The organism is Streptomyces sp. NPDC042336 (assembly GCF_055581985.1).
In genome coordinates this window covers 274,550-384,766 of sequence record NZ_JBVJEA010000002.1, presented here as the reverse complement: position 1 = coordinate 384,766, position 110,217 = coordinate 274,550, and the positions used below count along the sequence as shown (strand labels likewise).

The 110,217-nt window shown below is 72.9% G+C and carries 107 protein-coding genes and 1 pseudogene (2 of these 108 only partly in view); 56 read left to right on the top strand and 52 right to left on the bottom strand.

The genetic code is table 11. The features are described 5' to 3' along the window. Window positions 1–548: the 3' portion of an alpha/beta fold hydrolase gene (locus tag ACZ6IM_RS06785; RefSeq protein ID WP_052837048.1), read on the top strand. 208 nt of this gene lie to the left of the window's left edge; the window shows 548 of its 756 coding nt (coding positions 209–756); its start codon lies off the left edge, out of view; its stop codon occupies window positions 546–548. 1 nt (window position 549) lies between these two features. Here ACZ6IM_RS06785 and ACZ6IM_RS06780 read toward each other — a convergent pair whose 3' ends face one another. Beyond that, the gene (locus ACZ6IM_RS06780; RefSeq protein ID WP_469554607.1) at window positions 550–1,149 is read right to left on the bottom strand and encodes a class I SAM-dependent methyltransferase; all 600 of its coding nucleotides are present in this window, start codon (window positions 1,147–1,149) and stop codon (window positions 550–552) included. A gap of 152 nt (window positions 1,150–1,301) precedes the next feature. Between ACZ6IM_RS06780 and ACZ6IM_RS06775 the strand changes: the two genes are divergently transcribed. From ACZ6IM_RS06775 to ACZ6IM_RS06755, 5 genes are all read left to right on the top strand, one after another. Continuing rightward, window positions 1,302–2,078, top strand: coding sequence for an MHYT domain-containing protein (locus ACZ6IM_RS06775; protein ID WP_469554605.1), 777 nt, complete (start codon window positions 1,302–1,304; stop codon window positions 2,076–2,078). Window positions 2,079–2,144: 66 nt separating this feature from the next. Then, complete coding sequence (locus ACZ6IM_RS06770) at window positions 2,145–4,745, top strand: sensor histidine kinase (RefSeq protein ID WP_469554603.1); 2,601 nt, start codon at window positions 2,145–2,147, stop codon at window positions 4,743–4,745. Then, the gene (locus ACZ6IM_RS06765) at window positions 4,742–5,179 is read left to right on the top strand and encodes a roadblock/LC7 domain-containing protein (RefSeq protein WP_469554602.1); all 438 of its coding nucleotides are present in this window, start codon (window positions 4,742–4,744) and stop codon (window positions 5,177–5,179) included. Before ACZ6IM_RS06770 ends, ACZ6IM_RS06765 begins: the two co-directional genes overlap by 4 nt. An 18-nt stretch (window positions 5,180–5,197) precedes the next feature. Continuing rightward, a complete protein-coding gene (locus tag ACZ6IM_RS06760) occupies window positions 5,198–5,611 on the top strand; it encodes a DUF742 domain-containing protein (RefSeq protein WP_469554600.1) in 414 nt (137 codons plus the stop codon). Window positions 5,612–5,675: 64 nt separating this feature from the next. Next, window positions 5,676–6,281: a GTP-binding protein gene (locus ACZ6IM_RS06755; RefSeq protein ID WP_469554599.1), complete on the top strand. Its 606-nt coding sequence runs from the start codon at window positions 5,676–5,678 to the stop codon at window positions 6,279–6,281. Window positions 6,282–6,309: 28 nt separating this feature from the next. On the opposite strand, the gene ACZ6IM_RS06750 is transcribed toward ACZ6IM_RS06755, so the two are convergent. Continuing rightward, the gene (locus ACZ6IM_RS06750) at window positions 6,310–6,738 is read right to left on the bottom strand and encodes a PPOX class F420-dependent oxidoreductase (protein WP_052837050.1); all 429 of its coding nucleotides are present in this window, start codon (window positions 6,736–6,738) and stop codon (window positions 6,310–6,312) included. Window positions 6,739–6,843: 105 nt separating this feature from the next. On the opposite strand from ACZ6IM_RS06750, the gene ACZ6IM_RS06745 reads away from it, so the two are divergent. Then, a complete protein-coding gene (locus ACZ6IM_RS06745; protein ID WP_087810698.1) occupies window positions 6,844–7,257 on the top strand; it encodes a roadblock/LC7 domain-containing protein in 414 nt (137 codons plus the stop codon). 138 nt (window positions 7,258–7,395) lie between these two features. Next, the gene (locus ACZ6IM_RS06740) at window positions 7,396–8,367 is read left to right on the top strand and encodes a DUF6397 family protein (RefSeq protein ID WP_052837052.1); all 972 of its coding nucleotides are present in this window, start codon (window positions 7,396–7,398) and stop codon (window positions 8,365–8,367) included. A 1-nt stretch (window position 8,368) separates the two neighbouring features. On the opposite strand, the gene ACZ6IM_RS06735 is transcribed toward ACZ6IM_RS06740, so the two are convergent. Next, a complete protein-coding gene (locus ACZ6IM_RS06735; RefSeq protein WP_052837053.1) occupies window positions 8,369–9,235 on the bottom strand; it encodes an acyl-CoA thioesterase in 867 nt (288 codons plus the stop codon). 19 nt (window positions 9,236–9,254) lie between these two features. After that, a complete protein-coding gene (locus tag ACZ6IM_RS06730) occupies window positions 9,255–11,768 on the bottom strand; it encodes a DEAD/DEAH box helicase (RefSeq protein WP_052837054.1) in 2,514 nt (837 codons plus the stop codon). 145 nt (window positions 11,769–11,913) lie between these two features. On the opposite strand from ACZ6IM_RS06730, the gene ACZ6IM_RS06725 reads away from it, so the two are divergent. Beyond that, a complete protein-coding gene (locus ACZ6IM_RS06725) occupies window positions 11,914–12,708 on the top strand; it encodes a metal-dependent hydrolase (protein ID WP_052837055.1) in 795 nt (264 codons plus the stop codon). A gap of 20 nt (window positions 12,709–12,728) precedes the next feature. On the opposite strand, the gene ACZ6IM_RS06720 is transcribed toward ACZ6IM_RS06725, so the two are convergent. The 4 genes from ACZ6IM_RS06720 to ACZ6IM_RS06705 form a co-directional block, all read right to left on the bottom strand. Next, window positions 12,729–13,001 (bottom strand): type B 50S ribosomal protein L31, encoded by a 273-nt coding sequence (locus tag ACZ6IM_RS06720; RefSeq protein WP_052837056.1) that lies wholly within the window; start codon window positions 12,999–13,001, stop codon window positions 12,729–12,731. A gap of 63 nt (window positions 13,002–13,064) precedes the next feature. Beyond that, window positions 13,065–13,535: a DUF5709 domain-containing protein gene (locus ACZ6IM_RS06715; RefSeq protein ID WP_469554595.1), complete on the bottom strand. Its 471-nt coding sequence runs from the start codon at window positions 13,533–13,535 to the stop codon at window positions 13,065–13,067. 480 nt (window positions 13,536–14,015) lie between these two features. After that, window positions 14,016–15,797, bottom strand: coding sequence for an ABC transporter ATP-binding protein (locus ACZ6IM_RS06710; RefSeq protein WP_469554594.1), 1,782 nt, complete (start codon window positions 15,795–15,797; stop codon window positions 14,016–14,018). Continuing rightward, a complete protein-coding gene (locus tag ACZ6IM_RS06705) occupies window positions 15,794–17,671 on the bottom strand; it encodes an ABC transporter transmembrane domain-containing protein (RefSeq protein ID WP_469554592.1) in 1,878 nt (625 codons plus the stop codon). Before ACZ6IM_RS06705 ends, ACZ6IM_RS06710 begins: the two co-directional genes overlap by 4 nt. A gap of 230 nt (window positions 17,672–17,901) precedes the next feature. Between ACZ6IM_RS06705 and ACZ6IM_RS06700 the strand changes: the two genes are divergently transcribed. Next, on the top strand, window positions 17,902–18,660 hold the full coding sequence (locus ACZ6IM_RS06700; protein WP_469554590.1) for a hypothetical protein: 759 nt from the start codon (window positions 17,902–17,904) through the stop codon (window positions 18,658–18,660). 77 nt (window positions 18,661–18,737) lie between these two features. Here ACZ6IM_RS06700 and ACZ6IM_RS06695 read toward each other — a convergent pair whose 3' ends face one another. After that, complete coding sequence (locus ACZ6IM_RS06695) at window positions 18,738–19,211, bottom strand: MarR family winged helix-turn-helix transcriptional regulator (RefSeq protein WP_052837062.1); 474 nt, start codon at window positions 19,209–19,211, stop codon at window positions 18,738–18,740. A 148-nt stretch (window positions 19,212–19,359) separates the two neighbouring features. Between ACZ6IM_RS06695 and ACZ6IM_RS06690 the strand changes: the two genes are divergently transcribed. Together ACZ6IM_RS06690 and mltG are read left to right on the top strand one after the other, a co-directional pair. Beyond that, on the top strand, window positions 19,360–21,162 hold the full coding sequence (locus ACZ6IM_RS06690) for an ABC transporter ATP-binding protein (RefSeq protein ID WP_052837063.1): 1,803 nt from the start codon (window positions 19,360–19,362) through the stop codon (window positions 21,160–21,162). A gap of 190 nt (window positions 21,163–21,352) precedes the next feature. Next, complete coding sequence (mltG, locus tag ACZ6IM_RS06685; protein ID WP_469555250.1) at window positions 21,353–22,174, top strand: endolytic transglycosylase MltG; 822 nt, start codon at window positions 21,353–21,355, stop codon at window positions 22,172–22,174. Between the two features lie 12 nt (window positions 22,175–22,186). Here mltG and ACZ6IM_RS06680 read toward each other — a convergent pair whose 3' ends face one another. Continuing rightward, a complete protein-coding gene (locus tag ACZ6IM_RS06680; RefSeq protein ID WP_052837065.1) occupies window positions 22,187–23,266 on the bottom strand; it encodes an NAD(P)-binding domain-containing protein in 1,080 nt (359 codons plus the stop codon). 55 nt (window positions 23,267–23,321) lie between these two features. On the opposite strand from ACZ6IM_RS06680, the gene ACZ6IM_RS06675 reads away from it, so the two are divergent. Then, window positions 23,322–23,744, top strand: a complete 423-nt coding sequence (locus ACZ6IM_RS06675) for a secondary thiamine-phosphate synthase enzyme YjbQ (protein ID WP_469554588.1) — start codon at window positions 23,322–23,324, stop codon at window positions 23,742–23,744. A 163-nt stretch (window positions 23,745–23,907) separates the two neighbouring features. Here ACZ6IM_RS06675 and ACZ6IM_RS06670 read toward each other — a convergent pair whose 3' ends face one another. From ACZ6IM_RS06670 to ACZ6IM_RS06660, 3 genes are read right to left on the bottom strand one after another with little or no spacing between them, the layout of a single operon-like run. Beyond that, window positions 23,908–25,407 carry a tripartite tricarboxylate transporter permease gene (locus ACZ6IM_RS06670; RefSeq protein WP_052837067.1) on the bottom strand — a complete coding sequence of 500 codons (1,500 nt, stop codon included), beginning with the start codon at window positions 25,405–25,407 and terminating at the stop codon, window positions 23,908–23,910. A gap of 1 nt (window position 25,408) precedes the next feature. Continuing rightward, window positions 25,409–25,954, bottom strand: coding sequence for a tripartite tricarboxylate transporter TctB family protein (locus ACZ6IM_RS06665; RefSeq protein WP_052837068.1), 546 nt, complete (start codon window positions 25,952–25,954; stop codon window positions 25,409–25,411). Continuing rightward, window positions 25,951–26,937 carry a tripartite tricarboxylate transporter substrate binding protein gene (locus ACZ6IM_RS06660; RefSeq protein WP_052837069.1) on the bottom strand — a complete coding sequence of 329 codons (987 nt, stop codon included), beginning with the start codon at window positions 26,935–26,937 and terminating at the stop codon, window positions 25,951–25,953. Before ACZ6IM_RS06660 ends, ACZ6IM_RS06665 begins: the two co-directional genes overlap by 4 nt. Before the next feature lie 274 nt (window positions 26,938–27,211). Here ACZ6IM_RS06660 and ACZ6IM_RS06655 point away from each other — a divergent pair, with 274 nt between their 5' ends. Both ACZ6IM_RS06655 and ACZ6IM_RS06650 read left to right on the top strand, forming a co-directional pair. Continuing rightward, complete coding sequence (locus ACZ6IM_RS06655) at window positions 27,212–28,858, top strand: sensor histidine kinase (protein ID WP_052837070.1); 1,647 nt, start codon at window positions 27,212–27,214, stop codon at window positions 28,856–28,858. Next, window positions 28,855–29,643: a response regulator gene (locus tag ACZ6IM_RS06650; protein WP_052837071.1), complete on the top strand. Its 789-nt coding sequence runs from the start codon at window positions 28,855–28,857 to the stop codon at window positions 29,641–29,643. The genes ACZ6IM_RS06655 and ACZ6IM_RS06650 overlap by 4 nt, the downstream gene beginning before the upstream one ends. Here the strand turns inward: ACZ6IM_RS06650 and ACZ6IM_RS06645 are convergent. Beyond that, window positions 29,606–30,196 (bottom strand): TetR/AcrR family transcriptional regulator, encoded by a 591-nt coding sequence (locus ACZ6IM_RS06645; RefSeq protein WP_469554585.1) that lies wholly within the window; start codon window positions 30,194–30,196, stop codon window positions 29,606–29,608. The genes ACZ6IM_RS06650 and ACZ6IM_RS06645 overlap by 38 nt on opposite strands. Before the next feature lie 230 nt (window positions 30,197–30,426). On the opposite strand from ACZ6IM_RS06645, the gene ACZ6IM_RS06640 reads away from it, so the two are divergent. From ACZ6IM_RS06640 to ACZ6IM_RS06625, 4 genes are read left to right on the top strand one after another with little or no spacing between them, the layout of a single operon-like run. Further along, window positions 30,427–31,029 (top strand): 2Fe-2S iron-sulfur cluster-binding protein, encoded by a 603-nt coding sequence (locus ACZ6IM_RS06640; RefSeq protein WP_052837073.1) that lies wholly within the window; start codon window positions 30,427–30,429, stop codon window positions 31,027–31,029. Next, on the top strand, window positions 31,026–32,018 hold the full coding sequence (locus ACZ6IM_RS06635) for an FAD binding domain-containing protein (RefSeq protein WP_469554582.1): 993 nt from the start codon (window positions 31,026–31,028) through the stop codon (window positions 32,016–32,018). Before ACZ6IM_RS06640 ends, ACZ6IM_RS06635 begins: the two co-directional genes overlap by 4 nt. Then, the gene (locus tag ACZ6IM_RS06630; protein WP_469554581.1) at window positions 32,015–34,165 is read left to right on the top strand and encodes a xanthine dehydrogenase family protein molybdopterin-binding subunit; all 2,151 of its coding nucleotides are present in this window, start codon (window positions 32,015–32,017) and stop codon (window positions 34,163–34,165) included. Before ACZ6IM_RS06635 ends, ACZ6IM_RS06630 begins: the two co-directional genes overlap by 4 nt. Further along, window positions 34,158–35,294 (top strand): XdhC family protein, encoded by a 1,137-nt coding sequence (locus tag ACZ6IM_RS06625; protein WP_052837076.1) that lies wholly within the window; start codon window positions 34,158–34,160, stop codon window positions 35,292–35,294. The genes ACZ6IM_RS06630 and ACZ6IM_RS06625 overlap by 8 nt, the downstream gene beginning before the upstream one ends. A 5-nt stretch (window positions 35,295–35,299) precedes the next feature. Here ACZ6IM_RS06625 and ACZ6IM_RS06620 read toward each other — a convergent pair whose 3' ends face one another. From ACZ6IM_RS06620 to ACZ6IM_RS06605, 4 genes are all read right to left on the bottom strand, one after another. Next, window positions 35,300–37,078, bottom strand: coding sequence for a glycoside hydrolase family 15 protein (locus ACZ6IM_RS06620; protein WP_469554578.1), 1,779 nt, complete (start codon window positions 37,076–37,078; stop codon window positions 35,300–35,302). 10 nt (window positions 37,079–37,088) lie between these two features. Next, window positions 37,089–37,910 carry a polysaccharide deacetylase family protein gene (locus ACZ6IM_RS06615; RefSeq protein WP_469554577.1) on the bottom strand — a complete coding sequence of 274 codons (822 nt, stop codon included), beginning with the start codon at window positions 37,908–37,910 and terminating at the stop codon, window positions 37,089–37,091. Window positions 37,911–38,037: 127 nt separating this feature from the next. After that, window positions 38,038–38,946, bottom strand: coding sequence for a DMT family transporter (locus ACZ6IM_RS06610; RefSeq protein ID WP_469554575.1), 909 nt, complete (start codon window positions 38,944–38,946; stop codon window positions 38,038–38,040). Between the two features lie 31 nt (window positions 38,947–38,977). Further along, window positions 38,978–39,835, bottom strand: a complete 858-nt coding sequence (locus ACZ6IM_RS06605) for an SDR family NAD(P)-dependent oxidoreductase (RefSeq protein WP_469554573.1) — start codon at window positions 39,833–39,835, stop codon at window positions 38,978–38,980. Window positions 39,836–40,020: 185 nt separating this feature from the next. Between ACZ6IM_RS06605 and ACZ6IM_RS06600 the strand changes: the two genes are divergently transcribed. From ACZ6IM_RS06600 to ACZ6IM_RS06590, 3 genes are read left to right on the top strand one after another with little or no spacing between them, the layout of a single operon-like run. Then, on the top strand, window positions 40,021–41,178 hold the full coding sequence (locus ACZ6IM_RS06600) for an MGDG synthase family glycosyltransferase (RefSeq protein WP_469554572.1): 1,158 nt from the start codon (window positions 40,021–40,023) through the stop codon (window positions 41,176–41,178). 52 nt (window positions 41,179–41,230) lie between these two features. Next, on the top strand, window positions 41,231–41,617 hold the full coding sequence (locus ACZ6IM_RS06595) for a DUF2267 domain-containing protein (RefSeq protein WP_052837082.1): 387 nt from the start codon (window positions 41,231–41,233) through the stop codon (window positions 41,615–41,617). Window positions 41,618–41,658: 41 nt separating this feature from the next. Next, window positions 41,659–42,150 carry a DUF1360 domain-containing protein gene (locus ACZ6IM_RS06590; protein WP_469554570.1) on the top strand — a complete coding sequence of 164 codons (492 nt, stop codon included), beginning with the start codon at window positions 41,659–41,661 and terminating at the stop codon, window positions 42,148–42,150. A 96-nt stretch (window positions 42,151–42,246) separates the two neighbouring features. Here the strand turns inward: ACZ6IM_RS06590 and ACZ6IM_RS06585 are convergent, their stop codons facing one another. After that, the gene (locus ACZ6IM_RS06585; RefSeq protein WP_469554569.1) at window positions 42,247–42,645 is read right to left on the bottom strand and encodes a DUF5997 family protein; all 399 of its coding nucleotides are present in this window, start codon (window positions 42,643–42,645) and stop codon (window positions 42,247–42,249) included. 58 nt (window positions 42,646–42,703) lie between these two features. Between ACZ6IM_RS06585 and ACZ6IM_RS06580 the strand changes: the two genes are divergently transcribed. Continuing rightward, a complete protein-coding gene (locus ACZ6IM_RS06580; protein ID WP_469554568.1) occupies window positions 42,704–43,483 on the top strand; it encodes a LysR substrate-binding domain-containing protein in 780 nt (259 codons plus the stop codon). A 32-nt stretch (window positions 43,484–43,515) separates the two neighbouring features. On the opposite strand, the gene ACZ6IM_RS06575 is transcribed toward ACZ6IM_RS06580, so the two are convergent. The 3 genes from ACZ6IM_RS06575 to ACZ6IM_RS06565 all read right to left on the bottom strand — a co-directional run bounded on the left by ACZ6IM_RS06575 (window position 43,516) and on the right by ACZ6IM_RS06565 (window position 45,570). After that, the gene (locus ACZ6IM_RS06575; RefSeq protein WP_052837086.1) at window positions 43,516–44,256 is read right to left on the bottom strand and encodes a DUF4142 domain-containing protein; all 741 of its coding nucleotides are present in this window, start codon (window positions 44,254–44,256) and stop codon (window positions 43,516–43,518) included. Window positions 44,257–44,368: 112 nt separating this feature from the next. Next, entirely contained in the window at window positions 44,369–45,064 is a 696-nt protein-coding gene (locus ACZ6IM_RS06570) for an HAD family hydrolase (protein WP_469555248.1), read from the bottom strand. A gap of 29 nt (window positions 45,065–45,093) precedes the next feature. Continuing rightward, window positions 45,094–45,570 carry an Lrp/AsnC family transcriptional regulator gene (locus ACZ6IM_RS06565; RefSeq protein WP_052837087.1) on the bottom strand — a complete coding sequence of 159 codons (477 nt, stop codon included), beginning with the start codon at window positions 45,568–45,570 and terminating at the stop codon, window positions 45,094–45,096. Between the two features lie 218 nt (window positions 45,571–45,788). On the opposite strand from ACZ6IM_RS06565, the gene ACZ6IM_RS06560 reads away from it, so the two are divergent. Both ACZ6IM_RS06560 and ACZ6IM_RS06555 read left to right on the top strand, forming a co-directional pair. Further along, window positions 45,789–47,279 carry an FUSC family protein gene (locus ACZ6IM_RS06560; RefSeq protein WP_052837088.1) on the top strand — a complete coding sequence of 497 codons (1,491 nt, stop codon included), beginning with the start codon at window positions 45,789–45,791 and terminating at the stop codon, window positions 47,277–47,279. Between the two features lie 136 nt (window positions 47,280–47,415). Continuing rightward, a complete protein-coding gene (locus ACZ6IM_RS06555; RefSeq protein WP_052837089.1) occupies window positions 47,416–48,456 on the top strand; it encodes a lactonase family protein in 1,041 nt (346 codons plus the stop codon). 92 nt (window positions 48,457–48,548) lie between these two features. On the opposite strand, the gene ACZ6IM_RS06550 is transcribed toward ACZ6IM_RS06555, so the two are convergent. The 5 genes from ACZ6IM_RS06550 to ACZ6IM_RS06530 all read right to left on the bottom strand — a co-directional run bounded on the left by ACZ6IM_RS06550 (window position 48,549) and on the right by ACZ6IM_RS06530 (window position 54,311). After that, window positions 48,549–49,475: a sirohydrochlorin chelatase gene (locus ACZ6IM_RS06550; RefSeq protein WP_123621935.1), complete on the bottom strand. Its 927-nt coding sequence runs from the start codon at window positions 49,473–49,475 to the stop codon at window positions 48,549–48,551. 138 nt (window positions 49,476–49,613) lie between these two features. Next, window positions 49,614–50,627, bottom strand: coding sequence for an N-acetylglucosamine kinase (locus tag ACZ6IM_RS06545; protein ID WP_052837091.1), 1,014 nt, complete (start codon window positions 50,625–50,627; stop codon window positions 49,614–49,616). After that, complete coding sequence (locus ACZ6IM_RS06540) at window positions 50,624–51,301, bottom strand: uracil-DNA glycosylase (protein ID WP_052837092.1); 678 nt, start codon at window positions 51,299–51,301, stop codon at window positions 50,624–50,626. Before ACZ6IM_RS06540 ends, ACZ6IM_RS06545 begins: the two co-directional genes overlap by 4 nt. A 70-nt stretch (window positions 51,302–51,371) precedes the next feature. Then, window positions 51,372–52,526: a WD40/YVTN/BNR-like repeat-containing protein gene (locus ACZ6IM_RS06535; RefSeq protein WP_469554564.1), complete on the bottom strand. Its 1,155-nt coding sequence runs from the start codon at window positions 52,524–52,526 to the stop codon at window positions 51,372–51,374. 81 nt (window positions 52,527–52,607) lie between these two features. After that, on the bottom strand, window positions 52,608–54,311 hold the full coding sequence (locus ACZ6IM_RS06530) for a DNA alkylation response protein (protein ID WP_052837093.1): 1,704 nt from the start codon (window positions 54,309–54,311) through the stop codon (window positions 52,608–52,610). A gap of 102 nt (window positions 54,312–54,413) precedes the next feature. Between ACZ6IM_RS06530 and ACZ6IM_RS06525 the strand changes: the two genes are divergently transcribed. Next, window positions 54,414–55,166, top strand: a complete 753-nt coding sequence (locus tag ACZ6IM_RS06525) for a PaaX family transcriptional regulator C-terminal domain-containing protein (RefSeq protein WP_052837094.1) — start codon at window positions 54,414–54,416, stop codon at window positions 55,164–55,166. A gap of 4 nt (window positions 55,167–55,170) precedes the next feature. Here ACZ6IM_RS06525 and ACZ6IM_RS06520 read toward each other — a convergent pair whose 3' ends face one another. Together ACZ6IM_RS06520 and ACZ6IM_RS06515 are read right to left on the bottom strand one after the other, a co-directional pair. Further along, entirely contained in the window at window positions 55,171–55,974 is an 804-nt protein-coding gene (locus ACZ6IM_RS06520; RefSeq protein WP_052837095.1) for a pectate lyase, read from the bottom strand. Between the two features lie 198 nt (window positions 55,975–56,172). After that, window positions 56,173–57,252: an NADH:flavin oxidoreductase/NADH oxidase gene (locus ACZ6IM_RS06515; protein WP_052837096.1), complete on the bottom strand. Its 1,080-nt coding sequence runs from the start codon at window positions 57,250–57,252 to the stop codon at window positions 56,173–56,175. 145 nt (window positions 57,253–57,397) lie between these two features. On the opposite strand from ACZ6IM_RS06515, the gene ACZ6IM_RS06510 reads away from it, so the two are divergent. Beyond that, window positions 57,398–57,763, top strand: coding sequence for a helix-turn-helix domain-containing protein (locus ACZ6IM_RS06510; RefSeq protein ID WP_052837097.1), 366 nt, complete (start codon window positions 57,398–57,400; stop codon window positions 57,761–57,763). A 188-nt stretch (window positions 57,764–57,951) separates the two neighbouring features. After that, complete coding sequence (locus ACZ6IM_RS06505) at window positions 57,952–58,407, top strand: DUF6214 family protein (RefSeq protein WP_052837098.1); 456 nt, start codon at window positions 57,952–57,954, stop codon at window positions 58,405–58,407. Between the two features lie 66 nt (window positions 58,408–58,473). On the opposite strand, the gene ACZ6IM_RS06500 is transcribed toward ACZ6IM_RS06505, so the two are convergent. After that, a complete protein-coding gene (locus ACZ6IM_RS06500) occupies window positions 58,474–59,127 on the bottom strand; it encodes a DUF305 domain-containing protein (protein ID WP_469554562.1) in 654 nt (217 codons plus the stop codon). Between the two features lie 205 nt (window positions 59,128–59,332). Here ACZ6IM_RS06500 and ACZ6IM_RS06495 point away from each other — a divergent pair, with 205 nt between their 5' ends. Then, complete coding sequence (locus ACZ6IM_RS06495) at window positions 59,333–60,835, top strand: LVIVD repeat-containing protein (protein ID WP_052837100.1); 1,503 nt, start codon at window positions 59,333–59,335, stop codon at window positions 60,833–60,835. Here ACZ6IM_RS06495 and ACZ6IM_RS06490 read toward each other — a convergent pair. The 5 genes and pseudogenes from ACZ6IM_RS06490 to ACZ6IM_RS06470 all read right to left on the bottom strand — a co-directional run bounded on the left by ACZ6IM_RS06490 (window position 60,823) and on the right by ACZ6IM_RS06470 (window position 64,512). After that, the gene (locus ACZ6IM_RS06490) at window positions 60,823–61,539 is read right to left on the bottom strand and encodes a TetR/AcrR family transcriptional regulator (RefSeq protein WP_052837101.1); all 717 of its coding nucleotides are present in this window, start codon (window positions 61,537–61,539) and stop codon (window positions 60,823–60,825) included. The two genes, ACZ6IM_RS06495 and ACZ6IM_RS06490, sit on opposite strands and share 13 nt — an antisense overlap. Before the next feature lie 121 nt (window positions 61,540–61,660). Further along, window positions 61,661–62,142, bottom strand: a pseudogene (locus tag ACZ6IM_RS06485) (HAD family hydrolase); the annotation flags it as partial. Window positions 62,143–62,150: 8 nt separating this feature from the next. Beyond that, entirely contained in the window at window positions 62,151–62,822 is a 672-nt protein-coding gene (locus tag ACZ6IM_RS06480; RefSeq protein WP_052837102.1) for a phosphatase PAP2 family protein, read from the bottom strand. Between the two features lie 57 nt (window positions 62,823–62,879). Then, window positions 62,880–63,815, bottom strand: coding sequence for a M56 family metallopeptidase (locus ACZ6IM_RS06475; RefSeq protein ID WP_052837103.1), 936 nt, complete (start codon window positions 63,813–63,815; stop codon window positions 62,880–62,882). Between the two features lie 112 nt (window positions 63,816–63,927). Beyond that, window positions 63,928–64,512 carry a DUF5134 domain-containing protein gene (locus ACZ6IM_RS06470; protein ID WP_052837104.1) on the bottom strand — a complete coding sequence of 195 codons (585 nt, stop codon included), beginning with the start codon at window positions 64,510–64,512 and terminating at the stop codon, window positions 63,928–63,930. Window positions 64,513–64,712: 200 nt separating this feature from the next. On the opposite strand from ACZ6IM_RS06470, the gene ACZ6IM_RS06465 reads away from it, so the two are divergent. Together ACZ6IM_RS06465 and ACZ6IM_RS06460 are read left to right on the top strand one after the other, a co-directional pair. Next, window positions 64,713–66,401 carry an FUSC family protein gene (locus ACZ6IM_RS06465; RefSeq protein ID WP_052837105.1) on the top strand — a complete coding sequence of 563 codons (1,689 nt, stop codon included), beginning with the start codon at window positions 64,713–64,715 and terminating at the stop codon, window positions 66,399–66,401. Next, entirely contained in the window at window positions 66,398–66,961 is a 564-nt protein-coding gene (locus ACZ6IM_RS06460) for a MarR family winged helix-turn-helix transcriptional regulator (protein WP_052837106.1), read from the top strand. The genes ACZ6IM_RS06465 and ACZ6IM_RS06460 overlap by 4 nt, the downstream gene beginning before the upstream one ends. A gap of 276 nt (window positions 66,962–67,237) precedes the next feature. On the opposite strand, the gene ACZ6IM_RS06455 is transcribed toward ACZ6IM_RS06460, so the two are convergent. Both ACZ6IM_RS06455 and ACZ6IM_RS06450 read right to left on the bottom strand, forming a co-directional pair. Further along, window positions 67,238–68,002: a VOC family protein gene (locus ACZ6IM_RS06455; RefSeq protein WP_052837107.1), complete on the bottom strand. Its 765-nt coding sequence runs from the start codon at window positions 68,000–68,002 to the stop codon at window positions 67,238–67,240. Between the two features lie 117 nt (window positions 68,003–68,119). Continuing rightward, a complete protein-coding gene (locus ACZ6IM_RS06450; RefSeq protein ID WP_052837108.1) occupies window positions 68,120–68,512 on the bottom strand; it encodes a VOC family protein in 393 nt (130 codons plus the stop codon). Window positions 68,513–68,596: 84 nt separating this feature from the next. On the opposite strand from ACZ6IM_RS06450, the gene ACZ6IM_RS06445 reads away from it, so the two are divergent. Further along, on the top strand, window positions 68,597–69,136 hold the full coding sequence (locus ACZ6IM_RS06445) for a GNAT family N-acetyltransferase (RefSeq protein ID WP_052837109.1): 540 nt from the start codon (window positions 68,597–68,599) through the stop codon (window positions 69,134–69,136). Window positions 69,137–69,166: 30 nt separating this feature from the next. Here the strand turns inward: ACZ6IM_RS06445 and ACZ6IM_RS06440 are convergent, their stop codons facing one another. After that, a complete protein-coding gene (locus ACZ6IM_RS06440; protein WP_052837110.1) occupies window positions 69,167–69,850 on the bottom strand; it encodes a glycerophosphodiester phosphodiesterase family protein in 684 nt (227 codons plus the stop codon). A 226-nt stretch (window positions 69,851–70,076) separates the two neighbouring features. On the opposite strand from ACZ6IM_RS06440, the gene ACZ6IM_RS06435 reads away from it, so the two are divergent. The 4 genes from ACZ6IM_RS06435 (at window position 70,077) to ACZ6IM_RS06420 (ending at window position 74,022) form a co-directional block, all read left to right on the top strand. Then, complete coding sequence (locus ACZ6IM_RS06435) at window positions 70,077–71,480, top strand: DUF6421 family protein (RefSeq protein WP_052837111.1); 1,404 nt, start codon at window positions 70,077–70,079, stop codon at window positions 71,478–71,480. A gap of 68 nt (window positions 71,481–71,548) precedes the next feature. Continuing rightward, window positions 71,549–72,295: an SDR family NAD(P)-dependent oxidoreductase gene (locus tag ACZ6IM_RS06430; RefSeq protein ID WP_052837112.1), complete on the top strand. Its 747-nt coding sequence runs from the start codon at window positions 71,549–71,551 to the stop codon at window positions 72,293–72,295. Continuing rightward, window positions 72,292–73,362 (top strand): threonine aldolase family protein, encoded by a 1,071-nt coding sequence (locus ACZ6IM_RS06425; RefSeq protein WP_052837113.1) that lies wholly within the window; start codon window positions 72,292–72,294, stop codon window positions 73,360–73,362. The genes ACZ6IM_RS06430 and ACZ6IM_RS06425 overlap by 4 nt, the downstream gene beginning before the upstream one ends. Before the next feature lie 87 nt (window positions 73,363–73,449). Then, entirely contained in the window at window positions 73,450–74,022 is a 573-nt protein-coding gene (locus ACZ6IM_RS06420) for a transglutaminase domain-containing protein (RefSeq protein ID WP_052837114.1), read from the top strand. A 10-nt stretch (window positions 74,023–74,032) separates the two neighbouring features. Here the strand turns inward: ACZ6IM_RS06420 and ACZ6IM_RS06415 are convergent, their stop codons facing one another. Further along, window positions 74,033–74,761, bottom strand: a complete 729-nt coding sequence (locus ACZ6IM_RS06415; protein ID WP_052837115.1) for a lysophospholipid acyltransferase family protein — start codon at window positions 74,759–74,761, stop codon at window positions 74,033–74,035. Window positions 74,762–75,024: 263 nt separating this feature from the next. Between ACZ6IM_RS06415 and ACZ6IM_RS06410 the strand changes: the two genes are divergently transcribed. The 5 genes from ACZ6IM_RS06410 to ACZ6IM_RS06390 all read left to right on the top strand — a co-directional run bounded on the left by ACZ6IM_RS06410 (window position 75,025) and on the right by ACZ6IM_RS06390 (window position 79,552). After that, on the top strand, window positions 75,025–75,402 hold the full coding sequence (locus ACZ6IM_RS06410) for a TlpA family protein disulfide reductase (protein WP_469554555.1): 378 nt from the start codon (window positions 75,025–75,027) through the stop codon (window positions 75,400–75,402). A gap of 145 nt (window positions 75,403–75,547) precedes the next feature. Next, window positions 75,548–76,057 carry a flavin reductase family protein gene (locus tag ACZ6IM_RS06405; RefSeq protein ID WP_052837117.1) on the top strand — a complete coding sequence of 170 codons (510 nt, stop codon included), beginning with the start codon at window positions 75,548–75,550 and terminating at the stop codon, window positions 76,055–76,057. 220 nt (window positions 76,058–76,277) lie between these two features. Then, a complete protein-coding gene (locus tag ACZ6IM_RS06400; RefSeq protein WP_052837118.1) occupies window positions 76,278–77,066 on the top strand; it encodes an electron transfer flavoprotein subunit beta/FixA family protein in 789 nt (262 codons plus the stop codon). Between the two features lie 58 nt (window positions 77,067–77,124). Next, window positions 77,125–78,087 carry an electron transfer flavoprotein subunit alpha/FixB family protein gene (locus tag ACZ6IM_RS06395; protein ID WP_052837119.1) on the top strand — a complete coding sequence of 321 codons (963 nt, stop codon included), beginning with the start codon at window positions 77,125–77,127 and terminating at the stop codon, window positions 78,085–78,087. A 166-nt stretch (window positions 78,088–78,253) separates the two neighbouring features. Continuing rightward, complete coding sequence (locus ACZ6IM_RS06390; RefSeq protein ID WP_052837120.1) at window positions 78,254–79,552, top strand: DUF6986 family protein; 1,299 nt, start codon at window positions 78,254–78,256, stop codon at window positions 79,550–79,552. Here ACZ6IM_RS06390 and ACZ6IM_RS06385 read toward each other — a convergent pair. Then, window positions 79,533–80,396 (bottom strand): hypothetical protein, encoded by an 864-nt coding sequence (locus tag ACZ6IM_RS06385; protein ID WP_052837121.1) that lies wholly within the window; start codon window positions 80,394–80,396, stop codon window positions 79,533–79,535. The genes ACZ6IM_RS06390 and ACZ6IM_RS06385 overlap by 20 nt on opposite strands. 123 nt (window positions 80,397–80,519) lie before the next feature. Further along, window positions 80,520–81,596, bottom strand: coding sequence for a LacI family DNA-binding transcriptional regulator (locus ACZ6IM_RS06380; RefSeq protein ID WP_052837122.1), 1,077 nt, complete (start codon window positions 81,594–81,596; stop codon window positions 80,520–80,522). Between the two features lie 216 nt (window positions 81,597–81,812). Between ACZ6IM_RS06380 and ACZ6IM_RS06375 the strand changes: the two genes are divergently transcribed. The 3 genes from ACZ6IM_RS06375 to ACZ6IM_RS06365 all read left to right on the top strand — a co-directional run bounded on the left by ACZ6IM_RS06375 (window position 81,813) and on the right by ACZ6IM_RS06365 (window position 84,313). After that, on the top strand, window positions 81,813–82,766 hold the full coding sequence (locus ACZ6IM_RS06375; RefSeq protein WP_052837123.1) for an ROK family protein: 954 nt from the start codon (window positions 81,813–81,815) through the stop codon (window positions 82,764–82,766). A gap of 152 nt (window positions 82,767–82,918) precedes the next feature. After that, complete coding sequence (locus ACZ6IM_RS06370; protein ID WP_052837124.1) at window positions 82,919–83,113, top strand: hypothetical protein; 195 nt, start codon at window positions 82,919–82,921, stop codon at window positions 83,111–83,113. Window positions 83,114–83,281: 168 nt separating this feature from the next. Then, window positions 83,282–84,313: an NUDIX hydrolase gene (locus tag ACZ6IM_RS06365; protein ID WP_052837125.1), complete on the top strand. Its 1,032-nt coding sequence runs from the start codon at window positions 83,282–83,284 to the stop codon at window positions 84,311–84,313. A 2-nt stretch (window positions 84,314–84,315) separates the two neighbouring features. Here ACZ6IM_RS06365 and ACZ6IM_RS06360 read toward each other — a convergent pair whose 3' ends face one another. Both ACZ6IM_RS06360 and ACZ6IM_RS06355 read right to left on the bottom strand, forming a co-directional pair. Continuing rightward, a complete protein-coding gene (locus tag ACZ6IM_RS06360) occupies window positions 84,316–85,020 on the bottom strand; it encodes an MBL fold metallo-hydrolase (RefSeq protein ID WP_052837126.1) in 705 nt (234 codons plus the stop codon). 77 nt (window positions 85,021–85,097) lie between these two features. Further along, complete coding sequence (locus ACZ6IM_RS06355; RefSeq protein ID WP_052837127.1) at window positions 85,098–86,453, bottom strand: dipeptidase; 1,356 nt, start codon at window positions 86,451–86,453, stop codon at window positions 85,098–85,100. A 144-nt stretch (window positions 86,454–86,597) separates the two neighbouring features. Between ACZ6IM_RS06355 and ACZ6IM_RS06350 the strand changes: the two genes are divergently transcribed. The 4 genes from ACZ6IM_RS06350 (at window position 86,598) to ACZ6IM_RS06335 (ending at window position 90,274) form a co-directional block, all read left to right on the top strand. Next, on the top strand, window positions 86,598–87,872 hold the full coding sequence (locus tag ACZ6IM_RS06350) for a geranylgeranyl reductase family protein (RefSeq protein WP_052837128.1): 1,275 nt from the start codon (window positions 86,598–86,600) through the stop codon (window positions 87,870–87,872). 234 nt (window positions 87,873–88,106) lie between these two features. Beyond that, window positions 88,107–88,238 (top strand): hypothetical protein, encoded by a 132-nt coding sequence (locus ACZ6IM_RS06345; RefSeq protein ID WP_469554550.1) that lies wholly within the window; start codon window positions 88,107–88,109, stop codon window positions 88,236–88,238. Window positions 88,239–88,347: 109 nt separating this feature from the next. Next, complete coding sequence (locus ACZ6IM_RS06340; protein ID WP_469554548.1) at window positions 88,348–89,577, top strand: sensor histidine kinase; 1,230 nt, start codon at window positions 88,348–88,350, stop codon at window positions 89,575–89,577. Window positions 89,578–89,608: 31 nt separating this feature from the next. Continuing rightward, window positions 89,609–90,274, top strand: a complete 666-nt coding sequence (locus ACZ6IM_RS06335; RefSeq protein WP_469554547.1) for a response regulator transcription factor — start codon at window positions 89,609–89,611, stop codon at window positions 90,272–90,274. Here the strand turns inward: ACZ6IM_RS06335 and ACZ6IM_RS06330 are convergent. Beyond that, on the bottom strand, window positions 90,235–90,519 hold the full coding sequence (locus tag ACZ6IM_RS06330; RefSeq protein ID WP_052837131.1) for a DUF6332 family protein: 285 nt from the start codon (window positions 90,517–90,519) through the stop codon (window positions 90,235–90,237). The two genes, ACZ6IM_RS06335 and ACZ6IM_RS06330, sit on opposite strands and share 40 nt — an antisense overlap. Window positions 90,520–90,595: 76 nt before the next feature. On the opposite strand from ACZ6IM_RS06330, the gene ACZ6IM_RS06325 reads away from it, so the two are divergent. Beyond that, a complete protein-coding gene (locus tag ACZ6IM_RS06325) occupies window positions 90,596–90,994 on the top strand; it encodes a MarR family transcriptional regulator (protein WP_052837132.1) in 399 nt (132 codons plus the stop codon). Between the two features lie 216 nt (window positions 90,995–91,210). On the opposite strand, the gene ACZ6IM_RS06320 is transcribed toward ACZ6IM_RS06325, so the two are convergent. The 3 genes from ACZ6IM_RS06320 to ACZ6IM_RS06310 all read right to left on the bottom strand — a co-directional run bounded on the left by ACZ6IM_RS06320 (window position 91,211) and on the right by ACZ6IM_RS06310 (window position 94,342). Next, the gene (locus ACZ6IM_RS06320) at window positions 91,211–91,951 is read right to left on the bottom strand and encodes a maleylpyruvate isomerase family mycothiol-dependent enzyme (RefSeq protein WP_052837133.1); all 741 of its coding nucleotides are present in this window, start codon (window positions 91,949–91,951) and stop codon (window positions 91,211–91,213) included. A 76-nt stretch (window positions 91,952–92,027) separates the two neighbouring features. Next, window positions 92,028–93,200, bottom strand: a complete 1,173-nt coding sequence (locus ACZ6IM_RS06315) for an MFS transporter (protein WP_052837134.1) — start codon at window positions 93,198–93,200, stop codon at window positions 92,028–92,030. A 119-nt stretch (window positions 93,201–93,319) separates the two neighbouring features. Then, a complete protein-coding gene (locus ACZ6IM_RS06310) occupies window positions 93,320–94,342 on the bottom strand; it encodes a LacI family DNA-binding transcriptional regulator (RefSeq protein WP_052837135.1) in 1,023 nt (340 codons plus the stop codon). 289 nt (window positions 94,343–94,631) lie between these two features. On the opposite strand from ACZ6IM_RS06310, the gene ACZ6IM_RS06305 reads away from it, so the two are divergent. The 6 genes from ACZ6IM_RS06305 (at window position 94,632) to ACZ6IM_RS06280 (ending at window position 102,986) form a co-directional block, all read left to right on the top strand. Then, window positions 94,632–95,993 carry an ABC transporter substrate-binding protein gene (locus tag ACZ6IM_RS06305; protein WP_052837136.1) on the top strand — a complete coding sequence of 454 codons (1,362 nt, stop codon included), beginning with the start codon at window positions 94,632–94,634 and terminating at the stop codon, window positions 95,991–95,993. Further along, window positions 95,990–96,925, top strand: coding sequence for a carbohydrate ABC transporter permease (locus tag ACZ6IM_RS06300; RefSeq protein ID WP_052837137.1), 936 nt, complete (start codon window positions 95,990–95,992; stop codon window positions 96,923–96,925). The genes ACZ6IM_RS06305 and ACZ6IM_RS06300 overlap by 4 nt, the downstream gene beginning before the upstream one ends. A gap of 2 nt (window positions 96,926–96,927) precedes the next feature. Then, window positions 96,928–97,809 (top strand): carbohydrate ABC transporter permease, encoded by an 882-nt coding sequence (locus ACZ6IM_RS06295; protein ID WP_052837138.1) that lies wholly within the window; start codon window positions 96,928–96,930, stop codon window positions 97,807–97,809. A 61-nt stretch (window positions 97,810–97,870) separates the two neighbouring features. Further along, window positions 97,871–99,952 carry a glycoside hydrolase family 2 protein gene (locus tag ACZ6IM_RS06290; protein ID WP_469554543.1) on the top strand — a complete coding sequence of 694 codons (2,082 nt, stop codon included), beginning with the start codon at window positions 97,871–97,873 and terminating at the stop codon, window positions 99,950–99,952. Window positions 99,953–100,019: 67 nt separating this feature from the next. After that, window positions 100,020–101,687 carry a ricin-type beta-trefoil lectin domain protein gene (locus tag ACZ6IM_RS06285; RefSeq protein ID WP_052837140.1) on the top strand — a complete coding sequence of 556 codons (1,668 nt, stop codon included), beginning with the start codon at window positions 100,020–100,022 and terminating at the stop codon, window positions 101,685–101,687. A gap of 57 nt (window positions 101,688–101,744) precedes the next feature. Beyond that, window positions 101,745–102,986, top strand: a complete 1,242-nt coding sequence (locus ACZ6IM_RS06280) for an ROK family protein (RefSeq protein WP_052837141.1) — start codon at window positions 101,745–101,747, stop codon at window positions 102,984–102,986. Window positions 102,987–103,032: 46 nt separating this feature from the next. On the opposite strand, the gene ACZ6IM_RS06275 is transcribed toward ACZ6IM_RS06280, so the two are convergent. From ACZ6IM_RS06275 to ACZ6IM_RS06260, 4 genes are read right to left on the bottom strand one after another with little or no spacing between them, the layout of a single operon-like run. Then, window positions 103,033–104,412 (bottom strand): GH1 family beta-glucosidase, encoded by a 1,380-nt coding sequence (locus ACZ6IM_RS06275; RefSeq protein ID WP_469554541.1) that lies wholly within the window; start codon window positions 104,410–104,412, stop codon window positions 103,033–103,035. A gap of 41 nt (window positions 104,413–104,453) precedes the next feature. Next, window positions 104,454–105,281: a carbohydrate ABC transporter permease gene (locus ACZ6IM_RS06270; protein WP_052837143.1), complete on the bottom strand. Its 828-nt coding sequence runs from the start codon at window positions 105,279–105,281 to the stop codon at window positions 104,454–104,456. A gap of 5 nt (window positions 105,282–105,286) precedes the next feature. Beyond that, entirely contained in the window at window positions 105,287–106,240 is a 954-nt protein-coding gene (locus ACZ6IM_RS06265; protein WP_052837144.1) for a carbohydrate ABC transporter permease, read from the bottom strand. 11 nt (window positions 106,241–106,251) lie between these two features. Further along, on the bottom strand, window positions 106,252–107,538 hold the full coding sequence (locus ACZ6IM_RS06260; RefSeq protein WP_052837145.1) for an ABC transporter substrate-binding protein: 1,287 nt from the start codon (window positions 107,536–107,538) through the stop codon (window positions 106,252–106,254). 283 nt (window positions 107,539–107,821) lie between these two features. On the opposite strand from ACZ6IM_RS06260, the gene yicI reads away from it, so the two are divergent. After that, the gene (gene yicI, locus ACZ6IM_RS06255; protein ID WP_052837146.1) at window positions 107,822–110,092 is read left to right on the top strand and encodes an alpha-xylosidase; all 2,271 of its coding nucleotides are present in this window, start codon (window positions 107,822–107,824) and stop codon (window positions 110,090–110,092) included. A gap of 121 nt (window positions 110,093–110,213) precedes the next feature. Here the strand turns inward: yicI and ACZ6IM_RS06250 are convergent, their stop codons facing one another. Further along, a protein-coding gene (locus tag ACZ6IM_RS06250; protein WP_052837147.1) for a cysteine desulfurase-like protein crosses the window boundary here: on the bottom strand, window positions 110,214–110,217 show its 3' portion. The gene runs 1,199 nt beyond the window's last position; 4 of the gene's 1,203 nt are visible here — the last part of the coding sequence; its start codon lies beyond the right edge, outside the window; the stop codon is at window positions 110,214–110,216.

Sequence of the window (110,217 nt, the reverse complement as noted above, 5' to 3'; positions counted from 1 at the left end):
TCGGGTACACACTCGTCGACCACGCCGACGCACTGGCCGCCGTGCTGGACGAGGCGGGACTGGCCGGAGCCGAACTGGTCGCACACAGCATGGGCGGTGCCGTCGCCGTCGTCCTCGCCCACCGGAGGCCGGAGCTGGTCTCTCGCCTGGTCCTCACGGAGGCCAACCTCGACGCTGCTCCGCCGCCGACCGCCGGCAGCAGCATCATCGCCTCCTACCAGGAGGACGACTTCGTCGACGGCGGCCACGCGCGCGTGCTGGAGGACGTCGGCCCCCAATGGGCGGCGACGATGCGGCTGACGGATCCGCGCGCCCTGCACCGCTCGGCCGTCGGGCTGTGCCGGGGCTCCGACCCTGTGATGCGCACTCTTCTCGAGGGGCTCCCGGTCGAGCGTGTGTACCTCCAGGGCGGACTCAGCGGCGAACTGGAGGGCCGTGAGTCCCTGGAGGCCGCGGGCGTACGGGTGACGACCGTGCCGGGAGCCGGGCACAACGTCATGCTCGACCGCCCCGACGCGTTCGTGGCGGCGGTCGCCGGGCGGGGCTGACTCAGTCCGCGCGGGTCGCCAGGACCAGGAACCGGGTGTCCTCGTCGACGTACGCCGTCATGTCCCATCCGGAACCGGTCAGCAGCGGACGGAGGTTGTGCTCGGCGCGCAGGTCGTCCGGCGTGAGCCGCCGTCCCTGCCGGGCCGCGAGCGCCGCCCGGCCGATGGGGTGGAACAGCGCCAGCACACCGCCGGGATGCACGACACGCGCCAACTCCCGCAGATTTCCCGCGGGATCGGGCAGGTGCGCGACGAGACCCGCCGCGAACACCGCGTCGAGCGTCCGGGAACGCAGTGGCAGCGCCGCCACGTCGGTCAGCAGCAGGCGCCCGGCACGGTCCCTGCCCGCCCGTACGGCGGCCTGGAGCATGGCAGGTGTCAGATCGGCCCCGACAACCAGCCCCGTCGGCCCCACGGCCGTCCGCAACGGGGGAAGGGCCCGGCCGGTGCCGCACCCCGCGTCCAGTACCCGATCACCTGCACGCAACCCCAGTTCCCGGACCGCGGCCGTGTAGGCCGGGCCGTCGTCGGGGAACCGGCGGTCCCAGTCGGCGGCCCGGGGACCGAAGAACTCCTGCACGTGTGTGTGGTCGTCGCTCATGTCTCGCATGATTCCCCAAGAGCCAAGAAGGCGCCGCAGCGCACATGTTCGAGCGTGACGCGATCGTTCCAGCGCCCCTCTGTGTCAGATAACAACACCTTTCGAAATGCGCCCCCGTTGTGCGCCCGGTTGGGGACTAGCGTCCCGGGGTCATGGGACACCTGGACCACGCCGCCCTGGGCTGGCTGACACCCGCGCTGTCGTACGCGATGGCCTGTACCGGCGCGGCCCTCGGACTGCGCTGCACCGTGCGCGCCCTGGCCGCCACCGGGCGCACGCGCCGCAACTGGCTGCTGACCGCGGCCTCGGCGATCGGCACGGGCATCTGGACGATGCACTTCGTCGCCATGCTCGGCTTCCGGGTCAGCGGCACCGACATCCGGTACGACGTACCGCTCACCCTCGTGAGTCTGCTCGTCGCCGTGCTCGTCGTCTGTGCCGGCGTCTTCGCCGTCGGCTACGGCCGCAACCGGGCGCGCGCACTGCTGCTCGGCGGACTCACGACGGGGTTCGGTGTCGCGAGCATGCACTACCTCGGCATGGCGGCCATGCGCCTGCACGGCCAGGTGAGCTACGACCCGGTACGGGTGGGGCTCTCCGTGCTCATAGCCGTCGCAGCCGCCACCGCGGCCCTGTGGGCGGCGCTCCACACCGAGTCGCCCCTCGCGGTCACCCTCGCCTCGCTGATCATGGGGGCGGCGGTGAGCAGCATGCACTACACCGGCATGTTCGCGGTGAGCGTGCGCGTCACGCCCTCCGGCGAGACGCTTCCCGGGGCCACGGCGATGCAGTTCATCTTCCCCCTCGCCGTCGGCCTCGGGTCCTACCTCTTCTTGACGTCGGCCTTCGTCGCCCTGTCGCCGACGGCCGGGGAACGCGAGGCGTCCACCGCGGCCCGGCAGCAACCCGCCGGGAGCACCGCCCCGTAGCGGCGGACCTGGGCCGTGAGGCAGGCCCGGCGACAGCGCACCGACCCCGTCCTGAGCGAGGATGCCATGCGTCCACCCCGTACCACCCCCGCACGTCCCACGCCCGAAGCAGGCGTCGGGACGCCGCCCCAGCCGTCCGTGCGCGGCCGTCGCGCGCACGCCGGACCACCCGCCGACGAGGGTCCGAGGGAGCCCGCCGACGAGGCAGCCGGCCCGCCCGCCACGCGCGCGTGGCCCGGACGCGTACAGCCCCGCACCGTGCGCGCCAGGATCGTCTGCCTCCTCATGGTGCCCGTCGTCTCCCTCCTGGCCCTGTGGGCGTACGCCACCGTCACCACCGCTCAGGACATCTCCCGGCTGCGGCAGGTCCAGCGCGTGGACACCCGGGTCCGGGTCCCCGTGAGCGCCGCCGTGGCGGCCCTGCAGGCCGAGCGGCTCGCAGCCGTCCGCCACACCACCGACCCGTCCTCGGTGCCGGAGACCGACTTCCGGGACCTGACCGCGCGCACCGACCGCGCGGTGGGAAGGCTGCGGCTCGGCGACCACCACACCGTGGCCGACAGCGAGGAACTGCCCGCCGGAGTGGCCCGGCGGCTCAAGGCGTTCGTCACCGGTGCCGAACGACTGGGGCCCCTGCGTACCGCCGTCCTCGACCACCGGGCGGACTGGGACGAGGCCTACCGCCGCTACACGGCGGCCATCACGACGGCCTTCCACGTGGGCGGCGCCCTGAGCGGCGTCCAGGACGCCGATCCCGGATCCGACGCGCGCGTACTGGTCGAGTTCGCCCGCGCCGGCGAGGCACTGGCCCAGGAGGACGCCCTGCTGGCCGGTGCCCGTCTGGCCGACGGGCTCGCCGGTACACGGCTTCGCCTGTTCACCGGCGCCGTCGACACACGCCGGACGCTGACCGAGTCCGCCGTGGCCGATCTGCGCGGCGACGAACGCGCGGCCTGGCGGGAGCTGGCCGACAGCGGCGCCTACCTGGCCGTGGGCGCCGCGGAGGACCGGTTGCTCGACGGCGGTGCGCCGGGACGACCGGTCGAGGCGACGGCACCCCGGTCCGCCTGGGACCAGGCCCACGCGCGCGTACGGGACGGCATGCGGGCGATCGAGCAGGACGCCGGACGCTCGGTCGCCGACCGGGCCGACCCGTTCACCCGCGGTGTGCTCACCCCGGCCGGGGCCGCGGTCCTCCTCGGTCTCCTCGCCGTGGCAGCGTCGCTCGTCATCTCCGTCCGCATCGGTCGTGGCCTGGTGGTCGAACTGGTGAGCCTGCGCAACAGCGCCCTGGAGATCGCCCGGCACAAACTCCCGGAGGCGATGCGCAGGCTGCGCGCGGGGGACGAGATAGACATCCGGTCCGAGGCACCGCCCCGGCCCCCTGCCGAGGACGAGGCCGGGCAGGTCGCCGAGGCCCTGGCCAGCGTGCACCGGGCCGCGCTGCGCGCCGCGGTCGAGCGTGCCGAACTCGCCGGCGGCATCGCCGGGGTCTTCGTCAACCTCGCCCGTCGCAGTCAGATCCTCGTCCACCGCCAACTGAGCCTTCTGGACAGCATGGAACGCCGTTCCGACGACCCGAACGAACTCGGCGACCTCTTCCGGCTCGACCACCTCACCACCCGCATGCGGCGCCACGCCGAAAGCCTGATCATCCTCTCCGGCGCGGCGCCCGGCCGAGCCTGGCGGATGCCGGTCTCCCTGACCGACGTGGTCCGTGCCGCCGTCTCCGAAGTCGAGGACTACGCGCGCGTGGAGGTACGGCAGCTCCCCGAGGCGTCCGTCAAGGGCGCCGCCGTCGCCGACGTCACCCACCTCCTGGCCGAGATCATCGAGAACGCCGCCCAGTTCTCGCCACCCCACACGCGCGTGCGGGTCACCGGTGAACCCGTCGGCAACGGCTATGCGATCGAGGTGGAGGACCGCGGGCTGGGCATGGGCAAGGAGGCCCTCGCCGAGGCCAACCACCGCATCACACGGTCGGAGACGCTCGACCTGTTCGACAGCGACCGGCTCGGCCTGTTCGTCGTCAGCCGGCTCGCCGCGCGACAGGACATCAAGGTGCACCTCAAGACCTCCCCCTACGGCGGCACCACCGCGGTCGTGCTCCTGCCCACCGCACTCCTGGACGGCGAAACGGCGGCAACTGCTCCAGGGGCGGCACACGAGGCGGCCCGGCCCGAAACGCACCTGTACGCGCGCGTGCCCGGTTCCGCCGGGCAGCAGGATCCCGTAACCGCACCGGTCGACCGGCCGGCACTGGCATCCGCCGCACCGGCGGGGACGCGCACCGCCACATCCGGCCGGCCCCCGGGAACGCCCGCCCTGCGGCTGCACCGATCCTCCGACGTCCCCGATGCCCCGGACGCCTCCCGGGCCCCCGCGACGAGCGCCGGCTCCGGCCCACCGCGGCCGGCGGGAGAGTCCGACGACGACCTTCCCCGCCGGGTACGGCAGGCCAGTCTCGCCCCCCAACTGCGCGACGCGAGCCCCGTGGCGCCGCCGCCCGGCCGGGCGCGCGGCGACGAGGAGCGCACCCCCGAGGCCGTGCGGGACCGCATGGCCGCCTACCGCGACGGCTGGTCGCGCGGCGGCGGCCGTCGCCCCGGCCGGCCGGCACCCCCGGAGCCGTCGGCCGGGGACCGTACCGAAGGAGACCCCGCATGATTCAGAATCCCGGCACGGGAACCGCCCGGCGGGCCCACGAACTCGACTGGCTCCTGGACGACCTCGTCGGACGCGTGCACGAGGTGCGGCACGCCGTGGTGCTGTCGAACGACGGGCTCGCCGTGGGCGCGTCGAACGACCTGGGCCGCGCAGACGCCGAGCACCTCGCCGCCGTCGCCTCCGGCTTCCACAGCCTGGCCAAGGGAGCGGGCCGGCACTTCGGCGCCGGGGGCGTGCACCAGACCATGGTCGAAATGGACGACGGGTTCCTGTTCGTGGCCGCGGCGGGAGACGGCTCCTGCCTCGCCGTCCTCACCGCCGCGACGGTGGACATCGGTCTCGTGGCCTACGAGATGGCACGGCTGGTGAGACGCGTCGGCGAGCACCTGCACACCGCGCCACGTGCCGCCGCGCGACCACCCTTCCGCGGATGACCCGGAAGGGCATCGAGGATGACCGACGACATCACGGGCGGAGGCCGGGAAGAACCGGGCAGCCAGTGGTACGACAACGAGGCCGGGCCCCTCGTCCGCCCCTACGCGATGACCGGCGGCCGCACCCGGCCGGGCCCCACGGGAGTACGGTTCGACCTGATCGCCCTCGTCACGCGCGCAGTCGGCGCACCGGGCGTCGACGACACCGTGCTCGGGCCGGAACACCGCACGCTGATCGACCTGTGCCGCACGGAGACCCAGTCGGTCGCCGAACTCGCCGCCGACGCGGACCTGCCCGTGGGTGTCATCAGGGTGCTCCTGGGCGACCTGATGGAACTGGGGTGCGTGACCGTCAGCCGCCCCGTGCCGCCGGCGCAGCTGCCCGACGAACGGATCCTGCGCGAAGTGATCGACGGACTGCGCGCGCTGTAGAGAAGCCCGAAAGACCACGACCGGCACCCATGTGCACGACCACCCGCACCGAGAGAAGTGATCGATGGTCTCCGAACGCTCCGACGCCACGGACGGCGACACGACGGCACTGGCGTTGAAGATCCTGGTCGCCGGAGGATGCGGCGTGGGCAAGACCACCCTGGTGGGCGCGGTCAGCGAGATCAGGCCGCTGCGCACGGAGGAACTGCTCAGCGAGGCCGGACGGCTGGTGGACGACACCGACGGCATCGACCGGAAGGTCACCACGACCGTCGCCATGGACTTCGGCCGCATCACCATCCGTTCCGGCCTCTCCCTCTACCTCTTCGGCACGCCGGGGCAGGACCGGTTCTGGTTCCTCTGGGACGAACTGGCGCAGGGGGCCCTCGGCGCCGTCGTCCTCGCGGACACCCGGCGCCTGGCCGACTGCTTCCCCGCGGTGGACTACTTCGAACACCGGCACATCCCGTTCGTGGTGGCCGTGAACTGCTTCACGGGAGCACGCCGCCACGACGAGCACAGCGTCCTGCGCGCTCTCGACCTCGACCCGGGAACGCCCGTGGTGCTGTGTGACGCCCGGGACCGCGACTCGGGGAAGGAGGTGCTGATCCGCCTCGTCGAGTACGCCGGGCGGATGCACACCGCCCGGCTCCTCGACTCCGTCCGCTGACCGGACCTGGGCCCCTGGCCGGGTGGCCTCAGTCCGCCACCGACTTCAGGGCCAGGACCTTGTCCACGGTGACACGGACGAGGAGTTCGCCCGGGACGCCGTTGCGCGCCCCGAACTCCTCGGCCCGTTCCTCGCCCATGTAGCGGGCGCCGATGCGGGCGGCCCAGTGCCGCAGTTCGCCGAGGTCCTCCGAGATCCGCGCACGCCCCTGCAGCACGACGAAGGCGAAGGGCGGCCGGTCGTCGTCCACGCAGAGGGCGATGCGGCCGTCACGGACGAGATTGCGCCCCTTCACGGTGTCCTTGCCGGTGTTGAACACCAGGTCGTCCCCGTCCAGCAGGAACCAGATGGGCGCCACGTGCGGGCTGCCGTCGGCCCGGACGGTCGAGAGTTTTCCGGTGCGGGTGCCGTCCGAGACGAACGCCCGCCATTCCTCATCGGTCATCTTCTGTGCCATGCCCCCATCCTCCTTGCCCGGAGCACTGGCGTGGTGAAGGCTGGCGGACGGGTCCCCCGGCCAGGGGGACGCAACGAGTACGGGGAGACACGGGGAGATCGGATCATGGTGCAGAACCAGGGACTGGGCTGGTTGCTCGACGACCTGACAGCGCGCGTCGAACACGTACGGCATGCGTTGGTCCTGTCCAACGACGGATTGGTGACCGGGGCGAGTACGGGCCTGCGACGCGAGGACGCCGAGCACCTCGCCGCCGTCTCGTCCGGACTGCACAGCCTGGCCAAGGGCTCGGGCCGTCACTTCGGCGCCGGTCAGGTACGGCAGACGATGGTCGAGTTCGATGACGCCGTACTGTTCGTCACCGCTGCGGGTTCGGGCAGTTGCCTGTGCGTGCTGAGCGGAGCGGAGGCCGACATCGGGCAGATCGCGTACGAGATGACACTGCTCGTGAACCGGGTGGGCGAGCACCTCGACGTCGATGCGCGGCAGCCGGGACGGATATCGCCCACCGAGCCCTGACCTGCGCTTTCGGGTTCCTCGGTGGTCGGCCGCAGAGTTATCCACAGGCTCATCACGGATGTCGCGGCTGCGGCTACGGTTTTGTGTGTCAGCGGGCGCGGACAGCGCCGGCCACACACTCCACGGGGGAGACGAGCCATGTCGGGCAACACCATCACGTATCAGGCCGCCGCGGCCGGCGAGCGGACCGGCACCACCCGGGACGCCTCGGTCACCCGCCAGCGCGCGGCCCGGGAGCTGGGCCTCAGGCGAAGCGAGTTCGACCTCGCCGTGCAGCTCGGCCGAATCCGCACGGTGCCCGACGACGGAGGAGGCGGGCGCCGCGTCGCCCGCGACGAGATCGACCGTATCCGGGCGGCGGACGGCTTTCCCGAGGTGCTCCGGGCCGGTGTCCGCACCGTCGGCACCACGCAGGGCGCGACCCTCATGGAGGTGACCACAGCCCGGTTCACCCGTCTCGCGCGGCTGGGGCTGCTGGTGCCCGTGACGTTCTACGTCAACCGGTACCGCGCTGTCGTCTGGCTGTATCTGGCGGAGGAGCTGCGGCAGTTCAGGGCCGACGAGCGCAACACCGCGCTGCTGAAGGGCCGCACACCCGAAGGGCTGCGGGACCAGCTGGGAGAAGGGCTCGACCTGCGTCCTCGCAACTGGCGGGGAAGGCACCTGGGATTCCTGCTCCGTCAGGCGGACGAACCGTGGGCCCGGGCCGCGGCGGTGGCGTCGCTGCTCGACGCCACCGACATCTCGGACGTCGTCACGGATCCCTACGAGCGCTCCCATCTGCGCCGGTTCCGCCCCGTGCCCGCCACGCACGGCTCTCCGGGTTCCCCGGCCGCGCAGCTCGCCGAGGAGATCGCGACGGCCGCCGACCCGGACGAGGTCGACTGGCTCCGCTCGGACCTGGCAGCCGCGCTGGACACGGCCCGCCGACATCGTCCGGCCCCCCGCCCGGCCCCGCACGCCGTGCCGGCCCCGCCCGGTCCGGAATCCGCGCCGTGCGAGACGGCGGCACCGGTGCGGCCCGAGGCGGAGACCCCCGTGCCGCCCGAGGCGGAGCAACGCGGACGGTTGAGCGGCCTGTTCGGCAGGCTCTGGCGCAGAGACGCCTGACCTACAGGGCCCGGAAAAGACCCTCCTGCACCACGGACACCAGCATGCGCCCCTCCCTGTCATAGATCCGCCCACGGGCCAGCCCGCGCCCGCCGGTCGCGATCGGCGACTCCTGGTCGTACAGGAACCACTCGTCGGCCCGGAACGGCCGGTGGAACCACATGGCATGGTCCAGCGACGCCATGTCGAAGCCCCGCGGACCCCACAGCGGCTCCACCGGGATGCGCACGGCGTCCAGGAGCGTCATGTCGCTGGCGTAGGTCAAGGCACAGGTGTGCACGAGCGGATCGTCGCCGAGCGGCCCGACCGCGCGCATCCACACGGCGCTGCGGGGCTCGGCTCCCTCGACCTCCTCGGCGCTCCAGCGCAGCCGGTCGACATAGCGGATGTCGAAGGGCTGACGGCGCGCCATTCGCTCCAACTGCTCCGGCAGCGCGCCCAGGTGCTCCCGCACCTCGTCGGCGACCGTCGGCAGGGACTCCGGATCGGGGACCTTGCGGGCCGGCGGCAACTGGTGCTCGAAACTCCCCTGTTCAGGTCTGTGAAAGGAGGCGGTGAGCGTGAAGATCGTGCGTCCCTGCTGCACGGCGGTGACGCGGCGGGTGGTGAACGACCGCCCGTCCCGGTCCCGTTCGACCTGGTACACGATCGGCACGCCAGGGCGTCCGGGACGCAGGAAGTACGCGTGCAGCGAGTGCACCGGGCGGTCGCCGTCGGTGGTGCGGCCCGCGGCCACCAGCGCCTGGCCGGCCACCTGGCCGCCGAAGACCCGCTGCAGCGACTCCTCGGGGCTGCGGCCACGGAAGATGTTGACCTCGATCTGCTCCAGGTCGAGCAGGTCGACGAGGCTCTCGGCCGGATTCGTCATGGGTGGGTTTCTCCTGTGCTCACAGCTGGCCGACATCGGTGACACGGACGATCGCACGGCCCTCCGCGTCGGAGGCGGTGAGGTCGACCTCCGCACTGATGCCCCAGTCGTGGTCGTCGTTCGGGTCGTCGAAGATCTGCCGCACGCGCCACAGCCCGTTCTGCGGCTCTTCCTCGATGATCAGCAGCTTGGGACCGCGGGCGTCCGGGCCGGTGCCGAGCTCGTCGTACTCGTCCCAGTACTTGTCCATGGCCTCGCCCCACGCGTCGGCGTCCCAGCCCGCGTCTGCGTCCATCTCGCCCAGCTCACCGACCTGGTCGAGGGCGGCGAGCTCGACACGGCGGAACATGGCGTTGCGGACCAGCACCCGGAAGGCGCGCGCGTTGGCGGTGACCGGCCGTACCTGGTCGGCCTTCTCCTGAGCCTCCTCGGCGGTCATCTCCTCCGGGTTGGCGAGCTGCTCCCACTCGTCGAGGAGACTGGAGTCGACCTGGCGCACCATCTCGCCGAGCCACTCGATCAGGTCCTGGAGGTCCTCGGACTTCAGGTCGTCCGGCACCGTGTGGTCGAGGGCCTTGTAGGCGCTCGCCAGGTAGCGCAGCACGATGCCCTCGGTGCGGGCCAGTTCGTAGTGGGAGACCAGCTCCGTGAAGGTCAGTGCCCGTTCGTACATGTCCCGGATGACCGACTTCGGCGACAGCGGATGGTCACCGACCCAGGGGTGGCTCCTGCGGTACGTGTCGTAGGCGTGGAAGAGCAGCTCCTCCAAGGGCTTCGGGTACGTGATGTCCTGGAGGCGCTCCATGCGCTCCTCGTACTCGACGCCGTCCGCCTTCATCGCGGCCACGGCCTCACCGCGCGCCTTGTTCTGCTGGGCGGCGAGGATCTGCCGCGGGTCGTCCAGGGTGGACTCCACGACCGACACCATGTCCAGCGCGTACGACGGCGACTCCGGGTCCAGCAGTTCGAAGGCGGCCAGGGCGAACGTGGACAGCGGCTGGTTCAGCGCGAAGTCCTGCTGGAGGTCCACCGTGAGACGCACGATGCGCCCCTCCGCGTCCGGCTGGTCCAGCTTCTCCACGATCCCGCCGTCCAGCAGCGAACGGTAGATGGCGATGGCCCGCCGGATGTGCCTGAGCTGCTGCCTGCGCGGTTCGTGGTTGTCCTCCAGCAGGTGCCGCATCGCGGAGAAGGCGTCGCCGGGGCGGGCGATCACGGACAGCAGCATGGTGTGGGTGACCCGGAAGCGGGACGTCAGCGGCTCCGGCTCCGAGCCGATGAGCTTGTCGAACGTGCTCTCCGACCAGGCGACGAACCCCTCGGGAGCCTTCTTCCGGACGACCTTCCGCCGCTTCTTCGGGTCATCACCGGCCTTGGCCAGCGCCTTCTCGTTCTCGACGACGTGCTCGGGCGCCTGGGCGACCACGAACCCCTCCGTGTCGAACCCGGCACGCCCGGCACGCCCCGCGATCTGGTGGAACTCCCGAGCCCTCAGCGTGCGGACCCGGGTGCCGTCGTACTTGGTCAGCGCCGTGAACAGCACGGTCCGGATCGGGACGTTGACGCCCACGCCCAGCGTGTCCGTTCCGCAGATCACCTTCAGCAGGCCGGCCTGCGCGAGCTTCTCCACCAGCCGCCGGTACTTGGGCAGCATGCCGGCGTGGTGGACCCCGATGCCGTGGCGCACGTAGCGGGAGAGATTGCGGCCGAACTTCGTGGTGAAGCGGAAGTTGCCGATGAGGTCGGCGATCCGCTCCTTCTCCTCGCGCGTGCACATGTTGATGCTCATCAGCGCCTGTGCCCGTTCCACGGCCTGCGCCTGGGTGAAGTGCACGATGTACACGGGCGCCTGCCGGGCGGCCAGCAGATCGGTGAGGGTCTCGGTGAGCGGGGTGTAACGGAACTCGTAGGAGAGCGGCACGGGACGGGTGGCCGAGCGGACCACCGCGGTGGGACGGCCGGTACGGCGCGCGAGGTCCTTCTCGAAGAACGAGACGTCACCGAGGGTCGCCGACATCAGGACGAACTGGGCCTGCGGCAGTTCCAGCAGAGGGATCTGCCAGGCCCACCCGCGGTCCGGCTCCGCGTAGAAGTGGAACTCGTCCATGACGACCTGACCGATGTCCGCGTGCTTGCCGTCACGCAGCGCGATGGACGCCAGGACCTCGGCCGTGCAGCAGATGACGGGGGCGTCGGAGTTCACGGAGGCGTCGCCGGTGAGCATGCCCACGTTCTCGGTGCCGAAGATCTTGCACAGCTCGAAGAACTTCTCCGATACCAGCGCCTTGATCGGAGCCGTGTAGAAGGTGACCTCGTCCCGGGCCAGAGCGGCGAAGTGGGCGCCCGCCGCGATCATGCTCTTGCCGGAGCCGGTGGGCGTCGACACGATCACGTTCGCGCCGGAGACCACCTCGATCAGCGCCTCCTCCTGATGGGAGTAGAGCGTGAGACCGCGCTCCCGGGCCCAGGCCTCGAAGGCTTCGTACAAGGCATCGGGGTCGGCGGTCCGCGGCAGCTGATCGATGAGGGTCACGCCCCCATCTTGCCTGCCACGGGCCGCGATGGGGGAATCGGCTGTCCGCGTGAAGATCACGAACGCTACGCTGGGTCGCCGGCGCGGCAACCGCGGACCTGGACAACTGCACAGCGGCACACGAGGAATGGGGCGGGCAACGGCGATGATGGGACCAGCACACTCACTGTCGGGCGCCGCGGCGTGGCTCGGCGTCGGGGCGGCGACCGCCGCCGCGGGGCAACCCATGCCCTGGCCGGTGCTGCTCGCCGGAGCCCTGATCTGCGCCGGAGCGGCGCTCGCGCCGGACCTCGACCACAAGGCGGCCACCATCTCCCGGGCCTTCGGACCGGTCTCACGGGGGCTGTGCGAGATCGTCGACAAGCTGTCCTACGCGGTCTACAAGGCCACGAAGAAGCCGGCCGACCCACGCCGCTCCGGCGGACACCGCACGCTGACGCACACCTGGCTGTGGGCGGTCCTGATCGGCGCGGGCACGTCGGTCCTGGCCATCAAGGGTGGCCGTTGGGCGGTGCTGGCGATCCTCTTCGTGCACATGGTGCTGGCCATCGAGGGCCTGCTCTGGCGGGCCACCCGCGGCTCCAGCAGCGATGTGCTGGTCTGGCTGCTGGCCGGGACCAGCGCGTGGATACTCGCCGGCATCCTCGACAAGCCGGACGGTGGCGCGGACTGGCTGTTCACGGCGCCGGGCCAGGAGTACCTGTGGCTGGGGCTGCCGATCGTGCTGGGCGCGCTGGTGCACGACATCGGGGACGCGCTGACCGTTTCGGGCTGCCCGATACTCTGGCCGATACCGGTGGGCCGCAAGCGGTGGTACCCGATCGGCCCGCCGAAGGCCATGCGGTTCCGAGCGGGCAGCTGGGTGGAGCTGAAGGTGCTGATGCCGGTGTTCATGCTGCTCGGGGGAGTGGGCGGCGCGGCGGCACTCAACTTCATCTGAGCGACGCGAGCCCGGCCGGCTCAGCCGGTTTCCCCGGTGTCCTGCCCCTCACCCGCGCCGTAACGCCGCTCGAAGCGGGCGACGCGTCCCTCCGAGTCCACCGTCCGCGCCTTGCCCGTGTAGAAGGGGTGGCTCTCCGAGGAGATCTCCACGTCCACCACCGGGTACGTCTCGCCGTCGTCCCACGCGATGGTCTCGTCACTGGTCGCGGTGGACCGGGTCAGGAAGGCGTACCCGGCACTGCGGTCCCGGAAGACGACGGGCCGGTAGTCGGGGTGCTTGTCCTGCTGCATGGCTGCTCCTCGTACCGCGCGGTTCATTGGAGCGACGGCACGGGGCTGCCGTCGCGAGTGGTCTCAGCCGGGCAGGGAGTCCTCGTCGACCACGTGCATCGCTGCCTCCTCGGCGGAGGCGGCCGCGCCGTCGATGCCCACGTCCATGGCGACCAGCGCCGGCTCCTCGTCCTCGTGCGCCCCTTCGTCGGGTGCCACCAGCCGGCCGGAGCGGTCCGCGCCGACTTCGTTGTCCAGCAGTTCCCCGTCGGTGCCGTCTGCGTCGCCCAGCCCGTCGCCGTCGGGCGCGAGCTCGTCCGGCCGCTCCTCGGCGAGCCGCTGGTCCAGCGTCTCGCCGCGGCGACGCTCAGCGGCCGTCACACCGGTGTGCTCCACCGCCCAGGGGCGCTCGGGCGGCGACCAGCCCCGGTCGAGGGGGTCGTCGACACCGTCCTCCTCGAGGGTGTCCTCACCGTCGAGCAGCCCGGTGTCCTCCCGCTGCTCGGATCCGTCGGGCTGGTAGACGTCATCTCCCCATCCGTCGACGCTGTTCACGGACACCTCCAGGGGGTGGGGACCGGCCCCTTCTCACCGTGGACCGCGGCGGGTCGCCGCTGCACGGGGCACAGGCCTCACCCATCGCGGAACCGCCCGGTTCCCGGGCCTGGCTCGAGCCGGTGCCTTCCTCCAGCCTTCCACTCCCTTTCGGGACCGCGCAACGCCACGGACCCCGCCGGGGGACGCGTCAGGCCTGCCCCACCGGCTCCACCGGCCCGGCCGACCCACGCCGACCGCCCCGGCACCGGAGGCGCGTCCGGCCCCGGCCCTCCACGTGGCCTCCCGCCGAAGCGCCGTCCGACTCGTTCGACTCATCGGCCTCGTGCGACTCGTCCCGCGTCGCCGTCCCGGACTCGACCTGGCCGGAGCAGGGTGGCGACGGCCGGGTCCGGCCCCGGCCGGCCCCGCCCCGCGTCGGCCGAGCCCGCCCCGGCCACCTCGTCCGGAACCCGCCCGCCCCGAAGGGGCGCCACGTGGCTACCCGTGCCAGGACCGCCACAGCGCCGCGTAGGCGCCGTCCGCCGCGACGAGTTCCTCGTGGCTGCCCAGCTCACTGATCCGCCCGTTCTCGACCACGGCGATGACGTCCGCGTCGTGGGCGGTGTGCAGACGATGGGCGATCGCGATCACCGTGCGTCCGTCCAGGACCCGGGCCAGGGACCGTTCGAGATGGCGTGCGGCCCGTGGGTCGAGCAGGGACGTCGCCTCGTCCAGCACCAGGGTGTGCGGGTCGGCGAGCACCAGGCGGGCCAGCGCGATCTGCTGGGCCTGCGCCGGGGTGAGCGTGAAGCCGCCCGAGCCGACCTCGGTGTCCAGCCCTTCGTCGAGTCCGCGCGACCAGTCGTCCGCGTCGACCGCCCCCAGCGCCGCCCACAGCTCGGCGTCGGTCGCGCCGGTCCTGGCGAGCCGGAGGTTGTCGCGCAGGGAGCCCACGAAGACGTGGTGCTCCTGGTTGACGAGGGCGACGTGCGAGCGGACCCGCTCAGCGGACATCCGGGACAGCTCCGCGCCGCCCAGGGTGATCCGGCCCTCGCGGGGCCCGTAGATGCCCGCGAGCAGCCTGCCCAGCGTCGATTTGCCGGCGCCCGAGGGACCGACCAGGGCCAGCCGGGTACCGGGGGCGACCTCCAGCGACACCTTGCGCAGCACGTCCACCCCCTCGAGGTAGCCGAAGTGCACCCGGTCGGCGTGCACGTGGCGTCCGTCGGGGGCCAGCGTGCCGTCACCGGCGTCCGGCTCGATGTCCCGCACGCCCACCAGCCGGGCCAGGGAGACCTGGGCCACCTGCAGCTCGTCGTACCAGCGCAGGATGATGCCGACCGGGTCGACGAGCATCTGCGCGATCAGGGCGGCCGTGGTCAGCTGGCCGACCCCGATCCAGCCCTGGAGGACGAAGACACCGCCGATGAGCAGGACGGAGGCGAGTACGGTCACATGGGTGACGTTGATGACGGGGAAGAGCACCGACCGCAGCCAGAGGGTGTAACGCTCCCAGGCCGTCCACTCCCTGATCCGGCGCTCCGACAGCTCGATGCGACGGGCGTCCAGACGGTGGGACTCGACGGTGCGCCCGGCGTCCACCGTCTCGGCGAGCGCGGCGGCCACCGCGGCGTACCCGGCGGCCTCCGAACGGTAGGCGGAGGGCGCCCTGCGGAAGTACCAGCGGCAGCCGATCACCAGCAGCGGCACCGCGATCAGCACCGCGGGCGCCAGCGGCGGCGCCGTGACCACCAGGCCACCGAGCAGCAGCACCACCCACACGACGCCGATCGCGAGCTGGGGCACGGCCTCGCGCATGGCGTTGGCGAGCCGGTCGATGTCCGTGGTGATCCGGGACAGCAGGTCGCCCGTGCCGGCCCGTTCCAGCACGCCGGGCGGCAGCCCGACCGAACGCACGAGGAAGTCCTCGCGCAGATCGGCCAGCATCCGCTCGCCGAGCATGGCCCCCCGCAGCCGTACCTCGCGCACGAACACGGCCTGCACCACGAGGGCGAGCACGAAGAGCGTGGCCGTGAGGCCGAGACGCAGCTCCTGCGCGTCGTCCGAGACCCGCTCCACGAGCCCGCCCAGCAGGTAGGGGCCCGCCATGGAGGCGATCACGGCGACGGTGTTGACGGTGACGAGGAAGAGGAACGCACGACGATGCCGGCGCAGCAGTTCTCCCACGTACGCGCGCACGGTCGGGCGGGCGCCGACGGGCAGGGTGCTCGCGGTCGTGGGTGCCGCCGGGTCGTAGGACGGTGGCGCGACGCCGATCATGCCGTCTCCTCGATCTCTTCCAGTCGGTGCAGTACGTCGTCGTCGCTCAGGGCGCCGTCGCGGACGTCGGTGAGGCCGTCGTCGGCCGGCGACCGCGCCGGCTTCCTGCCGGCCGGTACGGCGTCGGGGTGCGCCGCGGCCTCCTCGTCGGTCTCGCGGGTCACCACCGCCCGGTACCGGGGCTCGGTGTGCAGCAGTTCCCGGTGGGCGCCGACCGCGGCGACCTCGCCGTCGTGCAGGAACACGATCCGGTCCGCGCGGTCCAGCAACAGCGGCGACGAGGTGAACACCACGGTGGTGCGCCCCGCGCGCAGCGCCCGCACGCCCTCCGCGATCCGCGCCTCGGTGTGCGAGTCGACGGCCGAGGTGGGCTCGTCCAGGACCAGCGCCTCCGGGTCCGTGATCAGTGACCGGGCCAGTGCCAGCCGCTGGCGCTGGCCACCCGAGAGCGAACGGCCCCGCTCGGTGATGCGGGCGTCCATCGGGTCGTCGGCGCCGAGCGAGCCCTGCGCGAGCGCCGCCAGCACGTCACCGCACTGGGCGGCGGCCAGCGCGTCCTCGGCGGCGACCGCACCGGACGCGGGCACGTCCAGCAGCTCGCGGAGCGTTCCGGAGAGCAGCACCGGGTCCTTGTCCTGCACCAGGACCGCGGTGCGCGCGGACTTCAGGGGCAGCTCGTCCAGTGGCACCCCGCCCAGCTGGGCCGACGCGCCCTGCTCCGAAGGATGCCCGCCGAGCCGTTCCGCCAGCCGCCCGGCCGCGTCCGGGTCACCGCACACCACGGCGGTGAGCCGGCCCGCCGGGGCCAGCAGACCGGTGGCCGGGTCGTACAGGTCCCCCGTGGGGGTCTCGGCGGCACGCGAACCCCCGGTGTCCGTGGCGCGTTCCAAGGACAGCACCCGTGCGGCCCGCTTGGCCGAGGGCCGGGAGAAGGAGTACGCCATGGCGATCTCCTCGAAGTGCCGCAACGGATAGGTGAGGATCATGACCGAGCTGTAGACGGTGACGAGTTCGCCGACGCCGATGCGGCCCTCGCGGGCCAGGTGCACGCCGTGCCAGACCACCGCGATCAGCAGCAGTCCCGGCAACAGCACCTGGATCGCGGAGATCAGGGACCACATGCGGGCACTGCGCACGGCCGCGTGGCGCACCTCCTGGGAGGCGCTGCGGTAGCGGTCGAGGAAGAGTTCCTCGCCGCCGATGCCGCGCAGCACGCGCAGTCCGGCGACGGTGTCCGAGGCGAGTTCGGTGGCGCGGCCCGCCTTGTCGCGCTGGACGTCGGCCCGCCGGGTGGCCCGGGGCAGCAGGGGCAGCACCGCGAGGGCCAGCACCGGCAGGCCCACGATCACGACGACGCCGAGCGCCGGCTCGTAGACGACCAGCGCCACGCAGACCAGCACGATGGTGAGCGCGGCGGCGGTGAAGCGGGAGAGGGCCTCCACGAACCAGCCGATCTTCTCGACGTCGCCGGTGGACACGGCCACGACCTCACCGGCCGCCACGCGTCGGGTCAGCGCCGAGCCCAGCAGCGCCGTCTTGCGGGCCAGGAGTTGCTGGACGCGGGCCGCGGCGGTGATCCAGTTGGTGACGGCGGTGCGGTGCAGGAAGGTGTCGCCGAGTGCGTTGCCGACGCAGCACAGGACCATGACGCCGCCCGCGAGGGCGAGCCGGCTGCCGGAGCGGTCGACGACCGCCTGGATGGCGAGACCGACACAGAAGGGCAGGGCGGAGACGGAGGCGAAGTGCAGCAGGCCCCAGGCCAGTGACTTGAGTTGGCCACCGAGCTGGTTGCGGAACAGCCACCACAGGAATCGGGGGCCCGAGCGTGCGTCCGGCACACCCGGGTCGGGATACGGAAGGTCTTGGATTTGCATGACGTCCCAGTGGCTCGTGTCAGGGGGTGCCGTGGCCATACGGCATCAAGAGGCTGCAAACCGTGAAAGGTTCGCGTCGCCGCATGCCCAAAATCAAGCGGTTTTCCGCGATGGGGCACGAATCCGGCTGCGCGCCGCCGCGTGCCGTCCGCCGGCGTCGGCAGTGGTCCACCCGCCCCCGTCCGCAACCGTCGTGACGACCTGCCCGCCGGGAGTGCGACGATGGACGAATGGCACGTGGTGGTGGACGGCGTACGGCGGTCGCGGTGGCGGCCCTTGGATCCCTGCTGGCGGTGACGGCGCTGTCCGCCTGCGGCGGCCCGTCTCAGGACGGCGCGGACTCCCGGGCGAGCGGACCCCCCGGCGGGAGCGGCCGGAGCAGTGCGGCGTCCGACCCGACCAGGATCCCCGGCGTCGGCGACCGGCTCCAGGAGCGGATCCCCAGCGACTCGCGCCAGGTCGTCGCGGTGTACGGGGACGGAAAGGATTCCGCCGACTCCACGGTCGTGCTCTACACGAAGCAGGGCTCCGCCTGGCACCGCGCCAGGAGTTGGGCGGCGCACAACGGCACGAAGGGGTGGACGACCGACCACCACGAGAACGACAAGCGCAGCCCCGTCGGGGTGTTCACACTCAGCGACGCGGGCGGCGTGCTCCCGGACCCGGATCCGGCCCCCGGCACGGGGCTGCCGTACAGCAGATCCGCGAGCTTCGCGGCACCGCGGTGGTGGGCGAAGCCGTACTGGCACGACTTCGACTACGTCATCGCCATCGACTACAACCGCGTCAAGGGCACCCCGCCGAACGACCCGACCCGCCCCGAGGGCGCCTCGAAGGGCGGTTCGATCTGGCTGCACATGGACCACGGCAGCGGCACGTCGGCCTGCGTCAGCCTGCCCAAGCCGGCGATGGAGTACCTGCTGCGCACCTTGGACCCGGACCGGCACCCCGTGGTGGTCATGGGGGACAGGGCGCACCTGAAGGCCTGAGCGCGCACCTTCCGGCACGCGGCACCGCCAAGATCGTCCGTCCCCACCGATCGCCGGGATTGCTTAGATCGCCCGGATCACGCCGTCCGGCAGCCCTCGCCCGTGCCGGACCCGGGCTCGTGCCCGTCGATCAGGGTGTCCAGCAGTCCGCCCAGTACCGCGCGCTGCTCGTCCGTCAGCGGGGCCAGGATCTCCTCGGCGGCGGACCGGCGCGCACCGTGCAGTTCCCCGAGGGCGGCGCGTCCGTCGTCGGTCAGCTCGATCCGGATGACCCGGCGGTTGGCGGGATCCGGGGCGCGGCGCACTTTCCCGGCCGCTTCGAGCCCGTCGACCAGGGTCGTCACCGCCCGGGGCACGACCTCCAGGCGCTCGGCGAGGTCCGCCATGCGCGGGGGCGAGCCGTAGTGTGCCAGCGTGCGCAGCAGCCGGGACTGGGCCGGGGTGATGCCGAGGTCGCGGTGCTCGAGATGGCGCTTCTGGATGCGGTGCACCCGGCGGGTGAGTCGCAGCAGCTGCTCGGCGAGCAGGCCGTCGGGATCGGGGGCGGTCATGGGGGAACAATATCAGGATGATGTTCATTGTGAGCATAGGTAACAATGACCTATGATCCGTGAGGTCCGAGAATGCCTGCCGCAGGCCCTGGAGGTCTGCGCTCCGAAGGCTTCGCGGGCCTCCCCTCGTCCGCCTCCGAAGGAGCCCATGCACCCCGATCGCGAATCCGCCTGGACCGCACCCGCCGACGCCGAGGAACAGCCCCGGCAGGTGCGCCGCATCCTCAAGCTGTTCCGCCCCTACCGCGGCCGCCTCGCGGTCGTCGGCCTGCTGGTCGGCGCCGCGTCCCTGGTGTCGGTCGCCACGCCCTTCCTGCTCAAGGAGATCCTCGACGTCGCGATCCCCGAGGGGCGCACGGGCCTGCTGAGCCTGCTCGCCCTCGGCATGATCTTCGGCGCCGTCCTCACCAGCGTCTTCGGCGTGCTGCAGACCCTGATCTCCACGACCGTGGGCCAGCGGGTCATGCACGACCTGCGCACCGCCGTCTACGGCCGGCTCCAGCAGATGTCCCTCGCCTTCTTCACCCGCACCCGCACCGGCGAGGTCCAGTCCCGCATCGCCAACGACATCGGCGGCATGCAGGCCACCGTCACCTCGACGGCGACCTCGCTGGTGTCCAACCTCACCAGCGTGGTCGCCACCATCGTGGCCATGGTCGTCCTCGACTGGCGCCTCACCGTCGTCTCGCTGCTGCTCCTCCCCGTGTTCGTGTGGATCAGCCGCCGCGTCGGCAGGGAACGCCGGAAGATCACCACCCGGCGCCAGAAGCAGATGGCCGCGATGGCCGCCACGGTCACCGAGTCGCTCTCTGTCAGCGGCATCCTGCTCGGCCGCACCATGGGCCGGTCCGACTCGCTCACCCGCGCCTTCGCGGACGAGTCCGAGAGCCTGGTCGACCTGGAAGTGCGGTCGAACATGGCGGGCCGCTGGCGGATGGCCGTCATCACGATCGTCATGGCCGCCATGCCGGCCGTCATCTACTGGACCGCCGGCATCGCCCTGCAGCTCGGCGGCCCCGACGTCTCTCTCGGCACGATCGTCGCTTTCGTCTCGCTCCAGCAGGGGCTGTTCCGCCCGACCGTGAGCCTGTTGTCGACCGGTGTGCAGATCCAGACCTCGCTCGCGCTGTTCCAGCGCATCTTCGAGTACCTCGACCTGCCGATCGACATCACCGAGCGGGAGGACCCCGTCCACCTCGACCACATCAAGGGTGAGATCCGCTTCGAGAACGTCGAGTTCGGCTACGGCGGCAAGGGCGGCCCGGTGCTCGACGGCATCGACATCGCCGTCCCCGCCGGCAGCAGTCTCGCCGTCGTCGGTCCCACCGGCGCCGGCAAGTCCACGCTCGGCCACCTGGTGCCGCGGCTGTACGACGTGACGGGTGGCCGGGTCACCCTCGACGGGGTCGACGTGCGCGATCTCGATTTCGACACCCTCGCCCGCGCGGTCGGCGTCGTCTCGCAGGAGACGTACCTCTTCCACGCCTCCGTCGCCGAGAACCTGCGCTTCGCCAAGCCGGACGCCACGGACGCGGAGCTGGAGGCGGCGGCCAGGGCGGCCCAGATCCACGACCACATCGCCGCCCTGCCAGACGGCTACGACACCGTGGTCGGCGAGCGCGGCCACCGCTTCTCCGGCGGTGAGAAGCAGCGCCTGGCCATCGCCCGCACCATCCTGCGCGACCCGCCCGTCCTCGTCCTGGACGAGGCGACCAGCGCCCTGGACACCCGTACCGAGGCCGCCGTGCAGGGCGCCATCGACGCTCTGTCCGCCAACCGCACCACGATCACCATCGCGCACCGCCTCTCCACCGTCCAGGGCGCCGACCGCATCGTGGTCCTCGACTCCGGACGCCTGGCCGAACAGGGCACGCACGAGGCGTTGCTGGCGCAGGACGGGAGGTATGCCGCGCTGGTCCGCAGGGACGCCCGACTGGAGCCGACAAGATGACGATATGCCGGGTTTGTCGCTATATGGGGGTTACCGTGCCCGCATGCAGATGAACACACCGCCACGGAGCGCGAGAAGCGTGAGAAGCGCGCGGAGCGCCAGAGGTCCCAGAGGGAGCCTCGGAAGCCCCACAGGCCTCGGAGGTCCCAGAAGCCCCAGAAGCCCCAGAAGCCCCAGGAGAGCGGTCCGGCTGACGCGCCGGGGCCGTATCGCCCTGATCGCGGTCGGCGCCGTCGTAGCCGGTACCGCCGTGGCGGTGCCGTTGCTGACGGCGGACGAGGAGGGCGAGTCCCGTCCCACCTCCCTGGTGATCCCGGAGGGCTGGCGGGCGACCCAGATCTACGGCGCCGTCGACAAGGTGCTCGCCCTGCCCGCGGGCACCACCAAGAAGTCCCTCGCCAAGGCCGGCCTCAAGCTCCCGAACGACGCCGAGGGCAACCCCGAGGGCTATCTCTTCCCCGCGACCTATCCGCTGGGCGAGAACCCCACCCCGGAGAAGCTGCTTGCCGCCATGGTCGACACGGCGAACAAGAAGTTCACCGGCGCGCCGGTCGCCGCGGGCGCCCAGCGCAACGCGCTGAACGTCTACCAGGCGGTCACCATCGCCAGCATCGTGCAGGCGGAGGCCGCCGCCAAGGAGGACATGGGCAAGGTGGCCCGGGTGATCTTCAACCGGCTGGAACGCGGGATGCCGCTGCAGATGGACTCCACCATCAACTACGCCCTGGACCGTTCCACCCTGAAGACCACCGACAAGGACACGAAGATCGACAGTCCGTACAACTCGTACCAGCGCATGGGGCTGCCGCCCACCCCCATCGCCAATCCGGGCGACGAGGCGATGAGTGCCGCGATCAACCCGACCCCCGGTGACTGGCTCTACTTCGTCACGGTCAAGCCGGGCGACACGCGCTTCACCGCCGACTACGCCGAACACCAGCGCAACGTGGACGAGTTCGACCGACTGCAGCAGAGCGCCTCGAAGCAGGCCGGGGCCGAGGCCGCCAAGTGACCGGTCGGGGCGTCACGCGGCGACCGGCTCCCCCTCGGCCAGCAGCCGTCTGATGTCCCGCACGGCCGCGCGTCCCGCCCGGTTGGCGCCGATGGTGCTGGCGGAGGGCCCGTAGCCGACGAGGTGGATACGCGGGTCGGCGACCGCGCGCGTGCCCTCGACCCGGATGCCGCCGCCCGCCTCCCGCAGCCGTAGCGGCCTCAGATGGTCGACGGCGGCCCGGAACCCGGTCGCCCACAGGATGACGTCCGCGGCCACCCGCCGCCCGTCGCTCCACTCCACCCCCTCCGGGGTGATCCGGTCGAACATGGGCTGCCGGTCCAGCACCCCGGACTCCAGTCCGGCCCGCACCGCCTCGTTCAGCGGCAGCCCGGTCACCGACACGACACTCTTCGGCGGCAGCCCCTGCCGCACCCGTTCCTCCACGAGCGCCACCGCCGCCCGGCCCGCGTCCTCGTCGAAGGGCCCCTCGCGGAAGACGGGGGGCCTCCTGGTCACCCACGTGGTGGCCGCCGCGTACGGGGCGATCTCCAGCAGGTGCTGCGTGCCCGAGGCACCGCCGCCGACCACGACCACGCGCCGGCCCGCGAACTCCTGTGGCCCGGCGTACTGCGCGGTGTGCAACTGCCGCCCCCGGAAGGTCTCCTGTCCCCGATAGCGCGGCCAGAAGGGCCGGTCCCAGGTACCGGTCGCGTTGATCAGCGCGCGCGTCGACCAGGACCCGGCCGACGTCTCGACGAGCAGCCGTCCGTCCGCCCCCTCGCGCACGGCGCGCACATCGACCGGCCGCAGCACCCGCAGGTCGAAGGTCCGCTCGTATTCGGCGAAGTACCCGCTCACCACCTCGGCGGACGGCCGGGCCGGATCCGCGCCGGTCAGTTCCATCCCCGGCAGGGCGTGCATGCCGTGCACCTTGCCGTACGTCAGGGACGGCCAGCGGAACTGCCAGGCCCCGCCGGGCCCCGGGGAGTGGTCGAGCACCACGAAGTCGCGCTCGGGCTCGAAGCCCGTGCGCCGCAGGTGATAGGCGGCGGCGAGCCCGGCCTGACCGGCCCCGATGACGACGACCTCGACCTCGCGTGTGTTGTTCACGGTTCTACCAACGGCGTGGCAGGCCCCGATCTTCCCCCGGTGTCAGGATGGGGTCATGCCAGATGCCTTCACCACCCGAGTCCTCAACCTCGCCACCGGCTCGGCGGAGCGGGTCGCCGACATCACCGGTGACTGCGAGTCCTTCCTGCGCGAGGCGGCGTCCGGTCGCGACGGCCTCCTCAACGTCTTCGTCCCGCACGCCACCGCCGGGATCGCGATCATCGAGACCGGCGCCGGCAGCGACGACGACCTGCTGTCGGCCCTGCACACCCTGCTCCCCGCCGACGACCGCTGGCAGCACCGCCACGGCAGCCCCGGGCACGGCCGCGACCACGTCCTGCCCGCCTTCGTAACCCCGCACGCCACGCTGCCGGTGATCGGCGGCCGCCTGGAGCTCGGAACCTGGCAGTCGGTGTGCCTGGTGGACACCAATCGGGACAACCCCGATCGTCAGGTGCGGTTGTCGTTCCTCGGGTGAGGCCGCCACGGGACGACGTGCACACCGGACACCGTACGGGCCCGGCCGGATACGAGTGGCACGAGAACGTACTGGAGCGCGACGAGATCGTGCGCTGCCTGACCGAGCCCGGCACGACGACCGCTCCCGAGCACGCGGACGCGCCGTCGGACCGGGCCGGGGATCAGGCGTCCGCGCGGGTCCGGCCCCGGACCACCAGGTGCTTCACCAGCGGCCAGGCCAGCAGCAGCACGATCACCGCGTACACCGTCACCGAGAACGGCGTGTTGACCAGCCCCGTCACGCTGCCGTCGCTGATCTGCAGGGCGCGACGCAGCTGCTGCTCGGCGTTGGGGCCGAGGATGACGCCGATCACGGCGGGCAGAACGGGCAGCCCGTAGCGGCGCATTCCGAACCCGATCAGACCGATGACCAGCAGGATCACCAGGTCGACCACCTCACCGCCGACGGCGTACGCGCCGACCGCCGCGAAGAACATGATCCCCGCGTAGAGGTACGGCCGCGGGATCCGCAGCAGCTTGGCCCACACCGGCGCCAGCGGCAGGTTCAGGGCGAGCAGCAGCACCATGCCCACGAACAGCGAGGCGATCAGGCCCCACACCAGCTCGGGCTCGCGCTCGAAGAGCAGCGGCCCCGGCTGGATGCCGTACTGCTGGAAGGCGGCCAGCATCACCGCGGCGACCGCCGTGGTCGGCAGGCCGAGCGTCAGCATGGACACCAGCGTGCCCGCGGCCGAGGCCGACGCCGCCGACTCGGGGCCCGCCACGCCCTCGATGGCGCCCTTGCCCCACTCGTCCTTGTGCTTGGACAGCCGCTTCTCCGTGACGTACGACAGGAACGTGGGGATCTCCGCGCCGCCCGCCGGGATCGCACCGAACGGAAAGCCGATGAACGGACCGCGCAGCCAGGACTTCCAGGTGCGCTTCACATCATCGCGGCCGAGCCAGGGACGGCCCACCGGTATCGGTTCGGCCCCTCCGCGCCGCAGGTGGGCCGCCACCCACAGCGCCTCGCCGATCGCGAACAGACCGACCGCCACGATCACCACGTCCACGCCGTCGGCGAGTTGCAGCGAACCGAAGGTCAGCCGCTGCTGGCCCGTCATCTGGTCCAGGCCCACGAGGCCGATCGTCAGACCGATCAGCAGTGAGGCCAGGCCCCTGATCCGCGACGAACCCAGCACCGAGGTCACGGCGATGAACGCCAGCACCATGATGGCGAAGTAGTCCGGCGCACCGATGTCCACCGCCAGGTCGGCGACCGTCGGAGCGAGCGCCACCAGCAGGATCGTGCCGATCATGCCGCCCGCGAAGTGACCGATGGCCGCGGCCGCCAGCGCCTGTGCGCCGCGCCCCGCCTTGGCCATGGGGTTGCCCTCCATGGCCGCGACCACGGCGGCGCTCTCGCCGGGGGTGTTGAGCAGGATGGAGGTGGTCGAACCGCCGAACATCGCGCCGTAGTAGATGCCCGCGAACATGATGAACGCCGCGACCGGATCGAGGCCGTACGTCACCGGCAGCAACAGCGCCACCGCCATCGCCGGGCCGATGCCGGGCAGCACGCCGATGGCCGTGCCGAGCAGCACACCGAGGGCGGCCCACAGCAGGTTCAGCGGCGTCAGGGCCGTGCCGAACCCGTCCATGAGGGAGTTGAGGGCGTTCATGTCAGAGCACTCCCATCAGCGGACCGCCGGGCAGCGGCACGCCGAGCAGCTTGTCGAAGACGACATAGGTGATCAGGGACAGCACCGCGGCGATCAGCGGATCGCGGTCCACGCGGCGACTGCCGAGCGCGAAGGCGGCGCCCCAGAAGAGCAGCGCACCGGCGACGGGGAAGCCGGCCGGCTCGATCAGGGCGGCGGCGCCGAGGAAGATCCCGGACAGCAGCAGCACCGTGCGCCAGTCGGCCGGTTCGGACAGGTCGATGTCCTCGCCGCCCTCGGCCTCGCCCCGGCCGCCGCGCAGCACGTCGACGGCGAGCAGCGCGGCGATCACCAGCAGGCCGATGCCGACCACGACCGGCACGGTCTTCGGGCCGACCGGGCCGCGCTGGGTGATGTCGACGTCCATGGTGAGCGCGTCGGTCAGCACGAGCACGCCGAGCGCCAGCAGCAGGGCGCACACGCCCAGTTCGGAGTGGTCGCGCAGCCACGAGCGACGGCCGGTGGCCGTGCCCTCGCCGTCCTCGGGGAGTTCGGTCGGCGTCGTCACAGTCCCAGCTCCTTCAGCACCGACACCACACGCTTGTCCTGCGCCTCCAGGAAGTCGCCGAACTCCTCACCGGTCAGGAACGCGTCGTCCCAGCCGTTCTGGTCCATGGACTTCTTCCACTCGGGCGAGCCGTGCAGTTCCTCGAACAGGCGGATCAGCTTGTTCCGCTGCGCCTCGGACAGACCGGGCGGGGCGACGATGCCGCGCCAGTTGGTGAAGTCCACGTCGTAGCCCGACTCCTTGAGCGTGGGAGCGTCCCTGAGGTCGTCCACCCGCTCGGGACCGGTCACCGCGAGCACCCTCAGTTCGCCCGCCTTGATCTGGTCCAGGTACTCGCCGACTCCGGAGACCCCGAAGCCGACCTTGTTGCCCAGGATCGAGGCGAGCAGTTCGCCGCCGCCGTCGAAGGGGATGTAGTTGACCGACTTCGGCTGGATCCCGGCGGCCTGTGCCATCAGCATCGGCGCGAGGTGGTCGGGCCCGCCCGGCGACGAACCGCCGCCCACCGGGATCTTCCCCGGGTCCTCCTTCCAGGCGTCGATCAGCTCGCCGATCGTCTTGTAGGGCGAGTCCTTGGCGACCACGACGACGTCCTGCTCCTCGGTGAGCCGCGCGATCGGCGTGGCGTCGGCGAGGGTCTTGGGCGCGTGGTTGGAGCGGGCGGCGCCCACGACACCGAGGCCCATGGACATGGCGAGCTTGCCGTTTCCGTGCTCGCTCACCAGCCGGCTCAGGCCGACGGTGCCGCCCGCGCCGGGCAGGTTGAACACCTCGATGTTGTGCGTGAGCCCGGCGTCCTCGGCGTTCTTCGCGGCCGTGCGGGCGGTGATGTCGTAGCCGCCGCCGGGCGTGTTGGGGACCATGAAGCGCAGGCCCGGAATCTGGGTGCCGGAATCCGAGTCGTCGCCCGAGGAGAGCAACGGCGGTCCCGCCAGTACGAGCACGGCGGCCCCGAGCAGGGCAAGGGGGGTGCGCAGGCGCACGTGTGACACCACCTGTCGGTTGGGTAGTTCGGTACGGGGAGCCCTGTGGGGGAGGGTGACGTGGGCCACATGGTGCCCGCGCGCCCGCCGTCTGTCTTCCTTGCGGAACCAAGGGAGGTTGTGTTCATTGCGGTCGCCGGAACCGGTCGGCCGACATCGCTTTCGGATCGCCGCTTCATTGCGAAGCAGGCACATCCCTTTCCTTCGTCGCAGGTGGGCGCCATGATGGCGACTCGGCCCCCCGCCCCTCAGCCAGCCCGAGAACGAGTCCGCCGTGGCCCCCACCTTCCGCCGTCAGACCCTCGCGGGCGAGATGCTGGTCCTCCAGCTCGCCATCGTGGTGGTCGTCCTGCTCGCGGTGGCCGCCGTCTCGCTCGCCCAGTCCAAGGCCACCTTCAACCGCGTCGAGGGCCGCCGGGTCACCGCCCTGGCCGAACAGCTGGCCGCCACGCCGCTGGTCCGCAGCCAGTTGCTGCGCCCGGTGCCGCAGGAGGCCCTCGCCCCGCTGGTCAACGCCACGCAGACCCAGTCCGGGGTCACCTCCGTCACGGTGGCCGATGCCGACGGCCGCGTCGTCAGCTCCACCGACCCGACGCTGATCGGCGCCCGGCTGCCGCGCGGCGCGGGCGCCGGTGTCTCGAGCGGCTGGTCGGGGCCGCTGACCGTGCAGGGCAGCCGGGAGCTCGTCGCCCAGGTCCCGGTGCTCGGCGCCACCCGGCAGACGCTCGGCCGGCACCTCGGCACGGTGATGGTCGGTGAGGCCGACCCGACGGCGTGGCAGCGCCTCAGCGGTGCCTCCTCCTACCTCCTCGCCTACCTCGGCATCGCCAGCGGTCTCGGGGTGGCCGGTTCCTGGCTGCTGGCCCGGCGTGTCAAACGGCAGACCCTCGGCCTGGAGCCGCGCGAGATCGCGGGCCTGGCCGAACACCGGGAGGCCATGCTGTACGGCATCGCCGAGGGCGTCGTCGCCCTCGACCCGCAGCACCGGCTCACCCTGGTCAACGAGATGGGCCGGCGCCTGCTCGACCTGCCCGCCGACTGTGTGGGCCAGAGCCTGGACGGCCTCGGCATCGACGGCCGGCTGCTCGACGTCCTCGCCGGCGTCACCTCCGAGACGGCCGAGCCGCGCGACGAGGTCGTCGTCCGCCGCGGCCGGGTCCTGGTCATGAACCGCATGACCGTCACCAAGGACGGCCGCCCGTTCGGCTCGGTCACCACCCTGCGCGACCGCACCGAACTGGCTCGCCTGGAGCGGGAGATCGGCTCCTTCCGCAGCACCTCCGAGCTGCTGCGCGCCCAGGCCCACGAGTTCGCCAACCAACTGCACACCATCTCCGGGCTCATCCAGATCGGCGAGCAGGACGAGGTGGTGCGCTACGTCCGCGGGCTCAACCAGCGCCGCCAGTCCCTGGACGTCACCCTCAGTCGCCGGGTCCGGGACACCGCCGTGGCCGCGCTGATCACGGCGAAGTCCTCCCTCGCGGCCGAGCGCAGGGTCGCCCTGCGCGTCTCGGACCGTACGGCGCTGGACCGGCTGGAGCCGGCCGACGCCGCCGATGTGGCGACCGTGGTCGGCAACCTCGTCGACAACGCCGTGGACGCCGCCGCGCCCCCGGACGACGCCCACGAGGCCTGGGTCGAGGTCGAGCTGCGGCAGGACGCCGCCAGCGTCGAGATCGTGGTCCGCGACTCGGGGCCCGGCGTGGCGCCCGAACTGGCGCGGGAGGTCTTCTCCCACGGCTTCACCACCAAGGCCGCCCGGCAGGGCGAGCGCGGTATCGGCCTGGCGCTGACCCGGCTGGTCTGCGAACGTCACGGCGGTGAGATCTCGGTGACCAACACCCCCGAGGGGGCCATGTTCACCGCACGCATGACCGTCAGCCACCTCACCGACGCGGTGGCGGAAGGAGCAGCACCATGACGGCTACGAGCGGCACGCCCGACGCGACCGCGAGCGCCGCACCCCGCGGGACGACCCGCGCCGCCGCACCGATCGGCGTGCTCGTGGTCGACGACGACTTCATGGTGGCCCGCGTCCACCGCGCGTTCGTCGAACGGGTCGAGCCCTTCCGGGTCGTCGGCGCGGCCGGCACCGGGGAGCAGGCGCTGACCGCCGTCGCGGAACTCCGCCCCGACCTGGTCCTGCTCGACCTGTACCTGCCGGACGTCTTCGGCCTCGACGTCATCCCGCGGCTGCGTGCCGCGGGCCACGACTGCGACGTCATGGTCATCAGCGCGGCCCGGGAGGCGGACGCGGTGCGCGGCGCCGTGCGGCACGGTGTCGTCGACTACCTCCTCAAGCCCTTCGAGTTCGAGGACCTGCGGGTCCGGCTGGAGCGCTACGCCGTTCTGCGGGGCCGGCTGCTCGGCACGGTGGTGCGCAGCCAGGCCGACGTCGACCGGGTCCTGGCCGGGGCCGCGGCACCGGCCGCACCGGCCCCCACGCTGCCCAAGGGCATGAGCGTGGAGACCGCCGGACTCGTCGAGCGGACCCTGCGCGAGGCCGACGGCACCCTGTCCGCCAGCGAGTGCGCGGCGCTGACCGGCATCTCCCGGGTCAGCGCGCGCCGCTACCTGGAGTACTTCCACACCGTGGGCAGTGCGGAGGTCTCCCTGCGCTACGGGGCGGCGGGCCGCCCCGAGCGCCGCTACCGCTTCCGGGGCGCGGTCACCGGCCCGGCGCTCCGACCCGCAGGCCGTCCATGACGAAGTCCAGGAACCGGGTGACCCGCGGCTGCCAGCCGTCGCCGGGATCGATCAGCCAGAGGCCGCCGATGACGAGGAAGAAGTCGTCCGAGGAGACCCCGGGGCGGATGGTGCCGGCCTCCTGGTTGGCCCGCAGCAGAAGCTCGGCCGCCTCCATCACCGGCGCGGGCTCCGGCTTCTCCGGTCCGCCGGGCGCGCTGGTGACCAGCCGGATCGCGTCCGCCAGCCCGGCCTTGGTCATGGCGAACCGGGCCAGGTGGTCCAGCCACTCGCGCAGGGCCCGCTCGGGGTCCAGGGCGGCCAGCAGCGCGGGCGCGGCGTCGGCCACCTGCCGCATCTCGTAGCGGTACACCTCCAGGACGAGGGCCTCGCGGTGCGGGAAGTTGCGGTAGAAGGTGCCCTGCCCGACGCCCGCCTTCTTGGCGATGGCGCTCAGCGGGACGTTCGCGCAACGCGTCAGTTCCTCCGTGGCCACGCGCAGGATGCGCTCGCGGTTGCGCTGTGCGTCCGAGCGCAGAGGCGCGTCCGCCTTGTCCCTCTTCGATGGCGACACTCGCCCTCCTCCCGGGTTCGTGGCCGAATCCCGTCCTTGCTAACCGGACAACTGTCCGTTACGTTTCCAGTGAGCGGACAGTTGTCCGGTTACCCGCCCAGTCTAGCGGCGGACGCGGCCGCGAGAACCGGCCGGTGGCCGACCGGCCGCGGATGACCCCCCACTGCCTACAGCCCGTTTCTCCCTGACAACAGACGCCCCCTGTCACCGGACACCAAAGAAGGCTGACCATGGCCCCAACGCCCTCGTCGACGTCCAGCGCCATCACCCTGAACATCAACGGCGAGAAGCACCAGCTGACCGTCGACCACCGCACCACCCTGCTCGACGCCCTGCGCGAGCGCCTGGATCTCACCGGCACCAAGAAGGGCTGCGACCAGGGGCAGTGCGGCGCCTGTACCGTCCTGGTCGACGGGCGCCGCGCCGTCTCCTGCCTGAACCTCGCCGTCGCCGCCGAGGGACGCGAGATCACCACCATCGAGGGCATGGCCGAGGGCGACCGGCTGCACCCCGTGCAGCAGGCCTTCCTCGACCTCGACGGCTACCAGTGCGGCTACTGCACCCCCGGGCAGATCTGCTCGGCGATCGCGGTCATCGAGGAGCACGCGGCCGGCTGGCCCAGCGCCGCCACCGAGGACGTACGCCCCGAGGCCGGACCACCGCCCCTGACGCCGGACGAGATCCGCGAACGGATGAGCGGCAACCTGTGCCGCTGCGGCGCCTACGTCTCCATCGTCCAGGCGGTCACCCGCGCCGCCGAGGCCCACGAGGCCGCGGCCCACGACGACGACCGTGCCGACCGGCGCGAGACCACCGAGGAGACGGCCGCATGAGGGAATTCGGATACCAGCGCGCCGAAGACGTCTCCGGCGCCGTCGCCCTGCTCGCCGCCGACCCGGACGCCCGCTTCCTCGGCGGCGGCACCAACCTCGTCGACCTGATGAAGACCGGCGTCGAGCGCCCCGCCCGGCTCGTCGACGTCCGAGAACTCCCCCTGGACGGCATCGAGGAGACCGCGGACGGCGGCCTGCGCATCGGCGCCACCGTCACCAACAGCGACCTCGCCGCCCACCCCGACGTACGCCGCCGCTACCCGGCCCTGACCCAGGCGGTCCTGGCCGGCGCCTCCGGCCAGCTGCGCAACATGGCCACCGTAGGCGGCAACCTCCTCCAGCGCACCCGCTGCGGCTACTTCACCGACCTGAGCAAGCCCTGCAACAAGCGTGCCCCCGGCAGCGGTTGCTCCGCGCTCACGGGCGAGCACCACAACCACGCCGTCCTGGGCGCCTCCGACCACTGCGTGGCCGTCCACCCCTCCGACATGGGCGTGGCCCTCGCCGCCTTCGACGCCGTCGTCGGCTACGAAACCCTCGACGGGCCCGGCGAGCTGCCGCTGGCCGACTTCTACCTCCCGGTCGGTGACACCCCGCACCGCGAGACCGCCCTGCCGCCCGGCGCGCTGATCACCGGCATCACCCTGCCGGCCGCCGCGGTCGCCGCCCGCTCCCGCTACCGCAAGGTGCGCGAGCGTGCCTCGTACGCCTTCGCGATCGGCTCGGTCGCCGCCGCGCTCGACGTCGAGGACGGCGTCGTGCGCGAAGCCCGGCTGGCCTTCGGCGCGGTCGCCTCGCGGCCCTGGCGGGCCCGCGCGGCCGAGGCCGTACTGACCGGAGCACCGGCCGACGGCGACACCTTCGCCGCCGCCGCGGACGCCGAACTCGCGGCCGCCAGGCCGCTGCCCGACAACGGATACAAGGTGACCCTCATGCGCAACCTCGTGGTGGCCGTCCTGACCGAACTCGCCGAGGAGACCGCCCGATGACCACCGCCACGACCGGCCGTGCGGCGCTCAAGGGCGTCGTCGGCACCCCGCACACCCGCGTCGAGGGCCGCGACAAGGTCACCGGAGCGGCCCGCTACGCGGGCGAGATCCCCTTCGCCGACCTCGCGCACGGCTGGCTGGTGCTGTCCACCGTCGCCCGCGGCCGGATCCGCGCGATCGACACCGAGCCCGTCCTCGCCATGCCCGGCGTACTGGCCGTCCTGCACCACGGCAACGCCCCGCGCGTCGAGACAGACTACACCGGCCTGCTCGGCATGGCGCCGGACCCCACCGCCGCCGTCTTCCAGCAGGACCGGGTGCACCACGTGGGCTGGCCGGTCGCCCTCGTCGTCGCCGAGACGCCCGAGCAGGCCCGGGAGGCCGCCGAGGCCCTCGTCGTCGCCTACGACGAGGAACCCCACGACACCGCCCTCACCACCGGCCACCCTGGTGCCCACCCGGCCGGCGGGGTCATGCCCGGCGAGACCGCCAAGGGCGACCTGGAGGCCGGCCTCGCCGCCGCCGCGGTCGTGGTGGACGAGGAGTACACCACCCCCGAAGAGCACCACAGCATGATGGAGCCGCACGCCGCCACCGCCCTGTGGGACGGCGGCCGGCTGGAGGTCGTCGACTCCAACCAGGGCACCACCTGGATCCAGGGCGAACTGGCCAGCATGTTCTCCCTCGACGCCTCCGCGGTACGGGTGCGCTCCGAGCACATCGGCGGCGGCTTCGGCAGCAAGGGACTGCGCGCCCACCAGGTCGCCGCCGTGATGGCCGCGACCGAGTTGCAGCGGCCGGTGCGCGTGGTCATGACGCGGCGGCAGATGTTCTCGCTGGCCGGCTACCGCAGCCCCACCCTCCAGCGCGTGCGGCTCGGCGCCGACGCCGACGGCCGGCTGCGCGCCCTGGAGCACCGCTCGCTGAACCAGACGTCCACCGTCTACGAGTTCGTCGAGCCCAGCGCGGGCGTGGCCCGGGTGATGTACGACGCCGACGCCCACCACACGGCCAACGAGGTCGCGCCGCTCGACGTGCCGTCACCGACCTTCATGCGCGCGCCGGGCGAGGCACCGGGGTCCTTCGCCATCGAGTCGGCCCTCGACGAACTCGCCGAGCGCACCGGCATCGACCCCATCGCACTGCGCCTGCGCAACGAACCCGAGGTCGGCCCGGTCTCCGGCCTGCCCTTCAGCAGCCGCAACCTGGACGCCTGCTTCCGCGAGGGAGCCCGGCGGTTCGGCTGGGCGCAGCGCGACCCGCGCCCCGGCACGCGCCGGGACGGGCGCTGGCTCCTTGGCACGGGCACGGCCGCCGCCTCCTTCCACGCGGGTGCCGGTCCCTCCACGGCCCTCGTCACCGCGCAGGCCGACGGCGGCTTCACCGTGCGGATCGCCGCCGCCGACATCGGCACCGGCGCCCGTACGGCGCTCACCCTGGTCGCCGCCGACGCCCTGGAGGTCGCGCCCGACCGGGTCCGGGTCCGGATCGGGGACAGCGACTTCGGCCCCGCGATGATCGCGGGCGGCTCGATGGGCACGCGTTCCTGGGCCTGGGCGATCAGGGAGGCGGCCCGCGAACTGCGGGAGCGGCTGGCCCTCGGCACGACGATCCCGCCGGAGGGCATCACCGTACGGTCCGACACCACCGAGGCCCTCGGTGCCCTCGCGCAGAAGGAACGGCACTCCTTCGGCGCGCAGTTCGCCGAGGTCGCCGTGGACCCCGCCACCGGTGAGGTGCGGGTGCGCCGCATGCTCGGCATCTTCGCGGCCGGCCGGATCGTCAACCCGCTCACCGCCCGCAACCAGCTCGTCGGCGGCATGGTCTGGGGCATCTCCATGGCCCTGCACGAGGAGGCGGTCCGGGACCGGACCAGCGGCGGCCTGTACGCCCCCGACCTCGCCGGCTACCACGTGGCCACCAACGCCGACGTGGGCGACATCCAGGCCGACTGGGTCGACGACCCCGACCCCGACGACCCGGTCGGTATCAAGGGCGTCGGCGAGATCGGCGTCGTGGGCGCCGCGGCGGCCGTCGCCAACGCCGTCTGGCACGCGACCGGCGTACGCCACCGCAACCTGCCGATCAGGCCGGACCGGGTGCTGTCGGCGGGGGTGCCCGCGGCAGAGGGCGGCCCGCATGCTTGACATCGCCGACGAGCTGAACGGCTGGCTGACGCAAGGGCGGGAGTTCGCCGTCGCCAGTGTCGTCTCGGTGGGCGGCAGCGCACCGCGCGGGCCCGGCGCGGCCCTCGCCGTCGACCGCGACGGCACGGTGATCGGCTCGGTCTCCGGAGGCTGTGTGGAGGGCGCGGTGTACGAGCTGTGCACCGAGGCCCTGGACAGCGGCGAGAGCGTGCGCGGGCGGTTCGGCTACAGCGACGAGGACGCCTTCGCGGTCGGGCTGACCTGCGGCGGGGTGATCGACGTGCTGGTCACGCCGGTCGGCGCGGACGCGCCGTCGCGCGAGGTGTTCCGGGCGGCGCTCTCCACCGCCGCCCGGGGCGGGACCGTGGCCCTCGCCCGGGTCGTCCGGGGCCCGGCCGAGCTCCTGGGCCGGGCGCTGCTGGTCCGTCCCGACGGCACCCACGAGGGCGGTCTCGGCGGACACCCCGACCTCGACCGCACCGCGGCCGCCGAGGCGGGTGCCCTGCTGGACGCCGGACGCACCGGCACGGTCGGGCTCTCGGAGGACGGGTCGCACTGCCCCGGCGGGCTCACCCTCCTCGTCGAGTCCAGCGTGCCGCCGCCCCGCATGATCGTCTTCGGCGCGGTCGACTTCGCCGCGGCGCTGGTGCGGGCCGGGAAGTTCCTCGGGCACCACGTCACCGTGTGCGACGCCCGGCCGGTCTTCGCCACGCGGGCCCGCTTCCCGGAGGCCGACGAGGTCGTCGTCGACTGGCCGCACCGCTATCTGCGGCAGACCCCCACCGACGAACGCACGGTGCTGTGCGTACTCACCCACGACGCCAAGTTCGACGTGCCGCTGCTGACCGAGGCCCTGCGCAGGCCCGTCGCGTTCGTCGGCGCCATGGGCTCGCGCCGCACCCACGAGGACCGCCACCGCCGGCTGCGGGAGGCGGGCCTGACCGAGGACGAGCTGTCCGGGCTGCGCTCACCGATCGGCCTCGACCTCGGCGCGCGCACCCCGGAGGAGACGGCCCTGTCCATCGCAGCGGAGATCGTCGCGGCCCGGCGCGGCGGAACGGGCGTACCCCTGACGGGCGGTTCGGCACCGATCCACCGGGAGCGGGAGGTGACGGGGGCGGCCGCCTGAGGGACTCAGGGCAGCGTGGACTCGCCGGCCAGGCGGACCGCGCACTCCAGCATCAGCGCGTGCACGAAGGCCTGCGGGAGGTTGCCGCGGAGCTGGCGCTGGCGCACGTCGTACTCCTCGGCGAACAGCCCGGGCGGCCCACAGGCCGCCCGGGTGCGCTCGAACCAGCGGAACGCGCCGACCCGGTCGCCGACCCGGTGCGTGGCGAGCGCCATCGTGAAGCCGCAGAGCAGAAAGGCCCCCTCGGCCTCGCCGAGCGGCACCCCGGGATGTTCGAAGCGGTACAGGTACCCGTCCTCGGCCAGCCGGGACTCCACGTACGCGCGCGTGGTGGCGTCGCCGTCACCGTCCCCGAACGCACAGCCGCGGGCCGTCGGCACCAGCAGCGCGGCCTCCGGCCCGTCGTCGTCCTCGGCCCGCCGCCAGCGGCCGTCGGGGCGCAGGCAGCGGCGCCGGGTCTCCCGCAGCACCGTGTCGGCGAGGTCGGCGCACCGGCGCCCCGCGGGTCCGGGCAGCACCTCGGCCATGCGCCGCAGACCGCACACCACGCTCAGCCGGGAGTGGGTCCACCACCGGTTCTCCAGCTCCCACAGGCCGGCCTCCGGCTTCAGCCACTGCCGCTCGACGACGTCCACGGCGACGGCGGCGGCCCGTTCCGCCTCGTCGGTCAGCCGGTCGTGCGCGGCGGCCGCGGCGAACAACTGCAGCGCCTCGCCGAAGGTGTCCAGCTGGAACTGGGCGCCCGCGTCGTTGCCGACGTGGTCGTTGCCACCGGGGTAGCCGGGCAGCCGCAGGGAGCGTTCCTTGCCGACCGGCCGCCCGTCGACCGTGTAGGCGGGGCGCACCCCGTCGCCGTCCGCGAGCACGCGCTCGGCGACGAAGCGCACCGCGTCGTCGACCAGGGGGTGCGGCCCGTGCGCGGCGACCGCGAGACCGGCGTAGCACTGGTCGCGCAGCCACGCGTAGCGGTAGTCGTAGTTGCGCCCGCTGTTGGCCCGCTCCGGCAGGGACGTGGTCGCGGCGGCGACCATCCCCCCGGAGACGCTGGTCAGCCCGCGCAGCACGGCGTACGCGTGCCGGGCGTCGCGGGGCGCGACCAGCCGCGAGCAGTCCGGGACGGCCCGCGCCCACTCCCGTTCCGTGGCCCGCCACAGCGCGTCGGGGTCCAGCGGTCCGGTCTCCGGGCCCTCGGACAGTTCCAGCACGAGGTCGTGGGTCCGGCCCTCGCGCAGCCGGAACCCGCCGCACAGCCCGGCCCCGTCCCGCCACACCGCGTCCGGTGCCCCGGCGAGCCGAAGCCGCAGCCCCTCCGTCCGGGCCGTCCACACGCCCCCTTCCCGCCGGGGGTCGCGCATCCGGACCCCGCCGAAGCCGGGCCGCGGGTCCAGATCCATGCGCAGCCGCGCCTCGCCCCGCTCCACCCGCATGCGGCGCAGCAGCACGAGCCGGTCCGTGCGGGTCGGCAGGGCCAGGGCCTCCCGGCACTCGATCACGCAGTCGGCGGTCACCCACCGGCTGATCCGGATCAGCGTGCCCTCCTCGTAGGAGCCGCCCCAGACGTGCCAGGGGTCCGCCGGTTCCACGGTGAAGTGACCGGCTCCGCCGATCAGCGCCGAGAACACCGCGTCGTCGTGCCACCGCGGGGCGCACAGCCACACGATCCGGCCCCGGGGGTCCAGGACCGCTCCCCGCTCGCCGTCGGCGAGTACGGCGTACTCGCGCAGCGCCCAGGGCGGGCACGACCTGTCCGGTTCCGGCGCGCGCCGCTCGTCGCTGTCCTTCATGACGGTACGGCTATCCCGGCGCCGGTGACCGAAACGGCGCCGTCCCGGTGGTCCCGGTGGTCCCGGTGGTCACCCCGGTAACGGATGTCACCGCGGTCCGGCCGGTCCCGTGCTCGCCGAGCGGGCCGACGGTCCACCCCGCCGCGCGGCAGTCGCGCACGATGTCCGGCAGCGCGCCGAGGGCGGCCCGCCAACTGCCCGGGGCGGAGGCGTGATCGGTGTCGTGGAGGAGGACCGTGCCACCCCCGCGCAGGTCAGCCGCGACGGTCGCGCGTACGGAGGCGGGCGTGGCGTCCTGCCGCCAGTCCTTGCCCCACGCGGTCCACAGCACGGGCCGCAGCCCGGCCCGGCGGGCGGCCGCCCAGCGTCCGGAGGTGAGGATGCCGTAGGGCGGCCGGTACCAGCGCGGGACACTTCCGGTCACCTCGGTCACCACCCGGACGGCACGCAGCACCTCGCGCGCGTCCCGTGCCGGCGACGGCCACCAGGGGCGGTCGTGCGCCCAGCCGTGGACGGCGAGTTCGTGTCCGCGCCGGACCAGCTCACGGACCAGTGCGGGATGGCGCTCGGCGTTCTCGCCCAGGACGAAGAACGTGGCCCTTGCCCCGAGCCCGTCCAAGGCGTCGAGGAACCGCGGCGTGGACGCCGGATCGGGGCCGTCGTCGAAGGTGAGCGCGACATGACCGGGGTCGCCCAGGCCGGCCAGACCCGGGAAATGGCGACGGCGCAGTTCCGGCAGCCAGGTCGCGGCCGGACCGATGTGGGCGAGCGCGGCGGCGACGACCGGGGCGGCGGCGTACACCGCCCGACCGGCGCGAAACCCGTGACCCATCGTGGTACCTCCGCTTCGTCCCCCTGCCTTCCGTCCCCCTGCTTTCCGTTCGCCTCTTTTGGGTGCCCCTGCGTTGCCGTTCCCGGTCGTCCGGACCGCGCGGTCCCGACGCGTGCCGTCCGTCCGCTCACCGCCTCACCGCCCGCCCGGGGCCGTCCCGTGCCGCCGGGGCCGTGTCCCAGGCGCCGTGCACCGACGGTGCGCGGGCCAGCCCGACACTGCCGAGGCCGATCAGCGCCACGCCGATCAGTTCGGGCAGCACCCGCACTCCGAGCAGGATCTCCTCGCCGAACAGGGCCCAGCCCAGGGCGACGCTGGTCAGCGCGTCGCCGAGGGTCAGGGCCGGCTGCGAGGCGGCCAGGGTCCCCGCCCGCAGGGCGCTCTGCAACAGCAGGAAGCTGGCCACGCCCACCACCGCGGTGGCGTACGGCGGCCACTGGGTCAGCACCTCGCCCACCCCCTGGGGGAGCCGCCCGGTCAGCTCCTTGAGCAGCGCCGCCGTACCGCCGAACCCCACCGCGGACGCCGATCCGAACAGCGCCGCGCGGGGCGCGCCGTGCACCAGGCTGCCGATCGAGGCGAGGACCGTCATGAGGACGACCAGCGCCAGCCCCGCCCAGATCCACCGGCCCCCGGTGGCGGTGTCGTGCCCGGCCGACGGAGCGGCGGAGCCCAGGAACAGCGCGAGGCCCACGGCCAGTGCCACGAACGCCAGCCACGTCCGGGTGTCCGGCCGCCGGTGGAAGACCGCACTGCCGACCACCAGCGTGAACAGCAGTTCGGTGGCCATCAGTGGCTGGACGACGGCGAGACTGCCCACCGCCAGCGCGGCCGCCTGCAGCACCGTCGTCAGCGCGAGCAGAGCCGCCCCGCCGACCCAGTACCGGTCCCGCACCAGCCGCAGCAGTGAGCGCACGACCGTGTGCCTGGCCCCCGCCCGGTCCTCGTCCTGCGCCGCGGCCCGGCGTTGCAGTACCGACGCCGCCGCGTTGGACAGCGCCGCGAACAGGGCGAGGACGACGGTGAGGACACTCACCGCGGCGCGCTCCAGGTCATCGCGCTCCCGGTCATCCGAACCGTGCGGCCAGCCGTCGGTACAGTCCCGGAGCCGCGCCCCGCACCCGGCACGGCAGACGCAGCCACGAGGGCACGTACACCTCGTCCCGGCCCCGTACCACCGCCGTGCGCACCGCGTCGGCCACGCGCTCGGGCGGTACCGGGCGGGGGCGGGAGCGCCGGTAGGGAGTGCCCCGGCGCTCGAAGAACGGAGTGTCGACGACACCCGGCACCACGTGGGTGACCCCCACGCCCGTGCCCCGCAACTCGTAGCGCAGCGAGTCCGCGAAGGCCCCGACCGCGGCCTTGGCGGCGGAGTACACGGCCTCGTCGCGCACCCCGACACTGCCCGCCAGCGATCCGATGAGCACCACCCGTCCCGAACCCGCCGCCACCATCCCCGGCAGCAGCAGCCGCACCAGCCGCAGCGTGGCCAGCACGTTGATGTCGAGCACCTCGTCGATGGTGTGCGGGGGCATGTCCAGGAACTCCCCGGCCCAGCCCACCCCGGCCCCGGCCACCAGCAGGTCCACCCGGCCCGACGTGGCCAGGGCGAAGTCGGTGAGCTGCCGGTCGGCGCCGGGGAGTGTGAGGTCCGCGGCGAACGCGGTGGCCGAGGTGTCGTCGGCCACCTGGCGCAGCCGCACCGGGTCACGCCCGGTGAGCACCAGCCGCCAGCCGTCCTCGTCACCCAGCCGACGCGCCACGGCCGCGCCGATGCCGGAGGACGCCCCCGTCACCAGCGCCGTGCGGGTCCGCGTGTCCAGGACTCCGACCGGACGCCGCCCGGGCGGCCTCGCGTGGTCCGCGTCGGGTGCGACGACCTGCGGTCCGGGAACGGGCCGGGGACGGGAGAACGCATGCGCCATGGGGACCACCTTGGCTCGGGGCGGGCACCGGGGAGCGTCCGACCGGGCGGTCGGGGCTCCGGCGTCCGGCCGGACGGGCGGTCACGGAGTATCCCCCAGGGTCCGCCCGAAACGCCCGCTTGTGCGGCGGTTTGGAAGCCGCCGCACCGGCAACTTGGTCCGCCGTGCATCCTCGCAGCCCATCAGTGCCCCGCCGGACCGGGGCCCCGCGCGGTCCGCGGGGCGGCAGACGGCTGCTGGTGATCAGCGCGAGCATGGGCGCCGGACACGACACGGTGGCCGCCGAACTGGTCGGGCGGGCCCGGGAGGGCGGCGACACCGCCCAGGTCGTCGACGTCCTCGCCCTCCTGCCGTACGGCCTGGGCACGGCCCTGCGGTGCTTCTACCGCGGGTCCGTGCGGCACTTCCCGTGGGCGTACGCCGCCCTGTACCGCCTCTTCCTGCGGCCCGGCACGGGACCCCGGCCCAGCGGGACCCCCCTGGCCCGGCTCGCCGGGAGGAGACTGCGCGAGCTGGCGGAGCGCACCGGCGCGGACGTGGTCGTGCCCGTCTTCCACCTGGGTGCCCAGTTGACCGGCCACCTGCGGGACCGCGGACTGCTGCCCGTGCCCAGCGTCGTCCTCGTGATCGACTTCGAGCCGCACCGCCAGTGGCTGCACCCCGGCAACGACCGCTGCCTGTGCCTCACCGAGGAAGCGGCGCGCGAGGTGCGGGGGAGCACCGGCACGCCCGCGACGACGTGCGCGCCCCTCGTGGCGCCGGAGTTCTCGGCGGACGACGTCCCGGGCGCGGCCCGGTGGCGGGAGACGTTCGACCGGCTCGGCTCCGGGCGGCCCGCCGTGGTGCTCTCCGCCGGCGCCTGGGGCGTCGGCTCGCACCTGGACGCCACCGTCCGGCTCCTGGCCGACCACGGCTACCTGCCGGTCGTCCTGTGCGGCGACAACCAGCGGCTGCGCCATACCCTGTCCGGCGCGCCGGGCGTCCTGGCCCTGGGCTGGGTGACGGACATGCCGGGCCTGTTGCACGCCGCCCGTGCCCTGATCGACAACGCGGCCGGCCAGACCGCCGTACAGGCGCTCGCGGCCGGGCTGCCGGTCGTCGGCCACCGCCCCATACCCGGCCACGGCGCGGACGGCGTACGACGGATGGCCGCGCTCGGTGTCTCCGAGGTCGCCGAGGACGGGCCCGCGCTGCTGGAAGCGCTGCGGCGGCTCACCGCACCGGGCCGGGACCGGCGGCGGCGGATCGCCGCCGGACGCGCACTGTTCACCGGGAACGCGGACGTCCTGACCCTGGTGACCGAGGTCGCCGACGCCGCGCGCGCGGGTGTCCGTTTCCCATGACCGTCACAGGGCACCCGCCCCGGAGCGCGAACCGGCACAAGGAGGCGACGCCGTGCGGCTCGACGAATTCCTCACCCGGGTCCGAGACCGGGGTGAGTTCCACGGCGACGACGAGGCCGAGCAGGTCGCCACGGCCGTCCTGTGGGTGATCGCGTCCCGCATCCCGCCGGAGGAGGCCGACGGCCTGGCCCGCGAACTGCCCGCCCCCCTGGACGACGCGCTGCGCCTGGAACGCGGCCGCATCGAGACCTTCGGCCGTGCGGAATTCCTCCGCAGGGTGGCCCAGCAGACCGGCGCCCGGCCGCGCACCGCCGAATGGGACGCGGGCGCCGTACTGTCCACCCTCGCCGACGCGGTGCCCCGCGAACGCGTCGACCGGCTGCTGGCCCACCTGCCCGCCGACTGCGCCGACCTCTTCGGCGGCCCGGCACCCCACTGAGCAGCGCCCGGAGACGGGCCACCGAGACCGAGGAGGCATCCATGACGGACGTCGAGCAGCGCTACGCGGACGGGGAGGAGACCCCCCTCGTCGGATACGCGGCGCTCGCGGCGACCTTCGCGGCCACCGCCGGCGTGTTCGCGGTGACGGTGCGGCGCCGCGGGGTCCGGCTCCCCGACACCGTCCCCGGCTGGGACGTGGCCCTGCTGGGCACGGCGACGTTCAAGGCCTCCCGGCTGCTCACCAAGGACAAGGTCACCAGCTTCCTGCGGGCGCCGTTCACCCACCGCGAGCGGCAGGGCAACGCGAACGAGGTCATGGACGCCGGGCGCGGTACCGGTCTGCGCCGCGCCGTCGGCGACCTGATCTCCTGCCCGTTCTGCACCTCGGCCTGGGTGGCCGGCGGGCTCGTGGGCACCTACGCCGTGGCGCCCCGGGCGGCGCGGCTGGTGTGCGCGGGCCTGAGCGCGGTAGTGGTGTCGGACTGGCTGCAGTACGCGTGGAGCCTGACCGCGCAGAAGGCCGAGGAATGATCAGCTGACCGCCCAACCGGGCGACCGCCGGGCCGGACCGGGCGGTCGGTCACCGAGGAGGCCGGCACCGGCGAAGCCCGTCACCGAGGAGGCCGGTCAGTCGCGCTCGGCGCGCTCCGCCCGCTCGGCGTGCAGCTTCTTCACCCGGGCCGCCTCCTTGCGCACGTCGGCCTGGACCGCCTGCTCCCGCTCCAGCCACTCCGGACGCTCCTGCTTCAGCGTCTCGATCTGCTCCGTGGTGAGCGGCTCGGTGATCGCGCCCCGGTGCAGACCCGCGATGGAGACGCCCAGCTTGGCGGCCACCACCGGCCGCGGGTGCGGACCGTCGCGCCGCAGCTCGCGCAGCCACGCGGGCGGGTCGGTCTGGAGCGCGTTCAGCTCGGCGCGCGTGACGACGCCCTCCCGGAACTCGGCGGGTGTGGCTTCGAGGTACACACCCAGCTTCTTCGCCGCGGTCGCGGGCTTCATGGTCTGGGTGTTCTGGTGCGACGTCATGCGGTCAAGGGTATCGATCGTGTGAGTGGCTCCCGACCACGCCCGGTAACCTGGCGGCGTGACAGCCTCGGAAGCTCCCCCCTCGTTCCGGCTCGCGTACGTCCCGGGGGTGACGCCCGACAAATGGGTGCGCATCTGGAACGAGCGGCTGCCGGACGTCCCCCTCGCCCTGACCCAGGTGACCGCCGCGGAGGCGGACGGTGTCCTGCTCGGCCGCGACGCCGACGCCGGGCTCGTACGGCTGCCCGTCGACCGTACGGCGCTCAGCGCCATCCCCCTCTACACCGAGACGACGGTCGTGCTGATCCCGAGGGACCACCTCGTCACCGCTGCCGACGAGGTGACCGTCGGGGACCTCGACGACGAGATCGTGCTGCACCCGCTGGACGACGTCCTCGACTGGGAGCGGCTGCCGGGCAGGCCCGCCCTGGAGCGCCCGGCCACCACCGCGGACGCCGTCGAACTGGTGGCGGCCGGGATCGGTGTGCTGCTCGTGCCCCTGTCGCTGGCCCGCCTGCACCACCGCAAGGACCTCACGTACCGCACGGTCACGGACGCTCCCGAGTCGAGCGTCGCCCTGTCCTGGCCCGAGGACGCGCACACGGACCACGTCGAGGACTTCATCGGGATCGTCCGGGGCCGGACCGTCAACAGCACCCGGGGCAGGCAGCCCGAACCGGCACGCTCCAAGGGCGGGAAGCAGACCTCCGCGAAGCAGACCTCCGGGAAGCAGACCGGGGGCGCCCGGCGCGGCACCGGGGGCAGCCACCGGGGCGCGAGCGGCGGCAAGGGCAAGGGCAAGAGCGGCGGACAGGGCGGCAGGACGCGCCGGCGCTGATCCCACGGACCCGGACTCCCGGCCTCGACGCGTCAGCGGACCGTCGGGCTCGGCGTCGGCGCGGAGGTGTTCACCTCGAGGCCGGGCGGCGCGGTGAGCGAGAGCACCGGTTCGCCGGGCTGCGGAGCCGGTGGCGTGAGCTGCGCCTTGGGCAGGTTCGGCGGGGCGGTCTGCTGGAAGTTGACCTGGTCGAAGTTGACCAGCCCGGTCTTCTCCAGCACGGTGATGTGGTCCAGGACGGTGTCGTTGGCCTGGTCGGCGAGCTGCCGCACCAGGGAGTTCTTGGTGTTGGCGCGGATGTTGGCGATGGCCGGGAAGATCTGGCCGTGGGTGATCCGCATGATGTTGACCGCGGTGGTGTCGAACTGCTTGCCCGTCGTGCCGTTCACGGTCGACACGAACTGCTGCTGCTGCGGCGAGGCCAGATTGGGCAGGGTGATGCCCAGCTCCGGCGCGATCCTGCGGCACGTGGCGTCCAGCCGGGAGTGGCCGACGACCAGGTGCTCCCCGGCCTCCCGCATCTCCGGCGTCGTCCCCCGCTCCATGGCCATCAGCCCGAGCGGGTGCTCCCACAGCCCCGCGGCCCGCACCTTCACCACGAAGTCCCGGTCCTGCTCGGTGAGCGGCCCGTACCGCGTGTTGGTGACGACCCGGGCCTGGTCACTGCCCGCGTTCTGCACCCCGAGCATGGTCGGGTAGGCGAGTGCGGTGAGGGTGAGGACCAGGGCACCGGCCACGAAGGCGGTCCCTGCCGTGGTGCGCGTGATGCGCATCGTGCCTCCTGGGGCGAAGACAGGCTCGGACACCAGGGGGTACGGATACGGAAGGCGATCTGATCACCGCCTCGGGCAAAACCTCGCGACCCGAGGCGCGCTCCGTCTCACCTCAGGAGACGCGCGCCGTCCGCGCGAGCCAGTCGTGCGCCGCCCGCGCGGTGAACTCCTCCTGGCCCCCGCGCACCAGCAGCCCCGCGGTGGCGAACTCCGGGGCGTCGGCCTGGGCCGCGACGTACGGGATCGCGATGCACCGCATTCCGGCGGCGTACGCGGCGGCGGCACCGGGAGCGGCGTCCTCCAGGACCACGCAGCGGGCCGGTTCCGCGCCCAGCCTGCGGGCCGCCTCCAGGAAGACGTCGGGGGCGGGCTTGCCCCGCGCCACCTCGTCGGCCGAGACGACCGTGCCCAGGTGCGCGTCCAGGCCGGTGCGGGCCAGGATCGCCGCGATCGCCTCGGGCGACGAACCCGAGGCCACCGCCATCGGTACGCCCTCGCCCGCCAGCAGTTCGACGAACTTGCGCATCTCGGGGTACGCGCGGGCCGAGCCGCGGGCGAGCCCCAGGTAGTGGCGGTTCTTGACGGCGAGCAGTTCCTCGACCGTGGCCCGCAGCCCGTACCGCCGCTTCCAGTCGGCGACCGTCTCCCGGGTGCTGATGCCCACGTACGCCTCGTGGTCGGCCCAGGTGAAGTCCGTGACGCCGTACTCGGCGAGGGTGCGCCGGCCCGCTTCGTAGTAGTTCGGCTCGCTGTCCACGAGGGTTCCGTCGAGGTCGAAGATGACCGAGATGCCGTCAAGCGTGCCCATGGTGCTCATGGCGTCCAGGATGCCAAGGATCATCTGCGGGCCGAGCGCCCGATCGACTCCACGAGCGGGAGCAGCCGGTGCGGCACCCGCTCGCGCAACGCCACCTCGCTGCGGGTGCGCACCACACCGGGCAGGCTGATCAGCTTCTGCACCACGTCCTCCAGGTGCGCGTTGTCGCGGGCCACGACGCGGGTCAGCAGGTCCCCGCCGCCCGTGATGGAGAAGGCCTCGACGATCTCCGGCACCGCCGCCAGCGCCTCGCCCACCTCGTCCAGACGGCCCTGGGTGACCTCGATGTGCACGAACGCGAGTACCGGGTGACCCAGCGCGGCGGGGGAGAGGGACGGAGCGGCACCGGTGATCACACCGTCCCGCTCCATACGGTCCAGCCGGGCCTGGAGGGTGCCCCGGGCGATCCCGAGGAGGCGGGCGTACTCCCGCACGCTGGTGCGCGGCTGCTCCAGCAGCAGCCGCAGGATGCGGGTGTCCAGCTCGTCGACGGCCATGGCGGGTGCGGCCCCCTCTCGTCGGCCATTGGCCCTCCGATGGCCGCAGGCATCCGGCGATCACTGTACCAATGGCTCACTCTGCCAGCAGCCTGTTGAGCCAGTGGTGGCGAAGATGCTCCCATAGGGGTGTCGATGGCGCTGCGGACCCCGCGGCGCCTTTTGCGTGCGGTGACTTCATGGCCGGTCGGCGAGAGCGAGCGAGGGGGCGGTAGTCAGTGCTGAAGAAGGTGTTCGTGAGCCCGGACCCGGGACGGTCCCGGCTGCGGTTCGCCGCCCGGGCCGTCCTCGGCATCGGGCTGGCCGTCGTGGTGTGCGCTCTGGCCGGGACCTCCCTGGTCGGCGCGATCACCGGCGGTCTCGCCGCCCTGCTCGCGCTCTTCACCGTCACCGACGCCACCGTGCGCGGCCAGGCCGTCACCACCGCGCTGCTGCCGGTCACCGGGCTGCCCGTGCTGACCGCCGCCGCCGCGCTGCACGACCTCCCGGTGGCCCGCGACCTCACCTTCCTCGCCGTCGTCGGCGCGGGCGTGTACGCGCGCCGCTGGGGCCCGCGCGGGCACAGCCTCGGCGTCTTCGCCTTCATGACCTTCTTCATCGCCCAGTTCCTGCACGCGACCACGGACCGGCTGCCCGAGATGTTCGCCGCCGTCCTGCTGTCCGTGGCCGCCGCCGCGGCGGTGCGGTTCGGCCTGTGGTGCTACGAGCGCCGCCGTCCCGCGCCCGCCGTTCCCGCGCCGCCGCCAGGCACCGGGCTGGCCCGCATCACCACCCGGCAGGCCGTGCAGGCCACCGCGGGCGCCGGTTTCGCCCTGGTCGTGGGACAGCTGGTGTCCGGCGACCGCTGGTACTGGGCCGTCGGCGCGACCTGGTGGGTGTTCGTCAACACCACCTCGCGCGGCGAGACGCTGGTGCGCGGCTTCCGCCGGGTCCTCGGGACGGTCGTCGGCATCGGCCTGGGCTTCCTGATCGCCGTACCGGTGGCCGGGTCCCCGGTCCCCACCGCCGTGCTGGCCGCAGCCTGCGTCTTCGGCATCTTCTACACCGCCGCGGTCTCCTACACCTGGATGATGCTCTGCGTGACCCTGCTCGCCGAGCTGCTCTACGGCCTCCTGGGCGTCCTCAGTCCCGGTCTGCTCGCCCTGCGGATCGCCGAGACCGGCGTGGGCGCGCTCGGCGCCGCGCTCGCGGTGCTCTTGGTCCTGCCCGTCACCACGCACGCCGTCACCGACGTCTGGATCCAGCGCGCCCTGCGGTGCGTGCACGCGTGCACGGCGGAAGCCGCCGCCCGCCTCGCCGGAACCGAGGGCGCCGACCCGGCGCCGCGCGTGGCGGAACTGGAGCAGCTGCTGGGCCGGGTACGCCTCTCGGTCGCCCCGCTCGTGCACCCGCTGAGCCCGATGCACGGCCGCAGGCGGCGGGCCCGCCGCGTCCTCGACCTGCTCGACGACTGCGCCCGGGAGATCCGCGGCCTGGTCGCCGTCGCCGCCGACCCCGAAGCCTCGCACGACGCACGGTTGGCCGCCGCCTGCTGGCGCGTCGAGGCCGCGGTCGAGGCGCTCACCGGCGGGGGAGCCGTCCCGGCTCGCGCGGGCGGGCCTCGCGCCGCCGAACCCGCGCTGGCCCACCTGCACGACCTGGAACACGCCCTCGCCGAACTCGCCGCGCCCCTGCGTGGCCGTTCCGGTTCGCGGCTGGCCGACGCCTGACCCGTCCCGCCCGGCGCCCCTGCGACACCCGTTTGGTCTAGACCGCACGTGATCGACTGCTACCGTCGCTCCGGGGCGGACGATCAGGGTCGGCCCTCCACGCGGCGCAGGACGAAGCGGGACGAGAGGGGCAGCGGTGACGGACGGCGGCAGGCGGCAGCGGCGGGCATACATCGGGTCGTTCACGGCGGCCGGCGGCCCCGGGATCCTGACGGCGACCGTCGCCCCCGACAGCGGCGCCCTCACGGTCGTGAGCGGCACGGACGGGCCGGCCGACCCCTCCTACCTGGCCCTGGCGCCCGACGGGGACACCCTTTACGCCGTCAGCGAGACAGCCGAGGGAGCCGTGGCCGCCTACCGGGTGAGCGGGGACAGGCCCGAGCCCGCCGGGCGGCCGGTGCCCGTCGAGGGTGACGGACCGACCCACCTCAGCCTGTACGCCGGGCACGTGCTGACCGCCAACTACGGCTCCGGCACCGTCACCGCCGTACCGGTCCGCCCCGACGGCACCCTCGCCCGCTCCGCGTCCGGCGTCCTGCGGCACACCGGCTCCGGCCCGCACGCACAGCGGCAGCAGGGACCGCACGCCCACCAGGTGCGGCCCGATCCCGGCGGGCGGTGGGCCGTCAGCGTGGACCTCGGCACCGACTCCGTACGGGTCTGCACCCTCGCGGACGGCGCCCCCGTGGTGCACCGGGAGATCGCCCTGCGGCCGGGGTCGGGACCGCGGCACCTGGCCTTCCACCCGGACGGCTCCCACGCCTACGTCCTCAACGAACTGGCACCCACCGTCACCGTCTGCCACTGGGACGCCGCCGACGGCGCGCTCAAGCCCCTCACCGAGGTGCCGGTCCTGCCGGGAGCCCCGGCGGGCGACGCCTACCCCTCCGGGATCGCCGTCTCGCCCGACGGCCGCTTCGTGTGGACCGCCACCCGCGGGGAGGACGTGCTGTCCGTGCTCGTCGTGGAGCCCGACGGGCTGCGGCTGTCCGCCACCGTGCCCTGCGGCGGACACTGGCCCCGCGACATCACCGTGTCGGACGGCTTCCTGTACGCGGCCAACGAACGCTCCGGAGACGTGACCTGGTTCGCCCTGGACCCCGCCACCGGCATCCCCCGCCGCACCGGCTCCCTCGCGGTCCCGGCAGCCTCCTGCGTCATCCTCGCCCCCGCGTAACGCCGCTGCCGGCCGACCGTGCGTGAAGGGGCCCGCTCCCGTCCCGGAGCGGGCCCCTTCACCTACGCCTGAACGCGCGAGCGCACGCGTGCCTACCGAACCGGCGCCCCCTGCGCCTGCTGCGGCGAGATCCCGAGCGCCGTCGTGTACTTGGCCAGCGCCAGCTTGCCGATCGCCGGGTACGGGCCGAGCGGCTCGGCGGTGGAGCAGCCCGCCTCCTTGGCCGCCTCCTCCAGCACGGAAGCCTCGATCTCCGGGCCGATCAGATACGGCGCGAGCGCCAACTGCTGGGAGCCCGAGGAACGCAGCTGCTCGGCCACGGACGCGATCGAGCCCTCCTCGTCCAGCGCCGCCGCTATCACCGGCACGGCGAGACGCGCGGCCAGCAGCATGCCGGTGATCCCGGCCGCCTGGACGGCCTCGTCACCGCCCACGGAGGCCAGGATGATGCCGTCCGCGGCGGTCGCCACGGTGAACAGACGGGCGCGGTCGGCACGGGCGAGACCGGCCTCGGAGAGCCGCACGTGCAGGGCCTCGGCCAGCAGCGGGTGCGGACCGAGCACATCGGTCAGCTCGGCCGCGATCTTGCTGTCCATCACCGCCTGCCGGATCCGGCGCAGCAGCGCGTTGTCCGGCCCCGCGAGCAGCGGCACGACGACCGCGACGGGGCCCTCGGGCTCCTTCACGTCCAGTCCCGCGGCGCGCGCCTGCTCGAAGCGGGCGGCGCGCTCCTCGGCGGCCCGGACGAGCACGCTGGTCAGCGAGGGGAACTCGGCGTCGTCGTCCCCGTCGAGGTGGCCGATCCGGGCGTCGAGCCCGGGCAGCTCGGAACGGGCGATGCTGATGACCTCGTCGGCGAGGCTCCGGGTGGCGCTACTGGGCGTCCCCGGCACCGCGAGGACGAGCGCCGGCGCGCCCTCGGGAGCCACCAGGGGTTCGGGACGGCGGTGCCGTCCGGGCTGGCGGGGGCGCGGCATTCGTACTGGCAGGCCGGACGCGGGCCCAGTGGGGGAGCTCATGGCGCCGCATGTTACTGGTTTCCGGGGTTTCCCTGTTCGGGGAGGGTGCGGGTGAGCGGTATCCGTCCGGTTTTGTCTGATGAGTGATGTACGGATCGGCCGACATCGGCACGATTCACCTCGTCGGCCGACCACTTCTCAGCCGCCCGGCACGGCCGTCACCCACAACATCCTGTCGTCGTCCGGAAGGGTGAGTGAGCCGGCCGCCAGGTCGGTCGCGATCCGGACCGCGCCGTCCAGCGGATCACCCTCCGCGGTCGTCCACCGGGCCTGCGGCAGCCGCTTCGCCAGCTCCTTCGCCAGCGGCGCGAGGAGCGGATCGCCGAGCCGCCGCAGCCCGCCGGTGACCGCGACGAGGGGTTCGCCGCCGGCCGGACAGACCGCGGCGGCGGAGTCGGCCATGTGCCGGGCGGCGGCCCGCAGGATCTCCGCCGCGACGGGGTCGCCGGCGGCCGCGCACGCCGCCACCTCGGGCGCGAAGGAGGCCAGGGCGGCCGGACGGTCGGAGCGCGGGTACACCTGCCCGGGCAGTCCCGCCGCCGGGCCGAAACGCTCCTCGGCGCGGGCCAGCAGCGGTGCGGAGCCGCCCTCCCGCCCGTCATGGGCGCGCAGCGCCGCCTCGAGGCCCGCCCGCCCGATCCAGGCGCCGCCGCCGCAGTCGCCCAGCAGATGCCCCCAGCCGTCCGCCCGGCGCCAGCGGGACAGGTCGGTGCCGACGGCGATCAGGCCGGTGCCCGCGGCCACCACCGTCCCGGCCCGCGGACCCAGCGCGCCCACGTACGCGGTCACGGCGTCGGCGGCCAGGGCGACCGTCCGCACGCCCAGCTCCCGGGCCAGCGCGCCCGGCAGTTCGGCGCGCAGCGCGTCGCCCAGCGTGGCCAGCCCGGCGGCCCCGAGTACGACGGTGCCCAGCCGGGTGACGCCGGTCTCGGCGGCCAACGCCCTGGCCATGGGCAGCAGTTGCCCCATGAGGTGCCCGGGGTCGATCCCGCGCGCACCGGTGCGAACGGGCTCCCCCGAGACCCGCCGACCGAGCGCGCCGTGTCCGCCTCCGCTGCCTCCGGCTCCGCCGCCTCCGCCTGCGTCGACGGCGCCGACGACGACGCGCAGCCCCGAGCCGCCCGAGTCCACGGCCAGGAAGCCGGCGCTCACGGCAGGCGCCAGTCGACCGGCTGACCTCCCAGGCGCATCAGCAGGTCGTTGGCCCGGCTGAACGGACGGGAACCGAAGAAGCCCCGGTCGGCGGACATCGGGGACGGGTGCGCGGACTCCACGGCCGGCAGGTCGCCGAGCAACGGCCGCAGATTGCGCGCGTCACGGCCCCAGAGGATGGACACCATCGGCTTGCCGCGCGCCGCGAGCGCCCGTATCGCCTGCTCGGTGACCTCCTCCCAGCCCTTGCCGCGGTGGGCCGCGGGCTTGCGCGGGGCCGTGGTGAGCGCCCTGTTGAGCAGCAGCACGCCCTGCTGTGTCCAGGGCGTCAGATCCCCGTTGGAGGGCTGCGGGAGATTCAGGTCGGTGTTCAGCTCCCGGAAGATGTTGACGAGGCTGCCGGGCAAGGGGCGTACCTCGGGCGCGACGGAGAACGACAGTCCGACGGCGTGCCCCGGAGTGGGATAGGGGTCCTGCCCGACGATCAGGACCCGTACGTCGTCGAAGGGCTGCTGGAAGGCCCGCAGGACGTTCGCCCCGGCCGGGAGGTAGGTGCGTCCGGCGGCGATCTCCGCGCGCAGGAACTCGCCCATCGCGGTGATCCGCCCGGCGACGGGTTCCAGGGCCTTCGCCCATCCCGCTTCGACGATTTCGTTCAAGGGTCGTGGTGCCACGGGCGTCACCCTACTGCCGTACGGGCGACGCCGATCAACCGGTGGCCGAGACCGGTCCCCCCGTTCCGGTTCATCCGACGACCGCGGCCCGCACGCACAGCACGTCCGGCAGGTGGGAGGCCAACTGCCGCCAGCTGTCGCCGTCGTCGGCCGACGCGAACACCTCGCCGTTGCGGTTGCCGAAGTACACGCCCGCCCGGTCCGCGTCGTCCGTGGACAGCGCGTCGCGCAGCACCGTGCCGTAGTGGTCCTCCTGGGGCAGGCCCGCCGAGAGCGGCTCCCAGCTCTTGCCCGCGTCCGAGGTGCGGAAGACCCGGCACCTGTGGTCGGCGGGGACCCGGTCGGCGTCGGCGTTGATCGGGAAGACGTACGCGGTGTCGCCGCGGTGCGGATGGGCGGCCACCGCGAAACCGAACGTGGAGGGCAGGCCCTCGCCGATGTCCGTCCAGTGCGCTCCGGCGTCGTCGCTGCGGTACACCCCCCAGTGATTCTGGAGGTACAGGCGGTCCGGGTTGGCAGCGTCCCGCGCGACCTTGTGCACGCACTGGCCGAACTCCGGGTCGGGGTCCGGCAGGAAGACGGCGGAGACGCCCGAGTTCGACGGTGTCCAGCTCGCGCCGCCGTCGGTGGTGCGGAACACGCCCGCGGTCGACACGGCGACCGTCACCGACCGGGGGTCGCGCCGGTCGGTGAGGACGGTGTGCAGCCCCTCACCGCCACCGCCCGGCACCCACTTCGAGCGCGTGGGGTGCTCCCACAGCGGGCGGACCAGTTCGAAGCTCTCACCGCGGTCCTCCGAGCGGTACAGCGCCGCCGGTTCCGTGCCCGCGTACACCACGTCCGGCTCGGCGGCCGCCGGGTGCAGCTGCCACACCCGCTCCAGGGAGGCGCCGGTCTCCTTGGGGAACTTGACGGCGGGCGCGGCCGGTTCGGTCCAGGTCCGGCCCAGGTCGTCGGAGTGGAACACCGACGGCCCCCAGTGCGCGCTGTCACCGCCGGCCAGCAGCCGCGGGGTGTCGCCGCGGGTGTCGAGGGCGACCGAGTAGACGGCCTGTGCGTTGAAGTAGGGACTCTCGTCGAACTCCCAGCTGTCAACCCGCCGGCGCCCGATGAACAGGCCCTTGCGGGTGCCCACGGCGAGCAGTACCTCGGTCATGCCGATCACCTCCGCGGCGTCCTCGTCGACGCCTTTGTCTCGGACACGGGCCAGTCTGCACCGAGCCACTGACAGTCACCCCTGCAAAGGATGCCGCCGCAGGTCAGACGGTGGCGTCGGGTCCGCTGGGGGTGCCTTCGCGCCGAGCGCTCAGCTCCCGCCCGGCAGCGCCCGCGCCAGGATCCCGCCGAGGTCGGCCGTGTCCGGCAGGGTGCCGAAGGCGTGCCCCCAGTCACCGCCGAGCCGGGTGGCGCAGAAGGCGTCCGCGACGGCCGGCGGGGCGTGCCGCACCAGCAGGGAGGCCTGGAGGGTGAGGGCCATCAGCTCCACCAGGCGGCGGGCACCGGTCTCGGACGCCTCGCCGAGCCCCGCCCGGAGCCGGGCCACCGCGGCGTCCAGCCGGGCGTCCGCCCCGCGCGCCAGGGCCAGTTCCTCGAAGAGGGCGTGTGCGCAGGCGGGGGAGCGGCCGAGGGCCCGCAGCACGTCGAGGGCGTTGACGTTTCCCGAGCCCTCCCAGATCGACAGCAGCGGCGCCTCGCGGTAGTGGCGCGGCATGCCCGACTCCTCCACGTAGCCGTTGCCGCCCAGGCACTCCAGGGCCTCCGCGGTGAACGCCGGCCCCCGCTTGGTCACCCAGTACTTGCCTGCGGCGGTGGCGATCCGCCGGAACGCCGCCTCCCCGGCGTCGCCGCGCACGGCACGGTCGGCCGCGCCGGCGAGGCGCAGGGTGAGGGTGGTCGCGGCCTCGGACTCCAGCGCGAGGTCGGCCAGGACGTTGCGCATCAGCGGCTGGTCCACCAGCCGGGCGCCGAACGCGCTGCGGTGCCGTACGTGGTGACCGGCCTCGACGAGGGTCTTGCGCATCAGCGTCGCCGAGGCCATCACGCAGTCCAGCCGGGTGCAGTTGACCATCTCGATGATCGTCTTGACGCCCTGCCCCTCGGGCCCGACCAGCCAGGCCACCGTCCCGTCGAACTCGGGCTCCGAGGAGGCGTTGGACCGGTTGCCGAGCTTGTCCTTCAGACGCTGGACGCGGAACGTGTTGCGGCTGCCGTCGGGCAGCACGCGCGGCACCAGGAAGCACGACAGGCCCCCGGGAGCCTGCGCCAGCACCAGGAACACGTCGCACATCGGCGCCGACGTGAACCACTTGTGGCCGCGCAGCGTGTAGACGCCGGGCTCGGCGGTCGGAGCGGCCGTCGTGGTGTTCGTGCGGACGTCCGAGCCGCCCTGCTTCTCGGTCATCCCCATGCCGGCCAGCAGGCCGCGCTTGCCGGTGGGCGTCCGCAGCCCCGGTTCGTACTCCCGCGAGGTCAGCAGCGGCTCGTAGACCTCGGCCAGGTCCGGCTGGGCGCGCAGGGCCGGGACGGCCGCGTACGTCATCGAGGTCGGACACCCGTGCCCCGCCTCCGTGTGACCCCAGACGAGGCCGCCGGCGGTCCGCGCGACGTGGGCGCCCGCCCGGTCGTCGGCCCACGGCGCGCCGGCCAGGCCCTCGCCGACCGCCACCCGCATCAGGTGGTGCCAGCTCGGGTGGTACTCGACCTCGTCGACCCGGTTGCCGTACCGGTCGTGCGTGCGCAGCACGGGCTCGTGCCGGTTCGCGAGGTCGCCCCAGTCCTGCGCCTCGACGCTGCCCGCCCGGCGGCCCAGCCGCCGCAGGCCGTCCTCGGCCCACCCGGCGCCCTCCCGCCGCACGCCCTCCAGCAGGACCGTGTCGTCCGACGCGTCGTAGGGGGCCAGGGGAGGAGGCTGGTTGGTGACGTCGTGCGTCGCGTAGCCCTCCGGGCGGCCCCAGGGCTCCTCGGACGGCTCGTAGGACTCGTACGGCGGTTCCTGTGCGAGTGTCGTCATGAGGCGAGTGTTGCATTCCCGCTGCGGTCGCAGCAATAGTGCAACACCGGGGGCGCACGTACAGTACGTGCTCATGTGGACGAACGACACGTGCCCGCGCGGATGAGCGGTTCCGGGGCCGCCGGCGGGCTCACCCTGCGTCCGCTGTCCGCGCGGTCGGTGATGCTCAGCCTGCTGCTCGGCACGCACCCTCCGGAACTGCCGGCGCGGGACCTGGTGCGGCTCGTGGAGAAGTTCGACGTCGGCGCATCCACCGCGCGCGCGGCGCTGAGCCGGATGGCCGCCGCCGGGGACCTGCGCCGCACGGGCACCGGCTACCGGCTCAGCGAGCGGCTGCTGGAGCGCCAGCGACGCCAGGACGAGGCACTGCGCCCGCACACGCGCGCGTGGGACGGCGACTGGGAGACGCTCGTGATCACCGCGACCGGGCGAGGTCCCGCCGCCCGCGCCGAGCTGCGGACCGGGCTGAGAGCGCTGCGTCTGGCCGAACTCCGCGAGGGCGTCTGGCTGCGTCCCGCCAACCTCGACCGCCCGCTGCCCGCGGGGCTCGCCGGGGTGGCCGAGCGGCTCGTCTCACGTCCCGAGGCCCCGGCCGGTGAACTGGCCGCGCGCCTGTGGCCGCTGGGCGACTGGGCGGACACGGCACGGGCGCTGCTCGCCCATGTCGACCGGGCCCGGCGTCCGGCCGACCGCCTCACCGCCTTCGCGGCCGTCGTGCGGCACCTGCTCGCCGACCCGGTGCTGCCCGCGGAGCTGCTCCCGCCCGAATGGCCGGGGACTGCCCTGCGGGACGCCTACGCGCGCTACCAGCGGGAGCAGTCCGGACAGGTCCGGGCGCACGGCGCCCGGACCTGACGCGTCACTTGTAGGTGATGTCGGACGAGGAGTACTTGCAGTACGTGCCGTCGGCGCCCGAGCCGTTCGAGTCCGGCTCGTCGCCGTCGTCGTTGCCGATGTACTTCTGGCACGGGACGATCTTCTTGCCGCTGTCCCCGACGATCGTGATGTTGCGCAGGGTCGCGCTGTCGCCGTAGTTGGTGTTGATCCCGGCGATCCTGCCGCCCTTCCAGTTCACCTCGAGCCCGCTGAGGTTGATCGTCCGCTTGTACTGCGTCGAACAGTTGCCGCAGGAGCGGACGAAGGTGCCGAAGTTCTTGACGGCGAAGCCGGAGACGTTCAGGGTGCCGGCCCCGTTGAACTGGAACACCTTGTCGCTGGCCTCCTTGGCGCCGCCGCCCGAGACCGTGTAGACGTTCGACGACGAGGAGCCACGGAAGGTCGCCGCGTCCTCGCCGACGTCCTCCCACCAGACGTTCTGGAGCGTGCAACTGCCCTTGCAGTGGACGCCGTCCGCGGCGGGGGCGCCGATGATCACGTTCTTGAGGACGGCGCCGGGGGCGAGTTCCAGGATCGGGCCCTGGTCCTCGTCCTGGCCGCCGGAGCCCAGGTCGCCGGTGCCGTACAGGCGCTTCATCCCGTAGTCCTTGGTGCCGGACACCGAGATGGTGGAGGAGACGCCCTGGCTGCCGTTGGGGGTCGGCCAGGTGGCGGCGTGCGCCGAGGAGGCCCCGGAGGTCATGAGCATGCCAGCCGACAGCCCGAAGGCGGCGAGCGCTCCGGCCGCCGCCCGCCGTGGTGCGCGAAGGGGTTTCGCAACGGTCATGTTCTGATCCCTTCCAGAGGGAGTGGGGGTGGAACGGAACATGTACGTGAACGATGAACTTCATCATGGCCGCTGTCACGGACGTCAGGGCGTGCTGGTGGGGAATGTCCGGCCCCGCACGTCCGCGACGGTCATGCTGATGAACGGGACCGTAGAGGGCAAGCGCTTTCTAGTCAACGCTTCCGACGAAACCCCGGCTCACATGCCCCAGCCGTACTGGTCCGGCATCCGGGCGTCCACGCCGAGCTCCCGTGCCGCGTGCTGGGCCCAGGACGGGTTGCGCAGCAGCTCGCGCCCCAGCAGCACCGCGTCGGCCTCGCCGTTGGCCAGGATCTTCTCTGCCTGCCCGGCGTCGGTGATCAGGCCGACGGCGGCGACCGGCAGCGTGGTCGCGGACTTCACCCGTGCGGCGAACGGCACCTGGTAGCCGGGCCCGGTCGGGATCCGGACGCGCGGGACGTTGCCGCCGGTGGACACGTCGAGGAGGTCGATGCCGTGGGCCTGAAGGTCGCGGGCGAAGCGGACGGTGTCGTCCGGCGTCCAGCCGCCCTCGTCCAACCAGTCGGTCGCCGAGACGCGGAAGAACAGCGGCTTGTCGTCGGGCCAGACCTCGCGTACCGCGTCGACGACCTCCAGGGCGAACCGGGTGCGGTTCTCGTACGAGCCGCCGTAGGCGTCGGTGCGGCGGTTGGAGTGCGGCGACAGGAACTCGTGGATCAGGTAGCCGTGGGCGCCGTGGATCTCGGCGGTCTCGAACCCGGCGGCCAGCGCCCGGCGTGCGGCGTCCGCGAACCGGCCGACGATCTCCTGGATCTGCGGGACCGTCAGCTCGGTCGGCACCGGGTGCCGCTGGTCGAACGGGAGCGCGCTCGGGGCCAGCGGCTGCCAGCCGTACGCGTCCGCTCCGACCGGCGCCCCGCCCTTCCAGGGCTGCGCGGTGGAGGCCTTGCGGCCGGCGTGCGCCAGCTGGACGCCGGGAACCGTGCCCTGGGAGCGCAGGAAGCCCGTGATCCGGCGGAAGGCCTCGACCTGTGTGTCGTTCCACAGTCCCAGGTCCTGCGGGGAGATGCGGCCCTCGGGCGACACGCCGGTGGCCTCCACGACGATCAGGCCGGTGCCGCCCACCGCACGGGCGCCGTAGTGCGCGAAGTGCCAGTCGCCGGGCACGCCCGCCGACGGGCCTTCCGGCGCGGCGGAGTACTGGCACATCGGCGACATCCAGATCCGGTTCGGGATCGTGGTGTCACGCAGGCGGAGGGGCTCGAAGAGGGAGCTCATGGCGGGCTGCTCCTGGGTCGCGACGGATCGGGGACGGCTCGTACGGTAACTCTCGTAGTACGTCAAGTGTCAAACTACGGCGTCCTTCGTACAATAGGGAGCTCCCCTCCTGACCGGTGGGACCCCTGGACGAACTGGAGTCGCCGTGACCCCCGCCGCCACTGCCGCCGGCACCCGCGAGCTGCCGCATCCGACGCGGGGTGAGATCCGGCTGGAGGGAGTGCTGCACGCGCTCTCCGATCCGGTACGGCTGCGGATCGTGCGGGACCTCGCCGCCGACAGCGGCGCGCTCTTCTCCTGCTCGCACTTCGACCTGCCGGTCACCAAGTCCACCACCACGTACCACTTCCGGGTGCTGCGCGAGAGCGGGGTGATCCGGCAGACCTACCGGGGCACGGCCAAGATGAACGGCCTGCGCAGGGACGACCTGGACAGTCTCTTCCCCGGGCTGCTCGACGCGCTGCTGGCCGCGGCCGCCCGCCAGGCCGCCGTCGTCGTCGAGGGCGACTGACTCCCGGCGGGGGTCGGCACGCCCTCCGGGGGTGCGGTGTGCTCCGCTGACAGGGTGCCGCCCTCGGTGAACGAAGCGTGTTCCGTTCGTATGGAATGTGATCATTCGGTTACGTTGCGTATGTGCTCGAAGCATCCTTCGTTGATCGTTCTCTTCAGCTTTCCGACCGCTGTCCGGACGACGGTGAGATGTCCGTGCGACGGGCCTGGGTGGTGAGCGAGGGCTCCACCACGACCTCGTGGTTCGACGTCCGGCTGGCCTTCGCCGACGGTGCCCGGGTGGACGCGCTCGCCGTGCTGTCCGGCGAGGACGTGCGGGTCGAGGACGTACGGGCCCAGCCGCCGCTGTCCCTCGACGACCTGGCCGTGCTCGCGGAGTGGCTGGAGAGCCCTCTGTTCGAGGCCTGCGTCCCGGACCCCGCCCGTCGGGCGCCGGCCGCGGCGCGGCGGGCCCGGCCGGCGTGGCCGCGCGGGCGGGAGGGACGCAGGCTCGTCGCCCAGGAGTACCGGACGGCCCGGGAGGAGGGCGGCGATCCGGTCCTCGCGGTGATGCGCGCGACCGGGCACAGCAGGCGCAGGTCGCTCAGGCTGATCGGCCAGGCCCGCGACGAGGGGTTCCTGACGCCGCGTCGCGCGCGCCGCTGAGGCCCACCCGAGAGCCCGTCACGCCGGCCGCTCGATGGCACGTTCCGCCGCCGGAGCGCCGTGTCGTCACAGCATCGCGCGCATCCGCGAGATCTCGCTCGTCTGCTGGGCGACCACGTCGTCCGCCATCTCCTCGATCAGGACATTGTTGCCCTCGGACTTCACGTCCGTGGCCATACTGATCGCACCCTCGTGGTGGGTGATCATCAGGGTCAGGAAGAGCTGGTCGAAGGCCTTGCCCTCGGCCGCGCGGAGCTTGTTCAGCTGTGCCTCGGTGGCCATGCCCGGCATCGCGGCGTGATCGTGCCCGCCGCCCGTCACCTTCTCGCCGTGGGTCTCCAGCCAGCCCTCCATCGCCTTGATCTCCGGCCCCTGCGCGGCCGAGATCCGCTCCGCCAGTTTCTTGACCTGGCCGGACTCGGCCTGCTTGGGCGCCAGTTCGGTCATCTTCAGCGCCTGGGCGTGGTGCTGGATCATCATCCGCGCGTAGGAGACGTCCGCCGAGTTGGGGGAGTCGTCGTCCGCGCGCTGTTTCCCGGCGTCCTCGGCGGACAGGGTGCGGTTGCCCTCGCCCGGTTTGCCCGGCGCGATCACCGAGGGCCCGGCGGCCGCCGAACCGGTGTCCGAGCCCGAGTCGCAGGCCCCCAGCCCGAGCACGGCCAGTGCGGTCAGCGCGGCCGTGACGAGTGACGCGCTGGACATCGCGGGGCGAAAGGACACAACGACCTCCTGTGGCTGGGGTGCCCCTCTGAGGGAGGGATGCGGAACACCTTGGGGGGTGCGTGACCGTCCTAGCACGCTTCCGCGGGTCATTGATCAAAAAACTTCATTGCGAGTTTGTTGCCCCCTGTTGGTATGTGCATGGCGAAGACGATACTGCGGGGTGCGTGAACCGTTCCGACGGGAACGGACGTTGGGAGGAACAGTGACCCTGTTGAGCGACCCGCGAACGCGGCGCAGACGTCTGGGAGTCGCGGCTGCCGCCGCCGGACTCCTGTCCGCGCTGCTCACCGCCGGCCCTGCCGTGGCGACCCCCGACCCCGGGGACAGTCCGGCCACGTCGAAGGAGGTGTCCAAGAGCGCGCGCGCCGAGGTGCGCGACGCCATCGAGAGTGGCGACATACCCGGCCAGGACGAGATCGTCCACTCGGACAACATCGAGCACCTGACCAACATCCCCAAGGACGCGCTGCCCGGCACCAACTCGGACCTGGCCTTCCAGGGCCAGTACGCCTTCGCCGGCAACTACGACGGCTTCCGCATCTTCGACATCAAGAACCCGAAGAAGCCCAGGACCGTCGCCCAGGTGCTGTGTCCCGGCTCGCAGAACGACATCTCCGTCTCCGGGGACCTGCTGTTCCTGTCGACCGACTCCTCGCGCAGTGACAGCAGTTGCAACAGCACCACCCAGCCCGCGACCGAGAAGTCCTCCTGGGAGGGCATGAAGGTCTTCGACATCAGCGACAAGCGGAACCCGAAGTACGTCGCCGCCGTCGAGACCGCCTGCGGTTCGCACACCCACACGCTGGTGCCCGAGCGCAAGAACGTCTACATCTACGTCTCCTCCTACTCGCCCAACGCGGCCTACCCCGACTGCCAGCCGCCGCACGACGGGATCTCCGTGATCAAGGTGCCGCGCAAGGCACCCGAGCGGGCGGCCCTCGTGGGCTTCCCCGTGCTGTTCCCCGGTGAGGGCCCCGACGGCGGCGGCAACCCGGGCGGGCCCACCAACCCGGGCGTCTCCAAGACCACCGGCTGCCACGACATCACCGTCCTGCCCTCCGAGGACCTGGCGGCGGGCGCCTGCATGGGCGACGGCATCCTGTTCTCCATCAAGGACCCCGAACGGCCGAAGGTCATCGACCGCGTCCAGGACAACGTGAACTTCGCGTTCTGGCACTCGGCGACCTTCAACCAGAAGGCGAACAAGGTCGTGTTCACCGACGAGCTGGGCGGCGGCGGCGCCGCCACCTGCAACGCGGAGATCGGCCCGAACCGCGGCGCCGACGGCATCTACGACATCGTCGGCAGGGGCGACGCCCGCAAGCTGGTCTTCCGCAGCTACTTCAAGATCCCCCGCCACCAGGCGGACACCGAGAACTGCGTGGCCCACAACGGCTCGCTGATCCCGGTCAAGGGCAAGGACATCATGGTCCAGGCCTGGTACCAGGGCGGAATCTCCGTCTGGGAGTTCACCGACTCCTCGCGGCCCAAGGAGATCGCCTACTTCGAGCGGGGTCCGCTGACCACCGACTCGATGACCACCGGCGGTTCGTGGTCGGCGTACTACTACAACGGCTACATCTACTCGAACGACATCGCCAAGGGCTTCGACGTCCTCAGGCTCAGCGACCGGCGCACCGACCCGGCCGAGCGGGTCCACCTGCGGGAGCTCAACACGCAGACGCAGCCGGACTACTTCGACTGAGCGGCCGGGTCCGTCCCGTCCCGCTCCACCCGGTCCGGCCGGTCGAGTACGCCGGTCGCGAAGAACCGTGACAGGTCCGGGTCGCACGTCGTCCCGCCGGACGCCTCGGCGTCCGGCGGGACACCCAGCTTCCAGTCCAGCCGGTAGCGCTCGAACAACTCGGCGCGCAGCACCGGCACCGGCATCGGCACCCCGGGTACGAGGGCCGCGAAGACGGCGCCCATCAGCTGTGCGCGCAGCATCGGGTAGTCGCGGTCGACGTCCCGCGAGCCGTGCCGGGCCACCGTGTCCCTCAGCAGCTCCGCCAGCCGCCGCTGTTCCGGGCACGGCACGAAGCCCACCTCCGCCTGGAGCAGGCCCGCCATGTGCTGGCGCATGAGCACCGGCCGGTCCCGGGCGAGCCCCAGGATCGCGTCGATGGCCCGGGCCAGCCGCTCGCGCCCCTCGCCGGTGCGCGGCTCGCGCTCCAGGGCCTCCTCCAGGGTGCGGTGCATCAACCGGTGCACGGCGGACTGCACCAGCTGGCGCTTGCCGGGGAAGTAGTAGGAGACCAGCCCCCGCGCCGAGCCCGCACGGTCCGCGATGTCGCCCAGCGTGGTCGCCTCGTACCCGCGCTCGCCCACCAGCTCCACGGCGGCCTGCAGGAGACGCTCCTTCGAGCGCCGCCGCAATTCTTCATTGACCGAGGCGCTGCGCGGGGACATGCTGTACTCCTGCGTTGACTGGCTGCCAGCCAACTATACTCGGCGCAGGCGGACGGCCCTTAAGGACCGTTCCGGCTACCGTCTGTCTCGGGCGACACGGGGGATCGTCCGAGACGGACGGGTCCACCCGGTGGTTGCCCCGGGCTACGGGACGAGGTCCAGCACCGGCCGCAGCCCGGCCGGGCTCCACGCCCAGCGTGCGCAGGCGATGCGGAACAGCCGGGGATCGGGCTTGCGGATGCCGTGCTCGTACGACAGGACGTACGTGTCCACGTACCGGTCGAGGCCGTGCGCGCGGAACACGGGACGCAGGTCCCAGCCGATGTCGCTGACCACCCCCACGGCGATCCCGCGCCCGCGCAACGTGCTCAGCACCTCGGCGGCGTCCGCGTACGGGCTCCAGGCGCTCGGTGACATGTGCCGCTCGTACAGCGCGTCGTGCAGGCCCGGGTGAGGCAGCGGCACCGACTGCGACAGTCCTGTGCAGGCGGCCCGGTGCAGTGCGGAGCTGTCGTCGCGGACCTCCCGCACCTCGGCGGGATCCCAGGGGGGACGCGCGGGGGGCGGCGCCCGGTGCGTGCGGGGCCCGGCCCGGCGGAGCGCCGCGCCGCTCACGGATGCCGGCGCCGGTGCACCAGCACCGCGAGCGCCACGACCAGGGCGCCCAGGAGCCAGCCGCCGAGGACGTCCGTGGCCCAGTGCACGCCGAGCCACACCCGGGTCACGCCGACCCCCGCCACGCAGACCACGGCGACGGCGAGGCCGGTACGGCGCAGGCCGCGGCCGGCGCCGTAGTGGTGGAGCAGCCACACCAGCAGACCGCACACGAACGTCGCGGTCATCGCGTGGCCCGAGGGGAACGCGGCGTAGTGCGCGGAGTCCACGGGGTCCGGCCAGACCGGACGGGGGCGGTCCACCGCCGCCTTGAGGACCTGTTGCAGCAGGCTGCCCAGCAGACAGGTGGCCCCCAGCCAGACGGCCGTCCACCGGTCCACTCCGCGCCACCACAGCCACAGCACCACCACCGCGCACAGCAGGCGCATCGTCCAGGTGTCCCACACCCAGTCGGTGAGGATCCGCATGGCCTGCGTGATGCCGCCCTCTTCGACGGCCCAGCGGTGGGTCGTGCCGGCGATGTCCTCGTCCAGCCGCACCAACGGAGGCCATTCGACGGCCACCAGGATGAGCAGGAGCGTGGAGCACACGGCCAGTACCCAGGTGACGCGGAGGGCGGTGCGTGGCTGCGGCGGGGCGGGCGGGGAGTCGACCGGCGGCGTCTGCATGCTGCGATCCTCGCCGAACCGGTGCCTCCGGGGCCACCGCCGTGGCGGGGAGGTGCCCTATCCCAACGCCCGCAGTCCCGGCGCGAAAGCCAGCAGGACCGGGACGACCGGGACCAGCGCGCCCGCGGCCGTCAGCCGCAGCCTTCGGGCCGCCGTCAGCCGGTTCGGCGGGGTGAGCAGCCGGTGGACACGCTGCGGGACGTCGGCCCGGGCGGTCGGGCACGGGCCGAAGACCCCGCGGTCCTCGTTCAGTTCGACCAGGGCCAGGGCGGTCGTCAGCCGGCCGAAGCGGCGGGATGCCACGTCGTCGGCGGCGAGTTCGACCAGCCGGTGCATCTCGTCGCGGAACGCGGCGAAGACCGGAACCTGCGGAAAACCGTCCGCCAGCGCGGCGGAGCAGTGCAGCAGCCAGTCGTGCCGCGCCTGCGCATGTCCCTTCTCATGGGCGAGCACCGCGTCCAGCTGCCGGCCCTCGAGGCGGCGCAGCGCGGCGGTGGTGACCACCAGCTGAGGGGGAGCGCCGGGCAGCCACCAGGCGTCCGGCCGCTCGCCCTCCAGGACGACGAGCGGCCCCGGGCCGGGCTCCTCGCCGGGCAGCAGCGGAGCGCGCTGCCGCAGCTCCGCCCGGCGCAGCCGGCGCCGGGCGCGGGCCCGTACGACCTCCCGGGCCAGCATCACGGCGCTCCACACCCCGGCGCAGGCCAGCGTGACGGCGGTCGTGTCCGCCCAGAGGCCGGAGGTGCCCAGGGCGTAGGCCTCGACCACCGGGCCGGGAGCGGTCGCGAAGACGGGGCCGCCCACCGCGTGCCAGGCCGCCGCCGCGCTCAACGTCATCGACAGCGCGCAGCACACGATCACCGCCGCCACCACGCACTGCCAGACCCACAGGGCGACCACCGGTTCGCGATCCGGCCAGTCGGCCCGGGCGAGCAGCCTGGGGGCGAGCACGGCGGTCAGCGCGCCGAGCAGCAGCAGTGCCGCGGGGAGAATCATGGGGGCAGCCTATGAGCGCCGCGCCGTCGGCAGTACGGCCCGCGGCGCAAAGTGACGCAGGCAACGGTCGTCCCCAGCGGGCCTGGGGCAAGCCGGGCCCGGGCCGCCCATGTCACAGGGGCAGCAGCATGGCCAGCATCCCGATCGCCATGGAGAGCCGGCAGGCCCGAGCCAGCTCCGGCCGGTCGCCCCACCCGGCCACCGCACGCCCGTCGCGCACCGCACGTCCGTCGGCCACCGCACGTCCGTCGGCCACCGCCACGACGGGTATCAGACGTACGCCGGTCAGCAGCACGTACCCCGTGAAGTACGCCAGCAGCGCCCCGGTCAGCACCGGTGTCCCGGACGTGCCGTGCCCGTGCGCGTGGGCGGGGGCGCCGGTCATCACGAGAGCCATGTAGACCATCGCCGCCGCTCCCACGAGGTGGTGCAGATGGTGGCGCCCCGACCTGGCCGCCCACAACGCCCGCAGCCCGGCGGCCCCGAACACCACCGCGTAGGAGGGCCAGACCCAGGCCGGCGGGGTGAACACCGCGGCGGGCACGGCCATGGCGGCCATGCCGAACCCCATGAGGGCCTCGCCGCCCGCGGCGCGGCGCTGTTCCTCGACGCTGCTGCGCATCCGCAGCAGGCAGTAGGCGCCGGTCGCCGCGCACAGCGCGACCAGCAGCCATCCGGGCGACGCCGGTCCGTGCACACGCACCTCCCCGTTCGGCGGTCCACGGTCTGTCAAGGACTGCCCGGGCCATGCGGCGCGCACGCGAGCGCAAGGGTGTACGCGGGGGTATCCGGGGGAGCGCGCGCCCTCGCCGCGGTGAGTCGCCGCTGGTCGGTGAGAGGGAAGGGCACACATTCGGCATTTGATTTACAGGTAAAACACTTGTTAACCTCAATGCCATGAGCAGTGCGACCCCCACCTCCGGCACCTCACCGGTCCGACGTCTGTCCCTGGCAGGCGTGCTGCGCCTGCGCCGGCCCTCCGAGATCTGGTTCAAGCCCGCCCTCAGTTCGGTCGCCGCCGTGGCCCCTCCCAACCTGCTCCTGCTGGCGCTCGGCCGGCTCGACCTGGCCATGTACACGATGGCCGGGTCGCTGTGCGCGCTCTACGCCCACAACCGCCCCTACGCCGCCCGCGCCCGCACCCTGGCGTGGGTGGTGCTCGGCATGCTCGGCGGCGTCGCCGTCGCCCTGGTCACCGCCTCGCTCACCCGGAACGCCGTCGTCCTCGTCACCGTCGGCGCGCTGCTGGCCGCCGTGCAGAAGGCCCTGTGCGACGCCACCCGCGTCGGCCCGCCGGGCAACGTGGTCCTCACCTTCATCAGCTCCGCCTCCCTCTTCGTCCCGCAGACCCTCGGCCAGGTCCCCGGTCACCTGGCGCTGGCCGCCGCCGCCGGCGTCTGGGCCTGGCTCGTCGGCATGGCACCCGCCCCGGTCCGCCCGCACGGCCCGGAACGCCGGGCCACCGCCCAGGCCCTGAACGCCGCCGCCGCGTACGCCGCCTCCCACCGCACCGGCGAGGACCACGCCCCCGCCCGTGCCGCCGGGTACGCCGCCGTACAGGCCGCCTGGCAGACGCTGCTGGCCCTGCCGTCCACGGGCGCCCGCGCCGCCACCCGGCACGCCCTGGAACGCCTCGTCGTCCGGGCCGAGGTCGCGCTGGCCGCCCCCGCCGACACCGACCCGGAGCGGCTGCGGGCCTGGGCCCACGCCCTGCGCGGCGGCGGCCGGATCCCCCGCACCGGCGACGCCCCGGGGGACCGGGACGAACTCCTCGGCGTGGACGCCGAACTCGCCGCCCGCCCCGCGCCCCTGTGGCAGCGGCTCGGCCCGCTGGCCCCGATCGCCGCGCGCACCGCCCTCGGCTGCGCGCTGGCCGGGTACGCCTCCCTGGCCCTCGGCATCGGCCGCCCCTACTGGGCCCTGGTCACCGCCGCCGCGCTCTACCAGGCCAACCTGACCCTGACCTGGAGCCGGGCCGTGCAGCGCGTGGTCGGCAACCTCGCGGGGGTGCTGCTGTTCGCCGCCATAGCCCCGCTCGCGCACCTCGGGCAGGCGCTGCTCGTCCTGTGCTGCCTCGCCCTCAACTTCGGCGCCGAGGCCCTCATCACCCGCAACTACTGGCTCGGCAGCGTCTGTGTGACCCCGATGGCCCTGCTCGTCACCGAGTTCGCCGGCTACCAGGCCCCGGGCGACCTGATGACCGAGCGGGCCGTGGACACCGTCGTCGGGGCCCTGGTCGGCTTCCTCGCCGCCGTCGTCGTCACCAACCGGCGCGCCGGGAACCGCGTCGAACAGGCGGTGACCGCGGCCGACCGCGCCCGGGAGCGCGCCGCGCGCCTGCTCGCCGAGCCCGCCCCCGCCCCCGGCCCCCTGGAGGCCGCCCGCCGGGGCCTGGCCGCCGCGCTGACCGACCTGCGGGCCACCGCCGACGGGGCGGCCGGCGAATGGTGGGGGCGCGCGCTTCCCCAGGAGAGGGTCGTGCTCGCCGAGCGGGCGGGACACCGTACGCTCGCCGAGGCGGTGCGACGCCAGGCAGTGCGTCCGGACCGGGACGCGGGCACGAGAACGGAGGACGTACGGCCATGACCGCAACCGACGGGGGAGCGAACGGCGGGGGAGCCGGTGACGGCGGGAGGGGACCCGGCGGCGACACCGTGGCCGCGGTCGTCCGTCAGTGGCGCGCCGTCCACCCGGACCTCGACACCGCGCCGATGGAGATCATCGGCCGCATCAACCGCTGTGCCGCCCTCCTCCAGCAGGCCGAGGACGCCCCGCTGCGCCGAGCCGGTCTCAGCCGCGCGGAGTTCGACCTGCTCGGCGCGCTGCGCCGCACCGGGCACGAGCTGACCCCCGGGGAACTGGCCCGGGAGACCTTCTCCTCCGGTGCCGCCGTGACCAAGCGCCTCAAGCAGCTCACCGAGCGCGGCCTCGTCGAGCGGCGCGGCGACACCCGCGACCGCCGGGTCGCCCACGTCCGTCTCACGGACGCCGGACGCGCTCTCGTCGACGGCATCCTTCCCGAACAGCTCGCCTACGAGTCGGCCGTGCTGTCCGGCGTGGACGGGCCCCGGCAGGGCGAGCTGGCGGCGCTCCTCGGCGGGCTGCTGGGGCAATTGGAGGGCCGTCTGGACGCCTTGCGGGCCTGAGCGCCCCGTGGGGTGGTCGGCCGTGCGTGGGCGGGGCAGTGGTTGTCGCCGTCTGGTGGTCGGCGAAGGATCGCGGGCCCTGCCCGTCCGATCCGGCGGGGGACGCGCCCCGGCCGAGCGAGCTGGCGGCACTCCTCGCGGACCGCTGGGTCACTTACGAGGGCCGCCGCCTCGTGCGCGTTGCGGGCCTGAGTTCCTCCCCGGCTCGTGTGCCTGCCCGCGGCGCCCTCCCGCGCGTCGGGCCGATCAGCGCTCGTTGCCCGCGCCTCGGGCGGATCAGCGCTCGTCGCCCGCCCGGTACACGCCGAACATCGCGCCCTGCGGGTCCCGCAGTACCGCGATGCGCGGCCCGTCGGGCACGGAGGTCGGCTCCATGAGCACGGTGCCGCCGCCGTCGGTCGTGTCGACCGCGGCGGCGTTCACGTCCGCCACCGCGAAGTACGGCAGCCAGTGCGCCGGCACCTCGTGCGGGAACTTGTCGTCCATGGTCACCATGCCGCCGAAGTCCGCCCCGTCGATCCCCCACTGCGGATAGCGCTCCGAGGCGCCGACGCTCCAGCCGAACACCGTCGTGTAGAAGTCGGCGGCCCGGTCGGGCTCCCGGGTCAGCAGCTCCACCCAGCCCAGCGAACCGGGCGCGTTGAACAGCCCGGCACCGGGGAACGAGCGCCCCTGCCACAACTGGAACACCGCGCCGGCCGGATCCGCGGCCACCGCGAACCGACCCGAGTCGAAGACGTCGGCGGCCCCCTGGAGGACCGCTCCGCCGGCCGCCGTCACCTGCCGTACGGCCGCGTCCGCGTCGCGCACGGCGAAGGACACGTTCCACGCGACCGGCTGCCCCTGCTGGTACAGCGGCGCCAGGGCGGCGACCGCGGCTTCGGCGATCCGGGCGATCGTGTAGCCGCCGGCCTGCCGGCGCGGGTCCGGCTCCGGATGCCAGCCGAACAGCTTGGTGTAGAACCGCTTGGCCGCTTCCAGGTCGGTGGTCCCCAGCTCCGCCCAGCAGGGCCCGCCGGTCACCGGTTCGTGGAGCTTCATCGTGCGTCCTTCCGCCGGGTCCGCGGAGTCTCCGTCCCCCTCCAGCACGCTAAGGCCGGGCCGGGGCCGCGGCCATCCGGCACGTACGCGCCCCGGTCGCGGTGCCCGGGCGGTGGCTCAGATCCCGGGCCGGTAGCGCAGCGGATGCTCCGCGGGCACCTCCACCAGCACGATCCGGGTGCCGTCCGGGTCCGCGATCCACATCTCCACCAGTCCCCAGGGCTCCTTGACCGGCGGCCGCACGATCTCGACCCCCTTGGCGCGCAGTTCCTCGTGGGCCGCGGCCGCGTCCTCGACCTGGAGCCACAGGGCGAGCCCGGGGGTGAGGGGGGCGTCGGAGCGTCCGGAGACCTCCAGGAAGCCGCCGCCGAGGAAGTAGACGGTGCCCCGCTCCGGACCGGTGCCGAACTCCCGGTGGACGGCGAGGCCGAGCTGCTCGCCGTAGAAGGCGCGGGAGCGGTCGGGATCGGTGGGGCGGAGCAGGGTCCGGCTGCCGAGTACGTTCACCATGCGGCCCGAGCCTAGTCGCGGGCACCGACGGCGTTACGCTCATCGGTGCCCGCGCCGTGCCCGAGACCGAACCGGAGACGCCCGATGGACACCGCCGCCCGACCGCTGACCTACCGTGACGCCACCGACGCCGACGTGGACGCGCTCGTGGCGCTCATAGAGTCCGCGTACCGGGGCGACGCGAGCCGGGCCGGGTGGACCACCGAGGCGGACATCCTCCAGGGACAGCGCACCGACCCCCAGGGCGTGCTGGAGGTCGTCCGGGCGCCGGACAGCCGTCTGCTGGCGGTCGAGCGGGACGGCCGGATCGTGGCCTGCTGCCAGCTCGAGCACCAGGGGGCGCACGCCTACTTCGGGATGTTCGCCGTCAGCCCGGCGCTCCAGGGCGAGGGACTGGGCAGGGCGATCATCACGGAGGCCGAGCGGCAGGCCCGCGCGACGTGGGGCGCCACGGAGATGCACATGACGGTGATCTCCGTGCGCGAGGACCTCATCGCCTGGTACGAGCGCCGCGGCTACCGCCGTACGGGAGAGATGACCCCCTTCCCGTACGGCGACGAGCGCTTCGGCATTCCGCAGCGCGACGACCTCCAGTTCGAGCTGCTGGTCAAGCCGCTGGTGTGACGCGGGCCCGGACCCGGCCGCTCGGGCCGTTCACGCGGTGAAGCGGCCGGTGCGTTTGATCTCCGGATAGTCGGTCGTCGCGCCGTCCAGGCCCAGGGCGCGCACCAGCCGCAGGTGGTCCTGGGTGTTCACGGTCCAGCAGAACACCCGCAGCCCCGCCTTGCGGGCCTTGGTCACGATCTCCAGAGTGACCCTGTTGATGTCCAGACACAGGGTCCGGGCGCCCGCCTCCACGGCGCGGTCCACCACCTCGGGGCCGTAGTACTGCGCGACCAGGGCGGTCCGCACCCCCGGCACCAGCCGGGCGATCTCGACGATGGCCTCGTCGTGGAACGAGATCACCTCCACCCGGTCCACCAGATCCCGGCGGAGCATCACCTCGGCGAGGCCCCGCGCGGCCGCCGCGTCCTTGATCTCGGCCTGCAACGGCACCGAGACGGCGTCCAGCACCTCCTCGAAGACGGGGATCCGCTCCCCGCGGCCGGCGTCCAGGGCGCGCAGTTCCTCCAGGGTCTTGTCGGCGATCGCACCGGTGCCGTCGGTGGTGCGGTCCACGTCGGCGTCGTGCATGACGACGAGCGCGCCGTCCTTGCTCAGGTGCAGGTCCAGTTCGACGACGTCGAGGCCGGCCTGCTCGGCGGCGACGAAGGAGCGCAGGGTGTTCTCGGGTTCGACACCCATCGCTCCGCGGTGACCGATGGTGAGGAAGTTCAAGGCTCGACTCGCTTCCGTCGACGTCGGCGTGGCAGGGCGGCAGCCTAACGGCCCTGCCGGACCGTTTCCCCCGTGCCGCGCCGGGTATACGAACCCGGCGTTCGACAGGAAAAAATGCGGCGTAGCCGGGGGTGAGGCAGGATAATTTACGGAGCCTTCCCTTGATTGGAGGAACGTCGTATGCATACGGTGTCTTGACGCAAGCTTCTCCCGTGGAGGATGGGACATGACGGAAATTCTTGTGCAGGTGGGCATGGAGGAAAACGTTCCTCCGGCGAGCAGGGTGGTGGAGCACCCGGCGTGGCCCGTGCTCAAGGATGCCGTGGAGCGGATCCGGCCATGGCAGTCCAAGGACGGGTCGATCGACTTCGACGCCGAGGGCGCCCCGGAGCGGGCCGCCGTCGAGGACGCCGTACGCGGCGTCACCGAAGCCGTGCGCGCGCTGTCCCCGCTGCTGCCGCACGACCGGGAGTACCACGAGGCGCTGGTGAAGGACCTCGGCCGCTGGGCCGACGGCGGCTTCGAGGTGCCCGACTTCCTCGACTCGCTGCTGGCCTTCCAGCCCGCCGCCAACCGCGCGGACGGCCTCCAGCACCTGGTCGTCTTCCCGATGTACACGCAGAACGGCAACCCGGACCGCAACCTCGAAGCGGTCGTGCTGCGCATGGTCTGGCCCGACTGGCTGGCCGAGCTGGAGCGCACCCGCTACGACAACCCGCTGTTCTGCGGCATCACCTTCGAGGACTTCACGGCCGGCTACGACACCAACTCGGCCGTCCTCTTCCCGGAGACCATCGCCGTGCGCGAGGCCCCCGAGCGCTTCTCCTGGGGCGGCATCTTCTGCGACCGCGAGGCCGCCCGCTTCCGCCGCGTCACCGAGGCCGCCGTGGACCTGCTGGGCCTGGAGCTGCCCGAGGACGTCGCCGCGATGGTCCACGACCAGAAGCGCTGCGAGGAGGCGTTCGTCCTGTGGGACATGGTCCACGACCGCACCCACAGCCACGGCGACCTGCCCTTCGACCCGTTCATGATCAAGCAGCGCCAGCCGTTCTGGATGTACGGCCTGGAGGAGCTGCGCTGCGACCTCACCGCCTTCAGGGAGGCCGTGAAGCTGGAGGCCGACGGCGTCCCGCAGGCACGCGACGTGCAGTACGCGGTGCTCTTCGACCGCATGTTCCGCTTCCCGGTGACCGGCGAGCGCGTGCGCAACTACGACGGTCTCGGCGGCCAGCTCCTCTTCGCCTACCTGCACAAGCACGACGTCGTGCGCTGGACGGACAACAAGCTCTTCATCGACTGGCAGCGCGCCCCGCAGGTCACCAACCAGCTGTGCGCCGAGATCGAGAAGCTCTACCGCGACGGCATCGACCGCCCGAAGATCGTCCACTGGTTCGCCGGCTACGAGCTGGTCTCCACCTACCTCGCCCCGCACCCGGGCTCGAAGTGGGCCAAGGGTCCCGACGCCCTGGACCTGACCCTGCCGCCGCGCAAACTCGTCGACGACGTGCTTCCGGACGAGTTTCCGCTGAGCATGTTCTACGAGGCCCTGTCCAAGAAGCTCAAGAAGGTGATCGCCTCCACCCGGGGCATCACCGCTACCGCGGACGGCGCCGAGCGGGCCGCCGCGTGAGCGACGGCGGCGCCTCGCACGGCCAGGCGCAAAAGACACAGGCTCAGCAGGCTCGGGAGGCGAGGACCATGGTGAACGGGGCGCTCGACGGCGCGGTGATCGCGGTGGCCGGGGCGGGCGGACCCGCCGGACGGGCCGCGCTGCTGCGGCTCGCCGAGGCGGGCGCGACCGTCGTCGGCGCGGACAACGACCCGGAGCGGCTCGCCGAGGCGGTGGACGCGGCCCGCTACGCGCACGGCGGCGCCACCGTCACCGGTGAGACCGTCGACCTCCTGGACCTGGACTCCACCCGGGCCTGGGCCGACCGCACCGAGGAGGAGTACGGCCACGTCGACGGCGTCGTCCACCTCGTCGGCGGCTGGCGCGGCAGCAAGACCTTCACCAAGACCGAACTCGGCGACTGGGACCTCCTGGAGAAGCTGCTCGTGCGCACCGTGCAGCACACCTCCCTCGCCTTCCACGAGGCGCTCCAGCGCAGTGACCGCGGCCGCTACGTCCTGGTCAGCGCCGCCGGCGCGTCGCAGCCGACCGCGGGCAACGCCGCGTACTCGGCCGCCAAGGCCGCCGCCGAGGCGTGGACGCTGGCCATGGCGGACTACTTCCGCAAGGCGGGGGGCGAGCAGGGGCCGACGTCGGCGGCTGCGATCCTGGTGGTCAAGGCGTTGGTGCACGACGCGATGCGCGCCGAGCGCCCCAACGCGAAGTTCGCGGGCTTCACGGACGTGCGTGACCTCGCCGAGGCCGTCGCAGGCGTCTGGGGCAAGCCCGCCGCGGAAGTGAACGGAAACCGTCTGTGGCTGACCGAGAAGCCGTGAACCCCCCGAAGACCGACGCGCGTCGCCATCACGACCCCGAGGTCCGCGGTTTCGCCAGTGACAACTACGCCGGCGCCCACCCGGAGGTGCTCGCCGCCCTGGCGCTGGCCAACGGCGGGCACCAGGTGGCGTACGGCGAGGACGACTACACCGACAACCTCCAGCGCGTGATCCGCAGCCACTTCGGCTCCGGCGCCGAGGCGTTCCCGGTCTTCAACGGCACCGGCGCGAACGTCGTCGCGCTCCAGGCGGTCACCGACCGCTGGGGCGCGGTGATCTGCGCCGAGAGCGCGCACATCAACGTCGACGAGGGCGGCGCCCCCGAGCGCATGGGCGGCCTGAAGCTGCTCACCGTCCCCACCCCGGACGGCAAGCTCACCCCCGACCTGATCGACCGGCAGGCGTACGGCTGGGACGACGAGCACCGGGCGATGCCGCAGGTCGTCTCGATCACCCAGAGCACCGAGCTGGGCACCCTCTACACGCCCGAAGAGATCCGCGCCGTCTGCGAGCACGCCCACGCGCACGGCATGAAGGTGCACCTGGACGGCTCCCGGATAGCCAACGCGGCCGCCTCCCTTGACGTCCCCATGCGGACGTTCACCAACGCGGTCGGCGTCGACCTGCTCTCCCTCGGCGGTACCAAGAACGGCGCCCTGTTCGGCGAGGCGGTCGTGGTGCTGAACCAGGACGCGGTGCGGCACATGAAGCACCTGCGCAAGCTGTCCATGCAGCTGGCCTCGAAGATGCGCTTCGTGTCCGTGCAGCTGGAGGCGCTGCTGGCCAAGGACCTGTGGCTGCGCAACGCCCGGCACTCCAACGAGATGGCCCAGCGCCTGGCCGAGGGCGTGCGCGCCGTGCACGGTGTCGAGATCCTCTACCCGGTGCAGGCCAACGCGGTCTTCGCCCGGCTGCCGCACGAGGTGAGCGAGCGCCTGCAGAAGCGGTTCCGCTTCTACTTCTGGGACGAGGCCGCCGGTGACGTGCGCTGGATGTGCGCCTTCGACACCACCGAGGACGACGTCGACGCGTTCGTGGCCGCCCTCAAGGAGGAGATGGCGCGCTGACGCGAGACCCTCCCGAATATGCATAGGTATGCGGTCACCTGGAAAGTCATTGACTGATGGGTGATCGCTTTCCTATGCTCTGCGGGCATGGAGCTGATCCAGCAAGACCCTGACCTGTCCGCTTACCTGGCTGCCGACGAGGCCATCGACCACGATCATCCGCGCGTATGGGAGGTGGCCGACCGGCTGGCGAAGGAGGCGGAGGACTCGTATGCCTATGCGCGACTGGCCTTCGAGTTCGTGCGCGACACCATCCCGCACTCACAGGACTCCGGGGACCCGCGCGTCACCTGGCGGGCCTCCGACGTCCTGGAGCGCCGCACCGGCATCTGCTACGCCAAGGCGCACGCGCTGGCCGCGCTGCTGCGGGCCGAGGACATCCCCACCGCGCTGTGCTACCAGCGGTTCGACGTGGTGCACGGACTGGTCGCCGTGCGCCTGGACGGCGCCTGGCACCGGCAGGACCCGCGCGGGAACAAGCCCGGCGTGAACGCGCAGTTCTCCCTGGGGAGGGAGCGACTGGCCTTCACGCCGGACCACGCGGCGGGCGAGGCGGACTACCCGGAGCTGTACGCGGCGCCGCACCCCGCGGTGCTGGACGTCCTCAAGGCCGCCACCGACCGCCCGCACCTGTGGCGGACGCTCCCGGCCGCGCTCTGAAGCGCCCGGCTCAGTGCGCCTGGGCCGTGCGCAGCTGCTCGGGCGTCGGGGCGGTGCCGCCGAGGTGGGCCGGCATCCACCAGGTGTCGTCGGCCCCCTTGGGGCGTACCGGGTAGGCGCGCTGCGCGGCCTCCAGCAGCTCCTGCACCCGCTCGCGCAGCCGCCGGGTGATGGCGCCCGCGTACTGCTCGCGCGAAGCCTCCATCGCCTCGCCGACCCGGATGGTGATGGGGGTGTGGCTGCGCTTGAAGTTGCGCGGGTGGCCCTTGGTCCACAGGCGCTGGGTGCCCCACAGGGCCACGGGGACGAGGGGGACGCCCGCCTCCTGCGCGAGCCGGGCGGCTCCCGACTTGAAGCTCTTCAGGGTGAACGACTCGGAGATCGTCGCCTCCGGGAACACCCCGACGATCTCGCCCGACTTCAGCGAGTCCAAGGCGTGCGCGTAGGCCGCCTCGCCCTGCTTGCGGTCGACCGGGATGTGCTTCATCCCGCGCATCAGCGGACCGGAGATCCGGTGCCGGAAGACCGACTCCTTCGCCATGAAGCGCACCAGCCGCTTCTGCGGCAGCGCGGCCAGGCCGTCGAAGATGAAGTCCAGATAGCTGATGTGGTTGCTCACCAGCACGGCGCCGCCCGAGCGCGGGATGTTCTCCGATCCCTGGCAGTCGATCTTGAGGTCCCACGCCTTGAACAGGGTGCGGGCGAGACCGATCACCGGGCGGTAGACGAGTTCTGCCATGGGCGGGTCGAACCCTTCCTTCTCAGCCTGGGAAGGGGCTCCCAGTCGAAAGTTACGCACCCGTAGGTTTACGGGCTTGTCGCAGATCGTGCCCCAAGAACGGCCGGTGTACCAGCCTTGGTGCCCGGGTGCGGCGAGATCCTCATCACTTGCCCGCCCTCGCGTGGCCGAAATGCGACGCTGGGCGGGAATCTCCGCGGCTCCGTGAACGCTGCACCTTCGGAGTACCGAACCGGTGGCGTGCGGGGTACGCGCGCCGACGAGTGCCGCGACGGCGGCGGAACGGGAGAGCGCCGGTGCGCGGGCAGGACGACGACAGGCGGGCAGCGGCCGCCCCGCGGCTCGACGCGGCCGACCTCGGTGCGGAACTCGGCGCCCGCGCGACGCTCGTGCAGTTCTCCAGCGCCTTCTGCGCGCCCTGCCGGGCCACCCGGCGGGTGCTGGGTGAGGTGGCGGGCCTGGTTCCCGGCGTCGCCCACGTCGAGATCGACGCGGAGGGCCATCTGGAACTTGTCCGCGCCCTCGACGTGCTCAAGACCCCCACCGTGCTGGTCCTGGACGCCGACGGGCGCGTCGTGCGGCGTGCCGTCGGGCAGCCGCGCAGGGCGGACGTGATCGCCGCGCTGGGTGAGGCGGTGTGACAAGCGCCACGCCATGGGTGAGGTCCTCTCCACAGCCTCCGCATCCGGGACGTAATTGACTGTGTGTGCCACCCGTCGTCAGCCTGCCCATATGCCCCGCTCGGCGTTTCCCGGACCGAGGCGCAACGCAGAAGGACCACCCCGTATGACGGTCACACCCGACCTCGCCGCACCCCGGACGGCCACCGACGACCTGCTGCGGTCCGTCTTCCGGCGGCACGCGGCGGGCGTCGCCGTGATCACCGCGCTGGGCCCCCGCGGTCCGGTCGGTTTCACGGCCACGTCCCTCACCTCCGTCTCCGCCAACCCGCCGCTGCTCTCCTTCGGCATCGGTACCGGCTCGTCGAGCTGGCCCGCGGTGTCCGAGGCGGAGCATGTCGGCGTCCATGTGCTCGGCGAGCACCAGGAGGAGCTGGCGGCCACCTTCGCCCGCAGCGGCGCCGACCGCTTCGCGGCACCCACCGTCTGGCGCGAGGGGCCCGAGGGAGTGCCCGTGCTGGACGGCGTGCTCGCCTGGCTCGTGTGCCGGGTGGTCGGCCGGGTGCCCGCGGGAGACCATCGGATCGTGCTGGCGGAAGTCCTCCTCGGCGACACCGCCGGAGTCGGCGCGCCGCTGCTGTACCACCAGGGGCGTTACCGGGGTCTGCGCGACTGAACGGTCGGCGGGACGGCTTCTGCGAAGGCGTCGGGTTCCGGTTACGCTGCGTTGCGAAGGTCACAGTTCAAAGCGCTTGCTTAGCGGGCAGGAACTGGGTGTACTGACGAGTAATATTCCGGGCGGAGCGCAGGTCGCCCCGACCGGGATCGGCCGCTTGGGGCGCCTATGCTGCCTGCAAGAGGCAGCACTGAAATGTCGACGCAGTAGGAGAGCCGGCGTGAGCTTGAGGATCGTTGTCACTGTGAAGTACGTGCCCGACGCCACTGGCGACCGGCACTTCGCCGATGACCTGACCGTCGACCGGGACGACGTGGACGGTCTGCTCTCCGAACTGGACGAGTACGCGGTCGAACAGGCGCTGCAGATCTCCGAGAATTCCGATGACGACGTCGAGGTCACCGTCCTGACGGTGGGCCCCGAGGACGCCAAGGACGCCCTGCGCAAGGCGCTGTCCATGGGTGCGGACAAGGCGATCCACGTCGAGGACGACGACCTGCACGGCACCGACGCCATCGGCACCTCCCTGGTCCTGGCCAAGGCCGTCGAGAAGGCCGGCTACGACCTGGTCGTCTCCGGCATGGCCTCCACCGACGGCACCATGGGCGTCGTTCCGGCGCTGCTCGCGGAGCGCCTGGGCGTGCCGCAGGTGACGCTGCTGTCCGAGGTCTCGGTCGAGGGCGGCGTCGTGAAGGGCCGCCGTGACGGCGACACGGCCACGGAGCAGCTGGAGGCGTCGCTGCCGGCGGTCGTGTCGGTCACCGACCAGTCGGGCGAGGCGCGTTACCCGTCCTTCAAGGGCATCATGGCGGCCAAGAAGAAGCCGGTGGAGTCCTGGGACCTGTCCGACCTCGACATCGACGAGGACGAGGTCGGTCTGGAGAACGCCTACACGGTCGTCGAGTCGGCCGCCGAGCGTCCGGCGCGCACCGCGGGCACGATCGTCAAGGACGAGGGCGAGGGCGGCAAGCAGCTCGCCGAGTTCCTCGCGGGCCAGAAGTTCATCTGAGCCCTGCCGGTTCCGCAGACCGCCCCTCACATCTCGCAAGCAGGAGAGAAGAAGTCCCATGGCTGAAGTTCTCGTCTACGTCGACCACGTGGACGGTGCCGTCCGCAAGCCCACCCTGGAGCTGCTGACGCTGGCCCGCCGCGTCGGCGAGCCGGTCGCCGTCGCGCTGGGAGGCGGCGCCGGTGACACCGCCGCCACCCTCGCCGAGCACGGCGCGGTGAAGGTGCTGACCCACGAGGCCGCCGAGTACGCCGACTACCTGGTCGTGCCGAAGGTCGACGCCCTCCAGGCCGCCGTCGAGGCCGTTTCCCCGGCCGCCGTGCTGGTCCCGTCCTCCACCGAGGGCAAGGAGATCGCCGCCCGTCTGGCGCTGCGTCTGGGCTCCGGCGTCATCACCGACGCCGTCGACCTGGAGGCCGGCGACGAGGGTCCGGTGGCCACGCAGTCGGTGTTCGCCGCCGCCTTCACCACCAAGTCCCGCGTGTCCAAGGGCACTGCGGTCATCACGGTCAAGCCGAACTCGGCCGCCGTGGAGGCCGCCCCGGCCGCCGGCGCCGTCGAGGCCCTGTCGGTCACCTTCTCCGCCGCCGCGACCGGCACCAAGGTCACCTCGCGCACGCCGCGCGAGTCGACCGGCCGCCCGGAGCTGACCGAGGCCGCGATCGTCGTCTCCGGCGGCCGCGGGGTCAACGGCGCGGAGAACTTCGCGATCATCGAGGCGCTCGCCGACTCCCTCGGCGCGGCCGTCGGTGCCTCGCGCGCCGCGGTGGACGCCGGCTGGTACCCGCACACCAACCAGGTCGGCCAGACCGGCAAGTCCGTCTCCCCGCAGCTGTACATCGCCTCGGGCATCTCGGGCGCGATCCAGCACCGCGCCGGCATGCAGACCTCGAAGACGATCGTGGCGATCAACAAGGACGCCGAGGCCCCGATCTTCGAGCTGGTCGACTACGGCGTCGTCGGCGACCTCTTCGACGTCGTCCCGCAGCTCACCGAGGAAGTCAAGACCCGCAAGGGCTGACCGCCCGCCGCACCGCACGCCGAGGCCCCCGGTGACGTCCACGGACGTCGCGGGGGCCTCGGCGTACGCGCAGGATGGTGTTGACCGGCGAGAGACCGGCAGATAACTTCGCTCTACGGATAAGTGATTCCGTTCAGCGGAAAAATGAACATCAGGAGGGTGTCGGATGGGTCAGCAGGAGAAGGTGGCAACGAGCCTCGCGGGCGCCGTCGGCGAGGAGATCAGTGCCTCCCTCGCACCGGTCGACGCGGAGCTGGAGCGCCGCTACCCCGGAGACCCGGGCACCCGCCAGCCCGTCCACACGGTCTACGTCCCCGGTGACGTCTTCGCCGCCGACACCATCCGCTCCTGGGGCGACAAGGCCCTCGCCGCGCTCGACGAACACGCCCCGGACGCCGCCTCCTTCGCCGCCGTCCTCGGCCTCGGCGACGACCTCGCCGAACCCGTGTACACCCGCGTGCGCGCCAAACTGGAGCGCGAACCGATCGAGGACCTGCGCGTCGACTTCGAGGACGGCTACGGCAACCGCTCGGACAGCGAGGAGGACGAGGCGGCCGCCCGCGCCGCCCGGCTGATCGCCGAAGCGTACGAGCAGGGCACGGCCGCTCCCTGCATGGGCATCCGCATGAAGTGCATGGAGGCGCCGGTGCGCGCCCGCGGCATCCGCACCCTCGACGTCTTCCTCAGCGGTCTGATGGAGGCCGGCGGCCTCCCCGACGGGCTGGTCCTCACCCTGCCCAAGGTGACCTACCCCGAGCAGGTCACCGCCATGGTGCGGCTCCTGGAGGCCTTCGAGAAGGCGCGCGGCCTCGCCCCGGGCCGGATCGGCTTCGAGATCCAGATCGAGACCAGCCAGTCCATCCTCGCCGCCGACGGCACCGCCACCGTGGCCCGCATGATCCAGGCCGCCGAGGGGCGCGCCACCGGCCTGCACTACGGCACCTTCGACTACAGCGCCTGCCTCGGCGTCTCCGCCGCCCACCAGGCCAGCGACCACCCGGCCGCCGACCACGCCAAGGCGGTCATGCAGGTCGCCGCCGCCGGCACCGGCGTACGCGTCTCGGACGGCTCGACCAACGTCCTGCCGGTCGGCCCCACCGCGCAGGTGCACGACGCCTGGCGACTGCACTACGGCCTCACCCGCCGCGCCCTGGCCCGCGCCTACTACCAGGGCTGGGACATGCACCCCGGCCACCTCCCCACCCGGTACGCGGCCGTCTTCGCCTTCTACCGCGAGGGCTTCGAGCAGGCCGCCGCCCGCCTGTCCCGCTACGCCAACCGCACCGGCGGCGACGTCATGGACGAGCCCGCCACCGCCAAGGCGCTCAGCGGCTACCTGCTGCGCGGCCTGGACTGCGGCGCCCTCGACATCGGTGAGGTCGCCCGGCTGACCGGCCTGACCCGCGCCGACCTGGAGGGCTTCTCCGGTCCGCGGCGCGGCGACCTCACGGCATCGGCGCGGTAGGCCCCGTCGACCGCGTCCGGCTCCCCGCGAAGGGATCGTCCGGCCCGGAGCCCGCGTACCGCTCCAGGCCGGACGCCGTCACCCGCTTCTCCTCGGCGAACAGCCGCGTCCCCCGGTCGCACAGCCGCCGGTCCGCCCGCGCCCGCGCGCAGAACTCCTCGGGCGTCCCGCCGAACAGCTCACGCAGCCGCGCCGACCCGTGCAGCAGCTCGGTGATCAGGGGCCGTTGCGCCCCCGGATGGCGCCGCGGCGCGCCGGTGCCGTCGTGCAGGACGCCGTGGCGGTTGACGTACGCGTACGCCCCGCGCAGCACCGAGCCGTCCCCGGGCTCGACGCGTACGTCGGGCGCGGGCAGCCAGACGCGGTCGAAGTTGCCGCCCGCCATCGGCACGCCCTCGCTGGCGTCGATCACCGCTAGCTGCTCGGCGTCGAGCCACAGGACGAACAGCTCCCGCACGACTCCGGGGGCGCCCACCGGTGAGGCGGACACGTAGCCCATGCGGCTCACGTGGGCGGAGACCCCGATGTCCAGTCCGGTCACCCGCGACCTGACCATCGGGACCGGCGAGGCGATCCCGAACTCGGCCATCTTGTGCCGAAGCTGCCCGGGGCTCGCGTTGGACCCGATCGCCAGCACCGGGACCCGGCCGTCCTCCTCCCCGTACACCGCCCCGTCCAGCGGCAGCAGCCGGTCCCCGTCCAGCAGCCCGGACTCCCGGGGCCACGCGCCCGGGTACAGCAGCGGCTCCTCGCGCGGCACCCCGGCCAGCCCGAGGGCGTCCAGGGTGCGGTCCCGGCCGGGCGGCCGCGCGGATTCCCCGCCCTCGGTCGGTGGTCGCGACACGGTGTGTTCCCTCCCGGCGGTGGTGCGGACGGCGGGACGGTGTGTCCGGCCGCCCGCATGGCGGCGGGCCCACTCGGACGCCGGACCGGCGCCGGGCCCGTACGGTCGTCCGGCGCGGGCCGGTCAGTCCGACGGCGGCAGCTCGCCCGAGCCCCGGGTGACCAGCCTGGTCGGCAGTTCGATGCGGTCGGGGGCGAGGAGGGTGCCGTCCAGCTGCCGGAAGAGCCGCTCGGCGGCGGTGCGGCCGAGGGCGGCCGCGTCCTGTGCGACCACGGTGACGCCCGGCTGGAGCAGGTCGGCCAGCTCGATGTCGTCGAAGCCGACCAGGGCGACGCCCCGGGTGTGCTCGGCGAGGACCCGGATCACGGTGACCGTCACCCGGTTGTTGCCGGTGAAGATCGCGGTCACCGGATGCGGGTCGGCGAGCATCTCCTCGGCCGCCCGGCGCACCCGCACGGGGTCGGTGACGCCCAGGGACATCCAGGAGTCCTTGACCGGTATGCCGGCGTCCTCCATGGCGGCCCGGTAGCCGCGCAGCCGCTCGGCGGCGGTGTGGATGCGGGGCATGTCGCCGATGAAACCGATCCTGCGGTGCCCGTGCGCGATGAGGTGGGCCACCCCGTCGCGGGCGCCGCCGAAGTTGTCGGACACCACCACGTCCGCGTCGATCTGACCCGCCGGACGGTCCACGAACACCGTGGCGACGCCCGCCTTCAGCTCGGGCTCCAGATACCGGTGGTCGTCCCCGGCGGGGATCACCACGAGACCGTCCACGCGCCGCGCGCACAGGGCGAGCACCAGCTCCTGCTCGCGGTCCGGGTCCTCCGCGCTGGACCCGTTGATCAGGAGGGCGCCGTGTGCGCGGGCCACCTCCTCCACGGCACGGCTGAGCGGCCCGTAGAACGGGTCGGCCAGATCCTCCAGGACCAGGCCGATGCTCGCGGTGCGGCCCTTGCGGAGCACCCGTGCGCTGTCGTTGCGGCGGAAGCCCAGCGCGTCGATGGCCTCCTGGACGCGGCGCTCGGTCTCCGGGGTGACGCCGGGCTCCCCGTTGACCACCCGGGAGACGGTCTTGAGGCCGACCCCGGCCCGGGCGGCGACGTCCTTCATGGTCGGGCGATTGCCGTAACGGTTCCCGGGGAGGCGGTCTGCGCGGCGGGTCGTGTCGGGCACGATGCGGTGTCCTGTCCTGTCGTCCACGGGATTGCGTCGGCTCCTGCTGTCCGGGGGGATGTGTCGGTGATGGGCTTGTATGAGGATGTGGCGTCGAGCATAGAGCCTGGACAACGTTGTCAGATGCGGGAGACACTGTCCATCGCACTCTGCCGGTTCTCGTCCCCACCGCGGGACCGGTCGCTGCGCGCTCTTGGGTACGACATTTTTTCGCTTTCGGTCCGACGGGGAGATCCGACTCTGATGCACACCGACCTCGTGGCAGCGCTGGACATCGGCGGCACCAAGATCGCCGGCGCACTGGTGGACGGCCACGGCCGCATCCAGGCGCGCGCACAGCGTGCGACACCCGCCCGGGAGGACGGTGACACCGTGATGGGGGCCGTCGAGGCCGTGCTCGCGGAACTGACCGCGTCGCCCCTGTGGGGGCGGGCCACGGCCGTCGGCATCGGCAGCGCCGGTCCGGTGGACGCCTCGGCCGGCACGGTCAGTCCGGTGAACGTGCCCGGCTGGCGCGACTACCCGCTGGTGCGCCGGGTCCGGGACGCCGTCGGCGGTCTGCCCGTGGAGCTGATCGGGGACGGGGTGGCCATCACGGCCGCCGAACACTGGCAGGGCGCCGCCCGCGGCCACGACAACGCGCTGTGCATGGTGGTCTCGACCGGCGTCGGCGGCGGCCTGGTGCTGGGCGGCCGGCTGCATCCCGGACCGACCGGCAACGCCGGCCACATCGGGCACATCAGCGTCGACCTGGACGGCGACCCCTGCCCGTGCGGCGCGCGCGGTTGCGTGGAGCGCATAGCGAGCGGCCCCAACATCGCCCGCCGCGCCCTCGACGCCGGCTGGAGCCCCGGCCCGGACGGCGACACCTCCGCCGCCGCGGTCGCCGCCGCCGCCCGCCTCGGCGACCCCGTCGCCGTCGCCTCCTTCGAGCGGGCCGCGCAGGCGCTGGCCGCCGGTATCGCCGCCACCGCGACCCTCGTCGAGATCGACATCGCCGTGGTCGGCGGGGGAGTGGGCAAGGCGGGGGAGGTCCTCTTCGCCCCCCTGCGCAAGGCGCTCACCTACTACGCGACGCTGTCCTTCGTCCAGCGGCTGGTGGTCGTCCCCGCCCAGATGGGGACGGACGCCGGGCTGGTCGGCGCGGCCGCGGCGGCGCTGTCACGGACGACGGCTGCGACGGCCGCTCACGTCTGAGTCCGGGTGGTGCGGCGGCGTGCGTCTCCGAGTACGGCGGGTGGGGGCGACGCGCACGGTCCCGGTGTCCGGGAGCCGGTGGGAGCCGGTGTCCTGGGAGGCTCCGCCGGTGCAGCCCGTGACCCGCGCGCGGCGGCGTAGTTGAACGGGGCATGAAGAAGCGCAGCATGCTCGCCCTCGCGTCCCTGGCCACCGGCTTCGTCGTCGCGGCCGTCAGCCCGTCCCACGCCGCCCCGGGCGACCTCCCGCTCGGTCTCGGCGTGGACGACACCGTCAGCACCCTGGAGGGCACCGTCGCCACCGAGAGCCTGACCCTCGACGACGACGCCCTGGGACAGCTGGGCTGACCCCCTCCGGCCGGGCCGCCGCGCCCGGTGCGGACCACGCGGCGCCGGTGCCCCCGAGGGGGTGTCGGCGCCGCTGTCATATGCCCTTTCCTCCGCGCTCAACTGGGCTGGTTTCCGTGGCAGGGTGAAGCGGGCAAGCCACAGGGGGCCAACAGAAGAGGGGGACCTGTGACCGTCGTCTGGATCAACGGCGCGTTCGGTGCGGGGAAGACCACCACCGCACGGGAACTGATCGAACTGATCCCGAACAGCACGCTCTTCGACCCCGAGGTCATCGGCGGGGCGCTCGCGCACCTGCTGCCGCCCAAACGCCTGGCCGAGGTGGGCGACTTCCAGGACCTGCCGATCTGGCGCCGGCTGGTGATCGACACGGCGGCCGCGCTGCTCGCCGACCTCGGCGGGACGCTCGTGGTCCCGATGACCCTGCTGCGCCAGGAGTACCGGGACGAGATCTTCGGCGGCCTCGCCGCCCGCCGGATCGAGGTCCGGCACGTCCTGCTGGCCCCGGCCGAAACGATCCTGCGCGAGCGAATAGCGAGCCGCGGGACACCGGACGGCGAGACGCGGGTACGGCAGTGGTCCTGCGACCACATCGAGCCCTACCGCGCCGCCCTCGCCTCCTGGCTCACCGCCGACGCCCACCCCGTCGACACCGGCGCCCTCACCCCGTACGAGGCCGCCGTCCGGGTCGCCGAGGCCGTCGGCACGGGCGCCGTGCCGGCCTGCGAGATCGTGCAGACACCGGAACCCACCGGCGAGACCGTCGCCGCAGGCGTCCTGCTCTTCGACGAGCGGGACCGGGTCCTGCTCGTCGACCCCACCTACAAGCCCGGCTGGGAGTTCCCCGGCGGCGTCGTCGAACCCGGCGAGGCTCCGGCCCGCGCCGGCATGCGCGAGGTCACCGAGGAGACCGGGCTCAGCCTCGACGACGTACCGGCCCTGCTGGTCGTCGACTGGGAACCACCGGCACCCCCCGCCTACGGCGGCCTGCGGCTGCTCTTCGACGGCGGCCGGCTCGACACCGCGGACGCGGGCCGCGTGCTGCTGCCGGGACCCGAGCTGCGCGACTGGCGCTTCGCCACCGAGGACGAGGCCGCCGACCTGCTGCCCCCGGTACGCTACGAGCGGCTGCGCTGGGCGCTGCGGGCCCGGGAGCGCGGCGCCGCCCACTACCTGGAGGCCGGCACGCCGGTCGGCTGACGTCAGTCCGCCGCCCCGTACGTCCGCGCCGACGCGCGCAGCACATCCCCGGCCCGCGCGGTCACCGGATCCCCGTGACCGAAACAGGCCACCTCCGGGTCGAGGGCCGCCAGCCGCCCGAAGGAGGCGACGGCCCGGTCCCGGTCGAGGTTGAACACGCCGAGGAGCACCCCGCCGTCGACCGGCGACGCGGCGACCGCGTCCCCCGTGAACAGCACACCGTGGGCCGGCAGGTGCAGCGCGATGCTCCCGTCCGTGTGGCCCGGCGCGTGCACGACCCGGGCGCCGCCCCCGAAGTCCAGGACGTCACCGTCCTCCACCTCGGTCACCCGGGCCGGCCGGGCGAAGCCGCCTCGCGGGAGCCGGCGCACGGCGCCCTCGTGCAGCGGACGCTCCCAGTCCTCGAGCACGGGCGGCGGACCGGGCACCTCGCCGCGCACGACGGGCGCCTCGACGGTGTGCGCCACCACCTCGGCCCCGGTGAGCGCGGCGACCTCCTGCGCCCCGCCCGCGTGGTCCTCGTGGAAGTGGGTGAGCACGACACGCCGTACGCGGCCGGCGGCCCGCGCGGCCTCGGCGATGCGCGCACCGTACCCGGCCGGTCCGGCGTCGATGAGCGTCACCTCGTCGCCGTCACGCCAGAGATAGGCCTGTCCGACCGGGAAACGCAGCAGACTCAGGCGCGGGAGGAGTTCGACGACGTCCATACGACGACCGTAGGCAGGGCCCCGCCGGGTGGCGAGACCCCTCTGCCGACGGCAGAACCCGGAACCGGGCGCCGGGATCAGCTCGCCGCGTAGTTGCGCAGGAAGTGGGCCTCCGCCACCGACAGCCGCTCCAGTTCCTCGGGGGACACGCTCTCGTTCACGGCGTGGATCTGGGCCTCCGGCTCGCTCAGGCCGATCAGCAGGATCTCCGCCTCCGGGTAGAGGGCCGCCAGGGTGTTGCACAGCGGGATGGAGCCGCCCTGACCGGCGTACTGCATCTCCTCACCCGGGTACGCCACCGCCATCGCGTCCGCCATGGCCTGGTACGCCGGGCTCGTGGTGTCGGCGCGGAACGGCTGGCCCTGGCCGATCTGCTCGACGGCCACCCGCGCGCCCCACGGGGTACGGGTCTCCAGGTGGGCCCGGAGCAGCTTGGTGGCCTCGGCGGCGTCCACGCCCGGCGGCACCCTCAGGCTCACCAGCGCCCGCGCGCTCGCCTGCACCGAGGGGGTGGCGCCGATGACCGGCGGGCAGTCGATGCCGAGCACCGTGATGGCCGGCCGCGCCCAGATCCGGTCGGCGACCGAGCCGGAACCGATCAGCTCCACGCCGTCCAGCACCCGCGCGTCCCGGCGGAACTGCTCCTCGTCGTAGGCCAGGCCGTTCCACGAGCTGTCCGCCGCCAGACCGTCCACGGTCGTCGAGCCGTCCTCGGCCCGCAGCGAGTCCAGTACCCGGATCAGGGCGGCCAGCGCGTCGGGCGCCGCACCGCCGAACTGGCCCGAGTGCAGGTTGCCTTCGAGCGTGTCGACCTTCACGCGCAGCATCGTCATGCCGCGCAGCGTGGAGGTGACCGTCGGCAGACCGACGCGGAAGTTGCCCGCGTCGCCGATGACGACGGTGTCGGCGGCCAGCAGCTCCGGGTGCGCCTCCGCGTACCGCTCCAGGCCGCCCGTGCCCTGCTCCTCGGAACCCTCGGCGATCACCTTGACGTGCACGGGCACGCCGCCGTGCGCCTTCAGCGCGCGCAACGCCAGCAGGTGCATCAGCACGCCGCCCTTGCAGTCCGCGGCGCCCCGCCCGTACCAGCGGCCGTCGCGCTCGGTCAGCTCGAACGGCGGGGTGTCCCAGCCGGCCTCGTCCAGCGGCGGCTGCACGTCGTAGTGGGCGTAGAGCAGCACCGTCTTCGCGCCCGCGGGCCCCGGCAGGTACCCGTACACCGACTGGGTGCCGTCCGGCGTGTCCAGCAGGTCCACGTCCTGGAAGCCCTCGGCGCGCAGGGCCGCCGCTATCCAGTTGGCGGCACCCACGCTCTCGCTGCGGGGGAACTGGTCGAAGTCGGCCACCGATTTGAAGGCCACCAGCGCGGCGAGTTCCTCCCTCGCGCGGGGCATCAGCGAAGCGACGGTCTCGGCGACCGGATTCGACGACATGGGCACGCTCCTTGTGGGTGCGACGTTGTACCAAGGAGTACTTGGAATGACGGGCCGATCCTCCCACAGTGGCCTGCGGCGATGCCCGCCGTAGGATGCGGGGGTCAGGTGCGGCATGCGGTTTGATCGGAGCAGTAGACCATCGTGAGCAGCGAGAACTCTTCGGCGGACGACACGCGTCAGGTCTGGGACGTCGTCGTGGTGGGCGCGGGACCGGCGGGGGCCTCGGCCGCCTACGCGGCGGCGGTCGCGGGGCGGCGCGTGCTGTTGCTGGAGAAGGCGGAGCTGCCCCGCTACAAGACATGTGGCGGCGGCATCATCGGTCCCTCGCGCGACACCCTCCCACCCGGCTTCGAACTGCCCTTCCGGGACCGTGTGCACGCCGTGACCTTCTCGAACAACGGGCGCTTCACCCGGACCCGGCGCTCCCGGCAGATGCTGTTCGGGCTGATCAACCGGCCCGAGTTCGACCTGCAGCTCGTCGAGCACGCCCAGAAGGCGGGCGCCGAGCTGCGCACCGGAGCGACCGTGACCCGGGTGGAGCAGCACGGGTCGGCGGTGCCGGACCGGCGCACGGTCGCCGTCGTCCTCCAGGGCGGCGAGACGGTACTGGCCCGGGCCGTCGTCGGCGCGGACGGCAGCGCCAGCCGGATAGGCGCGCACGTCGGGGTGAAGCTCGACCAGGTCGACCTCGGCCTGGAGGCGGAGATCCCGGTGCCCGAGACGGTCGCCGAGGACTGGAAGGGCCGGGTGCTCATCGACTGGGGCCCGATCCCCGGCAGTTACGGCTGGGTCTTCCCCAAGGGCGACACGCTGACGGTCGGGGTGATCTCGGCGCGCGGCGAGGGCGCGGCGACCAAGCGGTACCTGGAGGACTTCGTCGCCCGGCTGGGACTGGCCGGATTCGAGCCCAGCGTCTCCTCCGGCCATCTGACGCGCTGCCGCGCGGACGACTCGCCGCTGTCGCGCGGCCGGGTCCTGGTCTGCGGGGACGCGGCCGGGCTCCTGGAGCCGTGGACCCGCGAGGGGATTTCCTTCGCGCTGCGCTCCGGGCGGCTCGCGGGGGAGTGGGCGGTGCGCATCTCCGAGGCGCACGACGCCGTGGACGCGCGCAAGCAGGCCCTGAACTACGCGTTCGCGATCAAGGCCGGTCTGGGCGTGGAGATGAGCGTGGGCAAGCGGATGCTGACGGTGTTCGAGCGCCGGCCGGGCCTCTTCCACGCGGCCCTGACCGGCTTCCGCCCGGCCTGGAAGGCGTTCAAGGACATCACGCAGGGCTCGACCTCGCTGGGTGAGCTGGTCCGCAGCCATCCGCTGGCGCAGCGGGCGCTGGGGGCGATGGACCGGCGGTCCGCGACGGCCGAGCCGTCCGCGTCCGCACCGTCCGCGCCGTCCGCGGTGGAGGAGACCGGCACCTGACCGTCGGCGTCCGGCTGTCGTCGTCGGCTGCGGCGGTTCGTCCGAGCCCGGCGCCCGCCCGGGGTGAGGCGGTACGTGTCCGCGGTCCCGCCCACCCCTTACGCGTAAGCGCTGACCCACGGGCCGCCGGTGCGGGGCACCGTGGCCCGAGGACGCCGTCCCGGCCGCCGGGGCGGGCTAGGTACTCGTCGGCATCCTGCGCGAGGCGTACCGGCGCACGGGCCCGCCGGGCCGGTGCTGCCCGCGGAGCCGCTGGTCGGGTTCGAGGCGTTCGGGCAGTTCGACCGGGTCGTGGAGGACCGGGGGACGTTCTCCCGTCGCGCGGCGGACCGGCTCGCCCACTCGGTCGGCCCGGTGTTCCCCTGACGCCCCGGCGGTCACGCGGCCGTGCGGGGGGCGTACTTCCCCGGGAGTACCTGTGATCACCACGCGCGGGTGACGCCGCCCGCGGTGCCCGGCGTCTAGCGTGGCGGACATGGACGGACAGCGCGAGCGCGAGGGCCGGGCGCCGCAGTGGTGGCGGCACGGACCCCCGTGGTGGAACCTGCGGGGTGACGAGGAGCAGTGCCCCCGGTGGCCCTGGCGCTCCACCGTGCTGATCACGGCGTTCGTGCTGTTCGGCTCGAACTTCGCCGCACACGCCCAGGAGGGGGAGCGCGCCGCCCTGGACCCCTTCGCCCGCACACTGCTGTTCGTGACGGGGGCCGCCCTGCTGTGGCGGCTGCGCCATCCGGTGCCGGTCGTGTTCGGCACGGCGGTCACCACCCTGGTCTACCTGGGCGCCGGATACCCGTACGGTCCGGTGTTCGTGGCCGTCGCGGTCGCCTGTTTCAGTGCCGTCGTCGCCGGGCACCGCAAGGCCGCGTGGGCGGCGATGGGGACGCTGTGGGCCGGGCACGCCCTGGTGGCGCACTGGCTCTACCGGTGGCTGCCGCCGTCCGGGGACTCGGCCGCGTCCTGGGGGCAGGAACTCGTGATCGCCACCTGGGTCGTGGCCGTCGCGGCCCTGTCGGAGCTGGCCAGGGCCCGCCGCGAGCAGTGGGCGCGGGAGCGGGCCGAGCGGGCCCAGGCGGCGCGGCGGCGCGCGGACGAGGAGCGGCTGAGGATCGCCCGCGAACTGCACGACGTACTCGCGCACAGCATCTCCGTCATCAACGTGCAGGCCGGCGTCGGACTGGCCCTCCTGGACACCGACCCGGAACAGGCCCGCACCGCGCTCAGCACCATCAAGGACCAGAGCAAGGAGGCGCTCGGCGAGGTGCGGCAGGTGCTCGACACCCTGCGCACGCCCGGGGACGCGCCGCGCGCTCCGGCCCCCGGCCTCGACCGGCTCCCCGAACTGGTCGAGCAGGCGGCGAGCGCGGGCCTCACCGTCGAGGTGGTGGGGAAGCCGCCGCGCCTGTCGCCCGGTACCGACCTGGCCGCGTTCCGCATCGTGCAGGAGGCGCTCACCAACGTCGTACGTCACTCGGGCTCCCGGCACGCGCGGGTCCGCCTCGACCGGGACGGGGGCACGCTGCTGCTGCGCGTGGACGACGACGGTCCCGCGACGGGCGCCGAGGCGGGCGGCAGCGGCAACGGGCTGGCCGGGATGCGGGAGCGCGCGGCGGCGCTGGGTGGCACCATCGAGGCGGGCCCGCGTCCGGACGGTGGTTTCCGGGTGCTGGCGGCCCTGCCGGTCGACGTGAAGAGGGCGGCCACGTGACCCGTACGACGCAGTCGAAGGAGGACGACCGGTGATCCGTGTACTGCTCGCCGACGACCAGTCGCTGGTACGGGCCGGTTTCCGGGCGCTGCTGGACGCGCAGCCGGACATCGAGGTGGTCGCCGAGGCCGCCGACGGCGAGGAGGCGGTGCGCTCGATCCGCGAACTGCGCCCCGACGTCGTCCTCATGGACATCCGCATGCCCCTGCTCGACGGCCTCGCCGCCACCCGCCGGATCACCGGCGACCCGGGACTGCACGACGTGAAGGTGGTCATGCTCACCACCTTCGAACTCGACGAGTACGTCTTCGAGGCGATCCGCTCCGGGGCCTCCGGCTTCCTGGTCAAGGACACCGAACCCGAGGAACTGCTGCGCGCCGTGCGGGCGGTGGTGGACGGCGACGCGCTGCTGTCGCCGGGGGTGACGCGCCGGCTGATCGCCGAGTTCGCGGCCCGTTCCAAGGAGCCCGCGGCGGCCGCCGAGATGGCCAGGCTGACCGAGCGGGAGTGCGAGGTGATGGCTTTGGTCGGCATCGGACTGTCCAACGAGGAGATCGCCCGCCGGCTGGTCGTCAGCCCGCTGACCGCCAAGACCCACGTCAGCCGCACCATGGTGAAGCTGGGCGCCCGCGACCGGGCGCAACTGGTCGTCCTGGCCTACGAGTCGGGACTGGTGCGGCCGGGCTGGCTCGGCTGACCACCGCGCGAGAACCGGACCAGCACGCTCACCACCCGGACGAAGAACACCACCACGGCCAGCGCCACACCCGTCCCGACGAGCCCGGCGCGCACCCCGCCCGTCAGGGCGAAGAGATACGCGGGCCCCGCCACCGCCCCGAACAGCACGGCCGCCGCGAACGCCGCGCTGCACAGCGCGTATCCGATCTCGACCGTGATCGCGTCCCGCTCGCCCTGCGTGCGCCGTCCGCCGTAGGCATCCATGGCTGCAAGTCTCCCAGGGCGGCGGCGTTTCGGCAGCGCCGTGCCGGTCGTGCGGGGGCTCTGCTACGGTGCGCGGATGGCGGCGAAGAAGGCCGAACAGGCGCTCGTGACCCGGTGGCGCTCGATCCTGGTCCTCCACGCCCGCGTCCAGTGCGAACTCGACCGTGCGCTGCAGGGACACGGCCTGTGCGGAAGCGACTTCGAGGTCCTCGACGTCCTGGCCGGCACCCGGGACGAGGACGGCTCCGGTTCCTGCGGATACCGCGTCCAGCAGATCTCCGAGCGGGTCCACCTCAGCCAGAGCGCGCTGTCGCGGCTGGTCGCCCGGCTGGAGAGGGAGGGCCTCGTCGAGCGCACCATGTGCCCCGAGGACCGGCGGGGCGTGCGGGTGGCGCTCACCGCGAAGGGGCGCGCCAGGCACGGCGAGGCGCTCCCGGTGCAGCGGGCGGTGCTGCACCGGCTGCTGGCCGGCTGACCTGCGCCCCCGAGCCGACCGGGCGACCTGCCCCCCGGCTGACTTGCGCTTCTCGCTTACTGGCTGACTTGTGCCCCCCGCTTACCGGCTGACCTGCGTCCCGTCCTACCGGCCGACCCGCGCCTCCGGCTGACCCGCGCCTCCGGCTGACCCGCCCCTCCGGCCGACCCGCCCCTCCGGCTGACCCGCGCCCCCGGCCTGTCGGCGCGGCCCGTCTCACTTCCAGGTGACGCCCGACCGCTCGCGCCACAACGCGGCCAGCGAGCCGTCCCCGGTGATCTCCGGGAACGGCCTGCGGTTCCACAGCGCCGGGTAGAGCCGTGCGGCGGGGCCGGACAGCTCGCAGTCGGCGTCCCCGATGTCCTCCCGCACGGTCACCGGCGGCCGCGCGGACAGCCGTACGGTCCACACGGCGTCCGGCGCGTCTGTCGCCCGCACCCGTAGCGTGCGGGGTTCCTCGGTGCGGACGGCGCTCTTCTCACGGGCGTGGAAGGCGCACAGCAACTCGTCGATGCCGTCCACCGCGAAGTCCACGCCGACACCGGTGGGTTCACCGCCGCGGGCCGACTCGGCGTCGATGCGGTGCACGGTCGTCTCGTGGGCCTGCCGACGGGCCCAGAAGGCCAGCGGTGACGGCGCGGGCAGGAAGTGCCAGCACCGCACGTCGGGTGCGGCACCCACGAGGGCCTCGACGAGCCGCCCGTGTCCCTCCCGGAACCAGGTCAGAAGCGGGGTGCCGTCGAGGTCGGGCAGGTCGTCGGCGGGCCGGGGGCCGGTGTGCCCCTCGGCGACGAACGCCGTCGCCCAGCGGTGCACCATCCCCGTGTGCCGCAGCAGGTCCCGCACCCGCCAGCCGGGGCAGGTCGGCACCTCGGCGTCGCTGCCCGCCGCCGCGGCGGCCGCGGCCAGCAACGCCCCTTCACGGTCCAGGATCTCGACGTACGCTGCGGTCTTCATGGCAGGGAGTGTGCCGCATGGAGCGGACTCGAAGGCAGGCCTCCCCGGCACACTCCCTGGGGCCGGACGGCACGGCTCAGCCCGGAACCGCCGCCCGTCGCGTCGCGACCGCGACCAGCACCGCCACCGCCGCGAGCGCGGCCACGCTGGTGAGGGCGGCGGACAGGGACAGCCAGTCGGCCATGAAGCCGATCGCGGGCGGACCGAGCAGCATGCCCCCGTAGCCCAGGGTGGACGCGGTCGCGACGCCGCCGGGGCCGCCGAGCGCGCCGGCCCGCTCGATGGCGACGGGGAAGATGTTGGCGAGCCCGAGGCCGGTGATCGCGAAGCCGAACAGCGCCGCCCCCACGGAGGGGGCGAGCGAGCCGAGCAGCATCCCGGCCACCGCGGTGCTGCCGCCGGCCACCACCGTGGCCGTCCGGCCCAGGCGTTCCAGCAGCGTCGTCCCGGTCAGCCGGCCGACGGTCATGGCGAGCGCGAAACACGAGTAGCCCGCCGCCGCCAGGCCCGGGGAGGCGTCGAGGTCCTGCTCCAGGTGCAGGGCGCCCCAGTCGGCCATCGCCCCCTCGCCGTACGCCGTGCACAGCGCGATCAGACCGAAGGTGACGACCAGGCGTCGGGTGCGGCGGTCCCGGGGGCGCGGCGCGCCGTCCCGCTCGGGCGTGCGCTCCGGTGGCGCGGCGGGCTCGCAGCGCAGCAGGGCACGGCCCGCGAACAGGGTGACGAGCAGGCCGGTCACGGTGAGCGCGAGCAGGTGCCGCGTCGGCGACAGGGACCCGGCGACCAAGCCGCCGAGCCCCGCGCCGACCATGCCGCCGAGGCTGAACGCCGCGTGGAAGCTGGGCATGATCGGGCGCCCCAGGACCGCCACCAGATCGACGGCGGCACTGTTGAAGGCGACGTTGATCCCGCCGTACGCGCTGCCGAAGACCAGCAGTACGGCGCCGAGGGCGAGCGCCGAGTGGGTGAGCGGGGGCAGGGCGATGCTGAGGCAGAGCAGGACCGCGCAGGCGACGGTGACGGGGTGGCTGCCGTAGCGGCGGACGAGTCGTCCGGTGAGGGTCATGGTGACGACGGCGCCCGCCGAGACACCGAGCAGGGCGAGTCCCAGGGCGCTGGCGGAGGCGCCGGTCTGCTCCTTGATGGCGGGGATCCGGACCACCCAGCCGGCGAAGACGAAGCCGTCGAGGGCGAAGAAGGCGGTCAGGGCGATGCGGAGTCGGGTGAGGTCGTCGCGGGTGCCCGGCACGGCGCTGTGCGATCGGGCTTTGTTTATTTGCGGCACAAAGTCAGGCTAGGTGCCGGGCGGGGGCGCGACAAGGGTGCCCGGGAGGGGGAGGTCCAGGACGCAGGAGCGCCGGGCGGCCCTCAGCCGACCGGTGCCCCCACCGTGCTCTGCCGCACCAGCAGCCGGTGCGGCGCCTTGGCCTCCGTCGGCGCGGGCGCCGAACCGTCGATCACGCCGAGCAGGGTGCTGACCGCCGTGCGCGCGATCGCGGCCTTGTCCGGGGCGACGGTGGTCAGCGACGGCGAGCTGTACCGGCCCTCCTGGATGCCGTCGACCCCCACGACGGCGATGTCCTCGGGCACCCGTACACCGGCCCGGGTCAGGGTGTGCATGGCGCCGATGGCTAGCAGGTCGTTGTAGCAGAAGACCGCGTCGGGCGGCTCGGGCAGGGCGAGCAGGCGCTCCATGGCCTCGGCGCCGAGATGGCGGTGGAAACGCGGGGTGGGGACGATCAGTTCCTCGTCGACGGTGAGCCCGGCCCGCTCCAGTGCCTGCCGGTATCCCGTCGTACGCAACTGCGCGGTCTCGCCGGTGCTGTAGGGCTGGTCGCCGATGGCCGCGATGCGCCGACGGCCGAGGCCGAGCAGATGCTCCGTCGCTTCCCGGGCCGCGCCGACGTTGTCGATCGCCACGTGGTGGAAGCTGCCGTTGAAGATGTGCTCGCCGAGCAGCACGACGGGCACCTTGTTGGTGCGCCGGCGAAGCTCCTCGGCGGAGATGGACAGCGGGCTCAGCAGCAGCCCGTCGAACATCGTGGCGCGGGACTCGCGGCCCAGCAGTTCCCGCTCGCGGTCGCCGTCGCCGTCCGTCTGGTCGAGCATCACCACGTACCCGTGCGAGCGGGCCGCGGTGATCACCTCGCGGGCCAGTTCGGCGAAGTACGGCACGTCCAGTTCGGGGACGACCAGGGCGATCATGCCGCTGCGGCCCCGGCGGAGATTGCGGGCCACCAGGTTGGGCCGGTAGTCGAGTTCGTCGAGCGCGGCCTGCACCCTGACCCGCAACTCGTCGGAGACGGGCACCGAACCGTTGACCACGTTGGACACGGTGCGGATCGAGACTCCGGCGCGTCGGGCGACGTCGCGGAGTGTGGAGCCGGCCATCCAGTTCCCCCTCACGGCCCCCGCGGGGCCTCGGTCGGCAGCATCTCGTGTTCGGGCCGGTGTGCACCGGCGCCGATGCAGGTTGATGTTACTCAGCTATTGCATCGTTGCAAAAGGCGACGCATCATCTCTGCATCGTTGCAAAGCGGGGGCGGCGGCACGGGCCAGGTGCGTACCGCCGCGCCGACGACGACGCCTGCGCGCGTCCCTGTCCACTCCTGCTCAGCCACCCCTCTCGCGCATTTCAGCCCGTACCCCAGCCCGCATCCCCGACCGAGGAGCCGTGCTCATGTCCAGATCATTCGTCCCGCGGCGCAGCGTTCTGCGCGGCGCGCTCGGCGCCGGCGCGCTCGCCGCGGCCGCCGGTCCCCTCGCGGCGTGCGCCCCCGGTTCGTCCGGGGCCGAGCCGCGCAAGCTCACCGGGACGCCGAGCGCGTCGGCCAAGGGCGAGATCACCATCTGGAACCGCTCGGGCGACCTGTTCAAGGTCTTCGACGCGGCGATCGACGCCTTCCGCAAGGCCTATCCGCACATCAAGGTCAACCACCAGGCCGTCGACATCGACGCCAAGCTCGCCAACACCCTGATCAGCGGCACCGACCTGCCCGACGGCAGCTTCTGGGACGACGCCAAGATCGGCGGCCAGGTGGAGCACCTGTACGACCTGACGGACCTGATAGCGCCCTACCGCGACAAGACCTCGGCGTACAAGCTCTCGGTCAACACCGTCGACGGCCGGATCTACGGCGTGCCCTGGGACCTCGACCCCGGGCTGCTCTGGTACCGCGAGGACCTGCTGGAGGACGCCGGCGTGGACCCGGCCGGACTGAAGACCTACGACGACCTGCTGGCGGCGGCGCGGTCGCTGAGGGAGAAGAACCCCAAGGCCCGCCCCCTCCACATGGAGAAGGACCCCTTCCTCGGCCAGCTCTGGCTGGAGATGCTCGCGGGCCAGCAGGGCACCAGCCTCGCCGACGCGGACGGACAGGTGCGGCTGGACTCCAAGGAGTACCGCAACATCCTCAACTGGGTCCGGGACGCCGTCGACGACGACCTGGTCACCCACGCCGAATACCTCAAGCAGGCCGATGTCGCCGCCCTGGAGAACGGACAGCAGGCCCTGGTCCCCTGGGCGGTGTGGTGGTCCTTCGCACCCCAGCAGCTGCTGAAGAAGGGCAAGGGCAAGTGGCGCGCCGCACCCCTGCCGGCCTGGACCCCGGGCGGCGCGCGCAGCGGCGCCATGGGCGGCAGCAGCTTCATCATCCCGGCGAAGGCGAAGAACCCCGAACTGGCCTGGCTGCTGTATGAGTTCCTGTGCTTCAAGGAGCCCGGCTACAGCGCCGTGTACGGGCCGAGCGAGGTCTACCCGGGCGGCCTGACCACCTCGGTGCCCAGCTACGGGCCCGCCCGCCGCCCCGACAAGCCGCTGTTCGAACCGGTGGCCGCGCTCGGTGGACAGGACCTGTGGAAGGTCGCCGTGGACGCCGCCGACACCATCCCGTCCGCCGCGCCGATCCCGGCCTGGTGGGCCAAGTCCGTCGACTACCTCGGCAACAACCTCCAGCGGCTCATCGAGGGGAAGATGGCACCCGACGACGTCATCGACGACTCCACCAAGAAGATCCAGCGCAACCTGGTGGACCGCGCATGACCTCCGGCACCCTCACCCCGCCGCGCAAGAAGCGGTCGGCACCGGCCTCGCCGCGCCCCGCCCGCCGCTCCCGGCGCAAGCCCTTCCTCGCGCCGTACCTCTTCGTCGCGCCGTTCTACATCGTCTTCGCGGCCTTCGGCCTCTACCCCCTGGTCTTCGCGCTCCAGTTGAGCTTCACCGACTGGAAGGGCGCCGGCGCGGCGAACTTCATCGGCCTGGAGAACTACACCTACCTGCTCACCAGCGAGGAGTTCTGGTCCTCACTGGGCAACAGCGCCGTGATGTGGCTGCTGATCGTGCCCCTCCAGATCGTCGGCGGCCTGGCCGCGGCGGTGCTGCTCGCCAACGCGCGGCTGCGGCTGAAGGGCATGTTCCGGGTGGCCTTCATCGCGCCGTTCGTCACCCCGCTGGTGGCGATGGCCCAGGTGTGGATCGTCGCCTTCGACACGGACTACGGCCTGGTCAACCACCTGTTCAACCTCGTCGGCCTGCCCGACGTCGACTGGCTCCAGTCGACCGCCTGGGCCAAACCGACGCTCGCGCTGCTGTTCCTGTGGAAGACCACCGGGTTCGCGATCATCATCCTGCTCGCCGGACTCCAGGCCGTGCCCTCCGACGTGTACGAGGCAGCCGCCCTCGACGGAGCCTCGCGCAGGCGGCAGTTCTGGTCGCTGACCCTGCCCCTGGTCCGGCGCAGCATCGCCTTCCTCGTCGTGGTGCAGACCCTCGCGGTGTTCCAGATGTTCGCCGAGCCGTTCGTCGTCACCCAGGGCGGCCCGTACGGCTCGACCACCACCGGCGGGCTGTACCTCTACAACCACATCCTGGCGTCCGACCTCGGGACCGGCGCCGCGAACTCCTTCCTGCTGGTGCTGCTGGTGTTCGCCCTGTCCCTGCTGTCCGTGCGCCTGCTCCGCTCCCGAGACGAGTGACCATGACCAGCCAGACCAAGAAGCCGAGCAGGAGTCTGTCCCAGCCCCGGCCCGGGCCGCTCCAGTACCTCGTGCTCGGCCTTCTCGCCCTCGTGTTCGTGTATCCCATCTGGTGGGCCGTCAGCTCCTCGCTGAAGCCGCCGGCCGACATCGTCCGCGACCCCCTGTCCTTCTCGCTCGGCTCGGCCACGCTCGACAACTACCGGGCGATGTTCGACGACGTGCCGATCGGCACCGGCTTCGTCAACACCGTGCTCGTCGTGGCCGTCAAGGGCGCGATGACCATGTTCTTCTGCCCGCTGGCCGGCTACGCCTTCGCCAAATACCGCTTCCCCGGCAAGGACCTGCTCTTCGGCGTGCTGATGCTCACCCTGATGCTGCCGACCCTCGTGCTGGTCATCCCGCTGCTCCTGGAGATGAGCGAGCTGGGCTGGGTCAACACGTACCAGGCGCTGATCCTGCCCGGCAGCATCGACGCCTTCAGCATCTTCTGGATGCGGCAGACCATCGCCGCCGTGCCCGACGAACTCCTCGACGCCGGACGCGTGGACGGGGCGAGCGAGTTCGGCATCTTCGCCCGGATCGTGGTGCCGGTCATCCGGCCGGGGATCGCCGCGCTCGGCGTCCTGACCGCCATGAACATCTACAACGACTTCGTCTGGCCGGTCGTCGCCGTCAACGACGAGAGCCACCAGACGCTCCAGGTGGTGCTGTCCACCCTCGCGCAGAACGTCACCGGCAACCGCGTCGGCGCCGACTTCGCCACCGTCTGGGGCGAACTGCTCGCCGCCGGAAGCATCGCGATGCTGCCCGTGCTGGCCCTGTTCGTCCTGCTGCAACGCCACTTCATCAACGGGATCCTCGCGGGCAGCGTCAAGGGCTGACCTCTCCTCCCGTACACCGCCGCCTCTTCCCCAGCCGCACCGAATCGGAGCACACACGCCCATGACCACCCCCCGTCCCGAATACCCCCGCCCCCACTTCGACCGGTCCCACTCCTGGCTCACCCTCAACGGCACCTGGGACTTCCGCGCCGACCCCGCCGAGCGGTACTCCGCCGACGCGGCCGAGGGCTACGACCGCGCCATCACCGTGCCCTTCGCCTGGGAGACGCCCGCCTCCGGCATCGCCGAGCACTGGCTGCGGACCGCCTGGTACCGGCGTACCTTCACCGTGCCCGCCGACTGGGCCGGACAGCGCGTCGTGCTGCACTTCGGCGCCGTGCACCACGCCGCCACGGTCTGGGTGAACGGCACCGAGGTCGCTCACCACGAGGGCGGCTACACCCCCTTCGCCGCCGATGTCACCGACGCGCTCGGCGACGGCGAGCACCTGCTCACGGTGCGGGTCCACGCCCCGGCGGACAAGCGGGACATCGCCCACGGCAAGCAGCGCAGCATGCCGCGCGACGACTACGACGGCGTCTGCTTCACCCCCTCCTCCGGCATCTGGCAGAGCGTCTGGCTGGAGGCCCGCCCTGCCACCCACCTCGCCGCTCTCCGGCTGCGCCCGAACGACGACCTGACCGGCATCACCGTCGAAGCCGTCGTGCACGGCCCCGCGGCGGACCGTGCCGAACTCCGGCTGCGGGTGCGTGAGGAGGACACCGCCGTCACGGCGACCGTGGAACCCGGCGGACGGCTCCGCACCGAACTCCCGCTGGCCGCGCCCCGACTGTGGTCGCCCGAGGACCCGCACCTCTACCACGTCGACGCCGAACTCACCTCGGCCGACGGCACCGACCGGGTCACCGCCTACACCGGACTGCGCACCATCACCGTCGACGGAGAGGCCCTGTACCTCAACGGGCGCCGCCTGTTCGTACGGGGCGTGCTCGACCAGGGCTACTGGCCCGGGACCGGCATCACCGCCCCCGACGACGACGCCCTGCGCCGGGACCTCGAACTCGCCGCCGAGGCCGGCTACAACCTCGTCCGCAAGCACCTCAAACTGGAGGACCCCCGCTTCGCCCACCACGCCGACACCCTCGGCATGCTCCTGTGGGCCGAGCCCGCCTCGCCCGGCCGCTTCTCACCCGCCTCCGTCAGCGCCTTCGCCGGGCAGATCGAGCCGATGGTGGAGCGCGACGGCAACAGTCCGGCCATCGTCATCTGGGGCCTGTACAACGAGGAATGGGGCCTGGACTGGGACATCCCCGGGGACCCGGCGAAGCAGCGCGCCACCGCGGACGCCTACGACCGCCTCAAGGCGCTCGACGCCACCCGTCCGGTCGTCGACAACTCCGGCTGGACCCACGTCAAGACCGACCTGCTCGACTGGCACTACTACGACGAGAGCGCTGCCTCCTGGGCCACCACCGTCGCCGACCTGCTCTCCGGCGAACGCGACGACTTCCCCGTGAAGCTCGGCCCCGACTTCGTCGTCCACAAGAAGCTCGCCGTCCCCGGTCAGCCGCTGCGCGGCCTGCCCAACCTCAACAGCGAGTACGGCGGCGGCTTCACCGGCCTGGACCGCGCCTGGCACCTGCGCTGGCAGACCCAGGAACTGCGCCGGCACGACCGGCTCGCCGGGTACGTGTACACGGAGCTGTACGACATCGAGCACGAGAGCGCCGGGCTGCTGGACTTCGGGCGCGGCGCCAAGGACCTCGCGGGCGTCGACCCGGCCCACGCCAACGCGCCGACGACCCTCGTCCTGGACGTGACGCCGGTGGCACCCGGCCGCGACCTGCTCGTCCCCGGCCCCGACTTCACGGTCGACGTCCACGTCTCCCACCACGGCGCCGACCCGGTCGCGGGGACGCTGCACACGACCTGGACCCCGGTGTACGCCAGGACGCCCGACGCGCCCGGCGACGCCGTCCCCGGCTGCCGCGCGGAGGCCAAGCCGTACCTGCTCGGGGCCCCCGTCACCGTGCCCGCCACGCTGCCCGAGGGCTGGACCAGCGGCCGGCTGCACCTGGCGCTGGTCGTGGACGGCACCGTCGCCGCCCGGACCGCGCTGGACGTGGACACGCGTACCGCCGCGTACATCGGCGACGACCCGCTGGCCCGCTCCACCTCCTGACCCCCGGCTCACCCCGCACCACCCGATCCCGCACCACCCGGCCTCCCCGACACCAAGGAGTCGACCCGTGCGCAACCCGTCACTCACCCGCGGCAGATCACCGGCCCTGCTCGCCGTGCTCGCCCTGGTCACGGCCCTGCTGTCCCTGTGGGCACACCCCGCGTCGGCCGCGCCCGCCGGCCAGGTGCTGGCGTCACCCGACCTCGCGGCCCACCCGCAGGGGGACAACAGCTACCCGCGCGCCGTCCGCCTCGACCACGACGGCTCGGCCGGCCAGACCATGCTGGCCACCTACGCCCGGCGCGAGCAGGGTGCCACCAACACACTGCCCGTCCACCGCAGCACCGACGGCGGCCGCACCTGGAGCGCCGCCCCGATCTCCACCATCAGCTCGCACACCCCGGGCTGGGACATCGAGGCACCCGTCCTCTACGAGGTGCCGCGCACCGCCAACGGCCTGAACCAGGGCGACCTCCTGGCCGCCGGCACCGCCTGGCAGGCCGGTGACTACACCACGCAGCGCGTCGAGGTGTTCAAGAGCACCGACCACGGCCGGAGCTGGCAGTACCTCTCCGACTGCACCCGCACCAGCGGCCTGCCCGACACCATCGGGCACGGCATCTGGGAACCCTGGTTCCTGCTGGCCCCCGACAACACACTGGCCTGCTTCATCTCCGACGAGCGGCCCGCGAACAGCCCCACCAACAACCAGGTCATCGGCCACTACACCTCCGGCGACGGCGGCCGCACCTGGAGCGGCACCCTCACCCAGGACGTCGCCTTCCCCGCCGACAACCTCGCCCGCCCCGGCATGTCCATCGTCGTCCCGCTGCCCGACGGGCGGTTCATGATGGCGTACGAGATGTGCCGGGACGCCACCGACGCCGACCACGCCTGCGAGGTGTACACCAAGACCAGCCCCGACGGCCTGAACTGGGCGCCCGCCGACAACCCCGGCACCCTGGTGCGCACCGCCGACGGCAGGGAACTGCTGCACACCCCCTACCTCGCCTGGGTGCCGGGCGGCGGTCCCGAGGGCACGCTGCTGATGTCGGGCCAGCGCGTGGTGAGCGGACCCACCGGGAACAAGACCGTGCTGGCGGAGTCCGGCACCGTGGTCTTCGCCAACACCCGCCTCGGTGCGGGGGAGTGGACCGAGATCGAGGCCCCGGTCCTGACCGGCCCGACCGGCGGCTACAACCCCGGCGAGCCCTCCTGCCCCGGCTACAGCTCCCCGATCGTGCCGCGCGCCGACGGCACCTCCTTCCTCTACCTGACCGCCACCTGGCTCGGCACCGGCAACCAGTGCCAGGTCCGCTTCGGCACCGGCGGCCTCGGCGGCCCGGTCGGCCAGGTGACCACCCCGTGGGTCGCGGGCAAGTGCCTGGACGTCGACACCAACACCAGCCGCAACGGCAACGCCGCCCAGCTGTGGGACTGCGGCACCGCCACCGGGCAGCGCTGGTCGGTGGCCCCGGACGGCACGGTGCGCGCGTTCGGGAAGTGCCTGGACATCGACGGCAACGGCACGGCCAACTTCACCAAGGTCCAGGTGTGGGACTGCGCCCCGGGCGTAGGCGGCCAGCAGTGGCGCCACCGGAGCGACGGCTCGCTGTTCAACCCGCAGTCCGGCCGATGCCTGGACATCCCGTCCGGCGGCACCGCCAACGGCACCAAGCTGCAGATCTACGACTGCAACGGCCTCGGCACCCAGAGGTGGAACCTGCCCGCCTAGCCGCGGGGGCGCACCCGGGGCCCGGCGCCCCGGGTGTCGCATACGCTCGACGGCACCATGATGAACAACCTCACCCCCCTGGAGCCGAAGGCCGGCAAGGCCACGGTCAGACGGCACAACCTCAGCCTGGTCCTGAGGGCCGTGCACGACGCGGGGGAGGCGACCAGGGCCCAGGTCGCCACGTATGTCGGACTGACCAGGGCGGCGGTGTCGTCCCTGGTCGAGCAGTTGCTGGAGTACGGCTTCGTCTCCGAGTGGGGCAAGACCAGCAGCGGCCAGGCGGGGCGGCCCGGCACCGTCCTGAAGGTGTCCCGCTCGGGCCCGGCGGGCCTCGGCGTCGAGATCAACATCGACTACATCGCGGTGTGCGTCGTCGACCTCGCCGGCACCGACCGGGTGCGGCTCGTGGAGCACGTCGACAACCGCGGGGTCCAGCCCTCCGAGGTCCTGGCGCGCGCGGCCCGGCTGGCGGCGCGCGCCATCGGCTCGGCGGCGGAACAGGACCTCGCACCGGCCGGTGTCCATGTCGCGCTGCCGGGCCTGGTGACCGGCGGCGCCGTCCGCCAGGCACCCAACCTGGGCTGGCAGCGGGTCGCCGTCGAGGGGCTGTTCGCCCAGGCGCTCCTCGCCCTGCGCCCCGCCCACCGCCCGCTGCCGGTCAGCTCCGACAACGAGGCCAACGCCGCCGCCCTCGCCGAGCTGTGGTTCGGCGCCGGCACCGAGGGCGTGCGCAGCTTCCTGTACCTGACCGGCGAGATCGGCATCGGCGGCGCCCTCGTGCTGGGCGGTGAACTGCTGCGCGGCGCGCACGGCTTCGCCGGGGAGATCGGGCACATGGTCGTCGACCCGGAGGGCCCGCTGTGCCGGTGCGGCGCCCACGGCTGCCTGGAGCAGTACGCCGGACAGGCCGCGCTGCTCGCCGCCGCCGGCCTCGACGCGGACGCGGGTGCGCAGGGCGTCGCCGCACTCGAAAGCCGTGCCCGGCGGGGAGACCCCTTGGCGCTGTCGGCGATCGAACGCGCCGGACGGCAACTGGGCGTCGTGGTCTCGGGCGCGGTGAACCTCTTCGACCCCGAGGCGGTGATGCTCGGTGGCGTCTACCGCGAGCTGATGGACTGGCTCGCCCCGGCCGTCGACCGCGAACTCGCCCGGCGCGTGGTGTCCGGGCTGTGGAGCGAGGGCGGCAAACGGCTGCGCGCCTCGTCCTCGCTCGGCGACGCGGCCCGGGGCGCGGCCGGCGTGATCGTCCGCGAGGTGCTGGCCGACCCGGGGGCCTACGCGGAACGGGACGCGGGCTGACGCGGAGGGCCGCCGCCCGGCGGCCCTCCGCGTCAGCCCGTCCGGCTCACCCGCGGTTCGCGGCGATCAGCTCCCGGTACCAGCGGTAACTGTCCTTCGGCGTGCGCTCCTGCGTGCCGTAGTCCACCCGCACGATGCCGAAGCGCCTGTCGTAGCCGTACGCCCACTCGAAGTTGTCCAGCAGCGACCACACGTAGTACCCGCGCACGTCCACCCCCGCGTCGATCGCCGCCCGCAGCGCGCTGAGGTGGTCGCGCAGGTAGGCGACCCGGTCGGTGTCGTGCACCGCACCGTCGGCGGCCGGCGCGTCGTCCTCCGCCGAGCCGTTCTCCGTGATGTGGACCGGCGGGAGCGCGTCGCCGTACTGCTTCTTCAGGGCGACCAGCAGGTCGGTGAAGCTGTCCGGGACGACCGGCCAGTCCATCGCCGTGTGCCGCACCCCGGGGAGCCGCACCTCCTCGTACCGGTTGTCCGTGGCCACGCGCCGGGCCGGGTCGCTCTCGCGGTACGGGGCGTCGGCGACCACGATCGGCCGGTAGTAGTTGATGCCGAGGAAGTCCAGCGGCCGGGAGATCAGCTCCAGGTCGCCCTCTCGCCGGAAGTCCGCCCCGGTGATCAGCTCGCCCCAGGTCTCCTCCTCGGTGGCCGGGTAGCGGCCCGCGAGGATCGGCTCGGTCCACACCAGGTTGTGCTGGGTGTCGGCGCGGACCACCGCGGCCAGGTCGGCCGGGGAGTCGGTGGCGGGCAGGTTGCGGTCCAGGTTGAGCGTGATGCCGACCTCGCGCACCCCGGCCGCGCGCAGCGCCTGCACGGCCAGTCCGTGGCCGACCAGCAGGTGGTGGGCGGCGGCCAGCGCGCCCCGGCCCTCCTTGGCGCCGGGGGCGTGCCGGCCAATGGAGTAGCCGAGGAAGGAGCTGCACCACGGCTCGTTGAGGGTGATCCAGCGCGGCACCCGGTCGCCGAGGTGCTCCGCCACCACCGCCGTGTACTCGGCGAACCGCTCCGCCGTCTCCCGTACCCGCCAGCCGCCCCGGTCCTCCAGCGCCTGCGGCAGGTCCCAGTGGTAGAGGGTGGCGGCCGGTTCGATGCCCGCCGCCAGCAGTTCGTCCACCAGACGGGAGTAGAAGTCGAGGCCCTTGGGGTTCACCGCGCCCGACCCGTCCGGCACGATGCGCGGCCAGGCGATCGAGAAGCGGTAGGAGTCGACGCCGAGGTCGCGCAGCAGGGCCACGTCCTCGGGGTAGCGGTGGTAGTGGTCGCAGGCCACGTCACCGGTGTCGCCGTTCGCCACCAGGCCGGGGGTGTGGCTGTAGGTGTCCCAGATCGACGGACCGCGGCCGTCCTCGGCCGCCGCGCCCTCGATCTGGTACGAGGCGGTCGCGGCGCCCAGGACGAAGCCGGGCGGGAAGCTGGGGAAGTCACTCATGCTGTGCTGCTCATCTCCGTGCGTACGCGGTGGTGCGAGGTTCACTTGACGGAGCCGCCGGTGATCCCGGCGGCGATGTACTTCTGGGCGAGGACGAGGAGGACCGCCGCCGGCACCGCCGACAGCACGGACGCGGCCATCACCGAGCCCCAGTCGCCGACGTGCGCGCCGATGTACTGGTAGATGCCCAGGGTGATGGGCTTCACGTCGTCGGTCGTGTTCAGGGTGAGCGCGAACATGAAGTCGCTCCACGAGAACAGGAACGCGAACAGGCCCGAGGTGATCAGCGAGTTGCGGCTCATCGGCAGCACCACCCGGACGAAGGTGCGCACCGGCCCGGCCCCGTCGATCTGCGCGGCCTCGATCACCTCGCCGGGGATCGACACCATGAAGGAGCGCATCAGCACGATGGAGAACGGGATGCCCAGCGAGGCGTCCGCCAGCATCAGGCCGAAGTAGGAGTTGACCAGCCCCAGGTCGACGTAGGAGTTGTAGAGCGCGTTGGCGATGACGATGCCCGGCACCATCTGGGTGATCAGCGTGCCGAAGACGATGGTGCGCGAGCCGCGCAGCCCGAACCGCGCCAGACCGTAGGCGGCCGGCGCCGAGATGGCGAGGCAGATGGCGACCGCGCCGAGCGAGACCGCCAGCGAGGTCAGCAGGTGCCCGCCCTGGTCGCTGATCGCCTTGGAGAAGCCGGACAGGTCCAGGCTGCCGGGCACCGGGTCGACCTGGAGCAGCCCCGAGTCGGGCTGGAGCGCGGTGTTGAGCATCCAGTACAGCGGGAAGAGCATCACGCACAGGATGAGCACGCCGGCGACGGTGGAGCCCCAGCGGCGCCGGGAGGCAGTGGGCGTGTGGGAGGCCATGGACGTCACTTCCCCTCGGTGCGGTTGGCCCGCAGGTAGAACACCGCGAACACGGCGGAGATCAGGATGAGTACGTTGCCGACGACGGCGCCCGCGCCGAAGTCCAGCTGGACGAAGGAGTTCTGGTAGGTCAGGGTGCCGAGCGTCTGGGTCGCGTCGGCCGGGCCGCCGTCGGTCAGGGCGAGGATCAGGTCGAGGATCTTCACCGTCGACATGAAGCCGAGCACCAGGACGACCGTGACGACGGGCTTGAGCATCGGCAGGGTCACCGAACGGAAGGTCCGCCAGGCCGAGGCGCCGTCCAGCGCGGCCGCCTCGTGCAGCTCCTTCGGGATCTCCTGGAGACCGCCGTACAGGATGACCATGTTGAACGGGATGCCGATCCAGATGTTGACCAGGATGACCGACAGCAGGGCCATCTCGGGGCTGGTCAGCCAGGGCGTGTGGCCACCGATGCCGAGGGTGTCCAGGAACGAGTTGAGCACGCCGGTGTCCTGGTCGAGGATGCGCCGCCAGACGATGCCGGACACCACCATGGGCACCAGCCAGGGCAGCAGGATCAGCGAGCGCAGCACCCCGTTCAGCGGGAAGCGGCGGCTGAAGAAGACCGCGAGGGCCAGGCCGATGCCGAACTGGCCGAGCAGCGAGCCCGCCGTGAAGACGAGCGTGTGCCACAGGGCCTTGCCGAACAGGGCGTCCTGGAACACGTTGGACCAGTTGTCGGCGCCGTTGAAGGGCGCCTCACCGGTGAAGAAGGTCTTCGGCGTGTAGTCCTGGAAGCTCATCACGACGTTGCGCACGAGCGGGTAGCCGAAGAACAGCAGCATGAAGACGACGGCGGGGGCGACGAACCCCCACTGGGTGAGCCGGCGGCGGCGCGCGATCCGGCCGGGATCCGGCGCGGGGGCGGACTTGGACGCCTCGGCGGGCGTGCGCGCGGTGACGGTGGACGTGGTCATGGGGGCGTACCTCAGTTCCCGCTCGTGGCCCGCTGCTGGGCGCGCTTCAGGGCGGTCTCACTGGACTGGCCGGTCAGGGCCGACTGGAAGGCGCTCTGCAGCGCGAGCGACACACTCGACCAGCCGGCGCCGAGCTTCGCCGTACGGGACCGGGCGACGGCCACCTGGTCGGCGAGGGAGTCCAGCTCGGGCACCTTCTCGCGCCAGACGGCGGCCGCCTTGGCGTTGGCCGGGACCATCCAGCTGTTGAGCGCGTAGGTCAGCTGCTCCTTCTGGCTCGCCAGACACGCGACGATCTTTCCGGCCGTCTTCTCCCGGGCCTCGTCGCCGGTGTTGGGCACGGTGAGGACGGCACCGCCGAGTGGGCCCACCGAGTCGTCGCCGGCCTCGGGCACCGGGATCGGCGCGATGCCCCAGTGCAGCGACTTGTCGCTGTTGAGGGTCTCCACCTGCCAAGGACCGTTGACCATCATCGCCGCGTTGCCGGCCATGAACTGGTCGTTGACGTCCGCCTGGGTCCAGTTGACCGTCGACTTGGAGAGCGAGCGGTCCTTCAGCAGGCTCTTCCAGTAGTCCAGGGCCTCGACGACCTTCGGGCTGTCCAGGTCGGTCTCGTCGCCGCCGTTGGACCACATGAACGGCGTGAACTGGAAGACACCGTCCTCCGCGCCGCCCGCGCTGAGCGCCAGGCCGTACCGCTTGCCCTGTGTGAGCTTCTTCGCCGTTAGGCGCAGCTCGGCCCAGGTGGTGGGGACCTCGACGCCCGCCTTGTCGAGGACGTCCTTGTTGTAGAAGAGGGCGAGGGTGTTCACCGAACGGGCCGCGCCGTAGTAGGTGCCCTTGTACGAGCCGAAGTCGACGATGCCGTCGGGGATGTCGTCGGTGCTCAGCCCGAGGGTCCTGAGGTCGACCAGCCCGCCCGCGTCGGCGAAGGTCGGCATCTCGGAGGCGTCGAACTGCACGATGTCGGGCAGCGACTTGGACGAGGCCATGCGCAGCGCCTTGGTCATCACCTGCGCCGCCGGGACGCTCTGCTGCTCGATGGTGACCCCCAGCTCCTTGCCGCAGCGGGCCATCGCCTCCGCGTCCCAGCGGTGGTACGACTCGTCGGTCGAGGAGTTCATCACGGTGTACGTGTCGGCGTCGCGCTGCTGTCCGCAGCCGGCCAGTGCCGCCCCGGCGACCAGCACGGACACCGCGGTGAGCGGGGCGACGACTCGGCGTGAGCGTCCTCGCCCGCGGCGCGTGGCAGCCGGAGGGTGTGCTGTCAAGGCGAGCGAGGTGAAGCGCTTCGACATGGTGCGGCCCTTGCTGTCGTACCGTCCGGCTTCCTCGCCGGACTGTTTTGTTTGATGTGATGACTAATACGTCACGGACCCGCTTCCGCGCTAGAGGAAAGTGGCCCCGCTCTCTTCGCTCCGCCGGGTGAGGAAGCCGTTCTCATGCGTAATAGTGCCAGCTCAGCGCGCTGAAGTCGGCGTAGACCCCTCGGCGTGGGGATTTGTTTTGTGTACGATCAAAACGCTGTGAGACGGCCCCCGTGCTCCCACCCGACAGCTCCCGCCCCACCCAAGGAAGATCATGAAGTTCACCGACGGCTTCTGGCTCATCCGCGAGGGCGTGCATCTCTCGTACGCCACTGAGGTACGCGATGTGCGCCCCGAATCGAAGCGCTTCACCGCCCATGCCGCCGTGAAGAAGGTGACGCGGAGGGGGGACACGCTCAACGCGCCGCTTCTCACGGTCGAGTGCTTCTCTCCCGCCGAGGGCGTCATCGGCGTCCGCGTCACCCACCACTCCGGCAAGCGCCGGCCGGGCCCCGACTTCGCTCTCACCGGGGCGGCGGACGGCGCCGGCGAGGTACGCCAGGACGGCACCGTCACCGAGCTGACCAGTGGCCCGCTCACCCTCCGCCTGGACCGCGAGGGCCCCTGGGGCCTCACCTTCCACGACGCGGGCGGGCGCGAGCTGACCCGTGCCGACGCCAAGGGCACCGCCTTCGCCACCACCGGCGACGGCGCCCACCACATGCTGAGCCGCCTCGCCCTCGGCGTCGGCGAGCAGATCTACGGCCTCGGCGAGCGCTTCACCCCGTTCGTCAAGAACGGCCAGGTCGTCGACATCTGGCAGGCCGACGGCGGCACCAGCAGCGAGCAGGCGTACAAGAACATCCCGTTCTACCTCTCCTCGCGCGGCTACGGCGTCTTCGTCAACCACCCCGGCGCGGTCTCCTTCGAGGTCGGCTCCGAGTCCGTCGGCCAGGTGCAGTTCAGCGTCGAGGACCAGACGCTGGAGTACTACGTCGTCGCCGGGCCCACCCCGAAGGACGTCCTCACCCGCTACACCGCCCTCACCGGCCGCCCCGCCCTGCCGCCGGCCTGGTCCTTCGGCCTGTGGCTGACCACCTCCTTCACCACCTCCTACGACGAGCGGACGGTCACGTCGTTCGTGGACGGCATGGCCGAGCGCGGCATCCCGCTCTCCGTCTTCCACTTCGACTGCTTCTGGATGCGCGAGTACCAGTGGTGCGACTTCCAGTGGGACCCGGACGTCTTCCCGGACCCGGACGGCATGCTCGCCCGGCTCAAGGCCAAGGGACTGAGGGTCAGCGCCTGGATCAACCCCTACATCGCCCAGAAGTCCCCGCTCTTCGACGAGGCCGCGGCCCTCGGTCACCTGGTGCGCAGGCCGGACGGCGACATCTGGCAGTGGGACCTGTGGCAGGCCGGCATGGGCCTGGTCGACTTCACCAGCCCCGCCGCCCGCGACTGGTACGCCGGGAAGCTCAAGCCGCTGCTCGACCAGGGCGTGGACTGCTTCAAGACCGACTTCGGCGAGCGCATCCCGACCGACGTGGTCTGGCACGACGGTTCCGACCCGGAGCGCATGCACAACTACTACACGCACCTGTTCAACCGCACCGTCTTCGAACTCCTGGAGAAGGAGCGCGGCCAGGGCGAGGCCGTCCTCTTCGCCCGCTCGGCGACCGCGGGCGGCCAGCAGTACCCCGTCCACTGGGGCGGCGACTGCTGGTCGTCCTTCGAGGCGATGGCCGAGTCGCTCAGGGGCGGCCTGTCCCTCTCGCTGAGCGGCTTCGGCTTCTGGAGCCACGACATCGGCGGCTTCGAGGGCACTCCCGACCCGGCGGTCTTCAAGCGCTGGCTCGCCTTCGGCCTGCTCTCCTCGCACAGCCGGCTGCACGGCTCCTCGTCGTACCGGGTGCCGTGGGAGTTCGGCGAGGAGGCCGTCGACGTCGCCCGCCGCTTCACCCTCCTCAAGCACCGCCTGATGCCCTACCTGTACGGCGTCGCGGCCGAGGCGCACCGCACCGGCGTGCCCATGATGCGGCCGATGGTCCTGGAGTTCCCGCACGACCCGGCGTGCCGTCCGCTGGACCGCCAGTACATGCTCGGCTCCGACCTCCTGGTCGCCCCGGTCTTCACCGAGGACGGCGAGGTCGAGGTCTACCTCCCGGAGGGCACCTGGACCCACCTCCTGTCCGGCGAGCGCGTCACCGGCCCGGCCTGGCGCACCGAACGGCACGGCTACGACAGCCTGCCCCTGTACGTCCGCGAGGGCGCCGTCCTGCCGCTGGGCTCCGACGACCAGCGGCCCGACGGCGACTGGCTGGACGCCCCGACCCTGCTGGTCCACCCGGCCGCCGGCGCCGACTACGCGGCCGAGGTCACCGTGCCCGACCTGCTGGGCACACCGGCCGCGACCTTCCGCGTGCGGCGCGACGGGGACGTCCTGCGGGTCACCGCGAGCGGCACCGACCGCCCCTTCACCGTCCGGGTCGCGGGCGGCGCGAGCGCGGAGGGCGCCGCGGAGGTGGCCGTGCCCCTGGCCTGACCCCCGGCAGGGCGGGCGGCACACACACGGCGAAGCGGCACGCGGGGGGCGTGCCGCTTCGCCGTGTTCGTCTTGCGGTGCGTGTCGCGGGATGGGCCGAGGGCGTGTCGCGGGGTGTGCCTCAG

Bases quoted from the DNA above. Each gene is read 5' to 3' on its own strand.
- ACZ6IM_RS06780 (WP_469554607.1), bottom strand. From the start codon at position 1,149: ATGAGCGACGACCACACACACGTGCAGGAGTTCTTCGGTCCCCGGGCC.
- ACZ6IM_RS06775 (WP_469554605.1), top strand. From the start codon at position 1,302: ATGGGACACCTGGACCACGCCGCCCTGGGCTGGCTGACACCCGCGCTG.
- ACZ6IM_RS06770 (WP_469554603.1), top strand. From the start codon at position 2,145: ATGCGTCCACCCCGTACCACCCCCGCACGTCCCACGCCCGAAGCAGGC.
- ACZ6IM_RS06765 (WP_469554602.1), top strand. From the start codon at position 4,742: ATGATTCAGAATCCCGGCACGGGAACCGCCCGGCGGGCCCACGAACTC.
- ACZ6IM_RS06760 (WP_469554600.1), top strand. From the start codon at position 5,198: ATGACCGACGACATCACGGGCGGAGGCCGGGAAGAACCGGGCAGCCAG.
- ACZ6IM_RS06755 (WP_469554599.1), top strand. From the start codon at position 5,676: ATGGTCTCCGAACGCTCCGACGCCACGGACGGCGACACGACGGCACTG.
- ACZ6IM_RS06750 (WP_052837050.1), bottom strand. From the start codon at position 6,738: ATGGCACAGAAGATGACCGATGAGGAATGGCGGGCGTTCGTCTCGGAC.
- ACZ6IM_RS06745 (WP_087810698.1), top strand. From the start codon at position 6,844: ATGGTGCAGAACCAGGGACTGGGCTGGTTGCTCGACGACCTGACAGCG.
- ACZ6IM_RS06740 (WP_052837052.1), top strand. From the start codon at position 7,396: ATGTCGGGCAACACCATCACGTATCAGGCCGCCGCGGCCGGCGAGCGG.
- ACZ6IM_RS06735 (WP_052837053.1), bottom strand. From the start codon at position 9,235: ATGACGAATCCGGCCGAGAGCCTCGTCGACCTGCTCGACCTGGAGCAG.
- ACZ6IM_RS06725 (WP_052837055.1), top strand. From the start codon at position 11,914: ATGATGGGACCAGCACACTCACTGTCGGGCGCCGCGGCGTGGCTCGGC.
- ACZ6IM_RS06720 (WP_052837056.1), bottom strand. From the start codon at position 13,001: ATGCAGCAGGACAAGCACCCCGACTACCGGCCCGTCGTCTTCCGGGAC.
- ACZ6IM_RS06710 (WP_469554594.1), bottom strand. From the start codon at position 15,797: ATGATCGGCGTCGCGCCACCGTCCTACGACCCGGCGGCACCCACGACC.
- ACZ6IM_RS06705 (WP_469554592.1), bottom strand. From the start codon at position 17,671: ATGCAAATCCAAGACCTTCCGTATCCCGACCCGGGTGTGCCGGACGCA.
- ACZ6IM_RS06700 (WP_469554590.1), top strand. From the start codon at position 17,902: ATGGCACGTGGTGGTGGACGGCGTACGGCGGTCGCGGTGGCGGCCCTT.
- ACZ6IM_RS06695 (WP_052837062.1), bottom strand. From the start codon at position 19,211: ATGACCGCCCCCGATCCCGACGGCCTGCTCGCCGAGCAGCTGCTGCGA.
- ACZ6IM_RS06690 (WP_052837063.1), top strand. From the start codon at position 19,360: ATGCACCCCGATCGCGAATCCGCCTGGACCGCACCCGCCGACGCCGAG.
- ACZ6IM_RS06675 (WP_469554588.1), top strand. From the start codon at position 23,322: ATGCCAGATGCCTTCACCACCCGAGTCCTCAACCTCGCCACCGGCTCG.
- ACZ6IM_RS06670 (WP_052837067.1), bottom strand. From the start codon at position 25,407: ATGAACGCCCTCAACTCCCTCATGGACGGGTTCGGCACGGCCCTGACG.
- ACZ6IM_RS06650 (WP_052837071.1), top strand. From the start codon at position 28,855: ATGACGGCTACGAGCGGCACGCCCGACGCGACCGCGAGCGCCGCACCC.
- ACZ6IM_RS06640 (WP_052837073.1), top strand. From the start codon at position 30,427: ATGGCCCCAACGCCCTCGTCGACGTCCAGCGCCATCACCCTGAACATC.
- ACZ6IM_RS06635 (WP_469554582.1), top strand. From the start codon at position 31,026: ATGAGGGAATTCGGATACCAGCGCGCCGAAGACGTCTCCGGCGCCGTC.
- ACZ6IM_RS06630 (WP_469554581.1), top strand. From the start codon at position 32,015: ATGACCACCGCCACGACCGGCCGTGCGGCGCTCAAGGGCGTCGTCGGC.
- ACZ6IM_RS06625 (WP_052837076.1), top strand. From the start codon at position 34,158: ATGCTTGACATCGCCGACGAGCTGAACGGCTGGCTGACGCAAGGGCGG.
- ACZ6IM_RS06620 (WP_469554578.1), bottom strand. From the start codon at position 37,078: ATGAAGGACAGCGACGAGCGGCGCGCGCCGGAACCGGACAGGTCGTGC.
- ACZ6IM_RS06615 (WP_469554577.1), bottom strand. From the start codon at position 37,910: ATGGGTCACGGGTTTCGCGCCGGTCGGGCGGTGTACGCCGCCGCCCCG.
- ACZ6IM_RS06605 (WP_469554573.1), bottom strand. From the start codon at position 39,835: ATGGCGCATGCGTTCTCCCGTCCCCGGCCCGTTCCCGGACCGCAGGTC.
- ACZ6IM_RS06590 (WP_469554570.1), top strand. From the start codon at position 41,659: ATGACGGACGTCGAGCAGCGCTACGCGGACGGGGAGGAGACCCCCCTC.
- ACZ6IM_RS06585 (WP_469554569.1), bottom strand. From the start codon at position 42,645: ATGACGTCGCACCAGAACACCCAGACCATGAAGCCCGCGACCGCGGCG.
- ACZ6IM_RS06575 (WP_052837086.1), bottom strand. From the start codon at position 44,256: ATGCGCATCACGCGCACCACGGCAGGGACCGCCTTCGTGGCCGGTGCC.
- ACZ6IM_RS06570 (WP_469555248.1), bottom strand. From the start codon at position 45,064: ATGGGCACGCTTGACGGCATCTCGGTCATCTTCGACCTCGACGGAACC.
- ACZ6IM_RS06565 (WP_052837087.1), bottom strand. From the start codon at position 45,570: ATGGCCGTCGACGAGCTGGACACCCGCATCCTGCGGCTGCTGCTGGAG.
- ACZ6IM_RS06550 (WP_123621935.1), bottom strand. From the start codon at position 49,475: ATGAGCTCCCCCACTGGGCCCGCGTCCGGCCTGCCAGTACGAATGCCG.
- ACZ6IM_RS06530 (WP_052837093.1), bottom strand. From the start codon at position 54,311: ATGACGACACTCGCACAGGAACCGCCGTACGAGTCCTACGAGCCGTCC.
- ACZ6IM_RS06525 (WP_052837094.1), top strand. From the start codon at position 54,414: ATGAGCGGTTCCGGGGCCGCCGGCGGGCTCACCCTGCGTCCGCTGTCC.
- ACZ6IM_RS06520 (WP_052837095.1), bottom strand. From the start codon at position 55,974: ATGACCGTTGCGAAACCCCTTCGCGCACCACGGCGGGCGGCGGCCGGA.
- ACZ6IM_RS06515 (WP_052837096.1), bottom strand. From the start codon at position 57,252: ATGAGCTCCCTCTTCGAGCCCCTCCGCCTGCGTGACACCACGATCCCG.
- ACZ6IM_RS06505 (WP_052837098.1), top strand. From the start codon at position 57,952: ATGTCCGTGCGACGGGCCTGGGTGGTGAGCGAGGGCTCCACCACGACC.
- ACZ6IM_RS06490 (WP_052837101.1), bottom strand. From the start codon at position 61,539: ATGTCCCCGCGCAGCGCCTCGGTCAATGAAGAATTGCGGCGGCGCTCG.
- ACZ6IM_RS06480 (WP_052837102.1), bottom strand. From the start codon at position 62,822: ATGCAGACGCCGCCGGTCGACTCCCCGCCCGCCCCGCCGCAGCCACGC.
- ACZ6IM_RS06475 (WP_052837103.1), bottom strand. From the start codon at position 63,815: ATGATTCTCCCCGCGGCACTGCTGCTGCTCGGCGCGCTGACCGCCGTG.
- ACZ6IM_RS06465 (WP_052837105.1), top strand. From the start codon at position 64,713: ATGAGCAGTGCGACCCCCACCTCCGGCACCTCACCGGTCCGACGTCTG.
- ACZ6IM_RS06460 (WP_052837106.1), top strand. From the start codon at position 66,398: ATGACCGCAACCGACGGGGGAGCGAACGGCGGGGGAGCCGGTGACGGC.
- ACZ6IM_RS06455 (WP_052837107.1), bottom strand. From the start codon at position 68,002: ATGAAGCTCCACGAACCGGTGACCGGCGGGCCCTGCTGGGCGGAGCTG.
- ACZ6IM_RS06450 (WP_052837108.1), bottom strand. From the start codon at position 68,512: ATGGTGAACGTACTCGGCAGCCGGACCCTGCTCCGCCCCACCGATCCC.
- ACZ6IM_RS06445 (WP_052837109.1), top strand. From the start codon at position 68,597: ATGGACACCGCCGCCCGACCGCTGACCTACCGTGACGCCACCGACGCC.
- ACZ6IM_RS06435 (WP_052837111.1), top strand. From the start codon at position 70,077: ATGACGGAAATTCTTGTGCAGGTGGGCATGGAGGAAAACGTTCCTCCG.
- ACZ6IM_RS06430 (WP_052837112.1), top strand. From the start codon at position 71,549: ATGGTGAACGGGGCGCTCGACGGCGCGGTGATCGCGGTGGCCGGGGCG.
- ACZ6IM_RS06420 (WP_052837114.1), top strand. From the start codon at position 73,450: ATGGAGCTGATCCAGCAAGACCCTGACCTGTCCGCTTACCTGGCTGCC.
- ACZ6IM_RS06415 (WP_052837115.1), bottom strand. From the start codon at position 74,761: ATGGCAGAACTCGTCTACCGCCCGGTGATCGGTCTCGCCCGCACCCTG.
- ACZ6IM_RS06405 (WP_052837117.1), top strand. From the start codon at position 75,548: ATGACGGTCACACCCGACCTCGCCGCACCCCGGACGGCCACCGACGAC.
- ACZ6IM_RS06395 (WP_052837119.1), top strand. From the start codon at position 77,125: ATGGCTGAAGTTCTCGTCTACGTCGACCACGTGGACGGTGCCGTCCGC.
- ACZ6IM_RS06390 (WP_052837120.1), top strand. From the start codon at position 78,254: ATGGGTCAGCAGGAGAAGGTGGCAACGAGCCTCGCGGGCGCCGTCGGC.
- ACZ6IM_RS06375 (WP_052837123.1), top strand. From the start codon at position 81,813: ATGCACACCGACCTCGTGGCAGCGCTGGACATCGGCGGCACCAAGATC.
- ACZ6IM_RS06370 (WP_052837124.1), top strand. From the start codon at position 82,919: ATGAAGAAGCGCAGCATGCTCGCCCTCGCGTCCCTGGCCACCGGCTTC.
- ACZ6IM_RS06360 (WP_052837126.1), bottom strand. From the start codon at position 85,020: ATGGACGTCGTCGAACTCCTCCCGCGCCTGAGTCTGCTGCGTTTCCCG.
- ACZ6IM_RS06355 (WP_052837127.1), bottom strand. From the start codon at position 86,453: ATGTCGTCGAATCCGGTCGCCGAGACCGTCGCTTCGCTGATGCCCCGC.
- ACZ6IM_RS06340 (WP_469554548.1), top strand. From the start codon at position 88,348: ATGGACGGACAGCGCGAGCGCGAGGGCCGGGCGCCGCAGTGGTGGCGG.
- ACZ6IM_RS06330 (WP_052837131.1), bottom strand. From the start codon at position 90,519: ATGGATGCCTACGGCGGACGGCGCACGCAGGGCGAGCGGGACGCGATC.
- ACZ6IM_RS06325 (WP_052837132.1), top strand. From the start codon at position 90,596: ATGGCGGCGAAGAAGGCCGAACAGGCGCTCGTGACCCGGTGGCGCTCG.
- ACZ6IM_RS06320 (WP_052837133.1), bottom strand. From the start codon at position 91,951: ATGAAGACCGCAGCGTACGTCGAGATCCTGGACCGTGAAGGGGCGTTG.
- ACZ6IM_RS06310 (WP_052837135.1), bottom strand. From the start codon at position 94,342: ATGGCCGGCTCCACACTCCGCGACGTCGCCCGACGCGCCGGAGTCTCG.
- ACZ6IM_RS06305 (WP_052837136.1), top strand. From the start codon at position 94,632: ATGTCCAGATCATTCGTCCCGCGGCGCAGCGTTCTGCGCGGCGCGCTC.
- ACZ6IM_RS06300 (WP_052837137.1), top strand. From the start codon at position 95,990: ATGACCTCCGGCACCCTCACCCCGCCGCGCAAGAAGCGGTCGGCACCG.
- ACZ6IM_RS06295 (WP_052837138.1), top strand. From the start codon at position 96,928: ATGACCAGCCAGACCAAGAAGCCGAGCAGGAGTCTGTCCCAGCCCCGG.
- ACZ6IM_RS06290 (WP_469554543.1), top strand. From the start codon at position 97,871: ATGACCACCCCCCGTCCCGAATACCCCCGCCCCCACTTCGACCGGTCC.
- ACZ6IM_RS06280 (WP_052837141.1), top strand. From the start codon at position 101,745: ATGATGAACAACCTCACCCCCCTGGAGCCGAAGGCCGGCAAGGCCACG.
- ACZ6IM_RS06275 (WP_469554541.1), bottom strand. From the start codon at position 104,412: ATGAGTGACTTCCCCAGCTTCCCGCCCGGCTTCGTCCTGGGCGCCGCG.
- ACZ6IM_RS06270 (WP_052837143.1), bottom strand. From the start codon at position 105,281: ATGGCCTCCCACACGCCCACTGCCTCCCGGCGCCGCTGGGGCTCCACC.
- ACZ6IM_RS06265 (WP_052837144.1), bottom strand. From the start codon at position 106,240: ATGACCACGTCCACCGTCACCGCGCGCACGCCCGCCGAGGCGTCCAAG.
- ACZ6IM_RS06260 (WP_052837145.1), bottom strand. From the start codon at position 107,538: ATGTCGAAGCGCTTCACCTCGCTCGCCTTGACAGCACACCCTCCGGCT.
- yicI (WP_052837146.1), top strand. From the start codon at position 107,822: ATGAAGTTCACCGACGGCTTCTGGCTCATCCGCGAGGGCGTGCATCTC.